Origin of the sequence: Novosphingobium chloroacetimidivorans, from assembly GCF_014204535.1 — a bacterium.
Classification (GTDB): domain Bacteria; phylum Pseudomonadota; class Alphaproteobacteria; order Sphingomonadales; family Sphingomonadaceae; genus Novosphingobium; species Novosphingobium chloroacetimidivorans.
The window spans coordinates 1-99,125 of the sequence record NZ_JACHLR010000018.1 but is presented as its reverse complement, the minus strand read 5'-3'; the positions used below and the strand labels follow the sequence as shown (position 1 = coordinate 99,125).

Here is a 99,125-nt window from a genome sequence, read left to right as displayed (position 1 = left end):
GCCGCGAGAACAAGAGACGCGCTCTGGACCACCATCGGCACCTCGCTCGATGCCTTCAGCCCAGAAGAGTGCCTAAACTATCTCCAGAACTCCGGGTATGCATTCGACTAAACCGAAAATGCTCTAGCAGCTTCGCGCGGGATAGTGCCCCGCACCCTGGCGAACGCAAGGGCCGCGCTTCAGCCGATCATACCCGCTGCGAAAGTGCCGCGAACCGGGCCGCGAGCGCGAAGGATGCGCGCCGCTGGGCCCTGCGTTCCTCCGCCTCGGCCTCGCGCCCCCACAGATCGGCCTGCCATTCCTCTTCCAGGCTGGCGGCATCCCACAGGGCGTCGACGTCCTCGTCCGGCTCCTGCGCCAGCAAGGCGATCGTGAGCGAGGCGGCAAGGCTCGCCAGCATCTGCAGCGCTGCCAGCGCGAACGGGGGCTTGGCCTCGAGGACCTGGCGCAGGCGCGCGAGCGTGTCGGCTGGTTGCGGCTTGTGGACGATGCCCGAAACGCGCGTGAAATGGACGCCATACCGTGCTTCGGCACGCGCGAGGACCGGCTCCCAGATCTGCAGCTGGCGCCGATGCAGCGGCTCGTCCGGATCGGCGCGATAGCACATGGTGTCGGTCTCGCCGTAGGGCAGCATGCCGGCGATGAGCTCATCCCGCTCGTGCATGACGACGTCGATGGCGTAGTCCGCCAGGTCGCGCATAGGGAAGCGCGTGGTATCGAGCTCTTCGCCCTGTGCCGCCCATTCCTCTGCCATGGCCTCGGCGAGCGCCTGCGACGGCACCGCTTGTGGGCTACCGGCGGCGGTCTTGATTCCGCGCCCATCCAGCAGCACGCGCCAGCCCCCGTCCTGAGCTTCCGCGGTCACGGCCTTGTAAAAGCGCTTCACTCAGGCGTTCTCCATTTGCGCACCAGCCTTGTGGGGATCACGAAGACGTCGATCAGCCCATTGGCGATCAAAAGGTAGCCGACCCACAAGGGCAGCCAGTCGGGCAGGATGAGCCGACCCGAGACGATCAGCATGCCGGTCACCACGAAGGCGACGCCGGCGAGACGCACCGCCTGGATCGTAAAGAAGCGCCCGCGCGCCGGATCGACGTCCTGATCGGGCATCATGCAAGGAGCAGGGCGGACAGCGCAGCCGGGCTCTCTACGACCGTCTCCGCACCCGACGCGCGCAATTCGTGCGGCAGGTGGTAGCCCCAGTCGACGCCGATCCCGCGCACCCCGGCGTCGCGCGCCATGGCCATGTCGTAGGACGTGTCGCCGATCATCACCGCTTCGCTGGCCTGCGCGCCGGCCTCGAACAGCGCGGCCTCCAGCATGGCCGGATGGGGCTTGGACGGATGGCGGTCGGCGGTCTGCAGCGTGACAAAAAGCTCGGCGATGCCGTTGTCGGCGAGGCAGTGCGCGAGGCCACGGTCCGACATGCCGGTCGCCACACCGAGCGTCCAGCCGGCTTCGACCAGTCCGTGGAGCACTTGCGCAATGCCGGGGAACAGCGGCTGCGATACGCGGCCATCGCTCCGCGCGGTGCGGAAGGCAACCTTGTAGTTCTCCGCCAATGCGTGATGCAGCGCGTCGTCGCGACCGGGCAGGAGCGAGCGCATGGCTTGCGGTAGCGAGAGGCCGACGGCGCGCCGAATTGCCGGCCTCTCCGGCGCGGCCAGCCCTTGCGCGGCGAAGGCGGCTTCCATCGCCTCGCAGATCGGCGCCTGGCCATCGACCAGGGTGCCGTCGCAATCGAACACGGCCAGCTTCACGCGGCCAGGCTCCGCATCAGCTGCGCCACGCCGGGCGATCCGGCCTCCTCGAGCCCGGCAATCACGCGCTCACGCTCGGACGCGGGCTTGTTCTGCGACAGCTTGAAGGTGGGGCGCCATTGCTGCACCTCCAGCTCGAAGCCGACGATGCCCTTGAGCATGGCCTCGATCACCGCGGCAGGAGTCTTGTCGAGCGTCCATGGTTGCCCTTGCGCGATGCGGCTCTCGTGCCGTGCGGTGAGTGCTTCGAGTTGCCCGTGCAAACCATCGGCATCCATGCGCCGCACGCGCCCTTCCAGCTCGACGCTGACGTAGTTCCAGGTCGGCACTTGCGCGGCCTGCGAATACCAGCGTGGCGAGATGTAGGCGTCCGGCCCGTTGACGACACACAGGGCCGTCGCGCCGTCGAGGTGAGCCGCGATGGCGTTGCGGCGCGAGACGTGGAACTGCACGGCGCCATCCCGGGTGGAAACCAAGGGCGCATGCACCACGCGTGGACCTTGTGACGTGGCGGCGAAGATCATCGCGAAGCCGACTTCCTCCACCAGCGCCTCGCACAAGGCGCGGTCGTCCGGCTGGAAGTGCGGATCGGGATGCATCAGCGCTTGCCCCGCGGTGCGGACGGCCTTCCCGGCGTTCCGCCAGTCGGCGCGCCCCCTGCAGGACGACGCGGTGTCGCGCCGGTCTTCGGCTTTGCGCCAGGCCCGCGCGGACCCGTGGCACCGCGCGGGGGCGCCTTGCCGTCGGGCTTGCCTGCAACCGGTTTCCCGCCGCCCCGAGGCTTGGCTGTCGCCGCCTTGCCGGTCGCGGCCTTACCCGTGCTCGGCTTGCCCGGCCCGGAACGCGCCGGTGCATCGCCACCACGCGAGCGGCGCTCGCCGCGCCGTTCCTTGCGGAACTGCTTGGCGTGGGCCTTGGCGAGGCGCTTCTTCTCCTCGCGCGTATCCTCTGCCCGAGGTTCCGGGATGTCGGCGCCGTCGGCCTCGTCGAAGCCGAGCTGCTCCATGCCCATCGCGAAATGCTCGGGCAGGGGGGCGGTGACGTCGAGCGGGGTGCCGTCGGGATGGTCGATGATCAGCCGTCGCGCGTGCAGGTGCATCTTCCGGCTGATCGAGCCGGTGAGGAACGCGTCCTGGCCGCCGTACTTGCCGTCGCCCACGATCGGATGGCCGATCGCCGCCATGTGCACGCGCAGCTGGTGCGTGCGGCCGGTGAGCGGGTGCAGCTCCACCCAGGCCGCGGCGTTGCCCGCGCGGTCGAGTACGCGATAGCGGGTGCGTGCCGACTGGCCGCCCTCGACATCGACGTGCATCTTCTCGCCGCCGGTGCCGGGCTGCTTGCTCAGCGGCAGCTCGATCATGCCGTCCTCGATCGAAGGCACGCCGGCGACCAGCGCCCAGTAGATCTTGCGCGCCGAGCGACCGGAGAAGCGCTTGGAGAAGAACGCCGCGGTGCCCGGCGTGCGCGCGATCAGCAGGACGCCGGAGGTGTCCTTGTCCAGCCGGTGCACCAGCCTGGGGCGCGGCCCGTCGCCGGCAAAGGCGTCGAGCAGGCCGTCGACGTGCTCGGTCATGCCCTTGCCGCCTTGCGTGGCAAGGCCGGGCGGCTTGTTGAGCACGATCGCCGCGCGGTCCTGCGTCAGCACCATCGAGTCGGCGAGTTCCAGCTCGGCTTCGGTCAGCTCGCGGCGGGCCGGGCGACCGGCATCCTTGTCTCCGCCAGGCGGCACGCGCAGGGTCTGGCCGGCGACGAGGTGCGTGTCCACCTTGGCGCGGCCGCCGTCGACGCGGATCTGCCCGGTGCGCGCCCAGCGCGAGACGGTGGCGAAGCCGACTTGCGGCAAATGGCGTTTGAACCAGCGATCCAGCCGCACGCCGTCGTCGTCGGAGCCGACCTTGAACTGGCGCACGTTGTCGCTGTGCGCGGGCCCCTTGCTCATGCCGGCCCCCGCATCAACATAAGGCCAGCGGTGAGGCCAAGCAGGCCGGCGCCGAGCGACGCGGCGAGATAAAGTGCGGCCAGGGCCGGCTGTGCACGTTGGATCAGCGAAACGACCTCAAGGCTGAAAGAGGAGAAAGTGGTGAACCCGCCAAGGACTCCCACGGCCAGCAGCAGCCGTGTGGCTTCGCTGGCGGTGCCGTAACGTGCGAGCCAGCCGACGAGCAGGCCCATGGCGAGGCTCCCGACGACGTTCACGGTCAGGGTGCCCCAAGGGAATGCACTCGCCCGAACCGGGCCGACGGCGATGACCCAGGCGCGGCCAACGCAGAAGCGCAGCCACGATCCCACCGCGCCGCCAGAGGCGACGAGCAGCGAGGCTGTCAGGAACGAGGGTTGCGGCGGCTGTGGCATTGTCCGGCCCATAGACCGGGCGCGGCGACAAGCCAATTGCCTTCTCCTCTCCCAGGTGGGAGAGGTAGCGCAGCTTACCGCGTGAGCGGTTAGCGGAGCTGGGAGAGGGGGTGTTGACGCCTGAGAGCGCGCAAACCCCTCTCCAACTGCGGCTAACCAGTCCTTCGACAAGCTCAGGATTGGCAAGCCTTCGTACCCTCTCCCCGCACGGGGAGAGGGAGGATCAGCCCAGCTTCACCTTTAGAATCTCGTTTACGACTTGCGGATTGGCCTTGCCCTGCATGGCCTTCATCGTTTGACCGACGAAGAACCCGAACAGCGCTTCCTTGCCACCGCGGTACTGCTCCACCTTGTCGGCGTTGGCGGCGAGGATATCGTCCACCTTGGCCTCGATCGCGCCGGTGTCGCTCTCCTGCTTGAGGCCCTCACGCTCGACGATAGCGGCGGCGCCGTCGCCGGTTTCCAGCATCTTCTCCAGCACCTGCTTGGCGATCGAGCCGGAGATCGTGCCCTTGCCGACAAGCGCCAGCAGTTCGGCGCCGGCCGAGGGGGAGACGGGTGAGGTTTCGAGGTCCTTGCCCAGCTTGTTCAGCGCGCCGAACAGTTCGGAGATCAGCCAGTTGGCCGCCTGTTTGGCGACATCGGCCGGCTGCTTGCCCTGCGCTGTCGCAGTCTCGCCCAGCAGCAGTTCGAACCAGCGGGCGGTCTCGACATCGGCGGTGAGCACCGCGGCATTGTAGGCGGAAAGGCCCAGTTCGCCTTCGTAGCGCGCGCGCTTGGCGTCGGGCAGCTCGGGCAGCGAGTTGCGGCAGTCTTCCAGGAACGCGCCGTCCAGCACCAGCGGCAGCAGGTCGGGATCGGGGAAGTAGCGGTAGTCGTGCGCGTCTTCCTTCGAACGCATCGACCGCGTGGTGCCGGTGGTGGGGTCGAACAGGCGGGTTTCCTGTACGATCTTGCCGCCGCTTTCGAGCACGTCGACCTGGCGCGAGGCCTCGTGCTCGATCGTCGCCATGACGAAGCGGACCGAGTTGACGTTCTTGGTTTCGGTTCGCGTGCCGAACTCGTCGCCCGGCTTGCGCACGGATACGTTGACGTCACAGCGCATCGAGCCCTGGTCCATGTTGCCGTCGCACGAGCCGACATAGCGCAGGATCTGCCGCAGCTTGGCGACGTAAGCACCCGCTTCCGCAGGAGAACGCATGTCCGGCCGGCTGACGATCTCCATCAGCGCCACGCCCGAGCGGTTGAGGTCGACATAGGACATCGTGGGATGCTGGTCGTGCATCAGCTTGCCCGCGTCCTGCTCGACGTGGATGCGCTCGATGCCGATCACCTTGGCCTCGGGGATGCCGGCCTTCTCGTCCGCGTCGACGGTCAGCGATCCCTCGCCGACCAGCGGGTGGTAGAGCTGGCTGATCTGGTAGCCCTGCGGCAGGTCGGCGTAGAAGTAGTTCTTGCGATCGAAGCGCGACCACGTGTTGATCTGCGCGTCGATCGCCATGCCGGTGCGCACCGCCTGGCGGATGCACTCCTTGTTGAGGACCGGGAGCATGCCCGGCATGGCCGCGTCGACCAGGCTCACTTGCGCATTGGGCTCCGCCCCGAACTGCGTCGCCGCGCCCGAGAACAGCTTCGAGTTGGAAGTGACCTGTGCGTGGACTTCGAGGCCGATGACGACCTCCCACTCACCGGTGGCGCCCTGGATGCGGTATGTGCTGTCTGACATGCGCGCGCTATACAAAGGCTCGCCCCTGGACGCAAAGTGGGATTTGCAGTGGTCTCGCGGTCCAATGCGTGCGCAAGCGTCACTGTCCGTTCGTGTCGGGCGTAGTCGAGACACGTTGATGCAGCGACGTCAGATCTCGATCAGGCTCGACACGAACGGGGTGGATTAGTGCTGCAGCGCTTGGGGCGGGGTCGCGCCGATGCCCTGATCAGGTCTGTTACTCGCCGGTCGCGCCAGCCCGAACACAGGCAGCAGACCCAGCGAGCGGAGCGCATGGTGCACGGCGAAGGGACCCAGCACGCCGATTGTCGCGCAAGCACAGATAAGTGCCCACTGCGGCAAAGGCAGGTCCAGCTTCATCAAGGCGATGCGCGCGCCGGCGTTGGCCGGGATATGCATGACGTAGATGCTCATCGACGCCTCCCCCAGGGCAACAAGGACGCCCTTGGCCGCACCGCCGATTGCCTGCGCCATGGCAAAGACCACGCCGATGCCCGCCAGCGCCGCCGGAAACGACCAGGGCGTAAGGTAAGGCATGGTGTCGGTTCTCGGCACGATCTGGAATGCTACCAACCACACGCCGGCAAGCGCCAGCCCGGCCGGCCACGGCAAGGAGAGTGCCTTGATCCGTCGGGAACCGAGCATGCCGATGACGAAGAAGGGCAGCATGTACGCCATCTGGTGCAGCAGGCTCTCGCGCTCCATCAGCCCGCTGATCCACAGAGCGCCGAGTGCCAGCGCGACGAGCACAGCGGCGCTGCGCACCAGGGCGGTCAGTACCATGAACGCAAACAGCGCGTAGAGGAACCAGAACGGGGAGAGGGGCTGCCAGGCGATCGCGGCGAGATCGGTCCAGCGGGCCTGCGTGTTGGTCATGCCCGAGAGCGCGATCAGCAGCGTACCCTGGATCAGCGACCACAAGACATAAGGGTAGGCCACCGTCCAGAGCTTGGCCTGCAGGAACGGGCGAGTGCCCTTGCTCAGCGACGCGGGCACGTTGATCCCCGCCAGCAGCATGAACAGAGGCATGTGGAACGTGTAGAGCGCAAGGTCGCCCACACCGAAGCGAGGCGGGCCGCTCATCGAAGCGGCGATCACGCCGCGCTCGGCGTGGCCGCCGACCACCAGCACGATGCCGATACCACGCGCTACGTCCAGCCAGTCGACACGGGCACTCTGCATGGGTGCAAGAGTATTCGGGCACACACGAGGTGTAAACGTCGCCACCGATTACTTGCATCCGTTGCGGATGTTCCTCGGTATGGGCGTGTGGTGGCGGACTTGGACTGGGTCAGCAGTCGCAGGCGTCAGCTTGCGCTTACCACCACTTTGCCGGACGCGCCGTGAAGCCAGCCCGCTGTTCGATCGCAAGACCGGCGTTCAGCACGCCTTGCTCGTCGAAAGCCCGGCCGATGACCTGCAGGCCGAGCGGCAGGCCCTCGCGGTTGAGACCCGCCGGCACCGACATCGCGGGCAGGCCGGCAAGGCTCGCGGGGACGGCGAACACGTCGTTGAGGTACATCGACAATGGATCGTCGATGTTCTCACCGAGCGCGAAGGCTGCGGATGGTGCGGTGGGTGCCACGATCACGTCGCACTGCTCGAAGGCAGCCTCGAAGTCGCGCGCGATCAGGGTGCGAACCTTCTGCGCCTGCGTGTAGTAGGCGTCGTAGTAGCCGGCCGAGAGCACATAGGTGCCGATCAGGATGCGGCGCTTCACTTCGGCGCCGAAGCCAGCCTCCCGCGTGGCGGCGTACATATCCTGCAGGCCCGCGCCCTCGGGCAAGTCGCGCAAGCCGTAGCGCACGCCATCGTAGCGGGCGAGGTTGGATGAAGCCTCCGCGGGCGCGATGATGTAGTAGGCCGGAAGCGCATACCTGGTGTGCGGCAGCGAGATGTCGACGATCTTGGCGCCGGCATCCTTGAGCCAGGCGATCCCGTCTTCCCACGACTTCAGGACGTCGGCGTCCATGCCGTCCATGCGGTACTCGCGCGGGATACCGACGGTCTTGCCGGTGAGGTCGGCGTTAAGGCCGGCCTCCCATTCGGGCACGGGCAGGTCGAGGCTGGTCGAATCCTTGGGATCGAACCCGGCCATGGCTTCGAGCATGATCGCGCAATCGGTGACATCGCGGGCCATCGGACCGGCCTGATCGAGCGAGCTGGCGAAGGCGACGACGCCCCAGCGCGAGCAGCGGCCATAGGTCGGCTTGATGCCGGTTATGCCGGTGAATGCGGCCGGCTGGCGGATCGAGCCACCGGTGTCGGTGCCGGTCGCAGCCGGGCACAGGCGCGCGGCGATCGCGGCGGAGGAACCGCCCGAGGAGCCGCCCGGAGCGAGCGCGGCATTCCCGCCGTCGTTGCGCTTCCAGGGGCTCACGACGTTGCCGAAAAAGCTGGTCTCGTTCGACGAGCCCATCGCGAACTGGTCGAGGTTGAGCTTGCCGAGCATGCCGGCGCCTGCTTCCCACAGCTTGGCGCTGACGGTGCTCTCGTACTGCGGCACGAAGCCTTCGAGCATGTGGCTGGCGGCGGTGGTCTGGACGCCGGCGGTGGCGAACAGGTCCTTCATGCCGATCGGCACGCCGCCCATCTTGCCCAGCGGCTCGCCCCTGGCGCGCATGGCGTCGACGGCTTGTGCGGCTTCGATCGCCTTTTCCGGCGTGGCGACGATGAAGGCGTTGAGCGCGTCCTGCGCAGCGGCGACGTTGGCGTTGAAGGCTTCGGCCACTTCCACGGCGGTGAACTCGCCCGAGGCCACGCCCGAGCGGATGGCGGCGACGCCAAGGTCGGTTAAGTCGGTCATGTCAGGTCGCCCTTTAAACTCTTCGTCGCCCCCGCGAAGGCAGGGGTTCCGCTTGCCTTTTCAACGTTGCAGAACAGAAGGGGGGTCTCCGCCTTCGCGGGAACGACGAGGATTGGGTTCGAAGTCAGGCGGATTGGCGCGCTCACTCGATCACCTTGGGCACGCCGTAGAAACCATGCTCCGCTGCAGGCGCATTGGCGAGGACCTTGTCGCGGATGCCGCCGCCGGTGAGCGGGTCGGCGTCGATCACATCGTCGCGCAGGCGCAGCGTGTTGGGGATGACGGCGGTCATCGGCTCGACGCCGGTCACGTCGACTTCGCCCAGCTGCTCGACCCAGGCGAGGATGCCGTTCAGCTCAGGCACCATCGCTTCGACTTCGGCGGCGCCGAGCTTGATGCGGGCGAGCGAGGCGATCTTCGCCACGGTTGCGGTATCGACGGACATGGTTCGTCCTCATGTCTGAAAAAGCGTGAAGGCGGGCAGCTAGCACCCGCCTCCGAAAGCCTCAAGCATGGCGTGCGGGTGTGTGCCTGCCGCCGCCCACACTTACTGAGTCGGCGGCACGCCCTGCGGAGCGGCGCCAGGAGCACCGGCGGGGGCGCCAGGAATGCCAGCGCCCGGCATGCCGCCCGCGCCCTGCATCTGCTGCAGCTGTTGCATGATGCGCTGCTGCTGCTCGATCTCGGCGCGGCTCTTGAAGTCCAGCAGCTCGATCTCGAAGTCCAGGTCGGTGTTCGCCGGGATGGGGCCTGCACCCTTCTCGCCGTAGGCCAGCTCGCTGGGGATATGGACCTTGTATTTGCCGCCGCGCTGCATCTGCTCCAGCGCCTTGGTGAAGCCGGGGACGACTTCGGCCAGCGGCAGCACGGCCTGCTTGCCCTCGTCGAAGACCTTACCGTCGGGCAGGGTGCCCTTGTAGTTCACCAGGGCCACGTCTTCGCGCGTGGGCGATTCGCCGGAACCGGCCTTGATCGTGTCCACATCGACCGACGCGGGCATGGCCGCCCAGGCGACGCCACCGGCGAGCAGCGCAACAGCGGCAATGCCGATCCACAGCTTGGTGAGGCTGCCACGGGCGATCGGCTGGAGCGGGACGCGGGTGATCTCGGTCATGGGAGCTTGGGGCCTCGTACAAGTGAACGCGATGGGGCTGAATACGAAGTATCTGAATACGAAGGGGAAGGCGATGTGCAAAGGGCGCGGATCGCCTCCGCGCCCTCATGGCTCAGGACAGTGCGGTCATCAAGCGGGAAGCCGGATGCCTCCCGCGAAAACCGCGCAAATCCTACTTCGCGCCGTCACGCTCCAGGCGCTTGCGCTCCAGCTTGCGGGCGCGGCGAACGGCGGCAGCCTTTTCGCGAGCGCGCTTCTCGGACGGCTTCTCGTAGTGACGGCGCAGCTTCATCTCACGGTACACGCCTTCGCGCTGCAGCTTCTTCTTGAGCGCGCGAAGGGCCTGATCGACGTTGTTGTCCCGTACGAGAATTTGCATAAACCGACTAACCTCACAAAATGCGAAACGAGGCCGTCCCGCACTGCCTGTGGCGGGACAACCCATGAAATCCAAAAGACGAACGCCGCTTGAGTCCCGAACAGGACTGGCGACAACGGCGCGCGGCTACCAGAGGTGCCGGCCTTTGGCAACCCGCAAGCAAGGGAAAGCGGCCAGCCGGGCCGATTATCAACCCACTCGCGTGCCGGTCAGCGCCATGGTGCCGAACATGCCGGCCTTGACCCCGCCTTCGAGTGTGTCGCCCTGGACCAGCGCATTGCAGTCTAGATCCAGCGGCATCGGCTTGGTGGTCTTCATGGTCCAGGTAAGCCGATCGCCATCGACCTTGCCGGCGATGTCCAGCGATCCCGGATCGCCGCTGACGGTGCCGGTGAAGCCGCCGACGTGGTCGGGCACGACCGAAAGCCGCGCGGTCTGGTCGCCGATCGGCGTCTTGATGCGGATGTCCCAGGTTCCAGCGGCGCTCATTGCGATGTGTCCTTCGTTTCTGTTGCGGCCGCGCTCTCACCGGCGAGGGCCGGCGCGGCATGGTATTCGATCGGCATCGGCAGGCCCTTGAGCTGTGGCTCGACGGCCTTGCGGTCGCCGACGATAACGATCGTCATGCCGTCGGGCTGCAAGTACTGGCGCGCGGCTGCCTCGATCGCCGGCGAGCCGATCGTGCGATAGGTGCTGGCGAGCGTTTCGTAATAATCGTCGGGGCGGCCGAGCCGCTCGTTGTTCTCGATCGCCTGCAGCACGCTGCCGTTGGTCTGGAACGAGTTGGGCATGCCGCGAATCGCGCCTTCGGTGACGCGCTGGAGCTCGACCGGAGTGGGCGGCGCCTTGGCGGGGAAGGCGGCCATGTCGGCCAGGATCGCCTTCACCGATGCACCGGTCTTGTCGGTCTGCACCGGCGCGCTGACCAGCAGCGTGCGTGGGCCGACGGGGCGCGAGACGGCGCTGTAGACGCCATAGCTCCAGCCCTTGTCCTCGCGCAGGTCGCCGTTCAGGCGCGAGAGGAAACCGCCGCCCAGCACGTCGTTGGCAAGGTTCAGCGCTTCGGTCCCCTGCGTCGTGCCCTTGATCGGCAGCGCGCGTCCGGCGGCGATGAAGGACTGCGGCGAGGCGGGACGGTCCAGCACCACGATGCGTGCCTGCTGTACCGGGAGTGGCGCATCGAGTGCCTTGCGAGGCGCGGGGGCCGCCGGCGCCTTCCAGCCGCTGAACGTTGCCTCCAGCATGGGCTTGAGCTGGGCCATCGTGATGTCGCCGACCACGGTGATGCGCGCCAGGTCGGGGCGCAGCCACTTGGCATGGGCCGCGCGCAGTGCCTCGGGCGTCAAGGCAGCGACCGCGGCGGGCGTGCCGAGGCCATCGGAAGGCAGCGCATAGGGGTGTGCGCCGTAGACCAGTCCGTCGAGCGTGCGCTGCGCCAGCGCCTGGGGCGAGGCCTGCACCTGCTGCAGCGCGGTGAGCTGCTGGTTGCGCACCCGCGCCACGTCGGCGGGGCGGAAGGCGGGATGCAGCACCACGTCGGCCAGCAGCGCCAGCGAAGGCGCCAGATTGGCGGTCAGCGCGGACAGGCCCACGTTGCTGCGATCCTGGCTGCCGCCGGAGCTGATGGAAGCGCCGAGGCGTTCCTGCTCCTCGGCGATGGCCGTCGCATCGCGCGTGGTCGTGCCTTCCTCCAGCGCCGCGAGCATCAGCGCCTGGGTGCCGGGCGTATCGAGCGAATCGGCGGCGAAGCCCGCGTCGAAGGCGATCGAGAGCGCCACCTTGGGAATAGCGGTCCGGCGGGCCAGCGCGACCGGGATGCCGTTCGACAGGGTGGCATGCTCCACCGTGGGGAAGTCCAGGTCCGCGATCGGCGCGACCGGCGGCTCGCTGAGCTTGGGTGCAGGCGGCAGCTTGGCGGCGGGGGCCTTGGGGTCGGCCGGTGGCGGCCTGGTGCTGTCCTCGTCACCCCAGCCGCCCTTCGTCTCCCCCGATTCGGTGCGCTCGCCGGGCACGACGGCGACGGAGACGACCGGACGCGAGAGCCAGCGCTGCAGCGCGGTGCGCACGTCGGCCGGGGTCAGCGCGGCCATGCGCGCCAGGTCCTGCTTGTACTTGGCCGGATCGTTCGAGTAGAGTTCGCCTTCGGCCAGGGTCGCACCCTTGCCGCCCATGCCGCCGACCACTTCCAGGCCGCCGATCTCACCGCTGATCACGCTCATGACAGCGCGGCGCACCTCGTCCTCGTTGGGACCTTGCTGCACGTAATCGGCAATGACCTGGTCGAAGGCGGCTTCGGCCTGCTTGCGATCGACGCCGGGTTTCACGTCCATGGTCGCTTGCAGGAAGCTGACCTGCTCGAACGTCTGCGCGCTGGCGGTGACGGAGACGGCCACTTCCTTGCCGCGGACCAGCGCATTGTCGAGCCGGGAACTGGCAAGTCCGCCCAGGACGTGCAGGCCGATCTCCAGCGCCGGCGCGTCCGCATCGTTCAGGCCGGGGCCGCTCCAATTGCGCGTGATGCGGGTGACCGGCACCCGGTCGGTCATCTCGCGCGAGCTTGGCGCGGTGAGGGTAACCGGCGCGGCCTGCACCGGGCGCACTTCGGGCCCGCGCGGGATCGCGCCGAAGTACTTCTCCACCATCGGCCGTGCCGTGGCCGCATCGATGTCGCCGCTGAGCGCGAGGACGACGTTGTTGGGGCCGTAGTGGTCCGTAAACCACTTGCGTACGTCGCCCAGCGTCGCGGCATCGAGGTCGGCCATCGAGCCGATCGTCTCGTGGCGATAGGGGTGGCCGACCGGGAACAGGCCTTCGCCAACGGCATAGCTCATCAGGCCGTACGGCTCGTTGTCGCCTTGGCGCTTCTCGTTCTGGACGACGCCGCGCTGCTTATCGAGCTTGTCCTGCGTCACTGCGGGCAGCAGGTGCCCCATGCGGTCGGCTTCCATGAACAGCGCCAGCGGGAGCGCGCCGGTGGGTACTGTCTCGACGTAGTTGGTGCGGTCGTACCAGGTCGAGCCGTTGGTGGGCGTGGAGCCTGCGGCTTCGAGCGGGATGTCGAAGCTGGGTACGTTCGCCGAACCGCCGAAGAACAAGTGCTCGTAAAGGTGCGCGAACCCGGTCTTGCCGCGCGGCTCGTGCTTGGAGCCGACGCGGTAGTAGGTGGTGACGCCCACCACCGGTGCCTTGCGGTCGGTATGGACGATGACGGTGAGGCCGTTCGCGAGTGTGAACTTCTCGAACGGAATGTCGACGGCGGCGACGAGGTCCTTGGGCAACGCTGCTTGCGCTGCCGGAGGCGGGGTGCTGGCCGGCGAAGAAGCGGTGGTCTGAGCGCAGGCCGAGAGGGCAAGGGCGGCGGCAAGAGCGGGCAGGGCCGCAGTCGTGAGGTGACGCATGGGGAAGGTGTAGCAGCTTGGGCGGGCAGGGCCAGCCTCTTGCCTGCTCTACGTGGGTCGCCAGCCTCTACATGTCGTCATCCCCGCGAAGGCGGGAATCCCGCTTATTCTTCATGGAGCAAATGCGCGGCGCAAGAAGCGTCGCCCCCGCTTTCGCGGGGGCGACGGATATTATTGGGCTCAGCGCTTGAAGATCTGCCCGCTGTCGAACAGCGAGATCCGCCACTCGCCAGCGGCGTCGCGGGTGCATTCCATCTTCACGTCGGCGACGGCCAGCGGATCGCAATAGCCTTCGAACGGCGGCGTGCCGGCCTTGGCGAAGAATACCAGAAGATAGCCGATTTTGGCGTGATCGGCGCTCTCGAACGATACGCGCAGGGACGTGATGATGTGGCGCATGACGGGGGCATTGGCGCCCAACTGTTCACGGCGACCGTTGTAGAAGGCCGCGACCGCATCCTTGCCCTCCCGCCACTCGCCGTTGACGAAGTAGCGCACGTCATCCGCCAGGATGTCGCGTTGCAGGATCTGGAGGCCGTTGTTGATGTCGAGCTCGTCGCCCCACTCATAGATGACCTGCTTGATCGCCAGCACGTCTGCAGCCTGCTCGGGGGTGAATTTTGCCACGGTCTTCCTCGTCCTCGTTGCTGGTTTGAACGCGACGCTAGATGCTGGAGCGCGCCGCGCCAAGGCCGTAATCGACAGTGGTGTCGATCAGCGCCGCGCCGATGGCCTGAGCCCTCGTGGCGTGATGGCGCGCTCAAACAGATGGAATGCCCCTTCGATCACCAGCGCGAATACGGCTGCGGGCACCGCGCCTTCGAGGATCAGGCCGTTGTTGGCGAGACGGATGCCGGTGAGGATAGGTTGGCCATACCCACCCGCGCCGATGATCGCGCCCAGCGTCGCCAGGCCGACCGCGATGACCGCGGCGGTACGCACACCCGCAAGGATCGTCGGCAACGCAAGCGGCAGTTCGATGCGCAGCAGGCGGGTCCGGCGCGACAGGCCGAGCGCCTCGGCGCTGTCCAGAAGAGGCGGTGCTATGCCGGTCAGCCCGGCATGGGTGTTCCTGACGATCGGCAGCAACGAATAGAGGAACAGCGCCGCGATCGTCGGTGCCGCGCCGATGCCGAGCAGCGGGATCAGCATGACGAACAGCGCGAGGCTGGGGATCGTTTGGAGCAGCCCGGTCAGCGGCAGCACGAGCGATCCGAGCCTCGGCAGGCGCGCCGATGCGATCCCGAGCGGCAGGGCGATGACCAGCGCCAGCCCGAGGGCCACGGCGACCAGCGCGAAGTGCTCGCGCGTGCGGTCGAGCAGGCGTCGCCAGCGGCTGTCTTCCTGGCCGGCCTGCGCAGCCAGGCCGAGCGCCTCGCGTGCGGCGTCCGTCTCGCTCATTCCGTCGATGCGGACTTTCCGGTTGAGCTCGCGCATCTTCGCCTCGTCCAGACGCCCCGCAAGCCCGTTCAACACTGCCACTGCGCGCGGATCGAGGTCGCGGCGATAGAGGAAGGCTGCGTCGTATCGCGGGAAGAAGGCGCGATCGTCCTTCAGCACCACGAGGTCGTAGGCGGCGATCTCGGCGTCGGTGGTGTAGACGTCGGTGACGTCGATCTGTCCGCCGGAAAGCGCGCGATAGGCGAGGTCGTGGTCGATCCCGCGCACCTTGATCGCGCCCAGGCCGTATGCTGCGGATAGGGCGCGCCAACCGTCGGCGCGGTCGACGAACTCGTTGGAGACCGCGACCGTCAACTCCGGATGGCGAGCCAGGTCCGAGAGCCTGGCGATGCCGTAGCGCCTGGCGGTGTCCGCGCGGATGGCCAGGGCATAGCCGTCGCTGAAGCCGAGCGGTCGTGACAGCGCCAGCCCCCGCCGCGCCAACACCGAGCCGAGCGCCGCGTCGTCCGGCAGCTTGCGGTCGGCAAGGATCTCGAACCGCAGCGTGCCGGTGTACTCGGGATAGGCTGAGATGTCGCCCGCCTCGACCGCGTCGTAGAGGATGCGGCTGCCGCCAAGCTCGCGACGGTGCTGGGCAGGGATCTTTGCCTGCTCCAGCGCGAGACGCGCCATCTCGGCCAGGATCACGCTCTCGGTGAACTTTTTTGAGCCGATGGTTACGGGCTTGGCATGCGAGAGTGTGGGAATGGCGAGGAGAAGAAGTGCGCACAGCATCCACCAGCCCGAACGCTTGGCGACGCCCGGGATTGACGAAGGTGGGTTCGGTGGTGTCCCCGAGGGACCAGGAACCAGAATACCGCGGCCATTCACAACGCCGACTCCGCAGCCAGGAACTCGGCGACGAACTCGTCGGCCGGCGCGCTCTCCAACTCGGCGACGGGGCCTTGCTGCACGATCCGCCCATCCCGCATCAGTATTGCGCGACCACCGAAGAAGCGCGCCTCGCGCAGCGAGTGCGTGACCATAACCACTGTCATCCCCAACCGCGCGAAGATGTCGCGCAGCTCTCCGGCGAGCCGCAGCCGCGTCACCGGGTCGAGCGCGGAGAGTGGCTCGTCCAGCAGCAAGGCGTCGGGCCCCAGCATCAGCGCGCGCATCATCGCCACCCTCTGGCGTTGCCCACCCGAGAGTTGCGCAGGGAAGCGCGCGAGCTGCTCGTCGTCCAGGCCGACCAGCTGCGCCAGTTCCATCACGCGCGCTTCGATCCGGCTGGTTTCCCAGCCGAACTCGCGCGCCGCCAGCACCACGTTGCCGCGTGCCGACAGGTGTGGGAATAGCCCGCCCTCCTGTATCACGTAGCCCAGGCGCCGCCGCACCGCGCGCCAGTCACGCACCGGCGCGCCATCCAAGCGGATCGTGCCATCGTAAGGGGAAAGGCCGATCAGGCAGCGCAGCAGCGTCGACTTGCCCGACCCCGAAGGCCCGAGCAGCACCAGCGTTTCGCCTTTCGCGATGCTCAGGCTGGTCGGCGCAAGGGCTTCCACCCCACCGAAGGATACGTGCACGGCGTCGAGCTGGTACATCGGCGGAGGGTAGCAGACCCTAGCGCTTCCCACACCCGTCATACGGAGGCAGCTTCAGCATGGCGGAGCGCTATCACGCGATCGCAGAGCAAATTTCCGGCGCCGCACTCTTGTGTTGCCATTAGGCCACACCACATCTGCGGCAACAGGAGGATACGTCCCACCATGAATCTCGAAAAGTTCACCGACCGCGCCAAGGGGTTTCTGCAGGCCGCGCAGACCACCGCGATTCGGCTCAACCACCAGCGCATCACGCCCGAGCACATCCTGAAGGCGTTGCTCGACGACAGCGAGGGCATGGCCGCCGGGCTGATCCAGCGCGCCGGGGGCAATCCCAAGTTCGCGCTCGACGGCGTCAATGCCGCGCTGGAGAAGATCCCGGCCGTCAGCGGCTCGGGCGCGCAGACCACGCCCGGCCTCGACAATGATGCGGTGCGCGTGCTCGACCAGGCCGAGCAGCTCGCGACCAAGTCGCAGGACGCCTACGTCACTGTCGAGCGCATGCTGCTGGCGCTGACGCTGGCCCAGACCACCGCTGCGGGCAAGGCGCTCGCCGCAGCGAACCTTACCGCGCCCGCGCTCGAAGCCGCGATCACCGAGCTGCGCGGCGGTCGTACCGCCGACAACGCTTCGGCCGAGAACGCCTACGATGCGATGAAGAAGTATGCCCGCGACCTCACCGAGGCGGCGCGAGCGGGCAAGCTCGATCCGGTGATCGGCCGCGACGAGGAGATCCGCCGCACGGTGCAGATCCTCGCTCGCCGGACCAAGAACAACCCCGTCCTGATCGGTGACCCCGGTGTCGGCAAGACCGCCATCGCCGAAGGGCTCGCGCTGCGCATCGCCAACGGCGACGTGCCCGACAGCCTCAAGGACCGCACGCTGATGGCGCTCGACATGGGCAGCCTGATCGCCGGCGCGAAGTATCGTGGCGAGTTCGAGGAGCGCCTAAAGGCCGTGCTCGACGAGGTGAAGGGCGCGGACGGCCAGATCATCCTGTTCATCGACGAGATGCACACGCTGATCGGCGCCGGCGCGTCCGAAGGCTCGATGGATGCCGGCAACCTGCTGAAGCCGGCGCTGGCGCGTGGCGAACTGCATTGCATCGGCGCGACGACGCTCGACGAGTACCAGAAGTACGTCGAGAAGGACGCTGCCCTGCAGCGCCGCTTCCAGCCCGTTTTCGTCGACGAGCCGACGGTCGAGGACACGATCTCGATCCTGCGCGGATTGAAGGAAAAGTACGAGCTGCACCACGGCGTGCGCATCACCGATGGCGCGATCGTGGCGGCGGCGACGCTGTCCAACCGCTACATCACCAACCGCTTCCTTCCCGACAAGGCGATCGACCTGATGGACGAGGCCGCCAGCCGCATCCGCATGGAAGTGGAGAGCAAGCCCGAGGAGATCGAGAAGCTCGACCGGCGCATCATCCAGCTCAAGATCGAAGAGATGGCGCTTTCCAAGGAGAGCGACACCGCCTCGAAGGATCGACTGGAAACACTGCGCGCCGAGCTTGGCAACCTCGAACAGCAGTCGAGCGAGCTGACGACCCGCTGGCAGAACGAGCGTGACAAGATCGCCGCGGAAGGCAAGCTGAAGGAACAGCTCGATGCCGCCCGGCTCGAGCTGGAGCAGGCGCAGCGCCAGGGTGATTTGGCCAAGGCCGGTGAGCTGTCCTACGGCACCATCCCCGCGCTGGAGCGCCAGCTGGCCGAGGCCGAAGCCCAGGCGAGCAATGCCATGCTGCGCGAGGAAGTGACCGAGGACGACATCGCTGGCGTCGTCAGCCGCTGGACCGGTGTGCCTGTCGACCGCATGCTGCAGGGCGAGCGCGAGAAGCTGCTGAACATGGAAGCGGCGATCGGCGCGCGCGTGATCGGCCAGTCCGCGGCCGTGACCGCCGTGTCCAAGGCGGTGCGCCGTGCGCGGGCCGGCTTGCAGGACCCCAACCGGCCGATGGGCTCGTTCCTGTTCCTCGGCCCCACGGGCGTCGGCAAGACCGAGCTGACCAAGGCGCTCGCCTCGTTCCTGTTCGACGACGACAACGCCATGGTGCGCATCGACATGAGCGAATTCATGGAGAAGCACGCCGTCAGCCGCCTGATCGGCGCGCCTCCGGGCTATGTCGGCTACGACGAAGGCGGAGTACTGACCGAAGCGGTGCGGCGCCGGCCCTATCAGGTCGTGCTGTTCGACGAGGTCGAGAAGGCGCACCCCGACGTCTTCAACGTGCTGCTGCAAGTGCTCGATGACGGCCGCCTGACCGACGGGCAAGGGCGCGTGGTGGATTTCACCAACACGCTGATTATCCTGACCAGCAACCTGGGCAGCCAGTACCTCGCCAACCTCGACGAAGGGCAGGATGTTTCGACCGTCGAGCCGCAGGTGATGGAAATCGTGCGCGGCCACTTCCGGCCCGAGTTCCTGAACCGGCTGGACGAGGTGATCCTGTTCCACCGCCTGGGCCAGGGCGAGATGGGCCCGATCGTCGAGATCCAGGTCGGCCGCGTGCAGAAGCTGCTGAAGGACCGCAAGATCGTGCTCGACCTGACCGACGCCGCCAAGCGCTGGCTCGGCCGAGTGGGCTACGATCCGGTCTATGGCGCAAGGCCGCTCAAGCGCGCGGTGCAGCGCTATGTGCAGGATCCTCTCGCCGAGAAGCTCCTTGGCGGCGAGATCCCGGACGGCAGCGCGGTGCACATCGACGAGGGCGATGGCGCGCTCTCGATCAGGGTGGGGTAAGGTCTCCCGGGCCGGTCAGAACGGCCGGCCCGGCGGCCCGCTGAGGTCCAGCGGGTGCTGGCGGATCCACTTCGACAGCAGGAACTTGGTACCACGAGTGACCGGGTTGCCGCTATGCCAGGCCATTGGGTCCGGCCCGCCAGCGGCATCGACGTTGGCGAAACAGAGCGCGTCGCCCGGCTTGCCCCGCCAGCGGTATGGCACTCGCGGGAAATCGGTTTCGCCGCCGTCGTACGCGTCGTTCAGCGCGACCAGGAAGGTAGTGGTGCGCTGGTTTTGGCCCGGCGGCAGCGCGTCGCTGTGGAGCTTGTATTCGTCTCCTGCATCGTAGCGCAGGACCTGCAGCGGCTCGCCTTGCTCGTATGTCGTGCCCGTCGCTGCTGCGATGCGGCGGTTGATGGCGTGCAGCACGGGGTCTTCCAGCACGAAAGGAAAGCCGGCCGACTTTGCCGTGCGCACCGGATCGCGCACGAACGCACCCGTCTGCGGGTGGATCACCACCGAAGGCTGCATCGACGATGCGGCGCAATCGATGAGGTATGTGCACTCGGCGGCGGTGAGGAAGCCGGCAAGGGTCCCTATGGGCGGCGATTGGTGCGCGGGCGTGACGTGCGGCGTGCTTGTGGGATCGCCATCTTCAGTCAGCGCCATGGCATCGAGCACTCGAAGCTGGCGAGCCGCCGCTGTGTCCAGGGTAGTGCGAGACCGAAGCAGGGCAAGCGCTTGCTGCCACTTGCGCGGTGTCCCCCCGGCGCCGTTGGCAAGCATGGCAATATGGATGGGCGCTACATTATCGACGCCAAGCGCGGCTGCCCGGCCGTAGAGGTCGCGCGCGAGAGCAAGGTCGCGCCGGATGATCTGACCCGACAGGCGCCAATCAGCCAACGTTGCCGCCGCGATGCCGTCGTTCGCCGCCACGCCCTGTTCGAGCAGGCGATAGGCCTGCGTCACCGAGCCGCGCAGTGCGAGTGCGCCGGCTTCATCGGCAATGGTGTTGTGCGTGCCCCGGGTCATAAGGCTGTGCTAGCAAACGAAAAGGGGCCGGAACACCGGTTCCGACCCCTTCGCGCAGTTCCTTGGTAGAAAGATCAGAACTTGGCGAGGAACGCTGCATACATGTAGCGGCCTCGCACGTCGTAGATACCGGCGCCACCGTCCGCAGCGGTGTTGAGGCCGTTGCCGACGCCGGTGAGGCCGAATGGCGGCATCTTGTTGCCGACGTTGTCGATGCCCAGCGTCAGGTTGTACTGATCGGAGACTTCATAGTCGAGACGCAGGTCGTGGTAGAACACGTCCGGGTACTTGGCCTGGGAGTAGAAGTCCGTATTCTGCGGCGGCAGACCGTTCAGCTCGTTATAGTCCTCGTAGGTGTTGAGGTACATCTTGTCGATCCAGCGCAGCTGGTAACCGAACGTGACGCGACCGACCTTGAGGCTGCTGTTCAGGTTAACCTCGTTCTTCGGATCGCCGAGCTCACCCAGGATGCGATCCTTGAAGTCCGGATCGTCCGGATTGGTGAAGTCGTCGCGCTGCAGCGTGCGGGTGTAGTTCACGCCCAGGTTCAGCTGACCCCAGTCGAAGCTGTGACGATACTCGATCTTGGTGTCGATACCGCGCGCCTTCAGCTTGGCGAAGTTAGCGGTCGATTCCAGCAGGCTGCCCTGCAGGATCTGGAACGCCTGCTCGCCGTTCGGACCACCCGAAGCGCCGGCGCGCTGGAAGAGGCTGCAGAACTGATTGCTAAGCGAAGACGAGTCGTAGCACAGGTTCGCGACTTGCTGGGCGTTAACCGACGCGATCACGTTGTTGACCGTGATGTCGAAGTAATCGACCGAGATCGACAGACCCGGAACGAAGGTCGGAGTGAACACCACACCAGCGGTGTAGGAGTCCGACTTCTCGGCGCCGAGCAGCGGATTGCCGCCCGAAACCGTCTCCAGCGACGACAGGTAGACATAGTCGTAGCTGGTCGGCACGCCCGCTGCGGCGCAGTTGGCGGCGCGGTTGGCGGAACCGGTGCCGATGTTGCGCGCGGAACAAGGATCCACGAAGCTGGGGGCGAAGTTCTGGCCCTGTGCCGAATACAGCTCGGTCAGGTTAGGTGCGCGCACCGAACGAGAGTACGTCCCGCGGAAGCGCACGTCCTGGATCGGACGCCAATCGATGCCACCACCGTAGGCGTAGACCGTGCCGGTCGCGCCCTTGTAGTCGGCTATACGGCCGTTGCCGGTCAGCGTCAGTTCCTGGAAGAACGGCACGTCCTTCAGGATCGGCACGCGCAGTTCGCCGTAGACTTCCTTCACTTCGAACGACGGCGCCGTCAGGGACGGAATGGCGTTGTAAAAAGCGTACCCAGCCTGGGTGAAGTCATCGAGGTCATAACGGTTGGTCTCGCGGCGGTATTCACCGCCCACCGAGAAACCGATTGGGCCGCCGGGTAGTTCAAACAGCTGGCTGGAGTCGCCTGAAACGAAGGCGTTGATGTCCAGCTGTGTGATCTTGCCCGAAGCCCGCGAGGGGACAAGCAGGTAGTTGCGCGCCGCGTCGCTGACCGAGCCCTGGCCGAACGGGTTGAGCGGAACGCATGCCGCGATGTCGGAAGCCAGCTGCGCCGGATTGCCGCCGACGTCCGTGCCGCCGTAGCGGCCGTCGACCTGCGCACGGCAGCGGATTGTCCCCGAGGCATCGCGCACGGTGTCCTGTGCGAGCAGGAAGCGCTGTGCGTTGATATTGCCCTGGATCAGGTTCTTCTCGCGAAACTCGCCGTAGTTGACGGCAACTTCGTAGTTCCAATCCTCGTTGAAGTCGCCACGCACGCCGATCACGGCGCGATAGGTTTCGCGCTTGATCTGCTCGTCACGGATGCCGAGATCGACCCAGTTGCGGCGAAGGCCAAAGCGGTAGGTACCTGCTGCGACCTGGGCCAGGGAGGCATCCCGATTGGCGGCGGCCTGCTCCGCCGTCACACCGCCCGAGGTAAAGGCGATGCCGGTGTTTGGATTGACGCCCGAGTTGATCGCGGCGGTGAGCTGCGCGGCGAGCGTAGCGCGCGCCGTGGCCGACAGATACGGGTTGTCGAGGCGGATGCCTTCGCGATTGACGCCCGAGTTCACGGGAACGCCTGCCGTGGTGTAGGTTCCGTTGATGAACGAGCGGTCGGCGCCGCCGGCGAAGCCGCCGATGGAGCTTGCGCCGGTACCCGCGCCGGCAGTCGAGCCGAACCGACCCAACGTGGTGCCCTGCGAGAAGAACGGACCGCTCTGCGAACCCTGTGCTTCGGTGCGCACGTACTTCGCTTCGAAGAACGGCACGAACGCGGGGCTGACCTCAAAGTGACCCAGCAAATTGACCGAGTAGCGCTTCAGGTCGGGGGTGAAGGTCAGCAGCTGGCCTTCGCGGCTGGTCGATCCGTTGCCGCCGATGAAAGCACCCGTTGGGCCAATGCCGACACGATCGCCGGTTTGCGCGATCAGACCGCCACCAGGCGCGAACAGCGAGTTGCAGGTGAAGGCCGACCCACCGCCTCCACCGCACGGGCCGGTTGCGCCACCATACCGGAACGCGGTCAGGCCGCCCAGAGAGATCGTGCCGCTGCGGATATCGCGGAAGAACTGACGATCCGATATGCCGTCGCTGGGTGCGCTGGCCGGATCAGTGTCGGTGGTCACGAAGCCGTTGTTACGCGCGAGCGGACGGCCGGTTGCATCGTACTGGGACTGGTGTGCGAACTCGAGGTTCAGCGCGATGTTGCCTCGGCCGTCAGCGAAGTTCTTGCCGGCGAGCAGCGAGATGTACTGGTTGCCTGCGTCGTTGTATTTCGAAATGCCCGCGTTGCCGCGGACCTGGACGCCTTCGTAGTCGGTCTTCAGCTTGAAGTTCACGACGCCGGCGATCGCGTCCGAACCGTACACAGCCGAAGCGCCGCCGGTGAGGACTTCGACGCTCTGGATCAGGTCGGTCGGGATCGTGTTGGTGTCGACCGAAACACCTGTGGACAGGATGTCGCCGGCGACATGACGACGGCCGTTGACCAGCACCAGCGTGCGCGAGGTGCCAAGACCACGCAGGTCGACCAGGTTCAGGCCACGGGTGCCGAGGAAGCGGGTCGAGTTCTGCTGGCTGAAGGTGTTGCGCAGCTGCGGCAGTTCGTTGAGCACGTCGCCCACCGAGACCTGGCCCGTCTGGAAGAACTGCTCACCCGAGACGACCGTGACTGGATTGGTCGATTCGAGGTTGGCCGAGCGGATGCGCGAACCGGTCACGATGATCGCACCGGTGTCGGCAGGTGCCTCATCGGCAGCCGTGGTGCTCGTGCCGGCATCCGTCGCCTGCGCGAACGCAGCCGTCGAGCCTAGCACCGCGAAGACGGTGAGGCTGGTTGCGCCACGCAGCGCAGCCTTGGTGAAAGATGATGCCACTTGTTGTGTGTCCCTTCATGCAACCCAGCCGACGCCTGATTTCGCCTATCAGGTCGGGCCGGAATCAGCTTAGGACGCGATGAGCGTCCCGCTATGAGACGTTGTGTTGCAAGCTTGGCACGCTGTGACAATCACTAAGGTTGAAGCGTGAAACTTGGTATCCGGGCTGTGGCGTAGAGGACACACCGGAAGTTTTAACGAAACTTAACGAACAGCTTGCGAGGCGTTCTTAGTGTGCCTTAACTGCCCGCATCATCGGGGGCGGCGTAGCCGTGGCGGTCGGCGATCGGGTAGAACTCGGCCAGCAGCTCCTGCTCGGCGGTGGTCAGGTGCGGGTTCCAGACGTCGAAGATGAGGATCGCGCGCTGCTCGGTCGAGCGGTTCCATGCCTCGTGCTCGATGGTGTCGTCGAAGGCCCAGGCTTGCCCTTTGCGCCAGGTGCGCGTGTCGCCGCCGACGCGAAAGGTGCAGCCATCCGGCACTATGAGCGGCAGGTGGATGATCGCGCGCACGTTGCTGACGCCGGTATGCGCAGGCAGGTGCGCGCCAGGCTCCAGCACCGAGAAGAACACCGTCGGCGCGCGGCCGGGGATGCGCGCGAGAGGCAGCGCTTCGACCAGCTCGGTTGTCCGCGGGCAGCGCGCGCAGGCCTCGTCGTCGCGCTCGCCATTCCGCCACAAGTGATAGGCGCCCCAGTCGAGCTTGTTGTCCAGCGGGCTCCATTTGTTGGCGGGCGTGCCGGGGGCCATGGCGACGTAGGGCTTGAACTCGCCTTCGTGGCGACCTCGCAGGGCGAGGTACTCGGCTGTGATCGCCTCGGTCGCTTGCTCCAGCTGATCCAGCCAGGGAAAGTGCCGCCGCTCGAAGAACTCGTCTGCCGGCAGGAAGGGCATGTGCAGCCCGGCGCAGACGTTGGGATAGATCTGGCGGCGGCCGAGCAGATGGTCGATCGACGCGTCGAACCTCCGGCGCGCGCCGACCGAGTGGCTGGCGCGGACAGGGGCGAGATCGGCGTCGACCGCAGCGGCGAAACCGGCCTGCTGCTGCTCCACAAAGCTGCGGGCATGCGCGAACATGGCCGCCATCGCCGGCGTCGGCTCCTCGATCAGCGGCGCCATCGCCAGCACGCCGCGCCACCGCTCCGCCGCGCCGCTGGCGTCGCCGCTCCGCTCGCACAATTCGGCCAAGCGCACGTTTGCCATGAAGTGCCGCTGATCGAGGCGGAGCGCGCCGGCCAGCGCCGATCGCTCGCCCGGCGCGTCGTCCTGGTGGCGGTGGGCAGTGGCAAGATTGAGCCACAAGTCGATTGCCGCAGCGTCCACCGCCAGTGCCCTGCGGAACAGGATCGCAGCTTGCGCGAAGGAGCCTGCGGCGAGCGCCATGACGCCCAGCGCGTTCAGCGCGACCGGATGCTCGCCGGCCTTCGTCAGCACGTCGCCATAGAGCCGCGCCGCACGGTCGATCTGCCCGGCCTGCCGCGCACCTGCCGCAGCGCGCAACGCCTGCTCGACTTCGATCTGGTTCATGGCGCTGGCTATATCGCGCAGACCGCCGCTGGACAAATCGGGGCGAGCCTGCAAACCATCGCGGATGCCCGGCGGTGCCGCTTGACCCTGTCTTCGACCACGGCGCCCCTGCTGGCGGATGCGACGTGGCTCGCGCATCGCTATGATCCCGGGCATGATGCCGTGCACTTCGTTCGCGTCCCGCGCGAGGCGCATCGGACGGCGACGTTCCTCACCGACGAGCACTTGCCGCCAGGATTGGAGCCGCTGGTGGTGCGCCGCGCCGATGCGATGGCGATGGTGCCTCGCACTGCGCCGTTGCACTTCGTCTTCCACTCGGCTTACTGCTGCTCGACGCTGCTGGCGCGCGCCTTCGATCGGCCGGACTGGGCGATGGGGCTGAAGGAGCCGGTGATCTTCAACGACCTCGTCGGCTGGAAGCGGCGGGGCGGGCAGGGACCGGACATGGCCTCCGTGCTGGACGACGCGCTGACCCTGCTGGCGCGCCCGTTCACGCCGGGCGAGGCGGTGATCGTGAAGCCTTCCAACATCGCGAGTGTCATTGCCGCGCCGATCCTGGCGCTGCGGCCGCAGAGCCGCGCGGTCCTGCTCTACGCGCCGCTGCGCACCTACCTGGCCTCGATCGCCAAGAAGGGGTTGGACGGTCGTCTCTGGGTACGCACCTTGCTGCTGGGGCTGCTGGACGACCGGCTGATCGACATGGGCTTCTCCCCGCGCGACCACCTTGGCCACAGCGACCTGCAAGTTGCCGCGGTGGGCTGGCTGGCGCAGCAGGCGCTGTTCGCGCGGCTCGTGTCGCAGTTCGGCGATACCCGCGTGCGCACGCTGAGCAGTGCCGACCTGATGCGCGATCCTGCGGCGGCGATGACGCGCCTGGCGGCGCTGTTCGGCCTGCCGCTTCAGCCGGGAGAGGCGGCGCGGATGGTGGCGGGCCCAGCCTTCACCCGTCATTCCAAGTCCGACACGCAGTTCGCCGCCTCCGAGCGCGAAGCGGAGCACAGCGCGGCCGCGCAGACCCATGGCGACGAGATCGACAAGGTCGCCCAGTGGGCCGAGGCGGTGGCGCAAGCGGCGGGGATCGCGCTCGTGCCTCCCGCGCCCTTGCTCGACGGGTCGCAGGCGTGACGGATCCCGCCACGCCGCAGCACGTGGCTCTGGCCGCTTTGCGCCGTGGCGATGGACAAGCGGCACGCGCAGTCCTCGATCCCGTCGAGCGCGCAGGGCAGGCAACGGCGCAGATGCGGATCCTCCTTGCGCAGGCTTGCGCGATGCTGGGGGATGCCGCGGCCGCGCATCGCGCGCTGGAAAGCGTGCTCGCAGCGGAGCCGGCCAATCTCTACGCCCTGATCATGCGGGGCGACTTGCTCGCCGCGGCCGACGATCCGCGCGCTGCGGTCAGCTGGTACGAGGCCGCGTTGAGACACGCTCCGCTCGCCGGGCGCCTTCCGCAAGACCTGCTCGACATGCTGCGGCGGGCAGAGAGCGCGGTCGCACGTGCTGGAGCCGCGTTCGAGGAGCATCTACGTCGGCACCTGCAAGCGAGCGGCGTCGCGCCCGAACGCACCGATGCGCGGTTCAGCGAGGCGCTGGAGATCCTGGCGGGCAGGGCGCAAGTCCAGCTGCAGCAGCCCACGAGCTTCTATTACCCCGGCCTGTCGCAGCGCGCCTTCTTCGAGCGCGAGGAGTTCGCCTGGGTGCCGGCGTTGGAGGCGGCGACGGCAGCGATCCGCGACGAACTGGAGGCGCTGCTCGCCAGCGACGAGGTGCTCGCGCCTTATGTCGCGGCGGAGGCGAACCGGCCGGCCAAGCGTCACGCGCTGCTCGCCGATCCGCGCTGGAGCGCGTTTCACCTCTATCGCGGCGGCGTGCTGGTGCCGGAAAATGCCTCCCGTTTCCCTGCGACGATGGCGGCGCTGGCGGACTTGCCGATCCCGCACATCGCCGGCCGCTCGCCCATGGCGCTGTTTTCCGTGTTGCGGCCCGGCACGCATATCCCGCCGCACCACGGCATGATCAACACGCGGCTGATCTGCCACTTGCCGCTGATCGTGCCGCCGCGCTGCCACTTGCGGGTGGGCAACCACAAGCGCGTGGTCGAGCAAGGGCGGACGATGATCTTCGACGACACCATCGAGCATGAGGCCTGGAACGAGAGCGAGCAAACCCGCGTCGTGCTGCTGTTCGAGGTCTGGCGCCCGGACCTCAGCCCCGCTGAGCGCGAAGGGCTGACCGCTCTCTACGAGGCGATCGGCGCCTACGGCATCACGGCAGAGGACCAGGCCGGAGCTTAGCCGGACGGTCGGATGTCAGCAGCTGCCGGTCTGGCCCATGCTCGCGCACGAATTGATGTTGCCATTGTTCGCCCGCAGTGCATCGCGCTCACGCTCCCACTCGCGCTTGGTCTTGCAAGTGCGATAGCCTTTCACCAGCGAACCGGTCTCGATGAAGCGCTTGCAGATCTTCTTGTCGGCACTGTCCGCCGACTTCTCGGCTTCGTCGCGCTTGGGTGGTTCGGCGGGCGTCGCGGCGCTGGCCAGGAGGACGGCGGCTGCTGCCAGGAGTTGCATCATCGTCGGGCCCTTCTCAAGAAGGCAATTTCTATGACAGGTTGCGGCCCGGGTAAAGATCGACGAGAGCCGTCCGCGTTATGCCAAGCAAGACATCGGCGACCCTGTCGAAGGGCAAGCGCGTAAAGGCCTGGGCGCAGCTCGAGCAGGCGCTGGCCGGGGGCGACATCGCCCTCGCGGCGGAACTGGCCGAGGCGCTGCTGCGCGCCGGCGAGCGCGAGGCGATGCTGTTGAACCTGGCGGCATGGCGGCGCGAAGAGACCGGCGACTACGCAGGCGCGCACCGCCTGCTGCGCGAGGCCCTGACGCTTGCTCCAGGCGACGTGATGGTGCTCGGCGCAATCGGGGCCGTGCTGCGCAAGGAGGGGCAGTTGCCCGAGGCGCTCGCCGTGCTCGACCGCGTCATCGCCGCCGAGCCGCGCCATGCCGCCGCCTGGCTGGAGCGTGGCTATACGCTCGAGGCGCTGCGCGAGACGGCGGCTGCGAGCGACAGCTATCGTCGCGCGCTGGCCATCGATCCGCATCTTGCGCCCGCGCTGGGGCGGCTGGCCGACATCGCGGCGCGGCGCGGGGAGACGCAGGTCGCGCGCGAACTCGCGCGGCGCGCTCTGGCGATCCAGCCGCGGGATCCCGCCGCCATCTTCGCACTGTCGACGCTGGCGATCGAGGCGCGCGACGGTGCGGCCGCGGAAGCGGACTTGCGCGCGCTGCTGGCGGCGGACCCGAACGGCGACGATCGGACACGTGCGCTCACCCTGCTCGGCGATGCGCTGGATCGCCAGGGTCGCGTGGACGAGGCCTTCGCCAGCTACGCGCAGGCGCAGGCGAACTTCCGCAAAGTCTACGGCGATGTGCTGGCACCTGCTCCGGGCCGCCCCTCGCATCGTGCGTACATCGAGAGGATCGCGGATCAGGTGACCGTCGCACCGGCCGGGCAAGAGGTTGCCCCGGTTGCAGGCGAGGCGGCCGGGCACGTTTTCCTGATCGGCTATCCGCGCTCAGGCACGACACTGGTCGAGAACATCCTGGCGAGCGCGCCCGGCGTAGTCGCGTTGGAGGAGCGCGACACGCTGGCCGATACCGATGACGTGCTGGTCGACAACGACGGTGTCATGGCGGACCTGGGCAGCCTTGATCCGGAAGAGATCGTGCGCTTGCGGGCCGCGTACTGGGGCCGCGTGCGTGGCTACGGCGGCGAAGTCGCGGGCAAGCTGTTCGTCGATATGAACCCGCTGGGCGGCACCCGGCTGCCGATCATCGCGCGGCTTTTCCCCGATGCACGCGTGCTGGTCATGCGGCGTGATCCGCGCGACATCGTGCTCAGCTGTTTTCGCATCAACTTCACGCCGAGCCCTGCTGCCTGGGCCTTCAGCGACCTGGAGGACGCGGCGCGGCACTATGGCGCGCTGATGGACTTGACCGAGCGTTGCCGCGAGCACCTGCCGCTGGCGTTCCACGAAGTACGCTACGACAGGCTCGTGACTGACTTCGAAGAGACGGTGCGTGCCATGGCCGGGTTCATCGGCCTGGAATGGACCGAGGACTTCCGCCGCTTCGATCGTACCGCGCAGACCCGCGGCGTGCAGACCGCCAGCGCCACCCAGGTACGGCGCGGCCTCTATGACGGCCGCGGCCAGTGGCATCGCTATGCCGCGCACCTCGCTCCGGCGCTGCCGATCCTGCAACCCTGGATCGAGCGCTTCGGGTTTGAACAGCTGTAAGATCCTCCACTGCAAGGGAGCCCTCGCGAAGCGAGTGGTGGAGGCGGTGTAACCCTCTCGGTCGATTGATCCGGAGGCGGTTACACCCCTTCGTCAGCCGCTGACGCATCTGGCAACTCCGCCCTTCGACACGCTCGGGACAGGCTTGCAGGGGAGGGTCGTTAATCCACCAACAAAAAAGGGGCGGGCCGAAGCCCACCCCTTCTTCGGTTTGCGAAGTGCGCCGCCTCAGAACTTGAAGCGAGCACCCACTGCAAAGCGACGACCCAGCGCGTCGTAGGTCGACGGATAGGTGTTGCCGCTGTTGAACGACGTCGACCCGATGGTGCCGCCGACGAGCGGGGGCTGCTTGTCGAACAGGTTCATCACGGTCAGCGTCATGTCGAGGTTGTCGCTGACGCCGATCCGGCCCGACAGGTCGAAGTAGTTGGCGGCCTTGATACGCCCGAAGTTCACTTCCTTGCCCGCCAGCGCGCCAGAGGCGATCGTGCCCTCGAACGCGACCACACCTGGCTCGACCTTCATGGAGTCGATGTGGCGCCACAGCAGAGACACGTCGACGGAACCGAAGGTGAGCGTGGTGCGCTGGTTCCAGGTGAACTCCGGCTGGAGCGAACCCGGAGCCGAGTTCGGGCCGGCCGAACCCGGCGAGCCGCAGTTCTGGCCATAGAGACCCACGCACTCGCGCGCATCCGAAGCCGGCAGGGCACCACCGGCGCCCGGGAAGCCCGCGGGGATGAGCGAGCCCGGAACGATTGCGGTGAACTCGGAACGGTTCGTCCAGTTGCCCATGAAGCTCAGGTTCAACTTGGCGAAGCCGAGGTCGCGGCGGTAGTTGACGCTGACATCGATACCGTCGGTCAGGATACGACCCGAGTTTGAGAGCGGGAAGATGATGCCCTGCGTGGTCGATGGGTCGCCGTCCAGGCCGCCGGTGACCGGGTTGCGCCGGATCAACTGGCAGAGCGGGTTGGAGACGCTGGGCGCATCGAAGCACCCACCGACGATGTCACCCACGGTCGGCTGCGAAATCGCGTTCTTGATGCGAATGTGGTAGTAGTCGACGGTGATCGACAGGCCGGGCACGAAGGTCGGCTGGAATACGACGCCGAGGGTGTACGAGTCCGCCTTTTCCGGACGGATGTTGAGGCTGCCCGAAGTCGTACCGTTCGCCTGTGCCGAAGTCGGGTTGAGGATCAGCCCGATTGCTGCCGGCGGAGCGCCCTGCGCGATGCAGACGGGAGCCAGCGCCGGATTGGTGATCGGCCGGGTGCCCGAGCACGGATCCGAAGCAAGGTTGGTCAGCCCGGTGTTCGACGGAGCGAACAGTTCGTTGATGTTTGGTGCACGAACCGCGCGCTGGTAGTTGCCGCGCAGCTTCAGGCCTTCGACGGGCTCCCAGGTGCCGGCGCCCTTGTAGGTCGTGGTGTTGTAACCACTGCCGCCCTGCACGTTGTAGTGCGAGTAGCGCAGGCCGCCTTCGACGGTCAGGCTCTTGAAGAAGGGCCGATCGACGACGAGCGGAGCGATGACTTCGCCGAACGCTTCGTAGACCTGGTAGCCGCCACGGAAGTTCGGCACGGCGCCGCCAGCGCCACCGAGTTCGCCTGCCGTTTGCGACAGCGAGTCCGCGATTTGCTCCGCGCGATACTTGCGGAACTCGCCACCCAAGGCAAAACCGATCGGCTCATCGGCCCAGGGCGAGCTGGCGCCGCCGAAGTCGCCGCTGAGCAGTGCGCGGGCCTGTGCCAGCGAGGTCTTCTCTTCGGTTGTTGCCGACTGGGTCAGGTACGGCAGCTGCGCGGCCGTGATCGATCCGGCCTCTCCGAACAGGTTCACCGGAACGCAACCGGCGGCCGAGGAGCCCGCAGGTGCGCCGCCAAGGCAGGTCGTGGTGTTGGTTGCATAGGCCGCGGCGCGGGCACGCGAGGTCAGCACGTATCCGGTCTGCGTCTGGCGGTTCGACGATTCACCGTACGAACCCGAGAGGTCGAGGTTGATCGTCTCGGTGATGTCGATCTTAAGGCCGGCGCGGTAGTCGAAGATCTGCGTGGTGTAGTCGGACTGGCGCGGGCCGGCCTCGACGAAGCGGCGACCAACCGTTGTCAGCACCGTGCGGAAGTTCGGGTCTGCGGGGTTGGTGGCAGCCGCTGCGGCAGAGCATGCCGCCGCCGAAAGGGGGCCTTGCGGTGACACGCCGCCCGGATTGAAATTGGCGTTGAACAGGTTGTTGATCGGATCCTGGCCTGCCAGGAAGACGTTGCCGGCATTACAGAACTGCTGGCGCGCGGCGGCGGGCAGGTAAGGGTTGCTCAGCGGTACGACGACGCCGGAGCTGAACAGACCCGACGGCGCGATGATCGTGCTGACCTGGTTCTTCGAGAACAGGCCGCGCGTGTACAGCTTGATGTTGTCGGCAACGTCGTAGTGCGCCGCGCCGTAGATGTTGAAGCGCTCGAACGGGACCTGGAAGACGTTGAACGGATTGAAGTTGTAGCCGTCGCGCGAGGCCAGATAAGGCCGCAACGAGCCGGTCGCAGGCACGATGCTGTTGAAGGCGGTGCCGAGCGTGAAGCGGCCCGGTACGGTCGTGCCGGAACCGCCACGGCCACCCGACGTGGAGGTGTAGTTGTTCAGCGAATACTTGCGCTGACCCTGGTAGACCGGATCGGCGTTCTGGTAGCCGACCGACAGCACCGCGTTACCGCGGTCATCGTCGAAGTTGCCGCCGATGGTCAGGTCGATACGCGAGGTTTCGCCATCGCCGCGCTCGGTGATCTGCTCCGAAGCGTTCAGTTCGACGCCAGTGAAGTCAGAGCGGGTGATGAAGTTGATCACGCCCGAGACTGCGTCGGCGCCGTACGTCGTCGCAGCGCCACCCGTGAGGGTGTCGACGCGCTCGATCAGTGCGAGCGGGATGTTGTTGAGGTCGACGCGGCCGACCACGCCCGAAGGAGCGATGCGGTTGCCGTCGAGCAGCACCACGTTGCGGAAGTTGCCGAGGCCGCGAAGGTCGGCGAACGCCGCGCCGCCGTTGCCGTTGTTCACGGCCGAGCCGATGCTGGGGACCGCGCCCGGCAGGTCGCGCAGGACCTGCTCGGCGGTGTTCACCTGCCGCAGGTTGAGCTCTTCCTGACCGATGACGCTGACGGGGCTGGACGCGACGATGTTCGGGTTGCGGATCAGCGAGCCGGTGACGATGATCTCGCCGGTGCTGTTCTCACCGGCCGGCGGTGCGGCGTCGGCGCTGGAGGTGCCGGCCGCGGGAGCGGCAGGATCGCTGCTCTGGACGCCGGTCTTGGGCTGGCTGTCGGGATCGGCGGTCTGCGCCAGTGCGGGCGTGGCGATGAGGGCGGCGCTGACCAGCAACGAGGAGTTGAGCAGGCGCGCGCGATAACGAGTGTTCATATGTGCATGTCCCCTATTGGGGTCTTGCTCATGCAATGCGCAGGTCTTTTCGCCGGACCTGCGATGCTGAACCTTGACCCAATGGGAATGAGGCTAATTCACTTTCGCCGCATCGCAAACGAGATCACCCAAGCGATGCAATATTCTTGCGGCATGTCACACAGATGCCACAGGTCCATGTAGAGACTTGCCGATCTGGCCTATGCCGCGTAGCTCTTTGGCCACACACATCGGAGGGGCAGATGAAACGGCGGACTATCGCGGCGGCGTTGGCATTGGGTTTGTGCTCCTGCGAAGCCCACGCCCAGCAGCAAACCGCCAGCGCGCGCTTGCTGGACTCGTTCGCCAAGTGCCGCGCGATCGCCGTGGCCGAGGCGCGGGCCGCTTGCTTCGACACATCGGCGCGTGAGCTGGAAGCGGCGGTGAAGGCCAAGGACGTGACGATCGTGGATCGACAGGAGATCCGCTCGGCCCGGCGCTCGCTGTTCGGCTTCACCCTGCCACGCATCGGTCTGTTCGGCGGCGGCGATCGCGAGGAGGCGCGCGATGGCTCGGCCAAGTCCGAGTTCGAGGACATCAAGGAACTCAACACCACGATCGCTTCGGCACGGGTCGTCGCCAATGGCCGCGTCGAGTTGCGCCTGGCGGATGGTGGCGCGGTGTGGGTGACGACCGATCCGATGCCGTTCCCGCCCAAGCCCGGAGACAAGGTGCGCATCCGCAGCGGATCGCTGGGCAACTATTTCATCGCGGTGGACGGCCAGCGCTCGGTGCGGGGCATGCGCCTGCGCTGACCCGCAACTCAGGCGAGCAGGGCGGCGCCGGCGAGGACGCGTAGAACCGACGGCGCGTCGGACCCATGCGCCGCGATCCAGGCTTCGGCACTGGCAATCTCACCGGCAAGCCGGGGCAACAGTGCCTCGCTGCGTGCTCGCCGCGCCGCGCTATCGAACGCTTGCTCCGGGTTCTTCGAGTAGCGTGTGAACAGCGGTCCGCGCGTCATCTGCGCGATCGTCCCGTCGTCGAGCGGGATCGAGAACAGCGTCGCCGCGGCACGCAGCACGGGTTGAGGATCCTGGAAGAACAGTTCCGCGTCGAGACTGCGGCTGCGTGGATGCTGCTCGATGCTGGCGGCATAGGCGCGCATTTGCGCCAGCCACAGAGCGGCGGCGCGCTCGCCGTCCTGCAGGGCGGTCAAGTCGCCCAGGTGGCTGGCGAGCTGCTGCGTGACCCGGCGCAGCCAGGCGCGGTGATCGTCGCTGCGCAGGATCGCCAGCAGATAGTCGCTTAAGTTCAGGTAGAGAAACAATGCGGGTGCTTGCGGATAGAGCCCGCGCAGCTGCGGCAGGACGAAGTTCACCGGTACGTTCGCCTTGACCAGCGTCGGCAGGTCGGCCCGGTAGCGCTTGGATACGCTCGCCGCCGCCAGGGCGAGCACGCCGCCATCGCCGGCGATCGCGGCCTGGCGCAAGGCGAGGGGCTCGCGCAGGACAAGGTTGGTGTCCGGCGTGTCGAGCGCGCGTGCGAGCAGCGTCGATCCGCAATGGGCGACGTGGAAGATCCAGCCTGTTTCGGCTGCCTGTGGCACTCGGCCGGCGAACGTCGAGAGCGGGACCCGCATCGAACCGGAGCCTGCCGGCGAGATGCGCCCGTCGAGGAAGATCGACCGGTGATAGGCTGCGCGGTCCATCGGCACGAACACCGCCGCCGCGTCTTCGAAGGAGTGCAGGTAATGGTCCGGCGAGGCGAGGAGGTCAGCAAGTGTCAGGGCCATCGCGCTTGGGTATAGCATGCGGGGCCATCAGCGGCTACCTGCTGCCACTATGCCGACCGTAAGCCTGCCAGCGCCGGGGCGCCCTTATGTCCTGATCGAAGCGGATGGCACGCGTGACGTGCTTGCCTTGGAGCGTGACGAGATCGTTTCGCTCTACAAGGAACACGGTGCGCTGCTGCTGCGCGGCTTCGCCACCGACGTGGAAGCGTTCGGCCGGTTTGCGCGGCAGTTCTGTGCGACGTCCGTCGTCAACGAGAGTCCCGGCCGTCGCATGCTCGATGCGGAGCGCAACGTGCTCACGGTGGATGGCGGGACCGGCGCGTTCAACTTCCACCCGGAATTGTCGCGCGAGCCGTGGAAGCCGGACGCGGCCTTCTTCGGTTGCCTCTCGGCTCCGCTGGCTGGCGGGGCGACCACGATCTGCGACGGGGTCGAGCTGGTCCGCGCGCTGCCTGCCGAAGTGCGGCAAGGGCTCGAAGGTCGACGATTGCTCTACATCAAGCCGACCTGGCCGGGGCTGCTTGAGTTCTGGCTCGGCACACCCGATCCGACCGATGCGCAACTGCTGTCGCCGCCCGAAAACTGTCCTTATTTCTTCCGCAAGCTGCATGGCGAGATCGTCCGCCTGTTCACGCGGCCGGCGCTGCATCGGCCGATGTTCACCGACCAGCCTGCGTTCGGCAACTTCCTGCTGTTCGCGCGCTTCAACAACCGCCGTCCCGATTTCCCCCTGCTAGATGATGGCCGCCCGGTGCTGGAGGCCTGGCTCCAGGCGATCCGCGCGACGGCCGAGCGCGTCGGGGTGGCCATCGCCTGGCGCAAGGGTGACGTGCTGATGCTCGACAACACGCGCTTCATGCATGGGCGCACCGCAATCACCGAGCCCGGCGAGCGGCTGATCGCGACGTTCTTCGGCTACGTCGATTTCGCCGAGCGCGATCCCGAGGAGCCGCCGCAGCCCTTGTGGCGCCAGCGCGACTTCATGCCGCCCTTGCCGCCGGACTGGTGACGCGGCTGGTGATCGCGGTTGGTGATCGCGAGTGCGGCGCACGGCGGTCCTTTCGCAGATTGACCCTGCTTGTGGTGCGGCTTAATCGAGCGATTAAGAGGCGAGCGGGCGTGACGACGTGTCCGTGCGCCAGCCATACAGCAAGGGGTGACAGGCATGATTCTCGACAGCAGCGTAGCGGCGGTGGTCACGGGCGGCGCATCGGGCTTGGGCGCGGCGACGGCGCGGGCTCTGGCCGCCAAGGGCGTCAAGGTCGCCTTGTTCGATCTTAACGCCGAGGCGGGCGAGGCGATCGCAGCCGAGATCGGCGGCGTATTCTGCGAAGTCAACGTGACCGACGAAGCCAGTGTCGACGCCGGGTTCGAGAAGGCGCGCGCCGCGCATGGGCAGGAGCGGGTACTGGTGAACTGCGCCGGCATCGCGCCTGCCGCCAAGACCGTCGGTAAGAACCGCGAGACCGGCGCTCCCAGGGCTCACGACATGGCGCTGTTCGAGAAGGCCATCGCGATCAACCTGGTCGGCACGTTCCGCTGCATCTCCAAGGCGGCGGCCGGTATCGTCACGCTCGATCCGGTCGACGAAGCCGGTTCGCGCGGCGCGATCGTCAACACCGCGTCCGTGGCGGCGCAGGACGGGCAGATCGGCCAGGCGGCCTACGCGGCGTCCAAGGGCGGCGTGCTGGCGATGACGCTGCCGGTCGCGCGCGACCTGATGAACGACGGCATCCGCGTGAACACCATCCTGCCCGGCATCTTCGAAACGCCGATGATGGCCAGCATGCCGCAGCAGGTGCAGGACGCGCTTGCCGCGATGGTGCCGTTTCCCAAGCGCCTGGGCAAGGCCGAGGAGTATGCCAAGCTCGCGCTGTTCATGCTCGAGCACGACTACCTCAATGGCGAATCCGTCCGTCTCGACGGCGCGATCCGCCTGGGCCCCAAGTAAGCACGCCATGAAGCGGATCGGTGTCGAGGATGTCGCTCTGGCCGTGCCGCCCGGCGCGCGCGAGCACTTGCTCGACACTGCCAGCGCCATCATGCGCGACGGCGACATCGTCGACATTTCGTTGTCGGAGCTGTCGCTGCGGTCGGGGCTGAACTCGGCCCTGGTCAAATACTACTTCGGCAACAAGGCCGGTCTGCTGAAGGCGTTGCTCGACCGCGACTGGCAGGCGATCGTGCGCAGCGTCGACGCACTGGTCGCCAAGGGGGACATGGACCCGGAGGCGAAGCTGCGGCGGCATATCTCGAAGGTCATCGATACCTTCTACGCGGTCCCCTACCTCAACCGCCTGACCATGCGCATGGTGCGCGAAAGCGACGATGCCGAGGCACGGCGGATCGCCGACTGCTACCTCTCGCCGATCTATCGCGCCTACGAAGACCTGATCGGCGAGGGCGTGCGGGCGGGGGTGTTCCGCTCCGTCGATCCGCAGCTGTTCTACTTCACGGTAACCGGCGCGGTGGACCGCTTCTTCTCGACGCGCCTGGTGATGAAGTACTGCTTCGACCAGGACACCCTGACCGAGGAACTGCGCGACCGATATCGCGAGCATACGATCGACATCATCATGGCGGGTATATTGGCGCGCTGAAACGGCGGGCCGTCTTCTGCAGCTGGGACCAACAACTTCGACATCCCCGCTTTCGCGGGGATGTCGAAGGCTTGGGTTGTGCCGGGGGAGGGGAGAAGGAGCCTCAGTTCCCCGCCGGTCCGCCGCCGGAGAAGGCATCGGCGATCGAGCAGGCCGCCGGGCCGAGGATGACCACGAACAGCACCGGCAGGATGAACAGGATCAGCGGCACGGTCATGATCGCGGGAAGGCGCGCAGCCTTTTCCTCGGCGCGCATCATGCGCTCGTTGCGGAATTCGGCCGAGAGCACGCGCAGGGCGGACGCCAGCGGCGTGCCGTAGCGCTCGGTCTGGATCATGGTGGTGACCACGCCGCGCACGGAGTCGAGGTCGACACGATAGGCGAGGTTCTCGAATGCGGTGCGGCGGTCTGTCAGGAACGCCAGCTCGATCGAGGTAAGCGAAAACTCGTCGCCCAGTTCGGGATAGGCGCGGCCCAGCTCGCGGGCGACGCGCTCGAACGCGGCATCGACGGTGAGGCCCGCCTCGGCGCAAATCACCAGCAGGTCGAGCGCGTCGGGCAGGCCCTTGCGGATCGCGTCGGTGCGCTTGGAGATCATGTTTTGCAGGAAGATGTCGGGGCCCTTGTAGCCCAGGCCCACGGCCGCGGCGAAGGCCATGAAGCGCTTGAAGCTGCTCCACTCGGGCCAGTACTCGACCCAATAAACCAATGCGCCGACGATCGTGCCCAGCACGATGGGCGCTACCAGCCGCGCGAAGATGACGGCGACCGCGTATTCCTTCTTGCGCACGCCGGCCTGGAACAGCTTCTGCTGCACCGCCTTGATCTGGCTGTCCTGCAGCATGCGGAACTTGCCCAGCACCTGCGTCAGGTTGTCGGTGTGCTGGTTGCGGCGCACCACGCTCTGCCGTTTGCGCGGGGCGACGGCGATGCCGGCCTTGAGCTGCTCGCGCCGCTCGGTAAGCGCCTTGACCCGCTTGCTCATCGGATCGCGCACCGTGATCGCGGCGTAGATCGCCAGGATCACCGCGCCGGCGGCGACAGCGACCAGGATCGTGCCGACGAACAGCACGTCGAAGCCGAGGATAGTGGGACCGGCGGGTTGGGCTAGCATGGCGTGGTGACTTTCCCGCTCAGATCTCGAAGCTGACCATCTTGGCCATGATGAAGGCGCCGATGCTCATCCACACCAGGCCACCCAGTCCCGCGACCATCAGCCGCTCGTCCAGGAAGAACTTGCCGATGTAGCCCGAGTTGACCCAGTAGATCATGGCGAAGACGATGAAGGGCAGTGAGCCGACGATGTAGGCGGAAGCCTTCGATTCAGAGCTCATCGCGCGGATCTTCAGCTTCATCTGCGCGCGCTTGCGCAGCACGTCGGACAGGTTCGCCAGCGTCTCGGCCAGGTTGCCGCCGGTTTCGCGCTGAATGGCGAGCGTGATGCAGAAGAAGCTGAATTCGGCCATGTCGAGCCGGTTGGCGGTGTCCTGGAGCGCGTCCTCCATCGACTTGCCGATCTTGATTCGCTCGGTGATGAGCTTGAACTCCTCGCCGACCGGGCCAGGCACTTCGTTGGCGACGATGCCCAGCGTTTCGGAAACCGGCAGGCCGGACCTCAGCCCGCGCACCAGCAGGTCGATGGCGTCCGCGAACTTGACGGTGAACTGGGTGTTGCGCTTCTTGATGAGGTAGTTGACCACGACGTGCGGCAAGCCGGCACCGGCGAAGACGCCGACCACCAGCGCCAGCAACGGCGCGCCCGACTTCAGGAACACCAGCAGACCGACCAGCGCGAACAGGCCGAAGGACGTCCAGACATACTGCTGCAGCGTCCAGCCCTTGCCGGTACGATGCAGGCGCAACGCCAGCGCCTCGATGCGCGAGCTCGATCCTGCGACCTGGTAGGTCCTGGGCCGGCGCGCGGCGACGGCCTTGCGCATCTGCATCTCGACCCGCTCGACCGCATTGTCCGAATGGCGGAAGCGGACCTGCTTCAGCCGGCGCGTCGACTCCTTCTTGGGCGAGGGGCCTGCGAACGCCGCCCACACCATCGCCACCGCGCCGGTCAGGCCGAGCACGATCAGCAGGAGCTGGAGGAGGTTCATGGGCAGGTTCGCCTTTCAGTTCAGGTCGGGTGCGCGTCGACGGGGCTCAGCGGCCGGCCTTGGCCTTGGCCTTGGGCTTGGGTGCGGCATCCGCCTTGTCCTTCTTGCCCAGCATGGTCTTGAAATCGAACTTGCTGAGCAGCGCTTTCTTGGGTGCGGCCTTGTCGGTGTTCTCGCTCGCGCCGACCACCAGCTGCGCCAGTTCGCGCATCGCGGTGCCCGCCTTGCTGGCGCGGTTGGCGTGGACGAAAGTCTGCCCCAGCTTCGCGGCGTTGCTCGACGCCTTGATGTCATAGGGGATCGAGAGGTTCAGCTTGCGCTCGATCGAGGCCTCGAAGTCGGCGCGGGTGATCTCGGAGAATGCGGCCTGGACCTTGTTGGCGGCGACGATCACTTGCGCATGCGGCGCGTTCGACTTGAGCCAGGAGAGCAGGCGGATCGAATCACGCGCCGAGGCGAGCGTCATTTCGGTCGCCAGCACCACCACGTTCACGTCGGCAAGCAGCATCGGAAAGTTGACCAGCATCGAGCGCGGCAGGTCGATCACTGTCATGTCGAAGGCGGAGCGGAACTCCTCTTCCAGCTGCAGGAAGGCGCCGCCGTCCGTCAGGAGCGGGGTGTGGATCGGCGCCTCGGCCGAGAGCAGCGCGAGGTTGTCGTTGGCGCGGATCATCGCGCGCTCGATGAACAGGCCGTCGATGCGGCTGGGGTTCTCGATCGCGTCGGTGAGGCCGCGGCCAGGCTCCAGGTCCAGGCTGAGCGCGCCGGTGCCGAAGTGAATGTCGAGGTCGAGCAGCGCGGTTGAGAGCTTGTCCTCGGCGCTGAACAGCCAGGCCAGCGAAGTCGCGATGGTCGAGGCGCCGACGCCGCCGCGGGTGCCGACCACTGCCGTCGAGACGTGGCGCTTCTCGCCGCCGGTGTCGACGACCTTGGGTGTGGAGAACGCCGTCTGCGCCTCGATCAGCGCGTCGCGAACGGCGGCCGGCGACAGCGGCTTGAGCAGATAGTCATGGATGCCGCTGGAGATGAGGTCGCGATACAGGCGCACGTCGTTGACCTGACCGACCGCAAGCACCACCGTGCCGGGCTCGCACACCTCGGCCAGCGCATTGATGTCGTTCAGCGGATCGCCGCTTTCCGACAGATCGACCATCAGGATGTTGGGGCTCGCGGCGATGGAGAGCGACTGCACGGCGCTGCGCAGGCCGCCCTTGCCGCACTTCTCCGGTTGCCAGCCCAGCTCCATGGCGATCGGGCGCAGCACGTCGAGCGAGGCATCGTCGCACAGGTATGCGGCGAAGGGATCACGCGCGCCGGCTTTCCAGGGTGCGTTCATGCTCAGTTCCCCTTGGTGCTGCTGGACTTGAGGTCCGCCGATCCGGTCGGCGTCTTGGCACGATAGGCACTGATCGCCTTGTTCGAGCTCATGATCGTGGTGTCGCCCTGCGACCCGTCGCCCTTCACCAGATGCTCGGGATTGGCGATCATCGCGGCCAGGTTGCTGTTGGTGGCGCAGCCGTAGTTACGCGAGAGACCGTTCTTGAAGTTCGCGTCTGAGTGCCCGCTCCAGTCGGGGCAGCCATGGACCACCGCCTTGCCGCGGGTGACGACGACACGGGTGGTGCCCGCTTCGACGAAGCCGGTGCTGACTGGAACCGTGTCGCTCAGGTCCAGGCTGTAGCGTGCCGCCAGCGCTGCGATCGTGCCGCGCGTCTCGGGGCTTTGCATCGGGTCCTGGACCGAGATCGCATCGCCATAGCGAAGACCCAGTTCCTCGAACCAGCCGGCAAGGCGCTGCTGCTCGGGGTAGGAGAGGCCGCCGTTGCCGGTGGCGAGATCGAGAGTGTAGTTCACCCGCTCGACCACGGGTTCGTGGACCGAGTTCATCGAGCTGTTGGTGGGCATGCCGGTGCAGCCGGCGAGCGAGGCGCCGAGTGCGAGGGCGGCGATGGAGAGGATGCGGTGCTTCATCGTCGATCCCTTCAGAACTTGGTGGCGAAGCCGGGGGCGGCATCGGCTGCGGCGGAGCGCTTGCCTGACTTGCCCTTCTTGCCCTCGGCGGCGGGCAAGGAACTGGCGGCGCCGAGGTCAGGACCTGTCGACACCGGAGCAGCGGTGGGTCGCGAACGGTCGGCCTTGCTGCCCACCGAACCGTCGGTTTCCATGTTGCCCAGGATGCGCTGCAGATCGTTGGGCGCGTTGAAGCCGTCGGTCGGCAGGGCGATCTGATTGCCGTCCACCGGGTTCACCAGGTACGGCGTCACCACGATCACCAGCTCGGTCTCGCCGCGGCGATAGCTGGTGGAGCGGAACAGCGAGCCCAGGATCGGCAGGTCGCCCGCGCCGGGCAGCTTCTGGATGGTGTTCTGCGAATTGTTGCTCAGCAGTCCGGCGATCATGAAGCTTTGGCCCGAACCCAGTTCCACGGTCGTCTCGGTGCGGCGCACGGTGATGCCCGGGATTGAGTAGCCGTTCAGCACCACCGAGCCTTGCGTGGTCAGCTCCGAGACTTCGGGGCGGACGCGCAGCGAAATGCGGCCGTTGGACAGCACGGTGGGCGTGTAGGCGAGGCTGACGCCGTACTTCTTGAATTCTACCGATGTGGCGCCCAGGCCCTGAGAAATCGGGATCGGGTATTCGCCGCCTGCCAGGAAGTCGGCGGTCTCGCCGGAAAGGGCGGTCAGATTAGGCTGCGCGAGCGTGGTGACGAGGCCAATGTTCTCACCCGCATCGAGCGTGCCCAGAATGTTGAGGCCGAACAGCTTGCCCAAACCTGCAATCGACGTGAGGCCTTCAACGCGGCTCACCGCTGTGCCCGGTATGGTCGTGACGATCTGGCCGGTGGCAGGATCTCGTATAGTAGTCGTGACAGTTTGGCCCATGCCCAGAGCGGAGAAACGCTCAGCGTTGAAAGGGCCAGTCGGGCGGCCTTGCCCGATGCCGAACTTGAACCCGCCGGTGCCATCCAGGGTCGACAGGTTTGAATTCAGCTGCTTGACCAGCGAGCGGCTCACCTCGGCGAAGCGCACCTGCAGGTTCACCTGCAGCGGCGTCGCGGTGCGTACGCGGCTGATGACGTTGGCGTCCTTGCCGACATAGGCCTGAACCAGGCGCTCGGCTTCCGCACCATCCTCGGGCGACTTGACCGTGCCCGTCAGCAGGAAGGTGTTGGAGCCCATCGTCGAGACGCCGATCTTCGCATCCGGCATGGCCAGGCGCAGCATCGAATCGACGCTGTCGAGGTTGGAGCCGACCCGCACGTTGGCCGACCACACCACATCGCCCTTGGCGTTGCTGGCGTAGACGGTGGTGAGGCCGCCGCCCTTGCCGAACACGTAGAGCTGGCGCTGCGACTTCACCTGCACGTCGGCAACGGCATCGTTGGAGACGAACACGTCGGCCATGTTGCCGGGCAGGCTGACGAGCTGGCCAGAGCCGATCGACAAAGTGATGTCCTGCGCCGGGCGGATCAAAGCCTGCGCGGCGGCGGGAGCGGCGGGCAACAGCGCCAGGGGCGCGGCGGCACATGCGGCGAACAGCGCGGTCCTGAGAAGACGGAAGGTCATGGCGTTACCCTTCTGGGCGGAATGAGGCTGGTTGAGGCGGCGCATTTACTTGCCCGCCGCTTCGGCAGTGGTGGTCTTGCCACGGGTGACGCGCACCATGGGACCGGACGGACGCGGGACATAAGCAGCCGCAGGTGCGCCGGGTGCAGCCGGAGCCGCCATCATCGGCGCCGCCGCAGGTGCTGCCGACGAAGGCGGCACGTAGCGCGAGGGTTGGAAGCGCGAGACATCGCCGCCGGTCACGAACGTCGTGCTGCCTTCGATCGGGTGGTTCATCGCCTGACGCATGAGCTGGTCTTCCTGCTCCTTCGTGGCGCCTTCGGGCACCTTCAGGTCGCCGCTGGCGAGCACCCGCTCGAAGTCGGCCTGGTTGTCCGCCAGCGGACGCAGGCTGAGGCTCAGCTGGCCGACCGTCTCGGCAACGGAAATCTTCTCGGCAATGCGCGGGGTGACTTCGAGAGTGACGGTGCGCGAGGTCTTCACCACGCTCTTGCCCTCGACGATCTCGCTCGCGGTGGCCTGGTCGGTGGCAAGGACGCGCACGTTGCGCAGGATCGTCTCGGCCGCCTTCAGCTCCTGATCGGCGCCGCTCTTGACCGACTGCGTGAGCATGAGATCGACCCGGTCGCCCGGGAACACGAAGCCGCCCACGCCCGAGGTATCGGACACGGGGATGGTGATCGCGCGCATGCCCGGCCCGAGCGCGGCGGCGAGGAAGCCGCGGTCACCGGGAGCGACGAGCGCACCCTGCGTCAGCGGCTGGCCGGCGGGGACGGGATAGCGGACCACGGTGCCCAGCAGCTTGCTCATGTCGGCCTGGCCGTTGAGGAAGTAGGCGTCCTGCACCAGCTCCTTGGGCCAGTCCTGGAACGAGACCGAATCAGCGGTGATGATCGTGCCCGTCGGCAGCGCACGCTGTGCCACCAGGACCTTGGGACCGACCGGCGCCACCGGCACCGCTTCCGCAGTGGGCGCAACACCGCCGCCCGAGAAGACGGACCGGGCCGCGAAGGCGGTGGTCACTGCGATGAGCAGCGCTGCGACGAGCAGCAGCAGCTTCTTCTTATCCATGGCTTGGCAGCCCCCTGAAGATCCCCGAGTTGATCCGTGCTACTTGGGGCAAATTGGTAAAGATCGGGTTCACTGTGGCTCTTATTCTTACAGTGCCGTCACGATCGGGCTCGAGATCATGCCTTGAAACAGGACCCAGAGCCCCGCGGCAGAGATCGCGACGCCGTAAGGTATCGGAATCGCGCCACGTTGGCGGCGGAAGATGTGGCTGAGGCCGGTGGCGAACAGCGCCAGGGCCAACAGGCCGACGATCGCCAGCAGCACTCCGGGCAAAGGCGCGGTAACCTTGCCGAGCGTGTCCAAGGCGACCAGTGGCTGACCGGTCGCGGCCGTGAAAGTCACCGCGCAGGCGCCAAGCACCCAGGCGCTCGCCGCGAGGGTCGCGAGTGCATTTCGCACCGTCTCGCGCGGGGCGCAGGTCATGTTGCCGACTGCCATCGCCACCGATGCCGCGCCGCCGATCAGGCCCATGATCACGATCAGCTGCACGAAGCTGCCGGGCACGAACCATAAGGCCAGCGCGCTCAGCAGCTTGACGTCGCCGCCCCCCATCTGGCGCATGGCATAGAGGGCGCAGGCCGCCACGAAGGTGAACAGCGCCAGCACCAGCTGGAAGGCGATCGCCGCCCAGTCGAGCCCGGCGGCCAGCCAATACAGCGGCGCGGCGAGCGCGATGGCCAGGTTGAGCCAGTTGTCGATTTCGCGCCGACGCAAGTCGGTCGCCGCCGCGACCAGCAGCGCGGTTGCCAACGCCGCCAGCAGTGCGTACGAAATCGGCCCGCCCGCCATATCGATAAAGGTCCCGGTCACGGGGCAGCGCATTAGCGAACATGACTTACCGAACAGTAACCAAGCCATTTCGCTCGCCCCCTTGGCGACGGGTTGCCGCGCGGTGAGCACGCGCGACGATCCCGCGCAGGCGGCAGCCGAGTACGACGGCCGCTCGATCCCGGCGCACGCGCGGGAGGAAACCTGGCGCGCGCCGGACGGTCACGTCATCCGCCGCATCGACTGGCCGCAGACCGGCCGGCCACGCGGCGCCATCCTGTTCGCGCCCGGCCGTGCGGACTTTTACGAAAAGCACTTGCCCGTGCTGCACGGCTGGCATGCGGCAGGCTGGCACGTCACCTCCCTCGACTGGCGGGGGCAGGCGCTCTCCGGGCGACTGGGAGCCGATCCGACGACCGGCCATGTCGACGACTTCGCGCCGTGGCTCGCCGACTTCGAGGCGTTCTGGGCCGAGTGGTGCGCCAGCGTGCCCGGTCCGCATGTCGCGATCGGCCATTCGATGGGTGGGCATCTCCTGCTGCGCGCACTTGCCGAGCAGCGCGTGCATCCGCAAGCCGCGGTGCTGGTCGCGCCGATGCTGGGGCTCAATCCTGGCTGGGCGCCTGCCGCCGTGCTCCATCCGCTCGGTCGGGTGATCGCCGGGGTGCGCGGACGGACGACGCCTGCCTGGAAGTGGCAGCGCGGGCCCTTGCCGCTCTCCAACATGCGGATGCAGATCCTGACGCACGACGAGGTGCGCTTCCAGGATGAGGACTGGTGGTACGAGCAGCGCCCCGAGCTACCCCTAGGTCCCCCGAGCTGGGGCTGGATCGTCGCCGCGCTGGCCTCCATCCGCGCGCTGGAGAAGCCCGGCCGGCTGGAGCGCGTCGACACCCCCGTGCTCCTGCTGGGCAGCACCGCCGACCGCCTGGTCTCCTGGCGCGCCATACGCCGTGCCGCCGCGCGCCTGCCCCGCGCCGAACTGGTGACCTTCGGCGACGAGGCGCGGCACGAGATCCTGCGCGAGTCGCTTCCCGTGCGCACGCGTGCTCTGAACGCCATCGCCGAGTTCCTCGACCGCGAGGCGCCGGCGCAGCCATGACCGAGCGCTTCGACATCGTCGTGGTCGGAGCCGGCATGGCCGGTGCCTCGCTAGCCGCCGAACTTGCCCCGCGCGCCAGTGTCCTCGTGCTGGAGGCGGAGGAGCGCCCCGGTTACCACACCACCGGCCGCTCGGCCGCGTTCTGGACCGAGAGCTACGGCGGCCCCGGCGTGCAGCCTTTGACTGCCGCTTCGGGCCCGCCACTCAAGGCGCTCGGCATGCTGACCCCGCGCCAGGCGCTGACGATCGGCACCTCCGACCAGATCGCCGAAGTCGAGCGTTTCGCCGAGACGTTTGCCGGCATCGGCGTCGAAGTGCACCGGCTCTACCGCACCGAACTGGAAGCCCGCATTCCCGGCCTCAAGCCGGCGTGGACCCACGGCGTGCTGGAACCCAGCTGCAGCGACATAGACGTTGCCGCACTCCACCAGCACTACCTCGCTAACTTGCGGGAGGGTGGGGCGCAGCTGTGGTGCCGGGCCGGGCTGGCAGCCGCCACGCGCGCGGCTTCGGGATGGATGCTGACGCTGGGCGACGGTCGATCCGTGACATGCGAGGTCCTCGTCGATGCCGCGGGGGCCTGGGCCGACCCGGTCGCGCAACTCGCCGGCGCCAGGCCGCTCGGCATCGCCCCCTTGCGCCGCACTATCGCGCAACTGCGTGTCGCGCCCTTCGTGCCGGCGAGCCTGCCGCTCGTCCTCGACATCGCCGGGCGCTTCTACTTCAAGCCCGACGCCGGCCGCCTCTGGCTCAGCCCACACGACGAAACTCCCAGCGTTCCGTGCGACGCCGCGCCCGAGGAGATCGACGTCGCCCTCGCCATCGAGCGCCTGGAGAGCGTGGTCGACTGGACCGTGGAGCACGTCGAACACCGCTGGGCCGGCCTGCGCAGCTTCGCGCCCGACCGGCTGCCGGTCTACGGCTTTGACCCCGCAGTTGCCGGCTTCTTCTGGTTCGCCGGCCAAGGCGGCTTCGGCATCCAGACCGCGCCCGCTGCGGCGCGGTTGGCGGCGGGGCTGGTCTTGGGGGAAGTGTGGGGGGAGGTGGATCCGGTGCCGTTCGCGCCTTTGAGGTTTGGCGGCTGAGTCCCGGATTTCTACTCGTCTTGGCAGAAGCGTACCGTCTGCTTGCGCCCACTTGCGGACTCGCCTGATACAACTGAGCCAGTCTAAAGCCGACGTTCGTTCACCTCTAACTGGCATGTTCTCGGCGAGGGGGAGATCACAGGTAGACTCAGTATGAAGTCTTTCGTCTCCGTTGCCATAACAAAGCGAAGCCGAGGAAGATAGTGCTCACAAAAACTGCGAAAACTAAATAGAATTGGCGGATCGGACTGGCAGCTTCAGCTTCAACGAGGCCATGTTTTTTCCAGATTCTAACGGTCTGCTCTGATTCGAATCCATCAAAGGATTTTTCAGTTATTTTTTGAGCCCAAACGCCCCCAGAAAATGGGGTAATGTCACCATAGCAACTAGAGCCGCCCGGCAAATCTACAATCTGAAACAGCGAGGCGCGACCTTTGTAAGCCTTCAATACTAACAGTTTCCCACCACCGTCATAGTCGTGCCTCCCAAGGAGAATGCCTTCATAGACGCTATCCGCTTCGCGAAAATGGTCCAAGGCCCCCTGTTCGACTTGGGCTACGGTGGGGATGTAAGCCGCAGGTTCGCAAGCAACAGCGGGTTGCTTGATGAAGATCGTCGCGCCAGCGAGGACGACGAAGCCAAACCGAATTTGTATCATTACGTCAGATCAGCACAATCAACTGATTTCTACAACGGGGGTGAACATTCACGATCCGCGCAGACTCAAGGCGGTATGATGCCGACTTCCTCCAAAAGCCGCCTGTCCGGTTTTCACCCAAATCGGACGTCACCCTGAACTTGTTCCAGGCTCTATTTCGCCAGTGGCTCGATCCGGTCAGCGGCAAACCGCAAGCTTAGTCTACATCTGTCATCTTGGAAGCCGGCGGCACGATGGATTGTGAGATCAGTCTAGGGTCAGGACTCATTGATCAGAGCCAGAAGCAGAAAGTAGCGGCGATGGTGATGGCGGACATGAGGGTGTGCGCGCAGCGGTCGTAACGGGTGGCGATGCGTCGCCAGTCCTTGAGGCGGGCAAACAGGTTCTCGATCTTGTGGCGCTGGCGGTAGAGCTGTTTATCGTAGGCGTGCTGAACCTTGCGGTTGGCAGTCGGCGGGATGCAGGGGGTGATACCGCGCACGACAAGAGCCTGGCGGAACCAGTCGCTGTCGTAGCCCTTGTCAGCCAGCAATTCCTTCGCCTGGGGCAGCTGCGACAGCAGCAAGGCCGCGCCCCTGTGATCGCTCATCTGCCCTTCGGTGAGCAGCATGACGATGGGCCGCCCCTGCCCATCGCAAACCGTGTGCAGTTTGGAGTTCAGCCCACCCTTGGTGCGCCCGATACATCGGGAAAGAGCCCCCCTTTTAGGAGGCTGGATGCCGTGCGGTGGGCCTTGAGGTGCGTTGCGTCGATCATGATCCGGTCGGGCTCGCCGGCACCGCCAGCAAGTTCGGCAAATATCCGGTTGAACACCCCGAGCCTGCTCCAACGGACGAACCGATTGTAGATCGTCTTGTGCGGCCCATACCCTTTGGGGGCGTCCCGCCACATCAGCCCATGCTTGATGACGTAGACGATGCCCGAGATGATCCGGCGGTCATCGACCCGCGGAATGCCGTGAGACAGCGGGAAAAACGGTGCGATCCGGCGCATCTGCGCCTCATTCAGCAGAAACGGAACATCCATGACCAGCGCCTCCTCGACGCCAATCTTGAATCAACCAATCGCAGCCTGCGCAAGCAATTTAATAGGTCCTGACCCTAGAATGACGGAACGCCGAACACCGCCTATTTCTCACTCAGACCCACGCACCTCCCCTATTGAACCATCGCGCGCAATCCGCCGCCCGCCCACCGCATGCCAGGCCAGCAGCACCGGCTCGAGCAGGGCCATGCCGATGAGGATGCTGGCGAGCCGCTGCACGCCGGGGCGGATCTCGGCGGCGGCGTAGCTGTCGGGGACGAGGACGACGAGGATCGCCAGGGTGAACTGCAGCCCGATGTAGGGCGCGCGGGTGCTGCCGTTTTCCATGTGCCGGCCGATGAGTATGCCCGCGACCGTGCCGGCCACCAGCACCGGCACGGAGCCGTCGGCGACGAGCAGCACCGTCAAGGCAAGCGCGCTGCCGCTCAGGCAGCCGATGGCGCGGTGGAGGAGGCGGCGGCTCACCGGCGCCAGCCCGCCCGAGGCCAAGCCGGTCACCGGCACGATCATCACCGCCATGATCGTCACGCCGGCTTGCGCCAGTTCTGGGATGCCCGCGAGATCGTGGAGCAAAGGCAGCAGTGCCAGCGTAACCCCCGCCTGAGCCGCATGGCGGGCGGCAGCGGGATGCCAGTACATGCGGCTCGGCGTTTCGATCGGTGCCGCGCTTGCCATGCCGCGCGTGAACAGGCCCACGGAGAGGCTGACGGCGACGCAGGCGATCGTGCCGGCGACCACCTCCAGCAGCCGCGTCTGCGCGAACGCGTAGGTGTCGAGCGTGGGATGCTCCAGCTTGTCGAGCAGAATCATTTCGAATGTCAGGCCGACCAGCAGCCAGGCGTAGGCGCGCCGCGCGGTCAGCATGCCATAGAGACTGACCGTTCCCACCAGGGCGGCGCTCGCCATGGCCATCGGCAGCGAGCGCGCGGCGAGCGGCACCAGGGCAAGGGCCAGTGCGGCGCCGCACCCGGTGCCGACGATCCGCAGCACCCCGCGCAGCGTCGTCTCGCGCGCATCCCCCTTCATCAGCACGAAGGCGGTGAAGGCGGCCCAGGCCACCATGCGCGCGCCGATCCAGTGGGCGAGCACGATCGCCAGCATGACGGAGGCGATGCAGGCCCACTCGTCCACCATGCGCGGGCCGGGCGTCACCAGTGCGCGCGCCTCGGCGGCGAGCTGGCGAGGCAGGGCTCTCAGGTCGAGCGGCAAGAAGCTTTCAGCGGCCACCGGCGGCAAGGGCGGCATCGCTGGCGAGCTTGTCCGCGCGCTCGTTCTCGACATGGCCGTCGTGGCCGCGCACCCATTTCCAGCTGACCTTGTGGCGCAGGCAGGCGTCGATCAACTCGTGCCACAAGTCGGCATTGCGCACCGGCTGCTTGCTGGCGTTGATCCAGCCCTTCTTCTGCCAGCCGTGCACCCACTTGGTCATGCCGTCGATGACGTAGCGGCTATCGGTGCACACGACCACGTCGCACGGCTCGATCAGTGCATTGAGCGCGCGGATCACCGCGGTCATCTCCATGCGGTTGTTGGTGGTCTGCGCCTCGCCGCCCGACAGCTCCTTCTCGTGCTTGCCCATGCGCAGGATCGCGCCCCAGCCGCCGGGACCGGGGTTGCCCTTGCAGGCGCCGTCGGTGAAAATCTCCACTGTCTTCAAGGTCGGCCCATCATGCTCACGCGAAGAGCCCGGCATTGCAGTCCTGTGCGTAGAAGGCAAGCCTGCGGGCGAAGGCGAGCGGGTCCTTGGGGGTGACCAACGCGTCTGCCGGCGTGTTCGCCCAGTCGTAGGCGCGGGTCGCCAGGAAGCGCAGGGAGGCGGCGCGGGCGAGCAGGGGCAGGGCGGTGCGCTCGTCGGCCGAGAGCGGGCGCAGCGACTGATAGCCCTCCAGCAGCGCGGCCGAAAGCTGCGGCAGGAAGTGCCGCCCATCGGCGCTGAAGCACCATGCCGCATGAGTCACAGCGACGTCGTAGGCGGTCACGTCGACGCAGGCGAAGTAGAAGTCGATCAACCCGGTGACCTTGTCGCCCAGCATCAGCACGTTGTCGGGGAACAAGTCAGCATGGATGACGGAGTGCGGCAGGTGCGCAGGCCACTCGCTGGTGACCAGCGCCAGCTCGCGCTCGACCAGCTCGGGCAAGCCCGGATCGAGCGCCGCCAGCCCCTCGCGCCCGCAATCGCCGAGCAGCTGCTTCCAGGCATCGCGCCCCATGCCGTTGGCGCGCCGGCCGGGAAAGTCGCGACCGGCGAGGTGGACCTGCGCCAGGGCCTCGCCCACGGCGCGTGCCTGACCGGGCGTCGGCTCGCTGACCGAGACGCCGGGCAGGAACTCGATCAGAGCCAGCGCCTTTCCCTGGTGCAGGCGATAGGACGCGCCTTCGCGGTCGTGGATCGTGCGCGGCACCGGGCAGTCGCGCGCGGCGAGGTGATCGAGCAGGTCGAGGAAGAAGGGCAGGTCGCCGATCTCGGTCCGGCTCTCGTAGATGGTCAGGATGAAGCGCTTCGAGGCGTCGAAGCATTGCGTCTCGATCAGCCAGTTGCTGTTGGACACACCTTCGGCGATGCCCTTGGCCGAAACCAGCGTGCCGACATCGAACGCGGCGATGATGCGCGCCATCTCCTCGGCGCCGAGCCGCGTGTAGACTGCCATCCTCTGCTCCCCGGAGCGTTCAGTCGGCGAGCTGGCGCGGCAGCTTGAAGATCATCCGCTCGCGCGCGGTGACGATCTCCTCGGCGCTGACGTCACGCAGCTCGCGCAGGCGGGCCAGCACTTCCTCGACCAGCGCCTCGGGCGCGGAGGCGCCGGCGGTGATGCCCAGGGTCGCGACACCGTCGAGCCAGGCCGGGTCGATCTCGCTGGCGCGCTGGATCATGTGCGCGGGCTTGCCGCAGCGCTCCGCCACTTCGACCAGCCGCAGCGAGTTCGAGCTGTTGGGCGCACCGATCACCAGGACCATGTCGCTCTGCGGCGCGATCTCCTTGACCGCGGCCTGGCGGTTGGAGGTGGCGTAGCAGATATCCTCCGCCTTGGGGGCAACCACCTGCGGGAAGCGCGCCGTGATCGCCTCGATGATGGCGGCGGTGTCATCCACCGACAGCGTGGTCTGCGACAGGTACGAGAGCGGCACGTTCGGATCGACCGAAAGCGCCGCGACATCCTCGACCGTCTCGACCAGCGTCATCGAGCCTTCGGGTACCTGGCCGAAGGTGCCGATCACCTCCGGGTGGCCCGCATGGCCGATGAACAGGATGTGCCGGCCGGCCTCGATCTGGCGTTCTGCCTGGCGGTGGACCTTGCTGACCAGTGGGCAGGTGGCGTCCAGCCAGTCGAGCCCACGCGCGGTGGCCTCGGCGGGAACGGACTTGGGTACGCCATGCGCGCTGAAAATCACCGGCACGCCATCGGGCACTTCGTCGATCTCCTCGACGAAGACCGCACCCTTGGCCTTGAGGCTGTCCACCACGAACTTGTTGTGTACGATCTCGTGCCGCACGTAGACCGGCGCGCCGTAGCGCTGGATGGCGCGTTCGACGATCTCGATGGCGCGGTCGACTCCGGCGCAGAAGCCGCGCGGGGCGGCGATCAGCAAGTGCAGCGGCGCAAGGCGCGTCGAGCCTTGGGGCGAGGTCGCGGGAGCAGGAAAGGGCGCGTTCATCCTGCGGCCTCTAGCGCTTTGCCGCGCGCCTCGCTAGGGCAAGCGCATATTGGGTCCGTCGCTATTGGGCCCATCATGGCCGACCCAAGGATGCTTCGCATGATCGCACGCCGCTTGCCCGTTTCCGCCTTGCGCGCCGTTACCGTGGGCGCGCTCATGGTCGGAACCCTCGCAGGCTGCGCGAAGCGGGGCGACATCGTCGTCGACGAGGGCGTGGGCATCACCGCGATCCGCTCGCGCTGCCCCGCCGTCGGCATCCCGGATTATACCGGCGACGTCACTATGTTCCGCACGCCGGGCGACAAGACCGCTACCAACATCGATGTGGTCGCGACGATGACCAACGTGCGCACCCAGTGCAACGAGGAGCAAGGCGACAAGGTCTTCGCGACGGCGACCTTCGACGTGCTCGCCCGCCGATCGGACTCCGGGGCTGCGCGCCAGGTGACGATCCCCTTCTTCGTCTCGGTGCTGCAGGGCGGCAACACCGTCGCCAGCAAGCGCGTGGGCTCGGTGACGGTGAACTTCGCCGCCGGGCAGGAGCGCGCGCAGGCGCAGGGCACGGCCTCTGCCTACATCGACCGTGGTGCGGCGACCCTGCCCCAGGAGATCCGTGATCGCATCACCCGCAAGCGCAAGCCCGGGGACACCGACGCTGCCGTCGATCCGCTCGCCGACCCGCAGGTTCGCGCAGCCGTGGCGCGTGCCTCGTTCGAGCTGCTGGTCGGGTTCCAGCTCAATAACGACCAGCTTGCGTACAACGCGACGCGGTAATTGCGGGATGCGTTGGGGTGGCTGCCCTTTTCGCAGCGTGTTTACTCGCGCAAGGCGGTGAAGCCGACCGTTCTCTGAGTGCGATTTGACGAGAAGAAGCCGGCTGGCGTGCCAGTGTAGCGATGTGGCGCTTCGCTTCGCTGCGTTAAGCACGGCGAACCGGTCGCCTGTGCCCATTTGCCTTCATGGTGGACGCCTACTCGCCTCTCCGGCTTCGACATACGTCCACCAGGTCCACCGACGATACCGGTCTCCTTCGAGACAGCGCCACCGAGCATCGGGTGTATCGATCCATTAGGAGTTGCACCAAGGGGAAGTGCGTGGATGGCAAGTCGATTAACTTAACTTATACAGGTTGCGACTAGCAGTTCCTCCATGATCGAGGATGGTAAACGCAAGGGAAAGGTAAATGGTGCGGCACGGCCATGGGCCACCGCCGGCACGCTTTACTTCTTGCTCGCTGCTGCGACGATCCATTTCAGCAGCGACGGCCGCGACATCGCGACCTTCTGGCCTGCGAATGCCGTGCTGACCGCTATGCTGCTGCTGTCGCCACGATCGAAGTGGTGGCAGATCGTCGCCTCTGGCTTCGTGGCGAATGCCGCCGCGAACCTGGTGACGCGGGGATCGGTTGCGGGACCCTTGCTCTACGGCCTGTCGAACGTACTGGAAGTGCTGATCGTCTCGCTTGCGGTGGGAGGCAAGGGTCGCAGCACGGTAATCCTGAGCGCGCCGAGCACGCTGTTGCGCTTCGTCCTTGTCGCCGGTCTGCTGGCGCCGCTTGCCAGCGGCATTGTTGGCGCGGCCACTGCATACCTGCTTTTCGGGCAGGAGCTGGAGCGCGCTTTCGCAACATGGGTATTGAGCGACGCGCTGGGACTGCTGATCTTCACCCCGGTGTTCCTGGCGCTGTTTCGTGGCGATTTCTGCGACTGGTATCGATCGACATCACGATTGCGGCACGTGGAAGCATTAGCGCACCTTGCGGCAACGGCCAGCATCGCCACGCTGGTGTTCTTCGGTGCGCAGCGCCCGCTGCTGTTCCTGATCTACGCGCCGGTCATGTTCGTCACGTTCCGCGTCGGCCCCCTCGGCACCAAGGTCGCCGTCATGCTCGTTGCACTGATCGGCGCCGTCGCGACGATGCAAGGCTACGGACCGATCGTAATGCTCGAATCCGACACGATCGGACATGCGCATATGTTCCAGCTCTTCATCGCAGTGATGCTTTTGACATGCCTGCCGGTCGCCGCCGAAGTCTCGGCGCGTGCCCGCATGACGGCACAACTCGCGGAACGTGAAAGGGAGCTGTCGAAGCGCGCAGTCACCGACCCGTTGACGGGTGTGCTCAACCGCTCTGGTCTCGATGCGCTGACGGCGCCCGCTCCGAGCCGAGAAGCACCGATGTGTCTTGTCGCGCTCGATGTGGACCACTTCAAGCAGATCAACGATCGTTGGGGGCATGCCGGTGGTGATCGCGCACTCTCGCACCTGGCGGAGGTTCTCCGCTCCGTCCTGCGGCCTCACGATGTCGTCTGCCGCACGGGTGGCGACGAGTTCGTGCTGCTGCTGCCCGGCTTGGATATCGCGCGCGGCCAAGCGGTCTGCGCTCGTATTCTCAACGAGCTTCGCGGCCGCACCTTTTCCCCGGATGGCGTGAACCAGATCACCATCGCCTTGAGTTGCGGGGTCGCCGTCGCGCAATCCGGTGAAGGATACGAGGCCACTTTGCGCAGGGCGGACGACGCCTTGTACCGTGCCAAGGCGGCGGGTCGCAACGCGGTGAGGGCAGCCGCGTAACGGGCAGGACCATGCGGATCGGTCAGCGGCGTGGCCCTTTGCCGACTGACTTGCGGGAAGTCGGCAGTAGCGGCGTCGGCTCACCCCGTAACCGCGGGCCCGCATCCATGGCTTGCAGGTAAGATCGCGAAGGCCGAGTTCGTCTGTCCACCAGCGCCCAATCGCCCCGACCTTATAGAAACGCCCTTACGTCTTCCATGAAGCGGTCGAACTGGTCGTGGTGCAGCCAGTGGCCGGCGTTCTCGTACTCCTTCAGCGCGGCATCGGCGAAATGGTCCAGCCGGCCGTCGCTCGCCGGCGAGCTGGCGAAGCTGTCCTTGCCCCACAGCAGCAGGACCGGGCAGGTGATCGCGGCCCACAGCTTGGCCTTCTCCTCGAAGGGGATATCGCCGGTGCTCCACACGTTCAGGTAATTGTCGAACTTCCAGCTCCAGGTGCCATCCTCGTTGCGGGTGGCGCCGTGAACGGTGAGATGGCGGGCCTGATCGTCGGTGAGGAAGCTGTTCTCCGTCTTCATCCGTTCGTAGGCGTCGCGCAAGGTGGCGTAGCGGCGTGGGCTGCGACCGGCGGCGCGGCGCTTCTCGTCGATCCACTTGCGCAGGTGGTCGGCCGTACCACCGCCTTCGACCTCGCGCTGGACTTCGGGCGTCGGTCCCAAGCCCTCGATGTTGACCAGCTTGCGCACCTTCTCGGGATAGAGCCCTGTGAAGCGCGTCGCGATGTTGCCGCCCAGCGAGTGGCTGACGATCGTCACCTGGTCATAGCCAAGGGTGTGCACCAGCTGCGCGAAGTCGTAGACGAAGGCGTCCATGCCGTAGTGGCCTTCTGGCGACCAGTCGCTGTCACCGTGGCCGCGCAAATCGGGCGCGATGACGTGCCAATCATGGCGCAGCTCCTGCGCCACCCAGTCCCAGCTGCGGCAGTGGTCGCGCCCGCCGTGCTGCAGGATGAGCGGCGGCGCGTCCGGGTTGCCCCAGTCGACATAGTTGAGGCGCAGGCGCTGCGAGACGAAGCGGTTCGAGGTGGGGCCGGGGAAACTGTCCATGCCGTCTGGTACGGCCTGACGGTTACCGCAGCAACACCCGCAGCGCGGAGACGCCCTGCTGCTCAAGCCCGCCGGTCATGAAGGGCGCGGGCGCGGCCGGGTCGAGCCGCAGGTTCGGGAAGTGGTCGAGCAGGGCGTTGATGGCCCGATCGATCTCCACCCGCGCGACGTTCATGCCCAGGCAGCGGTGGGTGCCGAGCCCAAACGCCATGTTGGTCAGCTTGGGGCGTCTCATGTCGAAGGCGTCGGGACGGTCCCAGCGCGCCGGGTCGCGGTTGGCCGGGCCGAGGCCGAGTTCCAGCACCGAGCCTTCGGCGATATGGTGGCCGTAGAACTCGGTGTCCTTCATCACCATGCGGTAGAAGTAGGGCGCGGTCGGATTCCAGCGCAGGCCTTCCTCGATGGCATCATCGATCAGCGCGCGGTCCTGCTTCACCGCCTCGAGCTGGTCGCGGTGGGTCAGGAGGGCAAACAGGGTGATGCCCATCTGCCGCCAGGAGGTGCCGCCGCCCGCGACCATGACCAGCTTGGCATGGGTCATGATCTCGCGGTCGGTGAGGGGACGCGGCTCCTCGCCCGGTAGCATCAGCTTGGTGCCGAGCAGGAAGCTGATCAGGTCGTCCTGCGGCTCGGCGTGGCGGGCGCCGATCAGGGCGAGCAGGGTCTCCTCCACGATCCGCGCGTTGCGGATGCGCTCGTCCATGCTGATGTTGTGGCTGGAGCTGGTCGAATTGAGGTAGGCGTGGCGAAAGCGAAGAGCCTCGTCGCCGTTGAGACCGATGGCGGTGGTGATGGTGTAGACCGGGATACGCGCGCAATAATCGAGATTGAGATCGGCACGCTCGCTCTTGCCCATGCGCTCGATCAGGCGCTCGACGATCCCGTCGATGGTGCGCGTGCGCCACCAGCCGAGGGCCTCGGGCATCAGGAACTTGGGCTGGATGGTACGACGAAAACCGCGGTGCATCGGCGGGTCCATCTCCAGGATGCCCATGGTGCGCTCGCCGGCGGGGTTGGGATGGCCCTGGACGGTGTTGGAAAACGTGGCCGCATCGCGGAACGCCGCCTCGCAGGCCTCGTAGGTCAGCACGCTGTAATGCTGGCGGCCCTTGGCGTAGACGTGGCGATCGTGCTCGGGCAGGCCAAGGATTTCGCGCAGCTTGCCCTTGTGCACCGGTGCTTGCGCACGAAGCTGGTGGACGCGCGGCATGACGGTGCCGACATCGATGAAGTTGCCGACGGACTCGGCTTCCTTGCGGACATCGTAAAGCTCTTCGTAGAGCGGGTCGTCGGCGACGAGCACGTCGTCAAGCATGGTCGGGCTCTCCTGCGTTCCGCGCGATGGCGAGGCGTGCCTCGGCGGTCTCGTGCGGCAGGCGGCGCGACACGCGCCACAGGAAATACAGCGCGATCGGCACCAGGATCATGATGCTGAGCAGGCCCGCCGTCAGCGAACCGGTGAGCGCGCTGACCTTGCCGGCCCAGTAGGGGCCGGTGCCCGACGAGATCACGATCGCCACCAGCGAGTTGGAAGCCGCGGCCGATCCGCGCATGCGGGGCAGCACCAGGTCCTGCACCATCGCCGCCGTCGCGCCGCCCCACAGCGCGGAGAAGATGCCCAGGGTGAAGGCCGCGCCGATGAACACGGTGAAGTCCTTCACCAGCAGCATCGTCAGGATGCAGGGTACGCCGCCCAGCAAGCTGATGGCGGTGATGCCGATGGGCGCGCGTAGATCGCTGCGCTTCCACCTGTCGGTCGCCCAGCCGCCGAGCAGGACGCCGAGCACGCCGCCCGCGATGCTGGCCACGCCGAGCGATAGGCCAAGCTCGTGCGCAGGTATGGAGAACGTGCGCATCGCATAAGGCGCGGACCAGACGTGGACGGCGCCGCCGACGCAGGCGACCAGCGCGGTGGAGATTGTCGCCAGCAGGAACGTACGGTCTCCGAAGGTGAGGCGGTAGAGCGGCTTGTCTCGGTAGCTCTGGATCTGGCCCCACGTGACCACGGCATAGGCGCCGAGGCCGAACGCACCCCATTGCGCTGCATCGCCGGTCAGGTGGATCAGGATGGCGGCAGCGGCTGCGAGCAATGCCGCGATCAGGGCGTTCCACCCCAGCCCGCGCAGACCGGCGAGGCGCCAGACGGTGACCATGGTGAAGGGCGGGATCGCGGTGGCGAATTCGCCCAGCACGAAGCCGAGCTTGGACCCTTGCGCCTCGGTGGAGCGGACCGGCTCGCGGATTGCCAGGATCATGAAGGCAAGGGGAAGGCCCGGTAGCGCCACGGTGAACATCGCCGCCTTCCATGCCGCGAGATCGCACGCGCCGGCGATCGGCATGCCGGTGCACATGGTGTCCCAGTGTTCCAGGAAGTAGCCGCCCAGGAACAGCGCCAGCGCACCACCGGCGAATATGCCCGAGAGCAGGATCGACATGGCGATCGCGCGGCGCTGAGGGGGAAAGATGTCGGCCAGCAGAGAGTGCGAGCAGGGGTTGGCGACGGCCTCGCCGACGCCCACGCCGATGCGCGCGATCCCTAGCGTGGCGAAGCTTGCCGCCGCGCCGCCGAGCGCAGTCATGCTCGACCACAAGGCTAGGCCGAGCGCCATGACCTTCTTTCGCGGCAAGCCGTCGGAGATGCGCCCCATGGCGATCCCGACGACCGAGTAGAACACCGCGAACGCCGTCCCGAGCAGGAAGCCGAGGTCCGCATCGTCGAGCTTCAGGTCAGCCTTGATCGACTGCGCCAGGATCGAGACGATCTGCCGGTCCAGGTAGTTCAGGACGTTGGCGAGGGCGAGCACGCCCAGCGCGTAGTATGCGGCCATTCCGATCGTCGGCGCGCGCGCGCCGCTGGTCACGCCGCGCTCAACAATGCTCGCCACAGGCCACTCCCACCGCTGGCTTGAAACGTCGCCGGGTCCGGAGTCGATCGCTCCGGTACCCGGCGTGCTGTGTCCGACGCATCAGGAGATGCGCAGGAACTTCTTGGCGTTGTTACAGACGATATCCTGGATGTCCTTGTCGGGCACTCCGGCGAAGTCGCGCTTGATGATGGCGTGCGAGTTGGGGAACGTCGTCTCGGAGTGCGGGTAGTCCGACGACCACATGATGTTGCGGCCGCCCGGCTGGTCGCGCAGGAGAATGCCGGTACGATCCTGGATGAACGAGCCCCAGACGTTCTGGTCCATGTACCAGCTTGGCGGCTTGTCGATCACGCTCTCGGTCCAGTAGCGCTGCTTTTCCCAGGTGCGGTCGCAGTATTCGGCATACCAGGCGAACCAGCCCACGCCCGATTCCATCATGCCGATGCGCAGATCGGGGAAGCGATCGAAGATGCCGTTGAAGATGAATATCCCCATCGGCTCGGCCATGGCCAGCTTGCTCATCGGCATGTCGGGTAGGAAGTGCTGCTTTTCGCCGAAGCGGGGGACGCGGCCGCCGAGGTGGAAGGTGATCACCATGCCAAGATCGCTCAGCACCTTCCACAGCCTGTCGAACTCCGGCTGGTAGTACTGCAGCGCACCCTTGGGGTCGCCGGTCTGGGCCGAAACCTGTCCGGCCTTCATGTTCTTGATCTCGGACGTGGTCTTCCACGCTTCCGGGTTCTGCGGGAACGCGGGCAGTTGGACCATCTTGAAGCCCATCTTGGCGAGGCGCTTCACATGTTCGATCGTCTCGTCGATGTCGCGCATCGGCGAGTGTCCGACGGGGAACAGGCGGTGAGGCGCATTCGCGGCCCAGTCCATGACCCAGTTCGAGAAAGCCTCGAAGCTGGCGAGGTAAAGCTCGTTGTCCAGCGTGCCGAGCGGGCCGCCGCCGAACAGGATCGCCTGGTCGATGCCGTCGAGGTCCATGTCGGCAAGGCGCTTGTGGGGATCGTAGGTGTTGCGCTGCTCGGACAGGCGGCCCTTCATCTTGAAGTCCTTGCCCGTGCGGCCGGCCTGGTTGTTGATCATCATCACCGGGCGGCTGTGGCCCTCGAACACGATGTAGTCGGCATCCTCGCGCGCTTCGATCACGGGGGCACGCGCCTTGAGATGATTGGGAAGGTATTCCTTCCACATGTCGTGGGGCGGATCGATGTGGGCGTCGGCATCGAAGATCGGACCAAGGGTCCAATCTTTCTTGAGGGCGCTGCCGAATTTCGGATCAGCTTCGCTCATCTCCCAAACTCCATGTTCGTTATTGTGAATTCATTATCGCAGTTCTGAATGGAGTCGTCAAGCTTTGGTGTGGTGTGAACGGGCGTAAGTTCCTCCCCTGCAAGGGGAGGTGGCGCGCGCGGAGCGCGTGACGGAGGGGTGTAATCCTCTCGGCTGCGCACTCCGCTGGCGGTGACACCCCCCCGTCAGTCCTGCGGACTGCCACCTTCCCTTGCAGGGGAGGGTCTCAGAAGCGCCCCTCATTCCCGCCGCAGGATCATCGCGCCGTAACCGTAGCCCCCGTTCGAGACGATGCAGGTCTGCGCATCCGCCACCTGGCGTCCGCCACCGCGACCCCACAGCTGCACGGTCGCCTCGTGGATGTGGCCGTAGCCGTGGAACCGTCCCGCCGAGAGCTGCCCGCCCCCGGTGTTGAGAGGCAGTTCGCCGTCGATCGCGATGCGGCTGCCCCCTTCGACGAAGCGGCAGGCCTCACCCTTGGGCACAAGGCCGAGCGCCTCCATCCACATCCATACGTGGATCGAGAACCCATCGTAGATCTGCGCGCAGTCCATGTCGGCGGGCGTGAGATCGGTGCGCGACCACAGCATCTCGCCGGCGGTCGCCGCGGCAGGCAGGCAGGTGAAATCGCCCTCGTACTTGCCGACCCACAGTCCGCCGACGCCCATGCCGATGGACTCGAAACGAAGTGGCGGGTTCCTGAGGTACTTGGCGGCATCGACATGCGAGATCACGATCGCCGTCGACCCGTCGATGTGCGAGTCGCAGTCGAACAGCCGCAGCGGCGAGGAGATCACACGAGCCGCGAGGTAGTCATCCAGGCTGAGCGGCTTGCGGTAGATGGCGTTGGGATTGTGCGTGGCATTGGCGCGGTTGTTGACCGCGATGGCGCCGAGCTGCGCCTCGTTGGCGCCGTACTTCTCGAAGTAGGCCTGGGCGTAGAGCGCGAAGGTGTTGATCGGGGAGAGGGCGTTGTAGGGAATGCTCCAGGCGTGGTTGCCGTCCACCCGATTGCGGCCGGCGTTCATCAGCGTCGAGGCGCGCGAGAGCAGTCTTGCCTGCGCCTGCGCCACCGAACGGAACACCACGACGTGGCGGGCGAACCCGCAGGCGATCGCATTGATGGCGTTGAAGATCGGCGCCATGTGGCTGAAGCCTTCGGCCGAGGCGAGGATCCACTTGGGATCGATGCCGAGCACCGCTGCCGCCTCCGATGGGCTGACCGGCGCAATGCCGCCGCCTTCGGAGGACTTGCCCGGATACGTGGCGATCCCATCGATGTCGGAGGGCTTGAGCCCGGCGTCGGAGATCGCTTGCAGACAGGCATCGGCGGTCAGTTGCAGCGCGCTTCGGGAGGAAGGCCGGCCCACCTCGGACTGGCCGGCGCCGGTGATCGCGCACAGCTTTTCGGGGTAGGCACTCATGCGGCTTGCTCCGACGGCGCGAACATCGGCAGCCAGACGTCCTCGTGCTGCTCGAAGGTGACGCTGACCGGCATGCCGATGCGTACGGCATCAACCGCCGCCAGCACGTTGGTGAAGACGTAGAGTTCGGATTGCTCCTCCAGCTCTACCACCCCGAACACGAATGGCACCTCGAGCCCGGGCAACCAGCGCTCGTGGTTGATCGTGTAGCTCGCCAGGCGGCCGCGACCGGAAACCGGCTGCGGCGCTACGGCTTCGCTGCCGCACCTGGCGCAGCGCGGGAGAGGAGGATGCTGCCAGACATCACACTCCGTGCAGCGCTGGACCAGCATGCGGCCCTGCTCGCCCGCGGTCCAGAAGAAGGCGGTGTCGGGTTCGAGCAAGGGCAGCTTGCGAGCGGGGGGAGGGGCCGTCTCGCTCATCAGAACACGACGCCCTGTACCTTGAGGTCGATGATCGCGTCCTCGTCGTAGCCCAGGCTTTCCAGGATCGCATCGCTATGGGCGCCGAGTTCGGGCGAGCGGGTGGAGGTCATGGCCTGCTTGTCGAACAGCATCGGCACGCCCACCATCGGGATCGTGGTGCCGTCGCCATAGTCGACGTGCTTGACGTAGCCGTTGGCCTGCGCCTGCACGTCGTCCTTGAGCTCGCCGACGTTCTGCACGACATCCCATTGGCCGTCCTGCTGACGCAGAATCTCGCGCCATTCGGCGATCGTCCTGCTGGCGAACATGGCTTTCACTTCCGCGTAGCAGGCATCGCCGTGCTCGCGCCGCGCCTTGGCGTTGACGAAGCGCGGATCGTCGGCAAGGTCCGGTCGGCCGGCGACGTGCATGAGGGGCGCCCAGTATTTGTCCGCCTGCAGCATGCACAAGGACACGAAGCGGTCGTCGGCCGTGCGATAGGCGCCGACCAGCACGTTGTTCGGCTTGTCGGCGGGAGGCTTGGGAAACTTGTCGACGCCGTCCGCCGTCGCCTGGCAGATGTAGCGCTGCATCGACCACATCGCAGTGCCCAGCAGCGAGACGTCGACTTCGGATGGCTCGCCCGTCATTGCCCGCTTGGCGATGGCCGCACAGATGGCGCCCGTCAGCATCGAGCCCGACAGCGTATCGCCGAACGCCGGACCGGGAGGGCTGACCGGATGGTCTGCGCCTTCGTCGGTCAGCGAGGACGCAATGCCGCCGCGTGCCCAGAAGGTGATCGAATCGTAGCCGCCTTTCTCCATCTCCGGTCCGTTCGGACCGAGCGCGCTGCCGACGGCGTAGATGATCTTGGGAAAGCGCGCGCGGATGGCCTCGGCGTCGATCTGCATCGATCGACGCGCCGGCAGCAGCAGGTTCGTCAGGAACACGTCGGCGTCTTCGAGCAGCTTCATCAGCACCTCGCGCCCCGCCGCCTGCTTCAGGTCCAGCGTGATCGAGCGCTTGCCACGGTTGTAGCTCTCCCACGAATAGTCGATATTGCGGCCCGAGCCCGAATTCATGTTGCCGATCTGCAGGCCACGCAGCGGATCGCCCGTCGGCGGCTCGATCTTGATCACGTCCGCGCCCAGGTCCGCCAGCATGCCGCCGCAGGCAGGCACGAAGGCCCACATGGCGACCTCGACGACTTTGATGCCCTCCAGGGGTTTACCCATTGCTCGTCCATCCTCGTTTCGGCCGGCGCGCTTTCAACGACGCTTCCCTGACCGCTGAAATTCTATATTGCGAAGCATGGAACGAAATGGCGAATTGGGTCAAGCGATCTCACGCCGAAACGAAAGGGAGAATGATGTCTCAGCAGCCCTCGAGGCCCGTGCCGTCGCAACCTCTGGTTACCGTGCCGAAGACGCTCGTCGCGGCGCTCGATCCGGCGTGGCTGTCCCAGGCTTTGGCTGACGTTTCCGGCGGGAAGCCGGTCGAAGCGGTCGAGCAGGTGGAGTTCATCCGCACGGTCGCCACCAAGGTGCGGTTCAAGGTGACCTACCAGGGCGGCGAGACGGGGAGCTACTGCATCAAGGGCCTGCTCGACGTGGATGAGGCGACCGCGCGGGGCGGCCCGACCTGCGTCCTGGAGGCGGACTTCTATTGCAAGGTCGCGCCGACCGTCCCTGAACTGACCGTCCCGGTCTGCGTATCGGCGATCATAGACCGCGAAGGTCAGCAGGCCGTCTACATCATGCGCGATCTCGTGGCGGACGGCGCGCAGCTGGGATCTGCGCTCCAGCCTTTCACGGCGGACGAGGCAGTGCTGAGCCTTGCCGAACTCGCCAAGCTGCACGCCAGCAGCGGCTTCCTCGACGGCTCGGCGTGGATACGTCCGCGTGCCGCCGATCTTGCGGGCATGACCTACATTACGACGGAGACGATACAGGAACTGTTGGACGGTCCGCGCGGGGTGAACCTGTCGCCGCAGGTGCGCAATGCGTCACGGCTGCGAGACGCGATGAAGGCGCTTGCCGCGCGGGATGGCAAGCGCCCGCAATACATGATCCATGGAGATGCCCATGCCGGCAACTCGTATCGCGTCGGCGAGGGCGGGCAACGCCGTGCCGGTCTGATCGACTGGCAACTGCTCCAGCGCGGCGGCTGGGCGCTTGATATCGCCTATCATCTGAACGCGGTGCTGCCGACCGAGGTAGCGGAGATCGAGGAGCGGCGGCTCCTGCGCGAATACCTGGCGATGGCGCGGGGCAGGGGGCTGGACATGCCGGAGGACGAGGACGCCTGGGCTCAATACCGCGAGGCGGTGATTTACGGCTACTACCTTTGGGCGATCACGCGCCGCGTCGATCCTGCGATCATGGTGCAGTTCACCGACCGGCTCGGCAAGGCGGTGACCCGGCACGAGAGCCACCAGCTGCTCGGCGTGGCCTGAGCCGCATAAACGAAGGCCACGTCCTTGCGGACGTGGCCTCAAGTCGGCTTCGCAGCCGAAGATAGCCCGCACGCCATGAGGAGTGCGGGCCTTTTTATGCCTTAGGAGCCGAAGTTGTAGCGCACGCGCAGACCGTACATCCGCGGCTGGCCGTACGAGAAATCCCGCAAGCCGAAGCTCTCGAAACCATTTCCGTAGTTTGAGCGATAGCGCTTGTCGGTGATGTTCGTTGCGAACGCTGCAAGATCGATCCCGCTACCGCCGATGTTGTTCCACGCAGCGTTCAGGTTGAGCAGGCTGTAGCCCGCAATGCTGACGTTCTGTGAAACGGCCTGGGACGATGTGTACGTAAACACCGCGCCCAGCGTCACTTCGCCAAGGCTGTCATCGACCGGGACCATGATGTCGCCCGACACCGTCAAGCGGTGCTTGGGCGAGTAGGTCAGCGGTCCGCCAACGTTCCCAAGCGGGATGATCTGCGCGAAGGGGCTGGCCGGATCGAGCGCCGGAACGGTGATCTCCTTCAGCTTGGTGTCCAGGTAGGTGTAGCTCGCACCCAACCGCAGAACGTTGAACGCGGTGACGCCCGCATCCGCCTCGATACCCTTCAGGGTGGACTTGCCGGCATTGATCAGTGCCGCACCACCGGAAAGTCCGCTGTTCGCCTTCGGCACTAGCGAACCGAAAATCTGCTGGTTGCTGAAGTCGTTGTAGAAGGCCGCTACGTTGAGGTAGCCGGGCACGCTGCCGCGGAATGACAGCTTGGCGCCGATTTCATAGGCTTCCAGCTTCTCCGGAGCGACCGTCTCGATCCCGGGGTTGGTGAAGTTGATCGCGCCCTGACGATAGCCACGCGCATACTTCGCGTAGATCAGCGTGTCGGGTGTAGGCTTGAAGTCGAAGTCGATCAGCCAGGTGGGCTTGTTGGACTTGTTGACGATGGTCGTGCCGCAAGCGCCGGTGTTGCCGCCGTTGGTCAGCAGATTGACCGTGTTGGTCGGCGTGGCGTTGGGCGCGCCGGGAGCCGGATGGTTCAGGTTGTCGTTGCAGACGCGCTGCAGCGGGATCGTCCCGATGCCCGGAAGAGTGCCGAAGACATAGCGGTTGTTCTCGGCATAACCGACGATCTTGTCGAAGGTCCAACGACCGCCGAGCGTCACGCCGAACTTGTCGGTGAAGTTGTACGTACCCTGCGCGAAGACGCCGTGGTTGTCGAACGAGTACTTCGTGCGCGATTCCGAGACGATCGCGCCGGGCAGCAGTGCCGGACCGATCGGGACCAGCTGGACGGCGCCGGCGCACTGCAGCGTGCCCGGATCGGCGCAGTTGCCGAAGATGCCCGTGCGTTGCTGGTTGTAGCCAAGCGGGCGGCTGAATTCCAGATAACCGCCGATCACGAAGTTCAGCTTGCCATCGGCCGAGCGCCCCTGGACCTGCAGTTCCTCGGTCGTCGTCGAGCCGGCCGCGGCATCGTAGCCGGGCTGATTGGCAAGCTGGATCGCCTTGAACGGTGTTCCCGGACGCGGACCACCGCGAAGGGCGTAAGCCCGCGTGATGGGATTGTCGGAGATGAAGAAGTTGTCGCTCTCCAGGTTGAAGGCGGAGCGCTCGCGGTATTCGCCGTAGCTGGCGATGTTCTTGATCGTCAGCGTGTCGCTGGCCTGCCAGGTGGTGGTGTTGATGACCTGCCAGATGTCGATCGCGACGCCCGGGTTGGGGTTGCTGACCTCCACGTCGAGGGCACCGTCTCCGCGTGCGTTCTGCCGGGCGATCTGATCGCAGGCGGCCTGCGCGATGTAGTAACGCGATGATGCCGCAGCCTGGCCGGTCGCCGGGTCGATGTTCGGCGCGCCGGTCACCGGGTTGAACGGCGCGGCGGCGTCGGCGGCGCACTGCTCGATCTTGTTGGCGTACCCATTGGTGCGCGAACGGCTGTACGAGGCGACCGTGTAGTTCTCGAGCTCGGGCGTCAGTTCGGCCAGGACGCTCAGGCGGTAGTAGCCGTAGTTGACGTCGTTGTAGTCCTTCGGACCGATGCCGGACCGGTTGCGCACGTAACCATCGCGCTTGTTGCGATCGACGGCGAAGCGAACCTTGAACGTGTCGGCCAGCGGGATGTTGAGGGCGGCCTGGACGCGCTTCTGGTCGAAGTTGCCGTAAGTTCCCTCGACGTAACCTTCCAGGTTGTCGGTGGGCTTGGTCGGAACGATCAGGACTGCACCGCCAGTGGTGTTGCGTCCGAACAGCGTGCCCTGCGGACCTTTCAGGACCTGCACGTTCTGCAGATCGGTGAAAGCGCCGGCGCCCACGGTGTTGCCGCCGGCCGTGCCGCCTTGCGCACGCACGCCGACGACGTCGGCGAAGTAGACGCCGACGGTCGGAGCCGAAGCGGCGTCCTGGTTGAAGCCGCGGATTGCGAAGGTAGCCTTTTCAGGGCCGAACCGCGTGTTGACCTGGAGAGACGGCGTATAGACCGCCAGGTCCGATGCCACGGCGACGTTGCGCTTCTGCAGCTGGTCCTGGTTGAATACGGTGATCGAGATCGGCACGTCCTGAAGCCGCTCTTCGGTGCGACGTGCGGTCACGACGATGTCGCCGCCGGCATCCTGCGCCATGGCAGGCATGCTCACGGCAAGGCTGCTCATAGCCACGCCTGCGCCAAGCGCGGTCTTCCAAATCCTGTCAGTCATCCCTGTTCCTCCCAATACCGTTTGCGTGTCAGTCATGCTCACGCGGCAAGCGCATGAATTGCGACCGTAAAGGCGTTTCTGTTTTGCTTGTGCTGGTACGTCGGTCGCAACCTGCGCCGGTGTTCACTCCCCCGATGTAGCGCCTCACGTTCGCGAGGTCGGTTTGTATACGCAGATCTTATCGCTGCCCAAGCTGCTTCACAATAACGAACCGCATTTCCTCAAACAGAATGGCCGAGTGCGGCAAAATGGACACAGCGTCAGTTTTGCAGGCATGCCTCGAGGAGCGCCAGGGTGCCGGCCCACGACACCTGGTGCGCCAGCCGATCGTAGGCGATGCCGGGAAGCAAGCCGTCGTGATCGGGGTCGGTGAACGAATGCTCGGCTTTGGCGAAGAGCGTTGCCTGGTAATCGACTTGCGCAGCGTCGAACTCGGCGCGGACGGCATCGAAGTCTGCGATCGGGGCATAGGGGTCTTCGCCGCCCGACCAGACCGCGACCTTGGCTTTCACCACGCCTGGCTGCGCAGGCGCATGGGTCTTCAGCAATCCGTGATAGCTGGTGACACAGGCTACCGGGGCGCCGCTGCGCGCCAGTTCCAGCACGCACTTGCCGCCAAAGCAGTAACCGATCGCGGCCACCCGCGCGGCGTCCACGTCATCGCGCCCACTGACCGCATCGAACCATGCGACGACCCGCGCACGCAGCAGCTCGGGGTCGTTGAGCAGTTTTTCGAAGTAGGCCCCCGCTGCCTGCGGTGTGCCGAGGTCTGCGCCCAACCCATACATATCGGCGCCGATCGCGAGGTAACCGCGTTCGCCGAGCTCCTGCACCGTCTTGCGGAAGGTAGGCCCGGGGCCGGTCGCGCCCGGAAACAGGAGCACCGCGGCATGTGGGCCTGGACGTGTTGGTGCGTGGACGAAACCATCCAACGTCGTGTCACCGTGCACGATCCGATAAGGCGTCATCGACGCACCGCTCATCCAGAGACTCCCCCGATCCTGTTCTACTGTACAGTCTGATCCACAATCAGCACCGCTGTAAAGAGCTTAAGCGTGCCTATAATCTGGACCGAGATGGTCCGTGACGAGCCAACAACGCGAGTTCGCGCCCGCTTCGCGGTGGGATCGCTGGTGGCTGTGCTGCACCTGGCCGCCATCGCCGTGCTGATACGTGCGTTCGCGCCGAATGTGACGGCGGCTTCCCTGGGTCGGGTAACCTCGGCGTTCAACATCGCAGTCACGCCCCCGCTGCCATCACCAACGCCGCCATCACCACCGCCGCAGCCGGCGAAGCAGCCGCGCGTGTCCGCTCGACAGGGCAGGGCCGCGCCGGCGGGCAAGAAGGCCAACCCGCGCGAAGTCACGGCGCCCAAGCCCAGGATCGTTGTCGCGCAAGCACCGGCCCCGCCGATCGTCGGCAGCGGCAACGCGGACAGTTCCGGGGCGCGCCAGACTGGCGTGGGCACCGGCGCGGCTGGAAGCGGGGAAGGAACCGGCGCGGGAGGGATCGGATCGGGCGCGGGCGGCGGCGGCGGCGCTAGGGCGATCAAGATCGCCGGCGATATCGTATCGGCGCGCGACTATCCGGCGGCGACGCGAGCGCTGAGGCTCGGCACAGCCGTCACTCTCGCGCTCACGGTCGGGAGCGATGGGCGTGTGTCGGCTTGCCGCATCGTCCGCGCCAGCCGCGACCCGGAAGCGGACCGCATAACTTGCCGGCTTGCGACCGAGCGGTTCCGGTTCCGGCCCGCACGCGACTCGAACGGCTCGCCGGTGACTTCGGTCTATGGCTGGCAGCAGCGCTGGTTCACGCCTCCGGCCAAGTGATCGTTCGGCTCGGGGCGGGAACAAAAGCTTGCGAGGGGCCATTGCCTCGGAGACCATGCCAAGCGACCAGTCCTCTCCTGCCAGCCATGCCGCGCTGCCCTTCGCCATCGGACCCCAGCATCTGCACGAAGGCTCGCGCAGCCGCTGGCGCAATCTGGCCGTGGCGGTTCTGTTCGGCGGCTCGATCGCGGCGGCTCTGACCGGGGTGCTGGGCGGCGGCGCCTCGCACGTCGAGACGGCGAGCGGCGCGGGCATGGCGGCGCAGCTGGTCTACGATCCGATCGTGCGCAGCGGCAACTGGTACGAAACGCTGGTGACGGTCCGCGCCAGCGCAACGGTGAAGGATCTGACCATCGCCTTCGACCAGCCGCTGTGGAGCCGGATGAGCATCGACACGGTCGCGCCAGATGCCGAGAGCGCGGAGGCGCTCGACGGCGAATACACCTACCATTTCGGCGAGGTCAAAGCCGGCGAGATCTTCCGGCTGAAGCTGGACGGGCAGATCCAGCCCGGACTGCCGCGGCGCCAGGAAGGCGCCATCCATGTCCGCGACGACAAGCGTGAGCTCACCTCGATCCCGATCAAGCTGACGGTGCTGCCCTGATGGATATCGTCGCGCGCGCCTCGGTGATGTTCCTCGTCGTCTATGTCGTGCTGCGGCTGATGGGCAAGCGAGAGCTTGGCCAGATGGCGCCGTTCGAGCTGGTCACGTTGATCGTCACGGGCGATCTCATCCAGCAGGGCGTCACCCACCAGGACTTCTCGTTGACCGGAGCGACCCTGGCGATCGTCACGTTCGCCACGTGGAGCCTGATCATGAGCGCGTTGTCGCATCGCTTCCCCAAGGCGCGCGCCGTGCTGCAGAGCCCACCGCTGGTGCTGGTGCGCGACGGTCAGTTCCTCGGCGCCAACATGGACAAGGAAGGCATCGACAAGGACGAGTTCGGCGCGCAGCTGCGGCTGGCCGGCATCGCCTCGCTCGACCAGGTCGCCTGGGCGATCCTGGAGCCCGAAGGCAAGATCAGCTTCATTCGCAAGGACGACGCGCCGACCGATCCGCGCGTCGGCGAGGATGCGCAAGTGGCTTAGGGCGCGGACTTCGCCCTCTCCCCATGAGGGGAGAGGATAGCGAAGCTTGGAGAGGGGGCGGCACAAGCCCCTCTCCAACTTCGGCTAACCAGCCAAGCTGGTAAGCCTCCGTATCCTCTCCCCCGCGCGGGGCAGAGGGCAGGACGCGCAAATTACAGCCGATGCTACGCCGCCAGCTGGAACGGCGCGATCTCTCCGGACAAGTACAGCTTCTTGGCCTTGGCGCGGCTGAGCTTGCCCGAACTGGTGCGCGGCAGGCTCTTGGGCGGAACCAGTTCGATCACGCAGTTCATGCCGGTGATCGCGCGCACCTTGTCGCGGATCTGCTCGCGCAGTTCCAGCCGCTTCGCCGGGTCCGAGACGCGGCAGTGGACCAGCACCGCGGGCGTCTCTTCGCCGTTCTCCATCTCGATCGAGAAGGCGGCGATGTCGCCATGGTTGAAGCCGGGCAACTGCTCCACCGCCCACTCGATATCCTGGGGCCAGTGGTTCTTGCCGTTGATGATGATCATGTCCTTCGCCCGGCCGACGATGAACAAGTAGCCCTTGGCCATGTATCCCATGTCGCCGGTGTCCAGCCAGCCATCGACCAGGCACGCGGCGGTCGCTTCGGGATCGCGGAAGTAGGAGTGCATGACGCTGGTGCCGCGACACCAGACCTTGCCGATCTGGTGATCGCCGAGCGTCTGGCCGGTTTCGCCCCGGATCACGACTTCCATGTCCTTCACCGGCTTGCCGCAGTTCACGATCGCGCGGTAGCGAGCCGGGCGGCTGAGATCGCGAGGGCTACCCGACAGGCGCTCTTCCTCGACCAGCTCGACGCGGATGCCTTCGCCCGGCGGCATGACGGTGACGGCCAGCGTCGCCTCGGCCAGGCCATAGCTCGGCAAAAACGCGCTGGCCTCGAAGCCGAACGCGGCAAAGGCGTTGACGAAGCTTTGCATCACGTCCGGCCGGATCATGTCGGCCCCGTTGCCGGCCAGGCGCCAGCGTGACAGGTCGAAGCGGTCGATTGCGGTCTGGCTGGAGATGCGGCGGGCGCAGATGTCGTAGCCGAAGGTCGGCGAGTACGAGACGGTGGTGCCCTGGTTGCGCGTGATCAGGTCCAGCCACGCAAGCGGACGGCGGGCGAAATCCTCGGTCTTGAGGTAGTCGCCCGAAACCTGGTTGGCGATCAGCGAGAGGAAGCAGCCGACCAGGCCCATGTCATGGTACCAAGGCAGCCACGAGATGCAGCGGTCCTGCTCCTCCAGCTCCATTGCGTGGCTGTGCGCCGACAGATTGGCGAGCAATTGGCTATGCGTCACCGCCACGCCATGCGGGAAGCGGGTGGAGCCGGAGGAATACTGCAGATAGCAGATGTCGTCGGTCTTCAACTGCGGCAGCTCGACGGCGGGCGCATCGGTGTGCGCGAAGTCAGACCATGTGGCATGCTCGCAACCCTGGCGCGTCGCGGCCGAGGCTGTCATCTCGGCGATCTCGTCCGGGCCGACCAGCAGCTTGGGATCGGAGCTGGCGAGCTGGACGCTCAACTGCTCGATGTAGTTCTCCTTGCCGCCGAAGCTGGTGGGCAGGGGCAGCGGTACCGGCCACACGCCGGCATAGACCGCGCCGCAAAACAGCGCGGCAAAGTCCGGCCCGGTTTCGGCGATCAGCGCCAGCCGGTCGCCGGGCACCATGCCGCGTGCGATCAGCGCATGGGCGACGCGCAGCGAATCCTGGCGGAGGTCGGAATAAGGATAGGCGCGGGTCAGCGTGCCGCGCGGATCGTGGAAATTGAACCCGCGCTCGCCTTGCGCGGCATAGTCCAGAGCATCGCCGAATGTGGCGAAGTCGGCCATGCGGCGAGGCAAGCTGTCCGCGTTGGGAGTGGGGAGCAGCTTCGGCTCCGACGGTTCCGGCACCAGTCTGATGGTGTCGTTCATCTGGCAAGACCCTGTGTTGTTGTACTTTTCTTCATGGTTTCGCGGCCCCTTATCCGGGTTTGATCGAATGCGAAACAAGTTCTCCCTGGCCTTGCGGCGCTCTCCCTCATGCAAGAGGGCCTCCTCAATCGATGGGGACTGTGGCACGAATAGGGCAGCATGCCTCAGGACCGTCGCAAACCGTTGCCCTTGAGCGACACCAAGCTCGAAGAGCTGGCGCTGGCCTACGTCGCGCGCTTCGCAACGACACGAGCGAAACTGGAGGGCTACCTGCAGCGCAAGCTGCGCGAGCGGGGCTGGGATGGTGAGCAGATGCCCGATGCCGCGGCGCTGTCGCGACGCTTCGCGCAGGCCGGCTATGTCGACGATGCTGTCTACGCGCGGATGAAGGCGGACAGCCTGCTGCGGCGCGGGTACGGCGGCCGCCGCGTAGGCGAGGCGCTGCGGGCGGCGGGGGTCGAGGAAGCCTTGCGTGCCGATGTCGCGCCGGAACTGGCCGAGGCGCGTCTCGCGGCCGCTGCGCTGGCGCGGCGGCGGCGCTTCGGGCCCTGGCATGATCCGCTGCCCGACCGCCTGCTGCGCGAGAAACAGATCGCGGCAATGCTGCGCGCCGGCCACACGCTCGACATGGCGCGCCAAATCGTCGAAGCGACGGCCCCTGCCGCGATCGAGGACTGGATCGAGTCGGCACGTGGAGACGGCCATTGCGAGTGATTTCGACCCTGTCGGCCCTGTTCCTGGCGCTCGGCGCGTGTTCTTCGGGCGTGCTGGATGGAAGTGCGGCGGAAGCATCTGCCAAGGCGGCAGCTCCCGCAGTGCACCCGGTGTCGGGCTTGCCGGTGATCGACCTAGCCGTGAAGTCTAAGGGAAAGACCCACTGCTTTCGCGTCGAAGTCGCCGCCACGCAGGAGCAGCAGGCCAAGGGCCTTATGTTCCGCACCGAGATGGGCGCGGACGAGGGCATGCTGTTCCCCGAGGAGACCCCGCGGCGGCCTTCGTTCTGGATGAAGAACACGGTCATTCCGCTCGACATCATCTATGTCGGCACCGACAACCGCATCCTCAACATCGTCAATGCGCTGCCATACGACCTGACTCCGCTGCCATCCGAGGGCGTTGCGATCGCCGTGCTCGAACTGAACGGCGGGCGCGCCGCGCAACTGGGCATCAAGCCGGGCGACAAGGTCACTTGGAAGCTGCCGAAGTAGGCCCTACACTTACTTCGTCATCCCCGCGAAGGCGGGGACCCATCTCCTGAGCTTGCGGCGTGCTGGGCGTCCTTGTGCAAGGCGCTACCGTGCAGTTTGACCCTGAGGTACGACGAAGACGATGGCGCTGGAGATGGATTCCTGCCTTCGCGGGAATGACGAAGGTTGGGCGTAGCCCGGTCGCTTGATGCTTGGCAGGCCGCGCGAACGAGGCTAACGCGATCCCGCTATGAGCATCCTTGCAAAGATCTTCACCTGGTGGAACGGCGCGACCATCGGCACCTCGCTGTGGAGCGCGCGTTTCGGCGAGCACGTCGGCACCGACAGCTTCGGCAACAAGTACTTTCGGTCGGCCAAGCTGAAGACGACGCAGGGGTACGAGCGGCGCTGGGTGATCTACTCTGGGCCCAACGACGCCAGCAACGTGCCGGCCGAGTGGTTCGGCTGGTTGCACCACAACGTCGAGGGCCTGCCCGAAAGCCACCTGCCGCCGCCGCGTATCTGGGAAGTGGACTATACGCCGAACGCGACGGGCACCGGCAACGCCTACCGCCCCCAAGGTGCGCTGGAGCGTGGTGGCCAGCGCGCGCGCGCGACCGGCGACTACGAAGCCTGGACGCCGGACGCCTGAGCCGCTCTTGCTGAAGGCGGTTCCCTTCGCCGCCTCGGCGGCCCTGATCGTTCTGCTGGGCGGGTGCAAGGGTGAGCCTGCGCCCGAACCGCAGGACACCGGCGTTCCCGAAGCGATCGCGCAGACCGGCGGTAAGCCCGCCGCGCCGATCGCCCGCAAGGACGATTACGGCACGCCGCTGAAGGATCGCGTGGCGACGATCGGCCTGCTCAACAAGCGTAACAACCTGAGCCAGGACGTGGTGATGAAGCCCGGCGAAACCCGGCGCATCGGCAACGTCGTGATCAAGCTTGCCTCATGCGAGCGGACGCTGCCTTGGGAAAAGCCGGCGGACGAAGGCGCCTTCGTGCAGGTCTTCGTCGAGGATCGCGCCACCGCGCAGGAAAGGCTCGCCTGGCACAAGATCTTCTCAGGCTGGCTGTTCAAGAACTCACCCGCGCTCAACGTGGTGCAGCACCCGGTCTATGATGTCTGGGTCAAGAAGTGCGCGATGAGCTTCCCGGGCGAGGAGGAAAACCCGGCGGACGATGCCTCGGCCAAAAGCGCGCCGAAGGCTTCGGGTAGCGCAAGTGCCGGTGCTTCGGCCCGCCCCGCGCCGACACCTTCGCCGACAGCCACGCCCACGCCCGAGGAAGAACCGGCGGCGAATGCTCCGGACTGAGCGCGGCGCAGGAGCGTGAGGTAACGCTCCTGGCTGATCTCGACCGCCCCCAACGAGGCCAGGTGCGGGGTGATGAACTGGCAGTCGAGCAACTGCACGCCTGCCAGGCGCAGGCTCGCCACCAGCCAGCATAGCGCCACTTTCGAGGCATCGGTGCGGCGCGAGAACATGCTCTCGCCGCAGAACACCCGGTCGAACCCGACGCCATAAAGGCCGCCGACAAGCTCGCGCGTGCCGTCCTGCGCCAATTCCCAGCACTCGATCGAATGGGCGTGGCCAAGCGCGTTCAGCCGCTCGTAGCTCGCCTGAATGCGATGGCTGATCCAGCTGCCTTCCTCGTCCGCGCGTGGGGCCGCACAGGCATCGAGCACATCGGAAAAGGCAGTGTCGCACGTCACGGTAAACCGCCCGCGCCTGAGCGTGCGCGCCAGCGAGTGCGACAGGTGAAAGCCGTCGAGCGGCAGGATCGCGCGCAGCCTCGGCTCGACCCAGAAGATCTCGGGATCGTCGCGGCTGTCCGCCATGGGAAAGATCCCGCTGCGATAGGCGAGCATCAGCGTCTCGGGCTCGATCGTCGGCGGCGTGTAGGGCGCGTGCACGAAGCTAGCCTAGCAGATCATGGGGGGCTTGTCCGATCCGAAGCTCTCAAGGATCATCGCGCTTGTTGAGCTTCGACCACAAGCCCTCGGTGCCCGCCTCCTGCGCCTTGTTGACGTATTGCGAGGCGACCAGCCAGCCTTTCAGCGGCTGCAGCGGCAGGATGCAGCCGATGCCTAGCAGCGGGAACGACGTCAGCAAGTGCACCCAGAACGGCGGATCATACTTCACCTGCAGCCAGACCACGAAGAAGATCAGCGGAAAGGCGATGATGCAAAGCGAGAAGAACGCCGGACCGTCGTCGGGGGAGGCGAAGCGGAAGTCGAGCCCGCATACATTGCACGTGTCCGCGAGCTTCAGCCACTTGCGGAACATGCGTCCCTTGCCGCAGCGGGGACACAGACCCTTCCACCCGCAGCGGATGATCCAGCGCCACTTGTCTGCGTTCTCGAGTTCGGTCTCAGGCACCGGCGGCCCTCCTGTTGCGGCTGCTCTTGAACGTAACGCCATAGGTTGGCTCTGGGGTCACGGATGCGAGAAAACGTTCGATGGGACAAAATGTCCACGCAGCCGCCGTGCCTCAGAACATCCCGCCGGCGAGCGCGTCGATCGCGCCTTGCAGGATGACGGCGGCGGCCGCGGAGTCGATCCGCTCGGCCCGCTTGGCGCGGCTCATGTCCTGCGCGATCAAGTCGCGCTTGGCGCCGCTGGTGGACCAGCGCTCGTCCCACAGCAGGATGGGCAGGCCGATCACCGCCAGATTGCGCGCATAGGCCCGGCTCGACTGCGCACGCGGGCCCGAACTGCCGTCCATGTTGAGCGGGAGGCCGATCACCACGCCGCGGATCGACCGCTCGCGGATCAGCGCCTCGAGCGCGGCCTTGTCGGCGCCGAACTTGCCGCGCTTCAGCGTCTTGCCTGGTGAGGCGATGCGCCAACCGGCGTCGGCGAAGGCGGTCCCGATCGTCTGCGTTCCCAGATCCAGACCCAGCAGCCCGCCCCCGTTCGGCAGCGCATCGCGGTACTCGATCGCGCTGGTGGTGATCAGGGCAGGGCTGTCCAACGTGGCTTACCTTCGCGTTTCGGGTGCCCAGCCGCATAGACCGGCAGAGCGGGCAGGTTCAACGTCGCCTTGCAATCTGAGGAGATTAGCTCGCCTTCGCGGGGGTGACGGAGCGTAGATCAACCCAACCGATCGCTTGTCTACAGCCCCATCTCGCCCAGCGAACCGCCGTCGACCTTGATGTCGCAACCGCTGATGTAGCTGGCGGCCGGCGAGCACAGGAACTCGGCGACAGAGGCGATCTCGTCGCCCAGGCCCATGCGCTGCAAGGGCACGCGCTGCATCATGGCGCGCATCATCTCGCTGGCTTGAGCCTCGGCGCGGCTCATCTCGGTGTCGATGAAGCCGGGCGCGATCGAGACAATGCGGGCACCGCGTTGGCCGAAGCGGACCGACTCCTTGGCCACCAGCTTCATCACGCCCAGCTTGGAAATCGGATAGGCAGTCTGTGGCGATTGCAGGAACGCGGCGACAGCCTCGCGTCCGCCGCCGTCGACCATCGCCTTCACCGCCGCGATCATCTCCGGGGCCGGGATCATGTAGCCCGAGCTGGACGAGATCAGCACCGCGCAGCCGCCTTCCGCCATGCGCGGGGCGAGCGCATCGACGAGGCGTTCGGTGGCGAAGTAATTCACCTCCAGCACGCGATCCCCGTCTGCCATGGTCGGAGACAAGCCGGCGGTGTGCACCACCGCAGCAATCTCCTGATCCCCCACCAGCGCCAGCAGCCTGGCGGGGAAGTCAGGTGCCGAAAGATCGCCGGCAAGGGTGACCACCGGCGCGCCAGACCCCGCCAGCTCTGCGGCGAGCGCGTCGAGCCGTTCTGCGGAGATGTCGCACAGGATCAACGGTTGACCCCGCTTGGCGAAGCGGATCGCTGCCGGCCGCCCCATGCCGCCTGCGGCGCCGGTTATGATGATGGCGCCTTGCGGCTCAGCGGCGTGGGGCATGTGCTCTCTCCGTTTTGGCTTTGGAGAGAGGCTGCATCGCTATGCAGGTGCAAGCAAGGTTTGGCGCTGGTTTCGCGCCGGGGCGATCAGGGTAGCTGCCTTATCCTGGTTGGCCACCCACCATCGCTATAAATCCCGTCATCCCCGCGAAGGCGGGGATCCCGCTTGTTCTTCCTCGCGGCTTGAAGACGCCAGGAAGTGCGGTCCCCGCCTGCGCGAGGACGACGTGGTCAAACGTAGCGCTGGATCATCCCAGCGCCCGATCAGAACGCCGGCTCGTACCCCGGAGGCAGGTCGCTGATGTCGCTGGTGCCGCCCGGCACGTGGATGCCGCATTCGACCTTGTCCCAGCCTTTCCACCGGCCAGAGCGGGGGTCCTCGCCCGGCGCGACCTTGCTGGTGCAGGGGGAGCAGCCGATCGAAGGATAGCCTTCAGCCACAAGCGGGTGCGGCGGCAGATCGTGCTCGGCGATGTAGGCGGCGAGGTCCTCGGCGCTCCAGTCGATCAGCGGATTGATCTTGAGACGGCCCTGCGCGTCGGTGGTGTCGATCTCGAAGCGCGGCAGCGTGGCGCGGGTCGAGGCCTGGAACGCCTTGCGCCCGGTAATGGTCGCATCGTAGCCGGCGAGCGCCTTGGCGAGCGGCTTGACCTTGCGGATCTCGCAACAGCCATCCGGATCGTAGGACCAGCGCAGGCCGGTGTCGTCGCGCTTGGCAAGATCCTCGGCGTCGGGCGTCAGGTTGATCACGTTGGTCAGGCCCAGGCGCGCGACCAGCTCGTCGCGATAGGCCAGCGTCTCGGGGAAGTGCTTGCCGGTGTCGAGGAACAGCACGGGCACGCTGGGATCGATACGGCTGACGAGGTGCAGCAGCACCGCGCTTTCGGCGCCGAAGCTCGACACGATCGCGACATCGCCCGCCATCTGCTCGCGCAGCAGCGTCTCCAGCATCTCGACCGTCTCGGTGCCGCGGAACAGGCGGTTGAGGCGCACGGCGTCGGCTTCCTGGAAGCGGGCGGACGTGTCGATGCGATCGCGGGTGCGCTCGGCGGGTGCGATCGCGGTCTGGTCTTGGCCTGGTAGCTCTTGGACGGGCTTGAACATGGTAGTGATCCCTTGTGCCATGTTCAGATGGGATTGTGCGGGTGCGAAGTCGACGAAGAAAAAGGCGCGGGCGGTTTAGCGTGATTTTCTTCTAACTCGCGGTAGAGATTTAGAAGGTGTCCAGCCGGGAGTATTCACCCTCGCACCGCCTTCAAATCATCTTCGATGACCGATAGTGTCGCCAAGACCCTGTCGCCATGAGGCCGACGGGGCCGGCGATGGCGGCGCCGGGTGGCTTCAGGAGATGCGATCGCCGTACGACGAATGACACAGCCTGGGAGCCTGAATGCGATGCAGCAGTGGTGGGATAATCCGGGTGATAGCCGCTGGGCTATCTTCATTCGCGTCAGTCTCGCGTTCGTTTTCGTGCTGGAAGGCTTTCAGAAGCTGATCCTTCCAGGGGAGTTGGGCGCTGGTCGCTTCGCCAAGATCGGCATACCGTGGCCGGACTTGATGGGGCCGTTTGTCGGGGTTGTCGAACTGGCCTGCGGGGCTCTGATCCTGGTGGGCCTCTACGCTCGCCTCGCCGCCGTGCCGCTGATCGCGATCATGGTTGTTGCGATCATCAGCACGAAAGTGCCGATTCTTCTCGGGCGCGACTGGCTCATCTTCAACGTGCGCGATCTGGATCGGTATGGATTCCTGAGCATGGCGCACGAAACCCGGACCGATTTCGCGATGCTGATGGAATCGATCTTTATCGTGCTGGCCGGACCGGGACGCTGGTCATGGGATACCGCTCGCTTGCGAGGACCGACCCCGCCGCTTACCGCCTGAGGACGACCGCCCGGCTTCAAGCCGGATGGCGCTTGGCCCAGATCGGTTGACGGCCATCGGCCGTGGCCTGGTAGACGTCGGCCCAGCGATCGAAGGCGGCCTGTGCATCCGCTTCGTTCAGCGCCTTTTCCGGCGCGAAGGCGTCGATGCCGCAGCGGCGCATGTGGCTCAGCATGTCGATGGTCACTTCGCCCACGGCGCGGATCTCGCCATCGAAGCCCGCTTCGCGAAGGACGCGCGCGGAAGAGTAGCCGCGACCGTCGGTGAAAGCGGGGAAGTTGACCTCGATCAGGCGCAAGCGGTCCAGATGCGGCAGAAGTTCGCGCGCATCGTCGCCCGGCTCGACCCGCACGGCGGTGGCATTCGTCTGCTCCGCGAACGCATCGACCGTGACGGCGGGATCGGAAACGGGATCATCGTCACGAAAACGGAACTGCACTTCAGACATCATGCGATACCTTCGTAGGGCGTACGGGATCAGGCCACTTAACCATAAAGCGCCTCCTTGAACGGCGCCATGCCGATCCGGCGATACGTGTCGAGGAACCGCTCGTCGCCTTCGCGCTTCGCCAGGTAGACTTCGGTAGCCTTCTCCACCGCATCGACGATGCCGTCTTCGTCGAAGCCGGGCCCGGTGATCTGGCCGAGCGAGGTGTCGGCGCCTTCCGAGCCGCCGAGCAGGAGCTGGTAGTTCTCCTTACCCTTGCGATCGACGCCCAGGATGCCGATGTGCCCGGCGTGGTGATGGCCGCAGGCGTTGATGCAGCCCGAGATCTTAAGCTTCATCTCGCCGATCTCCTCCTGCTTCGCCACGAAGCGCTCGGAGATCTTCTGCGCGATCGGGATCGAGCGGGCGTTGGCGAGGCTGCAATAGTCGAGGCCGGGGCAGGCGATGATGTCGCCTATGGTGTCGAGGTTGGCCGTCGAGAGCTCTGCCGCGTCGAGCTTCTGCCACAGCGTGTAGAGGTCTGCCTTCTTCACGTGGGGGAAGACGATGTTCTGCGCATGGGTGACCCGCAGTTCATCGAACGAGTAGTCGCGCGCGAGGTCGGCCATGAGGCGGATCTGGTCGGCGGTGGCGTCGCCGGGGATGCCGCCCACCGGCTTCAGGCTGACCGTGGCGATCACGTAGCCGGCCTGCTTGTGCGCCTCCGTATTGCGCTCCACCCACAGGCGGAAGTCGGGATCGGAAAGGTCCAGCTCGTCGGACAGGCCGGTCTCGAAGGCGGGATCGACGAAGTACTGCTTGATCCGCTCCAGCTCGGCGATCGGCGGCTCGATGCCCTGGCTCAGCAGGTGCTGGAACTCTTCCTCGACCTGGCGGGTGTACTCGTCCTTGCCCAGCTCGTGGACCAGGATCTTGATGCGCGCCTTGTACTTGTTGTCGCGCCGGCCATAGCGGTTGTACACGCGCAGGCACGCTTCCGAGTAGGTGATCAGCTGGTCGAGCGGCACGAACTCGCGCACCATCGGTCCGATCATCGGGGTACGACCCATGCCGCCGCCGACGTAGAACCGGGCGCCGATCTCGCCCGCATCATTGCGCACCATCTGGATGCCGATGTCGTGCAGGCGCATCGCCGCGCGATCGGTGTCGCTGGCGATCACCGCGATCTTGAACTTGCGCGGCAAGGTCAGGAACTCGGGGTGGAAGCTCGACCATTGGCGCAGCAGCTCGGCATAAGGGCGCGGGTCGATCAGCTCGTCGGCGGCGGCGCCGGCGTACTGGTCGGAGCTGATGTTGCGGATGCAATTGCCGCTGGTCTGGATGGCATGCATCTCGACGCTGGCGAGATCGGCCAGGATCTGCGGTGTCTCTTCCAGCTTGATCCAGTTGTACTGGATGTTCTGCCGCGTGGTGAAGTGACCATAGCCGCGGTCGTACTTGTCGGCGATGTCGCCCAGCATGCGCATCTGCGCGCTGCTCAGCGTGCCGTAGGGCACCGCGACGCGCAGCATGTAGGCGTGCAGCTGCAGGTAGAGGCCGTTCTGCAGCCGGAGCGGACGAAACTGCTCCTCGCTCAGCTCGCCGGTGAGCCGGCGGCGGACCTGGTCGCGGAATTCCTCGACGCGGGTGTCGACCATCTGCTGGTCGTAGTTGTCGTACTTATACATGATCAAACCTCACGGTCCGTTCGTCTCGAGCGTAGTCGAGAGGCGTTGGGCGGCGTGTCTCGACTTCGCTCGACACGAACGGGGGCAGGGGGGACATCAGATCACCCAGTTGAGGGCTGCCGGGTCGGCGGGCTTGAGCGTCAGGTCGGGGCGCACGGTGGGGCCCAAAGCGCGGATGCGTTCCTTGATGTGCGCGGGGCGGACGCCTTCGGCCGTCTTCTCGCCATCGACGACATACGCGGCAAAGACGTTCTGGGCGCCTTCCTCGCGCGCGATCAGCTGCGCGCCCTGATCGGCGACATCGATCGCGTCATCGACATGGAGCGACCAGCCCTGGCCGTCCCACCACACGACGGCGCCGCTCTTGAGGTCGTTGCCGGTCAGGATCTTCACTGTGCTGCCTCCAAGGCGATCGCATGTAGCGCGGTGTCTGATTCCGCAGTGACCTGGCCGATGACGATCAACGCCGGGCTGCGAACGCGCTGCCCCTGCACCAGGTCGGGCAATCCCGCAAGCGGTCCGCGCAAAACCCGCATCTCGGACCGCGTGGCGTTCTCGATCACGGCAAGCGGCGTCTCGGGCGCGAGGCCATCGGCCATCAGCTTCTCGGCGATCTGCGCTGCGGTGGCGACGCCCATGAAGATCACCAGCGTGCGATCCTTGCCGGCAAGGCCTGCCCAGTCCTGCTCGGTCAGACCCTTGCACTGGCCGGCGACGAAGGTGACGATCGAGGCACTGTCGCGATGGGTGAGGGGGATCTGCGCGGCGGCCGAAGCGCCCAGTGCCGAGGTGATGCCGGGCACGACCTGCACCGGCACGCCTGCGGCACGGCAGGCCTCTGCTTCTTCGCCGCCACGACCGAAGATGAAGGGATCGCCGCCCTTCAGGCGCACCACGTCATGGCCGGCCAGAGCCTCGCGAACGAGCAGGGCGTTGATCGCATCCTGCTTCATGGTGTGGTTTGAGCGAGCCTTGGCGACGGAAACCAGGCGGGCTCCGGCACGAGCCATGGCCATGATCTCGGGCGAAACCAGGCCGTCGTGCACGATCAGCCCGGCCGACATGATCAGCCGCGCCGCGCGTAAGGTCAGGAGGTCGGGATCGCCCGGACCGGCGCCGACCAGGTGGACGGTGCCCGTGCGGGACTCGAGGTGTGGGCCTTGCATGGTGCGCCAGATGACGGCGCGGGCGCGGCAAGGCCAGCCAGAATGGCTTAAGCGTTCGGTAGGTGGGCTTTAGGGAAGGCTACCCGCCTCTCCCCTGGAGGGGAGAGGATAGCGAAGCTTGTCCCATCAGGGACTAGCGTAGCTGGGAGAGCGGTCCGACGCTCGAGAGGGCACAACCCCTCTCCAACTTCGGCTAGCAAGCAAGCTTGCAAGCCTTCGTATCCTCTCCCCGTCCGGGGAGAGGTAACAGGCGTTACTTCGGCGATAGCACCATCAGCATCTGGCGGCCTTCCATGCGCGGATAGGCTTCGACCTTCGCGACCTCGGCGACATCGGCCTGCACTCGCCGCAACAGGTCCATGCCCAACTGCTGGTGCGACAGTTCGCGGCCACGGAAGCGCAGGGTGACCTTCACCTTGTCGCCATCGTCGATGAAGCGCGCGACATTGCGCATCTTCACGTCGTAGTCGTGGTCGTCGATGTTGGGACGCATCTTGATCTCCTTGATCTCCTGCGTCTTCTGCGACTTGCGCGCCAGATTGGCCTTCTTCTGCGCTTCGTAGCGGAACTTGCCGACATCGAGGAACTTGCAGACCGGCGGATCAGCGTTGGGGGAGACCTCCACCAGGTCCAGGCCGACTTCCGCAGCCTGCGCGATCGCCTCGCGCGTGTACATCACGCCCAGGTTCTCGCCATTTTCATCGATCACGCGGACTTTGTCTGACTGGATCAGATTGTTGTAGCGCGGTCCGCTCTTGACCGGGGGCGTCATCATGCGCCGGGGTGGGGGTGCTATATGCGTTCTCCAGAATCGTTCATGGCTATGGACGGAATGCGCGGCCAATAATGCGAATCGGCCCCACAAGCAAAGTACGAAATGGCGCTTAACAACACGCGCAACTGTTTCGTCACTCCGCCGGCTGCGGATATGGGTATTCAGGCCGCCGCGCGCCAGAGGGGATATTGCAGCAATCGCCCTTGTGCCGGCAGGATCGCGTCGATCGCGCTGGCGGGCTGCATCGCGGACAGGATCTCTGTCGAGGCGGCGTTCATGCCGCCGGTCAGTGCGCCGAATGCGGGCAGGATGATCCGCCGCTCGCTCGCCACGGCGCAGGCGCGTGAGATGCGCCGGCCGCGCGCTTCGACCACCAGCTTGGGATGGAAATGGCCGGACAGTTCGGGCGCGGTTTCTCCGGCGCGGGCCTTGTGGCGCAGGATCACGCCGTTCAGCTGCGTCTCCTCGACGACCTCGCCCCCGGCGTCCTTCTCGAGCGAGGGATCGTGGTTGCCGACGATCCACACCCACTCGACCGCGCGGGTCAGCGCCGCGAGCATGCCGGCGGCATGAGGCTCCAGGCGGGCGACGCCACCATCGTCGTGGAAGTTGTCGCCCAATGCGAAGACGCGCCGCGCGCCGGTTTCGCGAATGGCGAGCGCCAGGCGTTCCAGGGTTTCTCGGCTATCGTAGGGCGGCAGCATCTGCCCGGCGCGCGCGAAGAAGCTCGCCTTCTCCAGGTGAAGGTCGGCGACCAGCAGCGCCTGCTCGCGCGGCCAGAACAGCGCGCCTCCGCTAGGCGCACGACTGCCGAGCCGGGGCGGGGTGCCCGAGACCAGCCGCATCTCATCGCCACAGAACGAAAAGGGAACCATGCGCCGCCCTTGCCCCAGGGCTTTCGATTTGGCAAGCGCCCCTGATGACCGACTGGACACCCTACACGCAGCGCGCCCGTACCTGGTTCGAGCACTTGCGCGACGCGATCTGCGCCGAGTTCGAAGCGATCGAGCGCGAGACGGGCAGCGACGCCAGCTTCGTCTACACGCCGTGGAAGCGCGAGGCACTGCCGGGCGAGGCGGACGATACCGGTGGCGGCACGCGCGGGGTGATGAAGGGCAAGGTCTTCGAGAAGGTCGGCGTCAACGTGTCCACGGTGGCGGGCGGCCTGGCGAAGGATTTCGCCGGCACCATCAACGGCGCCAGCGCGGACCAGAACGCCTTCACCGCAACCGGCATCAGCCTGGTGGCGCACATGGCCAACCCGCACGTACCTGCCGTGCACATGAACACGCGGTTCCTGACGACGACCAAGGCCTGGTTCGGCGGCGGCGGCGACCTCAACCCGCCGATCCCTTACGAGGACGATACCGCCGAATTCCACGCCGCCTTCAAGGCCGCCTGCGACGGCTTCGCGCCCGACGCCTACGAGCGCTACAAGGCCTGGGCGGACGAGTACTTCTACATACCCCATCGCGGCGTCCACCGCGGTGTCGGAGGGATTTTCTACGACCACCTGGAATGCACCGACGAGGCTGTCTGGGAGGCGAACTTTGCCTTTACCAAGGCCGTGGGCGAGGCATTCCTGGCGGTGTTCCCGCGCATCGTCCGGCGCCGCCTTGGCTTGCCGTGGAACGCGGCGGACAAGGCGCAGCAGCTGGAATGGCGTGGCCGCTATGCCGAATTCAACCTGGTATACGATCGCGGCACACTGTTCGGGCTCAAGACCGGCGGCAACATCGACGCCATCCTGATGAGCCTGCCGCCCGAGGCGACCTGGAGCTGATCGGCACGCATGGGCTGCCGTGCAAACGGCTGGTCGCAACCGTCACACAAGTGCCTTTGACATAGCTGTCAACGCCACTAAGCATCTGCCGCGATTGGGGCATTTCAGGGCGGGCAGAATGCGCGGGGGCAAGTTCACATCCATTATCGCGGCGCTTGCCGTGTTGTCGGGCTGCGGCGGCGGGGATGGCTCCTCGACGTCAAGCGGGGGCACATCGATGCCCAGCCCTTCGCCCACGGCAAGCCCGGCACCGACGCCGACTTCAAGCACCGCGTGCACCTTGCGCGCGAGACAGGATTGGGCGCTGGCGCAGCTGAACGAGTGGTACCTCTTCCCGGAGCTGCTCGCGACCGACGTGAACCCGGCAGGCTATTCCAATCTTGACGACTATGTCGATGCGCTGGTCGCGCCGGCCCGCGCGCAGCAGCGCGATCGGTACTTCACGCATGTCAGTTCGATCGCCGAGGAAAACGCCTTCTACGAGAACGGCACGTCGGCGGGGCTGGGCGTCCAGCTGCAGCCGTACTCCGATCCAGCGCTCGTCGTCGTGGACTCCTATGAAGGTGCGCCGGGCCTCGCGGCAGGGCTCGACCGTGGCACCGAGATCCTCTCGATCGGCACCTCCAGCTCAAACCTGCGCACCATCCGCGATCTGGTGAATGCCGGCGGATGGAACGCGGTCTACGATGCGCTGGGGCCCGACACCGCAGGCACCACGGTGTTCTTCCAGATCCGGCAGCCCAACTCGACGGTCAGCACCGTTTCGGTGACCAAGCGCTCCTACGACATTCCGCCGATCTCCTCGCGGTTCGGAACCAGGATCATCGACGATGGCGGCCGCAAGGTCGGCTACATCAACTTGCGCACCTTCGTGGTGACGGCCGACCGGGCGCTGCGCGAGGCGTTCGCCAGCTTCAAGGCGCAAGGGGTGACAGAGGTTATCGTCGATCTGCGCTACAACGGTGGCGGACTCATCTCCGTGGCGAACCTGTTCAGCGATCTGCTGAATGCCCAGCGCGTCGGTCAGGTGCTGAGCTACGAGGCGTATCGTCCCTCCAAGGCGTCGCGCAACGTGACCAACCTGGTGAGCTCGCAAGCCCAGGCGATCGCGGCGACGAAGGTCGCGTTCATCGGCACGGACTGGACGGCTTCCGCCAGCGAGCTGGTGATCAATGCGCAACGCCCGTACCTCGGCGGCAACGTCGCGCTGATCGGCAGCAACACTTATGGCAAGCCCGTAGGCCAGGTCGCGCTGGACCGACCAGAGTGCGACGATCGCCTGCGCGCGGTGGCGATCAAGACTGAGAACTCGGCCCGCGAAGGCGATTATTACACCGGCCTGGCGAGCAAGGTGGCGGTGACGTGCCAGGCGACCGACGACGTGTTCCGCCCGCTGGGCGATACGCAGGAAGCCTCGATCCGCACCGCGCTGAACTTCCTGGCCGGGCGCTCGTGCACCCCGATTCAGGGCACTGCCAGCGCCGGCCAGCAAGCGACCGCGCGCAGCGCACCGCCGCTGATCGATCGCAACAAGCGCAACGCCGCTCAGCGCGAAGTGCCCGGGCTGTTCTGACGCTGCGACACTGGAGTTAGTGCGCTCTGCCTGATGATCAGGGGAGGCCGAGCGCACTTAACCCTTGCCGCCGTGACGAAAATCTCCAAATGCTGGAGCACGAATGCTCCGCCAGTACGAACTCGTCGAACGCGTCCTGGAGTACGCGCCAGAGGCCGATGAGGCCCTGCTGAACCGCGCCTATGTCTACACCGTCCAGAAGCACGGCAGTCAGAAGCGCGCCAGCGGCGACCCGTATTTCAGCCATCCGATCGAAGTCGCCGGCCTGATGACCGAGCTCAAGCTCGACCAGCAGACCATCATCACCGCGCTGCTGCACGACACGGTCGAGGACACGCTCGTCACCGTCGAGGAGATCGAGCAGAAGTTCGGGCCGGACGTCGCCCGGCTGGTCGATGGCGTCACCAAACTCTCAAAGATCGAGGCCATGCCCGAGAACGAGCGGGCGGCGGAAAACCTGCGCAAGTTCCTGTTGGCGATGAGCGAGGACTTGCGCGTCCTTCTCGTCAAGCTCGCCGACCGCCTGCACAACATGCGCACGCTCCACTACATCAAGAGCGAGGACAAGCGCCGGCGCATCGCGCGCGAGACCATGGAGATCTACGCGCCGCTGGCCGAGCGCGTCGGCATGTACGAGTACATGCGCGAGATGCAGCTGCTCGCCTTCGAGCAGCTGGAGCCCGAAGCCTATGCGATCATCACCGGTCGCCTGGCGCAGATCCGCAACCAAGAAGGCGGGCAGGTGGATGCGATCGCGTTCGCCATTCGCCAGTCGCTCGCGGAATCCGGGCTCAACGTCGAAGTCGTCGGGCGCGAGAAGCACCCGTACTCGATCTGGCGCAAGATGAGCGAGCGCCATGTCACGTTCGAGCAGATCACCGACATCATGGCGTTTCGCGTCCTCGTCGAGAAGCCGGAGGATTGCTATCGCGCATTGGGCGTCCTTCACCAGACCTGGCAGATGATCCCCGGGCGGTTCAAGGACTACATCTCGACGCCCAAGACCAACGGCTACAAGTCGCTCCACACCGCGCTGATCTACGAGAACTCGATGCGCATGGAGGTGCAGATCCGCACCCGCGACATGCACCGCACCAACGAGTTCGGCCTGGCGGCGCACTGGGCCTACAAGCAGGGCGGCGGCAAGCCGGGCAGCAACGTCAAGCCGGACGGGCAAGTGGGCTGGCTACGCGACTTGATCGAGATCGTCGACGCCAGCCACGATGCCGAGGAGCTGCTCGAGAACACGAAGATGGCGATCTACGCCGACCGCATCTTCGCCTTCACGCCCAAGGGCGCGCTCCACCAGCTGCCCAAGGGCTCGACCGCGGTAGACTTCGCCTACGCGGTCCACACCAATCTGGGCAACGCTGCCGTCGGTGCCAAGATCAACGGCCGCCTGGTGCCACTGCGCACGCGGCTGGTGAACGGCGACGTCGTCGAGATCGTCAAAAGTACGCAGACCGAGCCGCAGCTGGCCTGGCTGGGCTTCGTCGTGACCGGCAAGGCGCGCGCCGCCATCCGCCGCGCGGTGCGGGCCAAGGAGCGGCAGGAGATCTCCGCGATCGGCGCCAAGCTGCTGGATGAGATCGCCTCCCGCCTGCCCGGACGCATCGGCAAGAAGGCCACTACCGCCGCGGTCGGCCGCCTGGGCCTGCGCGACGAAGAGGAGCTGATGTTTGCGATCGGCTCGGCCCGTCTGACTGATCGCCAGGTGATGGAAGCGCTCGCACCAGGCAGCACCGCCGAACTGCCCGAGGACGAGGACTGGCCCATCCAGGAGCAGGCGATCTCGATCAAGGGCCTGACACCGGGCATGGGCTTTCACCTCGCCGGGTGCTGCCATCCCGTCCCCGGCGATCGCATCGTCGGATTGCGCCGGCCCGACCAGAAGGTCGAAGTCCACACGATCGATTGCCTGACGCTGGCAAGCGGCGTCGATGCCGACTGGCTCGATGTGTCATGGGGTGAGCGGACCACGGGCGCGGTCGGCCGTCTGCGGCTGGTGCTATACAATCGCCCCGGGACGCTCGCGGAAGTGACCGACATCCTTGCCCGTAATCGCGCCAACGTGGTCAACCTGCAGATGGTCCAGCGCGACGAGCCTTTCGGCACGTACGAGGTTGACCTGGACGTGACCGACCTTGCGCACCTGACACGCATCATCGGCTCGCTGCGCGCCAGCGAAGCGGTGGCCGAGGCGCAGAGGGTATGAGCCGGCAGCGGCTTTAGAGGCGCGATCAAGTCCGCCGCGACGAGCACGTCCTTGCAGACGCAGCGCTACACTCCGTCGCCCCATACCAATATCGGTGAGAGCTGATCGCAAGATGCTCGCCAGACCGTAAGCGAAGGAGCTATCTGACCCGCTTCTTCCTGGTCGTCGGTTCCGCGATCGGCTTGGCCATGCGGATCGGCACCGGTACGTTGCATATGTCGACCGAGCCTGCCGGCTGGATGTAGAAGTCGTCCTGGCGATTGGCCCGCGCATGCAAATACTGCGCGAAGCTGCCGCTTGAGGTGGACAGGTATTGGTAACGCGGCAGGTCCGGCACTTCGCTGCCAGGGCGGATCAAAACGATGCCGGTGCGCTCTTCGGGCGTGGCGTAGAAGCCCAGCTCGGCAGTGCCGCGGGGCAGGGACGACAGCAGTTCGATCCCCTCGATGACCCGACCCACGACGGCGATGTTGCGGTCCAGCTGGCGCGGCGCATGGCCGATCACGGCGTAGAGCTCGGCGCCCGTTCCCGTATCCGGCGCGACGTCCCGGCCTACCCCGACGGTGCCGTAGCAATGGACCGGCCAGCTGCGCGCACCCTTGATGGCCACCGGCCAACCCGCGACGAAGCCGGCGCTGTCGGCATAGGCATCGCGTATGTCGTCACTGGTGACATAGGCCAGCGATGCCGGCGGACAGATCGCGGCGAAGCGTCCGCAGTCGCCGGGCTTGCCGGCGATGTAGTCCGCCTGCGGCATCTTCTGGAGCAAGCCGGGGAGTGGGCGAGCGAGCACCGGGTCGGCACTCTGCGGGTCGCCCCATTGCACGACGTAGTTGTCCTGCACGCGCACGATCGCCAGTCCATCCCACCAGTGTTCGGCCGCAAGCAGACGTATGTTCGCGACCCAACCTTGGGAGTAGGGCGGCCCGATCAACTGGATCACGACACGGCGCGGCCGTGGAGCTGCCACCGCCGCGGCTGGTGCCGGCACGACGGTCGCCGGCTCGGTCGGCTGGCCTGACGCGACTTGCGGCTGCAGCGTCGCCACGGTGGACTGCGCTGGCTCGCGCGGCGCCAAGTCCATCACCAGCAGGTCCTCGGGCGCGATCGCCACCCAGTCTTGCTCGGGAGCCGTCGCGACGATCTGCGCAGGCGACGGTGAAGCATGAGCAACCCCAGCATTCTTCCCGCCGGGAAGCGGCGCGGCTGCCACCGACCCGCCTTCCGTCGCCGACGCATCCCGCATGCCCAAACCGCTGCCAGCCAGCGCCAGCACCGCCATTCCGATTTTCCACGCCATGACATGCTGATGCCACGACCTCACCGCTTGCGTAACCCCCCGCGGCACGCTAGGGGCCGCACCCTATCCAGTGCATGCGGAGCGGTGGCCGAGTGGTCGAAGGCGCTCGCCTGGAAAGTGAGTATACGCCAAAAGCGTATCGAGGGTTCGAATCCCTCCCGCTCCGCCATAACGCGTTGATTTTGCTAGATATTTTTCCGCTTAGGGTCACGGCTCCCATAACCGCTCCCCAATAGCGGGTTCGCTCGAAGCTGGACGGTGTGGAACGCGAATGGCGATTTAGCTCATAGGATCGCTGCCCACAGCGGCCTCTCCCGCCAGTCAGGCGGGAAGCCCATCGCTTCGAAGTCGCCAGAAGGATTCTCTTCGATCAACGCCGCCAGCCTTTTGGGCCAATCGGATTCGGGCGCGACGACGGCCATCGAGTGCAAAAGCATCGAGAGGGTGTTGTAGAGCTTCCGATCAGCCTGCGGATCAATCGTTGCCGCGAGGGCTGGCGGATTTTGCGCCATGGGGAATGTCACGGTGAACCGGCGGTTCCACAAACGACTATGATGCGCGCAAATGTTTCGCACCGTAGCCAGATGATGCATCAGGCCCTGAAACACCCGGTCATCAAATCCGATTTTGCGGGCGATAGCTTTTCGGTCAGCTCGCCCACCCAGCGCCGAGAAAAATTTGGACAACAGACCAAACGACATAAACTCCGCTGCCATCCAAACGGGCGGCAAGGGGGGATCATTATAGCTTCGCTTGTAATGATCCACGAATACGTCGTGGGATCGGTCATACTCAGATTGGAGCTGATCCACATTTTCCTGAAACCGATCAGCGCGAGGGTATAGCGCGGCGTCGAGATAGCCGTGCGGGCCATAAACCATCGCCAGTTGGTATGCCCATGACCCGCGGGCAGCCACCTCTATGCGCTCCAAGGCGTCCATGAGAATGAGACGGAGGTGCCGATCGAACTCGTAAAGAGTAAGGACAGCCTCCAGCGTGGTGCCGGGCTTGAATGTGTGAAGACCCGATTCCGGGTCGGCTTCAAAATAGAGCCAGTACGCCCGCAACCGATAATAGCTGATATGGCCAAGGGCATGTTTCGCCCGATCCACATCGGCAATTTCCATGCCACGCTCTTGCAGCAGCGCGATTTGGTCAGGTACGGACTTCGATGGTTTGGTGAACGGACGCATTGCCCGCTTATGCGCGAGGCTAGTCCAAAAACAAAGTAGCCCGCCATGGTGCGCATCGTTGAGAGGCGTGGCGGGCTTTGTTGAGGTCGATATATGCGCCGATTCCCAACAAATCAATAACCGCTTGCCTCGCTTCGCCGCATCCTCCCGGTTCCGGATTCATGATCGAAGAGGCGTCTCAGGATGGAGGCTGGGACCACGCCGGGCAGTGAAAATCTAAGCACACCGTACGCAGTGTACCGCTGTGTTCATGGAGAAAAACGCCGTAAAATCAGTGCGTGAGATGCTGGGGCTGCTCGGCAGCGGGCATGCCGTTGAAGGCCATCTGGTCCCCGCAAATGACCGGAATCCCGCGACTTTCGACCCCAGTCTTGATATGGGCGATGGCCATATGGTCCCCACGCGGCGAAAGCCCGGGCGCCGGGCACTTCTCGATGGCAACTTTGCGCGGCGCAAGCTGCCGCTGCGCGAGACGGAATACTGCATCTGGGATACGGAACTTGCGGGCTTTGGCCTGCGTGTCAGACCCACCGGCAACACCTACTGGTTCGTTCGGCTGCGCCATCGGGGCAAGCATCGCCGGATTACATTGGGCCGATCTGACGAACTTGTGGCAGAGCTGGCCCGGGCACAGGCTCGGCGATTGCTTGCCGAGATGGCGCTTGATGGTCTGCCCAAACGCGCCGTGGTCAAGGCGACGCCGATCCTGTCGGACTTTGTCGATACCTATCGGGATGACTTGTCACGGGTCTGGAAAGCCTCGACGACCAAGCGAAACTGGAACGCATGGAAGACTGTCATTGCACCGGCCTTCGGCGCGATGCGCGTGGCAGACATTCTTCCCGCCGATATTCACCGCTGGCGAGACGATTGCGCGGGCACAAAGGAGGGGTTGTTTAATCGCGCCCTGCCGGTCCTGGCAGCGCTGCTCAAATATGCCGAGGCGCTGCGCTTGCGGCGAAAGGGCTCCAACCCTTGTCGAGGTATGCCGAGATACTGGCGCGAACCGAAAGAGCGATACCTGACGCCGGCAGAGTATCGACGGATTGGAGTGGCGTTGCGTGAGCAGGAGGCAGCCTATCCCGCACAGGTTGCGCTCATGCGGCTGCTCCTGTTCACCGGCGCGCGGGTGGGCGAGATATTGAATCTGCGCTGGGATTGGGTGCAGCCGCCGCGCTTGCTCCTGCCGGACAGCAAGACCGGAGCCAAGACGATCTGGCTCAACAGCCAGGCGCTTGAAGTGCTGGAAAGGATTGAGCGGCACGAAGGCACCACGCTCGTCTTCCCGAACCGCGCCGGGACAAGGCCGCTCAATTTCGACAACTGGTGGCTCCCGTTCCGTGCGCGCTGCGCCTTACCAGATGTCCGCGTTCACGACCTGCGGCATAGCTTCGCCTCGACCGCGATCATGGATAACGTACCGCTTGCGACCATCGGCAGGCTGCTCGGCCATGTCCTGCCGGAGACGACCGCCAAATATGCTCACCTGTCCGATGACGTGATTGGCGATGCCGCCAACCGCATCGCCGGATCGCTGGCGCAGGCGATCGGGCTGCGCCCATGACCGCCGCCAGTCTCAAGCGGATCGTCGAGGAGGCGCTCGCCGAAGTCGGTGCGAACGTCAATTTCCTGCTCGTGCCGAAGGGCAAGGCGCGGTCCACCACCTGGCTGGGGATCGAGCACGGCTTTGGCATCCGCCACTATCCCAGTGGCCGCAATGTCTACATCGTGCAGACGCGCATGGCGGGTAGGCTGCGGACGGTCACGATCGGCCCGGCCTCGGTGCTGACTCGCCACCAAGCGCAAATGGTGGCGCGGCGCGTTATAGCTTACGCGCAGGTCGGTCGCGATCCCGCCACCGACCGCAAGCGCATCCGCTCCGCGCCACGATTCGATGATTTTCTGGAGGAATATTGGTCCCGCTGGTCGCCGCAGTGGAAGGCTTCAACGCTGGCAACCCACGATGGCTATCGCCGCCAATATCTCGATGGTGCCTTCAAAGGCGTTTTCATTGACGAACTGAACGAAGAGCATGTGACCAAGTGGTTCGCGGCCCTCAACAACCGCACCGGTCCCGGCGCGGCGAACCGCACGCTCGAGATCCTCAAGAACATGCTCAACAAGGCCGAAGTCTGGGGATACCGGCTTGAAAACACCAATCCCTGTCGGTCGGTCAGACCGAACAAGCGCAGGCAGTGCGAGAGGTTCTTATCCGCCGAGGAACTGGCGCGGTTTGGCAACGTGCTGGCCGAACTGCGCGCCAGCGACAATCTCACGATCCGATCAGGGTGCGCGGTCATCACGCTCCTGTTACTGACCGGCTGTCGCTACCGCGAAATCCTCACCCTCCAGTGGCAGGATGTGAAGGGCAATCGTCTGCTGCTGCGCGACAGCAAAACCGGCCCCCGTACCGTCTGGCTAGGCTCGGCCTCACGCGAGGTCATCGACAGTCTGCCGCGCCATGCAAAAATTCCGTGGCTGTTCTGGAACTACCAGTACCGCAGACCGATGAAGTCCATACAGCATTTGTGGGAGACGATTCTGGGTCGGGCTGCATTGGGCAAGCTGCGCATCCATGATCTGCGCCATACTTTCGCCAGCCATGCCGCTATGAGCAAGGAGACCTTGCCCATGATCGGACGGCTTCTTGGACACGCGAACCACCAATCGACGGCCCGCTACGCGCATCTTGACGACGAACATCTGCTCGACGCAGCACAGCAGGTAGGCGATGCGGTTCATAAGCTACTGAAGTGACTGTATTCGTTGCGTGGGGGCTAGCGGTGTGCTCTTCGCTAACCTGCGAGACGAAAAGGTAGAAGCGCTCCGGCAATTACCGCAATCCCATCCGGTCCATCTTCTTCAGCAGCCCAACACGCGACAAGCCCAGTTCGCGCGCACTGTGGGTGTGATTGTTACCCGTGCGATCCAGCGCCTCCAAAATGCGTCGGCGCTCCAGAGCTGCAACTTCTTCTTCCAGCGTCTGTGGGTGAGGCTGGGCATCGATCTGCTCGCTTGTTCCCGTAGCAAATGCCATATCCCGCACATCGATGGCTGCCCCCTCGGCCAGGGCTGCCGCGCATTCGACAGCTGCACGCAGTTCGCGCACATTGCCGGGCCAAGATCGCTGCTTGATCCACGCCAGAGCTTCAGGAGAGAATTGGGCAAGCGAGGACACACGCCGCAGAAATATTTGCGCTAATAGAGCCTTATCTTGTCCCCTCTCGTCCAACTTTGCTGTGGCAAGCACCACACCTTTAAGCCGGTAATAGAGGTCCTCCCGGAACGACCCTTCCGCTACGGCAGCACTCAAGTCGCGGTGGGTTGCGGCAACTATGCGCACATCGGCATGGCGCATCTCCCGAGCCCCTACTGGCTGATAGGTGCCATCGGCGAGGAAACGTAGCAGTTTGACCTGCATGGCAGGAGGCATTTCGCCGATCTCGTCGAGGAAAAGCGTTCCGCCATGCGCCGTCTCGACGAGCCCTGCGCGGTCTGCATGGGCGCCCGTGAAGCTCCCCTTGAGATGTCCAAAGAGTTCGCTTTCCAACAAGTCTGCTGGAACTGCTCCGCAGTGCACCGGCACCAAGGGCCCCTTGGCCCGTGGCGAAGCGGCGTGGACAGCACGTGCGACGAGTTCCTTGCCCGAGCCACTGGGCCCCAGGACCATAACTGGCAGAACGGTGGGGGCCACCCGGCGTATCAGCGCACGTAATGCCACCATCGGCGGGGATTGACCAATCAGCCCCATGTCCTCGCTGGACTCATCGCGGGCGCGCAGCGCGGCCAGTTCTTGCGCCAGCTTTGCCCTTTCCACCGCACGGGCGACGACAATCTTGAGCAGGTCGGGATCGACCGGCTTGGCGAGGAAATCCCACGCCCCCGCCTCGATCGCCTGCATCGCCAGTGCCTGATCAGCGTGACCAGTCATCACCACCACCGGCGCAGGAGTAAACGCGGAAATCAGAGCGATCCCTCCTTGCGGATCATGATGCGGCGGCATGGCAAGGTCGAGTAGCACGACACTCGGCTTGTGCTTCAAAAAGGCGGCATAGGCGGAATCACCATCGCCTACTGCGACCACCTCATGGCCTTGCGCCCGCAGCCAGTCGGCAGTCAGGCGCTGAAAGGCGGGCTCATCATCGGCCAGAAGGATCATGGGTTTTCCCCAAAAGTCAGGCGGAAACAGGTTGTCCAACCCTCGCGCCGCGCAAGGGTGGCCGTACCACCATGCGCCTCCATAATGCGACGGACGATTGCAAGACCAAGGCCAGTGCCGCCTGGGCGGCGCGAGACGAAGGGTTTGAACAGGCTATCTGCGATTTCGGGCGCAATGCCGGGGCCATTGTCGCAAATGTCGACGCAGCGGCCATGGGCAATGATCGTACAATCGCCGCCCATCGCCTTGGCATTGTCTACCAGATTGGCCAAGGCGCGGCGCAAGGCTGCGGGATCGACATTGAGCATCAAGCCCTCGGGCACGTCCAAAGGTACGCCGAATCCGGCCAGATAAGACGCCAGTTCGATGGGGCGCGGCGCGATCGTCCAAGCTCGAGCATAATCGAGAATGTCGGTGACCAGCGCGTTCATGCGCCCCACCTGCTCCCCAATCTCGGCGCGCACCTCTGGCGGGGCGCCGGTGGCTGCCATTTGCACAATGCCCAGCGGGTTACGCAGATCATGGGCAATTGTCGCGGCCAGCGCACCCAATTCCGCCAGCCTTGCTTCGCGTTCGGCCTCCACAATGCGGCGAGCGCTAACGAGGCGGCGGGCGGCTTCCTCGACCAGCGCGGCGATGCGGGCGGCGGTATGACGCAGGGCTGTGGGGGCATCCTCCCATCCAATTAGCGTGACGGCCTCGTCCACAACCGCCAATCCCGGCCCATCAGCGCCAAGGCCTAGGTGCTGGCGCAGCATGGCGTTAGCCAGTTCGCTCAGCGCCCGCTCGTCTGGGGCCTGCGCCAAGGCATCACGCCAAGGTTCCACATCTAGCTTAGCCTCGGGGAACACCAGCTTATCGGCGAGACGTTTGAGCGGCGCCATTACCAACAGTCCAAGTGCCATTGTGCCCGCCAAGGCCGCCCATGTTGCCACAAAGCCCTCTGGCCGCCCGGCCAGCGCAAGTGGCAAAGTGGCGATCAGCGCGGATGCGCCACCCGCGCCCGCCAGCAGCAGTATCCACACCAAGCCACGGCGCGCCCAGATGTCCGCCGCCATGAAACGATGCCGCAGCACCGCATAAACCAGCGCCACCGAGTAGAACGGCAGCGCGAGCACCGGCCAAGGATAGACCTCAATCCCTAACGCGGGGAAGGCAAACCCAGTGAGCGCGAGTAGCCCAATCCCGCTGGAAACGAATACGGCGCCTGCCTGATCGCGATGTAATCCACTCTGCTGGCGCCACGTTTGGAACAGGCGCAGGTGCCCCGCCACCGACAGTGCCGCCGCAACAGCTAACACACCCCAGCCCACCAACGAGGGCGCAAAGGCTCCGGCAAAGCCATGCCAAGGCATGATCCGCCCCACGCCTAGCAAGATGCCCGCAAGCGCGGCCACACCGGCCACGCAATAGCTTGCCCAAGCTACCGGACGAAGCGCACCGCACAGTGCAAATGCAAAGACCAGATGCACGAAAGCCGCCGCGGGTAACGGTGACAGCGCGATCACCGTCAGCGTGAAGGAGGCCGCTTTTGCGCCCAGCATTGCAGGCGCGGCCATGGCCAAACTCCACAATGCAACCCCGCATAGGAACACCACCAGCGTCCACGCGCCCGGCAGGCCGCGCGCCTTGGCCACGACAAAGCCTGCCAGCAAAGAACTCGCCAGCGCAGTCAGGCCCAGCGCGCCGATATACGCCATTATGCCAAGAGCTGTATCCATCGTTGACAGCATATCATGCGTTTCTGTTACGTCGTTAACATTCAGGTGGCCCGTTCGCAGCCCGGAACCTTGGTTTTCCAGCAATCTCCGCAATTGGCATGCCGATTGCGAAGCACGTGGCACGACGCGGTCATCTCGACCGACCTTGTGAAAGGAGCCAAGCCATGTTGATCCCGATTGCCGCCCTGCTGCTCACCTATGCTGTGACGCTGGCGCTAGCGGGGCTGGCCGCCTTTGTGTTGCGCCGCCCGCTTTCAATCCTGTTGTCTGAACTGTGCGGAACTGAAGAGCGGTCGTCGTTCTGGACGGTGTGGTCGATGGTGATGATGATCGCGCTGCCGCTGCTGTTCGTCTCGATGGCGCGGATTGCCACGGATCCCACCGTACTGATCCAGGGCACAGTGGCGGCTACCCTGGCGGGTATCCTGATGGCGATGGCTGGCATGGGACTGGCCGTTTGGCGCCGCGTGCCACAGCCCAACATTAACTGAGGAGGCCGCTATGCGTGTGATGATCGTGGGCGGCGGGTTTATCGGCGGACATCTGGCCGGGCGACTGCGCGCTGAAGACTGCGCCGTGAAGATCGCCGGGAGGCACGGACATGATATCGCCTGCGATCTGACCCGTGAGGACGCCGCCATATGGGCCGAGCGCCTGCAGGGCTATGACGCTGTGGTAAACTGCGCAGGCGTGCTGGCTGCAGGGGCCGATTACGACGGTTTGCACTCGCGCGGTGCGATGGCCTTGTTCGATGGCGCCGCGCAGGCCGGAGTGGATCGCGTGATTCAGATCTCCGCCTTGGGCGCTAAGGATGGCACTTCCGCTTACCATTCCAGCAAGCGCGCTGCAGACGAACATCTGACCACATTGGGATTGGGCTGGGCGATTGTGCGCCCCTCGCTGGTGGTAGGGCGCGGCGGGGGCAGCACGACGCTGTTCAGCGCTTTGGCAGTCTTGCCGGTGTTGCCGGATATAGGTGGCGGCCCGGTCGCTCCCATCGCCATCGACGATCTTGTGGAAGCGGTTTGGCGCTTGCTGCAGCGCCCCTTGCCCATGGCTGTAGTGGTGGATGCAGTCGGGCCCGAAAAGATGCGGATCGTGGACCTGACGAGGATTTTACGACGTTGGCACGGGCTTGGCCCGACGCGCAGCTTGCAGGTTCCGCGCTGGATACTTCGCGCGGTCGCCAGACTCGGTATTGGGCCGATGACCCTCGAGAGCTTGACCATGTTGGAGGCGGGCAATTACGCGCCGGTCGATCCTTTGGTAGCCACACTTGGTTTTACGCCGCAGCCTGTCGCGCAAGCTTTGGCCCGTCACCCAGCAACCCAGAGCGATACGCTGGCGGCCCGCCTGTTACCACTTGCACCTGCTTTGCGGGGCTTGCTCGCGGCAGTGTGGCTGGCTGGCGGGTTGGTACCTCTGTTGCTCACCCCCATGACCCAGAACATCCAATTGCTCGCTCGCCTTGGGCTGGCAGGCACTGGGGCAGTGGGCACCGTCTGGGCCGGATCGCTGGCTGATATCGCGATAGGCTTGGCGCTGCTCCTGCACTGGCGCGGGGCCGCATTGGCAGGTGTGGTGCTGATGAGCGTCTACAGCCTGATCCTCTTCGCCATTGCGCCAGAACTCTTGGCCGATCCCTTTGGGGCCTTGGTCAAAAATCTCGCGGTTCTCGGCCTGTCTTTGGCCGTCCATGCGATGGAGAAACCCAATGCATGATTATCTGCTCCTCAAGACGGTCCATATCCTTAGCTCCACCCTGTTGTTCGGCACAGGGCTTGGCACCGCGTTCCATGGCTGGATGGCCAATCGCTCGGGCGTGCTGGCAGCTCGTCGGGTGGTCAATCGCAACGTGGAACTCGCTGATTGGCTGTTCACCACACCCGCAGTAATCGTGCAGCCAGTAACGGGAGTTTGGTTGGCGAACCTGGCCGGTTACCCACTGACAACGCCATGGCTGCTGGCTGCCATTGTGCTCTACGTCCTTGTGGGAGCCTGCTGGCTGCCGGTGGTGGCGATCCAGATCCGGATGCGCCGCATCGCCGAGGCTACCCCTGACGGCACAGAACTGCCCATACACTATAACCGCCTCGCGCGCTGGTGGTTCGTAAGCGTCCGGTGAGCGGTTCTGCTCAGGCGGCGCGGTAGTTCCAAGGCAAGAGATCGTCGATTTGACGGTTGGGGTGGTCGGCGATGCGGT

89 protein-coding genes, 1 tRNA gene and 1 pseudogene are annotated in these 99,125 nt (G+C 66.0%); 30 read left to right on the top strand and 61 right to left on the bottom strand.

Features of this window, described 5'->3' with window-relative positions:
- Positions 1-187: 187 nt before the first annotated feature.
- From HNO88_RS17745 to HNO88_RS17665, 17 genes are all read right to left on the bottom strand, one after another.
- On the bottom strand, positions 188-886 hold the full coding sequence (locus HNO88_RS17745) for an ATP12 family protein (RefSeq protein WP_184248741.1): 699 nt from the start codon (positions 884-886) through the stop codon (positions 188-190).
- A complete protein-coding gene (locus tag HNO88_RS17740; RefSeq protein ID WP_246381978.1) occupies positions 883-1,113 on the bottom strand; it encodes a hypothetical protein in 231 nt (76 codons plus the stop codon). The genes HNO88_RS17745 and HNO88_RS17740 overlap by 4 nt, the downstream gene beginning before the upstream one ends.
- Complete coding sequence (locus HNO88_RS17735) at positions 1,110-1,760, bottom strand: HAD-IA family hydrolase (RefSeq protein WP_184248738.1); 651 nt, start codon at positions 1,758-1,760, stop codon at positions 1,110-1,112. Before HNO88_RS17735 ends, HNO88_RS17740 begins: the two co-directional genes overlap by 4 nt.
- On the bottom strand, positions 1,757-2,359 hold the full coding sequence (locus HNO88_RS17730) for an FMN-binding negative transcriptional regulator (RefSeq protein ID WP_184248735.1): 603 nt from the start codon (positions 2,357-2,359) through the stop codon (positions 1,757-1,759). The genes HNO88_RS17735 and HNO88_RS17730 overlap by 4 nt, the downstream gene beginning before the upstream one ends.
- Complete coding sequence (locus HNO88_RS17725; RefSeq protein ID WP_184248732.1) at positions 2,359-3,699, bottom strand: RluA family pseudouridine synthase; 1,341 nt, start codon at positions 3,697-3,699, stop codon at positions 2,359-2,361. The genes HNO88_RS17730 and HNO88_RS17725 overlap by 1 nt, the downstream gene beginning before the upstream one ends.
- Positions 3,696-4,112, bottom strand: a complete 417-nt coding sequence (gene crcB, locus HNO88_RS17720; RefSeq protein ID WP_184248729.1) for a fluoride efflux transporter CrcB — start codon at positions 4,110-4,112, stop codon at positions 3,696-3,698. Before crcB ends, HNO88_RS17725 begins: the two co-directional genes overlap by 4 nt.
- 223 nt (positions 4,113-4,335) lie before the next feature.
- On the bottom strand, positions 4,336-5,838 hold the full coding sequence (gene gatB / locus HNO88_RS17715) for an Asp-tRNA(Asn)/Glu-tRNA(Gln) amidotransferase subunit GatB (protein ID WP_184248726.1): 1,503 nt from the start codon (positions 5,836-5,838) through the stop codon (positions 4,336-4,338).
- A gap of 165 nt (positions 5,839-6,003) precedes the next feature.
- Positions 6,004-7,020, bottom strand: coding sequence for an acyltransferase family protein (locus tag HNO88_RS17710; protein WP_184248723.1), 1,017 nt, complete (start codon positions 7,018-7,020; stop codon positions 6,004-6,006).
- Between the two features lie 136 nt (positions 7,021-7,156).
- Positions 7,157-8,644 carry an Asp-tRNA(Asn)/Glu-tRNA(Gln) amidotransferase subunit GatA gene (gene gatA, locus HNO88_RS17705; RefSeq protein WP_184248721.1) on the bottom strand — a complete coding sequence of 496 codons (1,488 nt, stop codon included), beginning with the start codon at positions 8,642-8,644 and terminating at the stop codon, positions 7,157-7,159.
- A gap of 142 nt (positions 8,645-8,786) precedes the next feature.
- On the bottom strand, positions 8,787-9,089 hold the full coding sequence (gene gatC, locus HNO88_RS17700; RefSeq protein ID WP_184248718.1) for an Asp-tRNA(Asn)/Glu-tRNA(Gln) amidotransferase subunit GatC: 303 nt from the start codon (positions 9,087-9,089) through the stop codon (positions 8,787-8,789).
- Between the two features lie 102 nt (positions 9,090-9,191).
- Positions 9,192-9,758, bottom strand: coding sequence for an FKBP-type peptidyl-prolyl cis-trans isomerase (locus HNO88_RS17695; RefSeq protein ID WP_184248714.1), 567 nt, complete (start codon positions 9,756-9,758; stop codon positions 9,192-9,194).
- 172 nt (positions 9,759-9,930) lie between these two features.
- Entirely contained in the window at positions 9,931-10,137 is a 207-nt protein-coding gene (rpsU, locus tag HNO88_RS17690) for a 30S ribosomal protein S21 (RefSeq protein WP_091145878.1), read from the bottom strand.
- A gap of 189 nt (positions 10,138-10,326) precedes the next feature.
- Complete coding sequence (locus HNO88_RS17685) at positions 10,327-10,626, bottom strand: hypothetical protein (protein ID WP_184248710.1); 300 nt, start codon at positions 10,624-10,626, stop codon at positions 10,327-10,329.
- Positions 10,623-13,535, bottom strand: coding sequence for a M16 family metallopeptidase (locus HNO88_RS17680; protein WP_184248707.1), 2,913 nt, complete (start codon positions 13,533-13,535; stop codon positions 10,623-10,625). Before HNO88_RS17680 ends, HNO88_RS17685 begins: the two co-directional genes overlap by 4 nt.
- A 180-nt stretch (positions 13,536-13,715) precedes the next feature.
- Entirely contained in the window at positions 13,716-14,162 is a 447-nt protein-coding gene (locus HNO88_RS17675) for a nuclear transport factor 2 family protein (RefSeq protein WP_184248704.1), read from the bottom strand.
- A gap of 87 nt (positions 14,163-14,249) precedes the next feature.
- Entirely contained in the window at positions 14,250-15,710 is a 1,461-nt protein-coding gene (locus HNO88_RS17670) for a glycine betaine ABC transporter substrate-binding protein (RefSeq protein WP_184248700.1), read from the bottom strand.
- A gap of 92 nt (positions 15,711-15,802) precedes the next feature.
- Positions 15,803-16,519 (bottom strand): ABC transporter ATP-binding protein, encoded by a 717-nt coding sequence (locus tag HNO88_RS17665; protein WP_184248697.1) that lies wholly within the window; start codon positions 16,517-16,519, stop codon positions 15,803-15,805.
- A 165-nt stretch (positions 16,520-16,684) separates the two neighbouring features.
- On the opposite strand from HNO88_RS17665, the gene clpB reads away from it, so the two are divergent.
- Complete coding sequence (clpB, locus tag HNO88_RS17660; protein WP_184248694.1) at positions 16,685-19,264, top strand: ATP-dependent chaperone ClpB; 2,580 nt, start codon at positions 16,685-16,687, stop codon at positions 19,262-19,264.
- Between the two features lie 15 nt (positions 19,265-19,279).
- Here the strand turns inward: clpB and HNO88_RS17655 are convergent, their stop codons facing one another.
- The 3 genes from HNO88_RS17655 to HNO88_RS17645 all read right to left on the bottom strand — a co-directional run bounded on the left by HNO88_RS17655 (position 19,280) and on the right by HNO88_RS17645 (position 25,208).
- The gene (locus HNO88_RS17655) at positions 19,280-20,278 is read right to left on the bottom strand and encodes a 2OG-Fe(II) oxygenase (protein ID WP_184248691.1); all 999 of its coding nucleotides are present in this window, start codon (positions 20,276-20,278) and stop codon (positions 19,280-19,282) included.
- Between the two features lie 74 nt (positions 20,279-20,352).
- The gene (locus HNO88_RS17650; protein WP_312857110.1) at positions 20,353-23,682 is read right to left on the bottom strand and encodes a TonB-dependent receptor domain-containing protein; all 3,330 of its coding nucleotides are present in this window, start codon (positions 23,680-23,682) and stop codon (positions 20,353-20,355) included.
- 239 nt (positions 23,683-23,921) lie between these two features.
- A complete protein-coding gene (locus HNO88_RS17645) occupies positions 23,922-25,208 on the bottom strand; it encodes an aspartyl/asparaginyl beta-hydroxylase domain-containing protein (RefSeq protein ID WP_184248687.1) in 1,287 nt (428 codons plus the stop codon).
- An 81-nt stretch (positions 25,209-25,289) separates the two neighbouring features.
- Here HNO88_RS17645 and HNO88_RS17640 point away from each other — a divergent pair, with 81 nt between their 5' ends.
- Positions 25,290-26,333, top strand: a complete 1,044-nt coding sequence (locus tag HNO88_RS17640; RefSeq protein WP_246381975.1) for a hypothetical protein — start codon at positions 25,290-25,292, stop codon at positions 26,331-26,333.
- Entirely contained in the window at positions 26,330-27,499 is a 1,170-nt protein-coding gene (locus tag HNO88_RS17635; protein ID WP_184248684.1) for an aspartyl/asparaginyl beta-hydroxylase domain-containing protein, read from the top strand. Before HNO88_RS17640 ends, HNO88_RS17635 begins: the two co-directional genes overlap by 4 nt.
- Positions 27,500-27,514: 15 nt before the next feature.
- Here HNO88_RS17635 and HNO88_RS17630 read toward each other — a convergent pair whose 3' ends face one another.
- Positions 27,515-27,778 (bottom strand): hypothetical protein, encoded by a 264-nt coding sequence (locus HNO88_RS17630; RefSeq protein WP_184248681.1) that lies wholly within the window; start codon positions 27,776-27,778, stop codon positions 27,515-27,517.
- 77 nt (positions 27,779-27,855) lie between these two features.
- Between HNO88_RS17630 and HNO88_RS17625 the strand changes: the two genes are divergently transcribed.
- On the top strand, positions 27,856-29,496 hold the full coding sequence (locus tag HNO88_RS17625; RefSeq protein ID WP_184248678.1) for a tetratricopeptide repeat-containing sulfotransferase family protein: 1,641 nt from the start codon (positions 27,856-27,858) through the stop codon (positions 29,494-29,496).
- A 228-nt stretch (positions 29,497-29,724) separates the two neighbouring features.
- Here HNO88_RS17625 and HNO88_RS17620 read toward each other — a convergent pair whose 3' ends face one another.
- Positions 29,725-32,904, bottom strand: a complete 3,180-nt coding sequence (locus HNO88_RS17620) for a TonB-dependent receptor domain-containing protein (RefSeq protein ID WP_184248675.1) — start codon at positions 32,902-32,904, stop codon at positions 29,725-29,727.
- 242 nt (positions 32,905-33,146) lie between these two features.
- Here HNO88_RS17620 and HNO88_RS17615 point away from each other — a divergent pair, with 242 nt between their 5' ends.
- Positions 33,147-33,698: a hypothetical protein gene (locus HNO88_RS17615; RefSeq protein ID WP_184248672.1), complete on the top strand. Its 552-nt coding sequence runs from the start codon at positions 33,147-33,149 to the stop codon at positions 33,696-33,698.
- Positions 33,699-33,706: 8 nt separating this feature from the next.
- Here the strand turns inward: HNO88_RS17615 and HNO88_RS17610 are convergent, their stop codons facing one another.
- The gene (locus HNO88_RS17610) at positions 33,707-34,678 is read right to left on the bottom strand and encodes a hypothetical protein (protein ID WP_184248669.1); all 972 of its coding nucleotides are present in this window, start codon (positions 34,676-34,678) and stop codon (positions 33,707-33,709) included.
- Between the two features lie 49 nt (positions 34,679-34,727).
- Here HNO88_RS17610 and HNO88_RS17605 point away from each other — a divergent pair, with 49 nt between their 5' ends.
- The 3 genes from HNO88_RS17605 (at position 34,728) to HNO88_RS17595 (ending at position 37,278) form a co-directional block, all read left to right on the top strand.
- A complete protein-coding gene (locus HNO88_RS17605; RefSeq protein ID WP_184248666.1) occupies positions 34,728-35,687 on the top strand; it encodes a TauD/TfdA family dioxygenase in 960 nt (319 codons plus the stop codon).
- Between the two features lie 156 nt (positions 35,688-35,843).
- Complete coding sequence (locus HNO88_RS17600) at positions 35,844-36,629, top strand: SDR family oxidoreductase (protein ID WP_184248663.1); 786 nt, start codon at positions 35,844-35,846, stop codon at positions 36,627-36,629.
- Between the two features lie 7 nt (positions 36,630-36,636).
- Positions 36,637-37,278: a TetR family transcriptional regulator gene (locus tag HNO88_RS17595; protein ID WP_184248660.1), complete on the top strand. Its 642-nt coding sequence runs from the start codon at positions 36,637-36,639 to the stop codon at positions 37,276-37,278.
- Positions 37,279-37,381: 103 nt separating this feature from the next.
- On the opposite strand, the gene HNO88_RS17590 is transcribed toward HNO88_RS17595, so the two are convergent.
- The 7 genes from HNO88_RS17590 to HNO88_RS17560 all read right to left on the bottom strand — a co-directional run bounded on the left by HNO88_RS17590 (position 37,382) and on the right by HNO88_RS17560 (position 44,830).
- Positions 37,382-38,392 carry a type II secretion system F family protein gene (locus HNO88_RS17590; RefSeq protein WP_184248657.1) on the bottom strand — a complete coding sequence of 337 codons (1,011 nt, stop codon included), beginning with the start codon at positions 38,390-38,392 and terminating at the stop codon, positions 37,382-37,384.
- Between the two features lie 19 nt (positions 38,393-38,411).
- A complete protein-coding gene (locus HNO88_RS17585) occupies positions 38,412-39,383 on the bottom strand; it encodes a type II secretion system F family protein (RefSeq protein WP_184248654.1) in 972 nt (323 codons plus the stop codon).
- Between the two features lie 46 nt (positions 39,384-39,429).
- On the bottom strand, positions 39,430-40,719 hold the full coding sequence (locus HNO88_RS17580; RefSeq protein WP_184248651.1) for a CpaE/TadZ family protein: 1,290 nt from the start codon (positions 40,717-40,719) through the stop codon (positions 39,430-39,432).
- Positions 40,720-40,721: 2 nt separating this feature from the next.
- Positions 40,722-41,354 (bottom strand): CpaD family pilus assembly protein, encoded by a 633-nt coding sequence (locus HNO88_RS17575; protein ID WP_184248648.1) that lies wholly within the window; start codon positions 41,352-41,354, stop codon positions 40,722-40,724.
- A gap of 11 nt (positions 41,355-41,365) precedes the next feature.
- On the bottom strand, positions 41,366-42,949 hold the full coding sequence (locus tag HNO88_RS17570) for a type II and III secretion system protein family protein (protein WP_184248646.1): 1,584 nt from the start codon (positions 42,947-42,949) through the stop codon (positions 41,366-41,368).
- A gap of 45 nt (positions 42,950-42,994) precedes the next feature.
- Entirely contained in the window at positions 42,995-44,020 is a 1,026-nt protein-coding gene (gene cpaB, locus HNO88_RS17565; RefSeq protein ID WP_184248643.1) for a Flp pilus assembly protein CpaB, read from the bottom strand.
- A gap of 87 nt (positions 44,021-44,107) precedes the next feature.
- Positions 44,108-44,830 carry an A24 family peptidase gene (locus HNO88_RS17560; RefSeq protein ID WP_312857109.1) on the bottom strand — a complete coding sequence of 241 codons (723 nt, stop codon included), beginning with the start codon at positions 44,828-44,830 and terminating at the stop codon, positions 44,108-44,110.
- An 82-nt stretch (positions 44,831-44,912) separates the two neighbouring features.
- On the opposite strand from HNO88_RS17560, the gene HNO88_RS17555 reads away from it, so the two are divergent.
- Both HNO88_RS17555 and HNO88_RS17550 read left to right on the top strand, forming a co-directional pair.
- Positions 44,913-45,890: an alpha/beta fold hydrolase gene (locus HNO88_RS17555; protein ID WP_312857108.1), complete on the top strand. Its 978-nt coding sequence runs from the start codon at positions 44,913-44,915 to the stop codon at positions 45,888-45,890.
- Positions 45,887-46,975, top strand: coding sequence for an NAD(P)/FAD-dependent oxidoreductase (locus tag HNO88_RS17550; protein ID WP_184248634.1), 1,089 nt, complete (start codon positions 45,887-45,889; stop codon positions 46,973-46,975). The genes HNO88_RS17555 and HNO88_RS17550 overlap by 4 nt, the downstream gene beginning before the upstream one ends.
- A gap of 148 nt (positions 46,976-47,123) precedes the next feature.
- On the opposite strand, the gene HNO88_RS17545 is transcribed toward HNO88_RS17550, so the two are convergent.
- The 6 genes from HNO88_RS17545 to ispH all read right to left on the bottom strand — a co-directional run bounded on the left by HNO88_RS17545 (position 47,124) and on the right by ispH (position 52,331).
- Positions 47,124-47,633, bottom strand: a complete 510-nt coding sequence (locus HNO88_RS17545; RefSeq protein ID WP_184248631.1) for a hypothetical protein — start codon at positions 47,631-47,633, stop codon at positions 47,124-47,126.
- Positions 47,634-47,904: 271 nt separating this feature from the next.
- A protein-coding gene (locus HNO88_RS17540; RefSeq protein ID WP_184248628.1) for an IS5 family transposase occupies positions 47,905-48,659 on the bottom strand; the annotation gives its coding sequence in 2 pieces (ribosomal slippage) (positions 47,905-48,341 and positions 48,341-48,659; 756 coding nt in all).
- A gap of 108 nt (positions 48,660-48,767) precedes the next feature.
- The gene (locus HNO88_RS17535) at positions 48,768-49,922 is read right to left on the bottom strand and encodes an FUSC family protein (protein WP_246381971.1); all 1,155 of its coding nucleotides are present in this window, start codon (positions 49,920-49,922) and stop codon (positions 48,768-48,770) included.
- A complete protein-coding gene (gene rnhA, locus HNO88_RS17530) occupies positions 49,894-50,334 on the bottom strand; it encodes a ribonuclease HI (protein WP_184248624.1) in 441 nt (146 codons plus the stop codon). Before rnhA ends, HNO88_RS17535 begins: the two co-directional genes overlap by 29 nt.
- Before the next feature lie 16 nt (positions 50,335-50,350).
- Positions 50,351-51,325 carry a homoserine kinase gene (thrB, locus tag HNO88_RS17525; protein ID WP_184248621.1) on the bottom strand — a complete coding sequence of 325 codons (975 nt, stop codon included), beginning with the start codon at positions 51,323-51,325 and terminating at the stop codon, positions 50,351-50,353.
- A gap of 19 nt (positions 51,326-51,344) precedes the next feature.
- Positions 51,345-52,331, bottom strand: coding sequence for a 4-hydroxy-3-methylbut-2-enyl diphosphate reductase (gene ispH, locus HNO88_RS17520; RefSeq protein ID WP_184248618.1), 987 nt, complete (start codon positions 52,329-52,331; stop codon positions 51,345-51,347).
- Between the two features lie 99 nt (positions 52,332-52,430).
- On the opposite strand from ispH, the gene HNO88_RS17515 reads away from it, so the two are divergent.
- Complete coding sequence (locus tag HNO88_RS17515; RefSeq protein WP_246381970.1) at positions 52,431-53,105, top strand: hypothetical protein; 675 nt, start codon at positions 52,431-52,433, stop codon at positions 53,103-53,105.
- 375 nt (positions 53,106-53,480) lie between these two features.
- Positions 53,481-54,905 (top strand): sensor domain-containing diguanylate cyclase, encoded by a 1,425-nt coding sequence (locus tag HNO88_RS17510; protein WP_184248615.1) that lies wholly within the window; start codon positions 53,481-53,483, stop codon positions 54,903-54,905.
- Between the two features lie 172 nt (positions 54,906-55,077).
- On the opposite strand, the gene HNO88_RS17505 is transcribed toward HNO88_RS17510, so the two are convergent.
- From HNO88_RS17505 to HNO88_RS17475, 7 genes are all read right to left on the bottom strand, one after another.
- Positions 55,078-55,950 (bottom strand): alpha/beta fold hydrolase, encoded by an 873-nt coding sequence (locus HNO88_RS17505; RefSeq protein ID WP_184248612.1) that lies wholly within the window; start codon positions 55,948-55,950, stop codon positions 55,078-55,080.
- A 22-nt stretch (positions 55,951-55,972) separates the two neighbouring features.
- Positions 55,973-57,265 carry a cytochrome P450 gene (locus HNO88_RS17500; RefSeq protein WP_184248609.1) on the bottom strand — a complete coding sequence of 431 codons (1,293 nt, stop codon included), beginning with the start codon at positions 57,263-57,265 and terminating at the stop codon, positions 55,973-55,975.
- Complete coding sequence (locus HNO88_RS17495) at positions 57,258-58,835, bottom strand: MFS transporter (protein ID WP_184248605.1); 1,578 nt, start codon at positions 58,833-58,835, stop codon at positions 57,258-57,260. Before HNO88_RS17495 ends, HNO88_RS17500 begins: the two co-directional genes overlap by 8 nt.
- An 81-nt stretch (positions 58,836-58,916) precedes the next feature.
- On the bottom strand, positions 58,917-60,116 hold the full coding sequence (locus HNO88_RS17490; protein WP_184248602.1) for an amidohydrolase family protein: 1,200 nt from the start codon (positions 60,114-60,116) through the stop codon (positions 58,917-58,919).
- A gap of 239 nt (positions 60,117-60,355) precedes the next feature.
- Complete coding sequence (locus tag HNO88_RS17485; RefSeq protein WP_184248599.1) at positions 60,356-61,540, bottom strand: thiolase family protein; 1,185 nt, start codon at positions 61,538-61,540, stop codon at positions 60,356-60,358.
- Positions 61,537-61,962: a Zn-ribbon domain-containing OB-fold protein gene (locus HNO88_RS17480; protein WP_184248596.1), complete on the bottom strand. Its 426-nt coding sequence runs from the start codon at positions 61,960-61,962 to the stop codon at positions 61,537-61,539. The genes HNO88_RS17485 and HNO88_RS17480 overlap by 4 nt, the downstream gene beginning before the upstream one ends.
- Positions 61,962-63,179 carry a CaiB/BaiF CoA transferase family protein gene (locus HNO88_RS17475; protein ID WP_184248593.1) on the bottom strand — a complete coding sequence of 406 codons (1,218 nt, stop codon included), beginning with the start codon at positions 63,177-63,179 and terminating at the stop codon, positions 61,962-61,964. Before HNO88_RS17475 ends, HNO88_RS17480 begins: the two co-directional genes overlap by 1 nt.
- A gap of 158 nt (positions 63,180-63,337) precedes the next feature.
- Between HNO88_RS17475 and HNO88_RS17470 the strand changes: the two genes are divergently transcribed.
- The gene (locus HNO88_RS17470; RefSeq protein ID WP_312857107.1) at positions 63,338-64,399 is read left to right on the top strand and encodes a phosphotransferase; all 1,062 of its coding nucleotides are present in this window, start codon (positions 63,338-63,340) and stop codon (positions 64,397-64,399) included.
- Between the two features lie 101 nt (positions 64,400-64,500).
- Here the strand turns inward: HNO88_RS17470 and HNO88_RS17465 are convergent, their stop codons facing one another.
- Entirely contained in the window at positions 64,501-67,089 is a 2,589-nt protein-coding gene (locus HNO88_RS17465) for a TonB-dependent receptor (RefSeq protein WP_184248587.1), read from the bottom strand.
- 260 nt (positions 67,090-67,349) lie between these two features.
- On the bottom strand, positions 67,350-68,072 hold the full coding sequence (locus tag HNO88_RS17460; RefSeq protein ID WP_246381968.1) for a dienelactone hydrolase family protein: 723 nt from the start codon (positions 68,070-68,072) through the stop codon (positions 67,350-67,352).
- 72 nt (positions 68,073-68,144) lie between these two features.
- Here HNO88_RS17460 and HNO88_RS17455 point away from each other — a divergent pair, with 72 nt between their 5' ends.
- Genes HNO88_RS17455 through HNO88_RS17445 form a run of 3 tightly spaced genes read left to right on the top strand, consistent with a single transcriptional unit; the run spans position 68,145 to position 70,007 of the window.
- Positions 68,145-68,918: an energy transducer TonB gene (locus tag HNO88_RS17455; protein ID WP_312857106.1), complete on the top strand. Its 774-nt coding sequence runs from the start codon at positions 68,145-68,147 to the stop codon at positions 68,916-68,918.
- Positions 68,919-68,946: 28 nt separating this feature from the next.
- Positions 68,947-69,522 carry a hypothetical protein gene (locus HNO88_RS17450; RefSeq protein ID WP_221420082.1) on the top strand — a complete coding sequence of 192 codons (576 nt, stop codon included), beginning with the start codon at positions 68,947-68,949 and terminating at the stop codon, positions 69,520-69,522.
- Entirely contained in the window at positions 69,522-70,007 is a 486-nt protein-coding gene (locus HNO88_RS17445; RefSeq protein WP_184248581.1) for a DUF421 domain-containing protein, read from the top strand. Before HNO88_RS17450 ends, HNO88_RS17445 begins: the two co-directional genes overlap by 1 nt.
- A 164-nt stretch (positions 70,008-70,171) precedes the next feature.
- Here the strand turns inward: HNO88_RS17445 and HNO88_RS17440 are convergent, their stop codons facing one another.
- Positions 70,172-71,932: a fatty acyl-AMP ligase gene (locus HNO88_RS17440; RefSeq protein ID WP_184248578.1), complete on the bottom strand. Its 1,761-nt coding sequence runs from the start codon at positions 71,930-71,932 to the stop codon at positions 70,172-70,174.
- A gap of 189 nt (positions 71,933-72,121) precedes the next feature.
- On the opposite strand from HNO88_RS17440, the gene HNO88_RS17435 reads away from it, so the two are divergent.
- The 4 genes and pseudogenes from HNO88_RS17435 to HNO88_RS22370 form a co-directional block, all read left to right on the top strand.
- Entirely contained in the window at positions 72,122-72,646 is a 525-nt protein-coding gene (locus HNO88_RS17435; RefSeq protein ID WP_312857105.1) for a RecX family transcriptional regulator, read from the top strand.
- On the top strand, positions 72,637-73,140 hold the full coding sequence (locus HNO88_RS17430) for a DUF192 domain-containing protein (RefSeq protein ID WP_184248572.1): 504 nt from the start codon (positions 72,637-72,639) through the stop codon (positions 73,138-73,140). Before HNO88_RS17435 ends, HNO88_RS17430 begins: the two co-directional genes overlap by 10 nt.
- A 229-nt stretch (positions 73,141-73,369) precedes the next feature.
- Positions 73,370-73,771 carry an NADH:ubiquinone oxidoreductase subunit NDUFA12 gene (locus tag HNO88_RS17425; RefSeq protein ID WP_184248569.1) on the top strand — a complete coding sequence of 134 codons (402 nt, stop codon included), beginning with the start codon at positions 73,370-73,372 and terminating at the stop codon, positions 73,769-73,771.
- 244 nt (positions 73,772-74,015) lie between these two features.
- Positions 74,016-74,198: pseudogene (locus tag HNO88_RS22370) on the top strand (DUF2155 domain-containing protein); the annotation flags it as partial.
- A gap of 35 nt (positions 74,199-74,233) precedes the next feature.
- Here HNO88_RS22370 and aat read toward each other — a convergent pair.
- The 5 genes from aat to HNO88_RS17395 form a co-directional block, all read right to left on the bottom strand.
- Complete coding sequence (gene aat / locus HNO88_RS17415) at positions 74,234-75,031, bottom strand: leucyl/phenylalanyl-tRNA--protein transferase (protein ID WP_184248566.1); 798 nt, start codon at positions 75,029-75,031, stop codon at positions 74,234-74,236.
- A gap of 46 nt (positions 75,032-75,077) precedes the next feature.
- Positions 75,078-75,497, bottom strand: a complete 420-nt coding sequence (locus HNO88_RS17410) for a DUF983 domain-containing protein (RefSeq protein ID WP_312857104.1) — start codon at positions 75,495-75,497, stop codon at positions 75,078-75,080.
- A gap of 112 nt (positions 75,498-75,609) precedes the next feature.
- A complete protein-coding gene (ruvX, locus tag HNO88_RS17405) occupies positions 75,610-76,092 on the bottom strand; it encodes a Holliday junction resolvase RuvX (RefSeq protein ID WP_184248559.1) in 483 nt (160 codons plus the stop codon).
- 140 nt (positions 76,093-76,232) lie between these two features.
- Entirely contained in the window at positions 76,233-77,042 is an 810-nt protein-coding gene (locus HNO88_RS17400; protein WP_184248556.1) for an SDR family NAD(P)-dependent oxidoreductase, read from the bottom strand.
- Between the two features lie 263 nt (positions 77,043-77,305).
- Entirely contained in the window at positions 77,306-78,145 is an 840-nt protein-coding gene (locus HNO88_RS17395) for a phosphoadenylyl-sulfate reductase (protein ID WP_184248553.1), read from the bottom strand.
- A 291-nt stretch (positions 78,146-78,436) separates the two neighbouring features.
- Between HNO88_RS17395 and HNO88_RS17390 the strand changes: the two genes are divergently transcribed.
- Complete coding sequence (locus HNO88_RS17390) at positions 78,437-78,922, top strand: DoxX family protein (protein ID WP_184248550.1); 486 nt, start codon at positions 78,437-78,439, stop codon at positions 78,920-78,922.
- 16 nt (positions 78,923-78,938) lie between these two features.
- Here HNO88_RS17390 and HNO88_RS17385 read toward each other — a convergent pair whose 3' ends face one another.
- The 6 genes from HNO88_RS17385 to pdeM all read right to left on the bottom strand — a co-directional run bounded on the left by HNO88_RS17385 (position 78,939) and on the right by pdeM (position 83,853).
- A complete protein-coding gene (locus HNO88_RS17385; protein WP_184248751.1) occupies positions 78,939-79,370 on the bottom strand; it encodes a DUF934 domain-containing protein in 432 nt (143 codons plus the stop codon).
- A 38-nt stretch (positions 79,371-79,408) separates the two neighbouring features.
- Positions 79,409-81,037: a nitrite/sulfite reductase gene (locus tag HNO88_RS17380; RefSeq protein ID WP_184248547.1), complete on the bottom strand. Its 1,629-nt coding sequence runs from the start codon at positions 81,035-81,037 to the stop codon at positions 79,409-79,411.
- Between the two features lie 96 nt (positions 81,038-81,133).
- Positions 81,134-81,430, bottom strand: coding sequence for a DUF2849 domain-containing protein (locus HNO88_RS17375; RefSeq protein WP_184248544.1), 297 nt, complete (start codon positions 81,428-81,430; stop codon positions 81,134-81,136).
- A complete protein-coding gene (gene cobA / locus HNO88_RS17370; RefSeq protein ID WP_184248541.1) occupies positions 81,427-82,203 on the bottom strand; it encodes a uroporphyrinogen-III C-methyltransferase in 777 nt (258 codons plus the stop codon). Before cobA ends, HNO88_RS17375 begins: the two co-directional genes overlap by 4 nt.
- Before the next feature lie 253 nt (positions 82,204-82,456).
- Positions 82,457-82,978, bottom strand: coding sequence for a translation initiation factor IF-3 (gene infC / locus HNO88_RS17365; RefSeq protein WP_159874277.1), 522 nt, complete (start codon positions 82,976-82,978; stop codon positions 82,457-82,459).
- Positions 82,979-83,139: 161 nt separating this feature from the next.
- Positions 83,140-83,853: a ligase-associated DNA damage response endonuclease PdeM gene (pdeM, locus tag HNO88_RS17360; RefSeq protein ID WP_184248538.1), complete on the bottom strand. Its 714-nt coding sequence runs from the start codon at positions 83,851-83,853 to the stop codon at positions 83,140-83,142.
- Between the two features lie 44 nt (positions 83,854-83,897).
- Between pdeM and hemF the strand changes: the two genes are divergently transcribed.
- The 3 genes from hemF to HNO88_RS17345 all read left to right on the top strand — a co-directional run bounded on the left by hemF (position 83,898) and on the right by HNO88_RS17345 (position 88,549).
- Positions 83,898-84,761 (top strand): oxygen-dependent coproporphyrinogen oxidase, encoded by an 864-nt coding sequence (gene hemF / locus HNO88_RS17355; RefSeq protein WP_184248535.1) that lies wholly within the window; start codon positions 83,898-83,900, stop codon positions 84,759-84,761.
- Positions 84,762-84,978: 217 nt separating this feature from the next.
- Positions 84,979-86,334 (top strand): S41 family peptidase, encoded by a 1,356-nt coding sequence (locus HNO88_RS17350; RefSeq protein WP_246381966.1) that lies wholly within the window; start codon positions 84,979-84,981, stop codon positions 86,332-86,334.
- A 103-nt stretch (positions 86,335-86,437) separates the two neighbouring features.
- Complete coding sequence (locus tag HNO88_RS17345) at positions 86,438-88,549, top strand: RelA/SpoT family protein (RefSeq protein ID WP_184248529.1); 2,112 nt, start codon at positions 86,438-86,440, stop codon at positions 88,547-88,549.
- Positions 88,550-88,688: 139 nt separating this feature from the next.
- On the opposite strand, the gene HNO88_RS17340 is transcribed toward HNO88_RS17345, so the two are convergent.
- Positions 88,689-89,849, bottom strand: coding sequence for a peptidylprolyl isomerase (locus HNO88_RS17340; RefSeq protein ID WP_246381964.1), 1,161 nt, complete (start codon positions 89,847-89,849; stop codon positions 88,689-88,691).
- A gap of 78 nt (positions 89,850-89,927) precedes the next feature.
- Here HNO88_RS17340 and HNO88_RS17335 point away from each other — a divergent pair.
- Positions 89,928-90,018 (top strand) — tRNA-Ser (locus HNO88_RS17335).
- Between the two features lie 115 nt (positions 90,019-90,133).
- Here the strand turns inward: HNO88_RS17335 and HNO88_RS17330 are convergent.
- On the bottom strand, positions 90,134-90,976 hold the full coding sequence (locus tag HNO88_RS17330; RefSeq protein WP_246381962.1) for an Abi family protein: 843 nt from the start codon (positions 90,974-90,976) through the stop codon (positions 90,134-90,136).
- A 316-nt stretch (positions 90,977-91,292) separates the two neighbouring features.
- On the opposite strand from HNO88_RS17330, the gene HNO88_RS17325 reads away from it, so the two are divergent.
- A complete protein-coding gene (locus HNO88_RS17325; protein WP_246381960.1) occupies positions 91,293-92,606 on the top strand; it encodes a tyrosine-type recombinase/integrase in 1,314 nt (437 codons plus the stop codon).
- Complete coding sequence (locus HNO88_RS17320; RefSeq protein WP_184248523.1) at positions 92,603-93,799, top strand: site-specific integrase; 1,197 nt, start codon at positions 92,603-92,605, stop codon at positions 93,797-93,799. Before HNO88_RS17325 ends, HNO88_RS17320 begins: the two co-directional genes overlap by 4 nt.
- Before the next feature lie 76 nt (positions 93,800-93,875).
- Here HNO88_RS17320 and HNO88_RS17315 read toward each other — a convergent pair whose 3' ends face one another.
- Both HNO88_RS17315 and HNO88_RS17310 read right to left on the bottom strand, forming a co-directional pair.
- Entirely contained in the window at positions 93,876-95,201 is a 1,326-nt protein-coding gene (locus HNO88_RS17315; protein ID WP_184248520.1) for a sigma-54-dependent transcriptional regulator, read from the bottom strand.
- Entirely contained in the window at positions 95,198-96,901 is a 1,704-nt protein-coding gene (locus tag HNO88_RS17310; protein ID WP_184248517.1) for a sensor histidine kinase, read from the bottom strand. The genes HNO88_RS17315 and HNO88_RS17310 overlap by 4 nt, the downstream gene beginning before the upstream one ends.
- A 185-nt stretch (positions 96,902-97,086) precedes the next feature.
- Between HNO88_RS17310 and HNO88_RS17305 the strand changes: the two genes are divergently transcribed.
- Genes HNO88_RS17305 through HNO88_RS17295 form a run of 3 tightly spaced genes read left to right on the top strand, consistent with a single transcriptional unit; the run spans position 97,087 to position 99,047 of the window.
- Positions 97,087-97,413 carry a hypothetical protein gene (locus tag HNO88_RS17305; protein WP_184248514.1) on the top strand — a complete coding sequence of 109 codons (327 nt, stop codon included), beginning with the start codon at positions 97,087-97,089 and terminating at the stop codon, positions 97,411-97,413.
- Positions 97,414-97,423: 10 nt separating this feature from the next.
- Positions 97,424-98,644, top strand: coding sequence for an SDR family oxidoreductase (locus HNO88_RS17300; protein WP_184248511.1), 1,221 nt, complete (start codon positions 97,424-97,426; stop codon positions 98,642-98,644).
- Entirely contained in the window at positions 98,637-99,047 is a 411-nt protein-coding gene (locus HNO88_RS17295) for a DUF2269 family protein (RefSeq protein WP_184248508.1), read from the top strand. Before HNO88_RS17300 ends, HNO88_RS17295 begins: the two co-directional genes overlap by 8 nt.
- Positions 99,048-99,125: the final 78 nt, after the last annotated feature.

Coding starts and splice junctions, on each gene's coding strand:
- HNO88_RS17740 (WP_246381978.1), bottom strand. CDS start 1,113: ATGATGCCCGATCAGGACGTCGATCCGGCGCGCGGGCGCTTCTTTACG.
- HNO88_RS17730 (WP_184248735.1), bottom strand. CDS start 2,359: ATGCATCCCGATCCGCACTTCCAGCCGGACGACCGCGCCTTGTGCGAG.
- HNO88_RS17725 (WP_184248732.1), bottom strand. CDS start 3,699: ATGAGCAAGGGGCCCGCGCACAGCGACAACGTGCGCCAGTTCAAGGTC.
- crcB (WP_184248729.1), bottom strand. CDS start 4,112: ATGCCACAGCCGCCGCAACCCTCGTTCCTGACAGCCTCGCTGCTCGTC.
- gatB (WP_184248726.1), bottom strand. CDS start 5,838: ATGTCAGACAGCACATACCGCATCCAGGGCGCCACCGGTGAGTGGGAG.
- HNO88_RS17710 (WP_184248723.1), bottom strand. CDS start 7,020: ATGCAGAGTGCCCGTGTCGACTGGCTGGACGTAGCGCGTGGTATCGGC.
- gatA (WP_184248721.1), bottom strand. CDS start 8,644: ATGACCGACTTAACCGACCTTGGCGTCGCCGCCATCCGCTCGGGCGTG.
- gatC (WP_184248718.1), bottom strand. CDS start 9,089: ATGTCCGTCGATACCGCAACCGTGGCGAAGATCGCCTCGCTCGCCCGC.
- HNO88_RS17695 (WP_184248714.1), bottom strand. CDS start 9,758: ATGACCGAGATCACCCGCGTCCCGCTCCAGCCGATCGCCCGTGGCAGC.
- rpsU (WP_091145878.1), bottom strand. CDS start 10,137: ATGCAAATTCTCGTACGGGACAACAACGTCGATCAGGCCCTTCGCGCG.
- HNO88_RS17685 (WP_184248710.1), bottom strand. CDS start 10,626: ATGAGCGCCGCTGGAACCTGGGACATCCGCATCAAGACGCCGATCGGC.
- HNO88_RS17680 (WP_184248707.1), bottom strand. CDS start 13,535: ATGCGTCACCTCACGACTGCGGCCCTGCCCGCTCTTGCCGCCGCCCTT.
- HNO88_RS17670 (WP_184248700.1), bottom strand. CDS start 15,710: ATGCTGTGCGCACTTCTTCTCCTCGCCATTCCCACACTCTCGCATGCC.
- HNO88_RS17665 (WP_184248697.1), bottom strand. CDS start 16,519: ATGTACCAGCTCGACGCCGTGCACGTATCCTTCGGTGGGGTGGAAGCC.
- clpB (WP_184248694.1), top strand. CDS start 16,685: ATGAATCTCGAAAAGTTCACCGACCGCGCCAAGGGGTTTCTGCAGGCC.
- HNO88_RS17655 (WP_184248691.1), bottom strand. CDS start 20,278: ATGACCCGGGGCACGCACAACACCATTGCCGATGAAGCCGGCGCACTC.
- HNO88_RS17645 (WP_184248687.1), bottom strand. CDS start 25,208: ATGAACCAGATCGAAGTCGAGCAGGCGTTGCGCGCTGCGGCAGGTGCG.
- HNO88_RS17630 (WP_184248681.1), bottom strand. CDS start 27,778: ATGATGCAACTCCTGGCAGCAGCCGCCGTCCTCCTGGCCAGCGCCGCG.
- HNO88_RS17625 (WP_184248678.1), top strand. CDS start 27,856: ATGCCAAGCAAGACATCGGCGACCCTGTCGAAGGGCAAGCGCGTAAAG.
- HNO88_RS17620 (WP_184248675.1), bottom strand. CDS start 32,904: ATGAACACTCGTTATCGCGCGCGCCTGCTCAACTCCTCGTTGCTGGTC.
- HNO88_RS17615 (WP_184248672.1), top strand. CDS start 33,147: ATGAAACGGCGGACTATCGCGGCGGCGTTGGCATTGGGTTTGTGCTCC.
- HNO88_RS17610 (WP_184248669.1), bottom strand. CDS start 34,678: ATGGCCCTGACACTTGCTGACCTCCTCGCCTCGCCGGACCATTACCTG.
- HNO88_RS17605 (WP_184248666.1), top strand. CDS start 34,728: ATGCCGACCGTAAGCCTGCCAGCGCCGGGGCGCCCTTATGTCCTGATC.
- HNO88_RS17600 (WP_184248663.1), top strand. CDS start 35,844: ATGATTCTCGACAGCAGCGTAGCGGCGGTGGTCACGGGCGGCGCATCG.
- HNO88_RS17595 (WP_184248660.1), top strand. CDS start 36,637: ATGAAGCGGATCGGTGTCGAGGATGTCGCTCTGGCCGTGCCGCCCGGC.
- HNO88_RS17590 (WP_184248657.1), bottom strand. CDS start 38,392: ATGCTAGCCCAACCCGCCGGTCCCACTATCCTCGGCTTCGACGTGCTG.
- HNO88_RS17585 (WP_184248654.1), bottom strand. CDS start 39,383: ATGAACCTCCTCCAGCTCCTGCTGATCGTGCTCGGCCTGACCGGCGCG.
- HNO88_RS17580 (WP_184248651.1), bottom strand. CDS start 40,719: ATGAACGCACCCTGGAAAGCCGGCGCGCGTGATCCCTTCGCCGCATAC.
- HNO88_RS17575 (WP_184248648.1), bottom strand. CDS start 41,354: ATGAAGCACCGCATCCTCTCCATCGCCGCCCTCGCACTCGGCGCCTCG.
- HNO88_RS17570 (WP_184248646.1), bottom strand. CDS start 42,949: ATGACCTTCCGTCTTCTCAGGACCGCGCTGTTCGCCGCATGTGCCGCC.
- cpaB (WP_184248643.1), bottom strand. CDS start 44,020: ATGGATAAGAAGAAGCTGCTGCTGCTCGTCGCAGCGCTGCTCATCGCA.
- HNO88_RS17550 (WP_184248634.1), top strand. CDS start 45,887: ATGACCGAGCGCTTCGACATCGTCGTGGTCGGAGCCGGCATGGCCGGT.
- HNO88_RS17545 (WP_184248631.1), bottom strand. CDS start 47,633: ATGATACAAATTCGGTTTGGCTTCGTCGTCCTCGCTGGCGCGACGATC.
- HNO88_RS17535 (WP_246381971.1), bottom strand. CDS start 49,922: ATGCCGCCCTTGCCGCCGGTGGCCGCTGAAAGCTTCTTGCCGCTCGAC.
- thrB (WP_184248621.1), bottom strand. CDS start 51,325: ATGGCAGTCTACACGCGGCTCGGCGCCGAGGAGATGGCGCGCATCATC.
- ispH (WP_184248618.1), bottom strand. CDS start 52,331: ATGAACGCGCCCTTTCCTGCTCCCGCGACCTCGCCCCAAGGCTCGACG.
- HNO88_RS17515 (WP_246381970.1), top strand. CDS start 52,431: ATGATCGCACGCCGCTTGCCCGTTTCCGCCTTGCGCGCCGTTACCGTG.
- HNO88_RS17510 (WP_184248615.1), top strand. CDS start 53,481: ATGATCGAGGATGGTAAACGCAAGGGAAAGGTAAATGGTGCGGCACGG.
- HNO88_RS17505 (WP_184248612.1), bottom strand. CDS start 55,950: ATGGACAGTTTCCCCGGCCCCACCTCGAACCGCTTCGTCTCGCAGCGC.
- HNO88_RS17500 (WP_184248609.1), bottom strand. CDS start 57,265: ATGCTTGACGACGTGCTCGTCGCCGACGACCCGCTCTACGAAGAGCTT.
- HNO88_RS17490 (WP_184248602.1), bottom strand. CDS start 60,116: ATGAGCGAAGCTGATCCGAAATTCGGCAGCGCCCTCAAGAAAGATTGG.
- HNO88_RS17485 (WP_184248599.1), bottom strand. CDS start 61,540: ATGAGTGCCTACCCCGAAAAGCTGTGCGCGATCACCGGCGCCGGCCAG.
- HNO88_RS17480 (WP_184248596.1), bottom strand. CDS start 61,962: ATGAGCGAGACGGCCCCTCCCCCCGCTCGCAAGCTGCCCTTGCTCGAA.
- HNO88_RS17475 (WP_184248593.1), bottom strand. CDS start 63,179: ATGGGTAAACCCCTGGAGGGCATCAAAGTCGTCGAGGTCGCCATGTGG.
- HNO88_RS17465 (WP_184248587.1), bottom strand. CDS start 67,089: ATGACTGACAGGATTTGGAAGACCGCGCTTGGCGCAGGCGTGGCTATG.
- HNO88_RS17460 (WP_246381968.1), bottom strand. CDS start 68,072: ATGAGCGGTGCGTCGATGACGCCTTATCGGATCGTGCACGGTGACACG.
- HNO88_RS17445 (WP_184248581.1), top strand. CDS start 69,522: ATGGATATCGTCGCGCGCGCCTCGGTGATGTTCCTCGTCGTCTATGTC.
- HNO88_RS17440 (WP_184248578.1), bottom strand. CDS start 71,932: ATGAACGACACCATCAGACTGGTGCCGGAACCGTCGGAGCCGAAGCTG.
- HNO88_RS17425 (WP_184248569.1), top strand. CDS start 73,370: ATGAGCATCCTTGCAAAGATCTTCACCTGGTGGAACGGCGCGACCATC.
- HNO88_RS17400 (WP_184248556.1), bottom strand. CDS start 77,042: ATGCCCCACGCCGCTGAGCCGCAAGGCGCCATCATCATAACCGGCGCC.
- HNO88_RS17395 (WP_184248553.1), bottom strand. CDS start 78,145: ATGTTCAAGCCCGTCCAAGAGCTACCAGGCCAAGACCAGACCGCGATC.
- HNO88_RS17390 (WP_184248550.1), top strand. CDS start 78,437: ATGCAGCAGTGGTGGGATAATCCGGGTGATAGCCGCTGGGCTATCTTC.
- HNO88_RS17385 (WP_184248751.1), bottom strand. CDS start 79,370: ATGTCTGAAGTGCAGTTCCGTTTTCGTGACGATGATCCCGTTTCCGAT.
- HNO88_RS17380 (WP_184248547.1), bottom strand. CDS start 81,037: ATGTATAAGTACGACAACTACGACCAGCAGATGGTCGACACCCGCGTC.
- cobA (WP_184248541.1), bottom strand. CDS start 82,203: ATGCAAGGCCCACACCTCGAGTCCCGCACGGGCACCGTCCACCTGGTC.
- infC (WP_159874277.1), bottom strand. CDS start 82,978: ATGATGACGCCCCCGGTCAAGAGCGGACCGCGCTACAACAATCTGATC.
- pdeM (WP_184248538.1), bottom strand. CDS start 83,853: ATGGTTCCCTTTTCGTTCTGTGGCGATGAGATGCGGCTGGTCTCGGGC.
- hemF (WP_184248535.1), top strand. CDS start 83,898: ATGACCGACTGGACACCCTACACGCAGCGCGCCCGTACCTGGTTCGAG.
- HNO88_RS17350 (WP_246381966.1), top strand. CDS start 84,979: ATGCCCAGCCCTTCGCCCACGGCAAGCCCGGCACCGACGCCGACTTCA.
- HNO88_RS17345 (WP_184248529.1), top strand. CDS start 86,438: ATGCTCCGCCAGTACGAACTCGTCGAACGCGTCCTGGAGTACGCGCCA.
- HNO88_RS17340 (WP_246381964.1), bottom strand. CDS start 89,849: ATGGCGTGGAAAATCGGAATGGCGGTGCTGGCGCTGGCTGGCAGCGGT.
- HNO88_RS17330 (WP_246381962.1), bottom strand. CDS start 90,976: ATGGAAATTGCCGATGTGGATCGGGCGAAACATGCCCTTGGCCATATC.
- HNO88_RS17325 (WP_246381960.1), top strand. CDS start 91,293: ATGGAGAAAAACGCCGTAAAATCAGTGCGTGAGATGCTGGGGCTGCTC.
- HNO88_RS17320 (WP_184248523.1), top strand. CDS start 92,603: ATGACCGCCGCCAGTCTCAAGCGGATCGTCGAGGAGGCGCTCGCCGAA.
- HNO88_RS17315 (WP_184248520.1), bottom strand. CDS start 95,201: ATGATCCTTCTGGCCGATGATGAGCCCGCCTTTCAGCGCCTGACTGCC.
- HNO88_RS17310 (WP_184248517.1), bottom strand. CDS start 96,901: ATGGCGTATATCGGCGCGCTGGGCCTGACTGCGCTGGCGAGTTCTTTG.
- HNO88_RS17305 (WP_184248514.1), top strand. CDS start 97,087: ATGTTGATCCCGATTGCCGCCCTGCTGCTCACCTATGCTGTGACGCTG.
- HNO88_RS17300 (WP_184248511.1), top strand. CDS start 97,424: ATGCGTGTGATGATCGTGGGCGGCGGGTTTATCGGCGGACATCTGGCC.
- HNO88_RS17295 (WP_184248508.1), top strand. CDS start 98,637: ATGCATGATTATCTGCTCCTCAAGACGGTCCATATCCTTAGCTCCACC.